At 38.5% G+C, this 115,343-nt stretch carries 113 protein-coding genes, 1 tRNA gene and 1 riboswitch (2 of these 115 running past the window's edge); of the genes, 40 read left to right on the forward strand and 74 right to left on the reverse strand.

Annotation, left to right across the window (positions count from 1 at the left end; translation table 11 throughout):
• The 17 genes from AABB81_RS04400 to AABB81_RS04480 form a co-directional block, all read left to right on the forward strand.
• Positions 1-171, forward strand: partial view of a hypothetical protein gene (locus tag AABB81_RS04400; protein ID WP_342158888.1) — the 3' portion only. 210 nt of this gene lie to the left of the window's left edge; 171 of the gene's 381 nt are visible here — the last part of the coding sequence; its start codon lies off the left edge, out of view; the stop codon is at positions 169-171.
• A gap of 17 nt (positions 172-188) precedes the next feature.
• Positions 189-1,094 carry a DUF5777 family beta-barrel protein gene (locus tag AABB81_RS04405; RefSeq protein WP_342158890.1) on the forward strand — a complete coding sequence of 302 codons (906 nt, stop codon included), beginning with the start codon at positions 189-191 and terminating at the stop codon, positions 1,092-1,094.
• 32 nt (positions 1,095-1,126) lie between these two features.
• Positions 1,127-1,396 carry a hypothetical protein gene (locus AABB81_RS04410; RefSeq protein ID WP_342158892.1) on the forward strand — a complete coding sequence of 90 codons (270 nt, stop codon included), beginning with the start codon at positions 1,127-1,129 and terminating at the stop codon, positions 1,394-1,396.
• A gap of 20 nt (positions 1,397-1,416) precedes the next feature.
• Positions 1,417-2,391 carry a 4Fe-4S dicluster domain-containing protein gene (locus tag AABB81_RS04415; RefSeq protein ID WP_342158894.1) on the forward strand — a complete coding sequence of 325 codons (975 nt, stop codon included), beginning with the start codon at positions 1,417-1,419 and terminating at the stop codon, positions 2,389-2,391.
• On the forward strand, positions 2,391-3,698 hold the full coding sequence (gene nrfD / locus AABB81_RS04420) for an NrfD/PsrC family molybdoenzyme membrane anchor subunit (RefSeq protein WP_342158895.1): 1,308 nt from the start codon (positions 2,391-2,393) through the stop codon (positions 3,696-3,698). Before AABB81_RS04415 ends, nrfD begins: the two co-directional genes overlap by 1 nt.
• Before the next feature lie 5 nt (positions 3,699-3,703).
• Positions 3,704-4,573, forward strand: coding sequence for a hypothetical protein (locus tag AABB81_RS04425; protein ID WP_342158896.1), 870 nt, complete (start codon positions 3,704-3,706; stop codon positions 4,571-4,573).
• A gap of 9 nt (positions 4,574-4,582) precedes the next feature.
• Positions 4,583-4,981 carry a c-type cytochrome gene (locus tag AABB81_RS04430; protein ID WP_342158897.1) on the forward strand — a complete coding sequence of 133 codons (399 nt, stop codon included), beginning with the start codon at positions 4,583-4,585 and terminating at the stop codon, positions 4,979-4,981.
• Positions 4,982-5,240: 259 nt separating this feature from the next.
• Positions 5,241-5,699, forward strand: coding sequence for a MarR family winged helix-turn-helix transcriptional regulator (locus tag AABB81_RS04435; protein WP_342158898.1), 459 nt, complete (start codon positions 5,241-5,243; stop codon positions 5,697-5,699).
• Positions 5,700-5,703: 4 nt separating this feature from the next.
• The gene (locus AABB81_RS04440; protein WP_342158899.1) at positions 5,704-6,825 is read left to right on the forward strand and encodes an efflux RND transporter periplasmic adaptor subunit; all 1,122 of its coding nucleotides are present in this window, start codon (positions 5,704-5,706) and stop codon (positions 6,823-6,825) included.
• Positions 6,826-6,845: 20 nt separating this feature from the next.
• Complete coding sequence (locus AABB81_RS04445) at positions 6,846-10,028, forward strand: efflux RND transporter permease subunit (RefSeq protein WP_342158900.1); 3,183 nt, start codon at positions 6,846-6,848, stop codon at positions 10,026-10,028.
• Positions 10,015-11,343 carry a TolC family protein gene (locus tag AABB81_RS04450; protein WP_342158902.1) on the forward strand — a complete coding sequence of 443 codons (1,329 nt, stop codon included), beginning with the start codon at positions 10,015-10,017 and terminating at the stop codon, positions 11,341-11,343. The genes AABB81_RS04445 and AABB81_RS04450 overlap by 14 nt, the downstream gene beginning before the upstream one ends.
• Positions 11,344-11,507: 164 nt before the next feature.
• Positions 11,508-14,234, forward strand: coding sequence for a pyruvate, phosphate dikinase (gene ppdK / locus AABB81_RS04455; RefSeq protein WP_342158904.1), 2,727 nt, complete (start codon positions 11,508-11,510; stop codon positions 14,232-14,234).
• Between the two features lie 125 nt (positions 14,235-14,359).
• Complete coding sequence (locus tag AABB81_RS04460) at positions 14,360-15,121, forward strand: Rossmann-like and DUF2520 domain-containing protein (protein ID WP_342158906.1); 762 nt, start codon at positions 14,360-14,362, stop codon at positions 15,119-15,121.
• 3 nt (positions 15,122-15,124) lie between these two features.
• Entirely contained in the window at positions 15,125-15,652 is a 528-nt protein-coding gene (locus tag AABB81_RS04465; RefSeq protein ID WP_342158908.1) for a KdsC family phosphatase, read from the forward strand.
• Between the two features lie 5 nt (positions 15,653-15,657).
• Entirely contained in the window at positions 15,658-16,587 is a 930-nt protein-coding gene (locus tag AABB81_RS04470) for a YihY/virulence factor BrkB family protein (RefSeq protein ID WP_342158909.1), read from the forward strand.
• On the forward strand, positions 16,584-17,015 hold the full coding sequence (locus AABB81_RS04475) for a DUF2147 domain-containing protein (protein WP_342158911.1): 432 nt from the start codon (positions 16,584-16,586) through the stop codon (positions 17,013-17,015). Before AABB81_RS04470 ends, AABB81_RS04475 begins: the two co-directional genes overlap by 4 nt.
• Positions 17,012-17,449 carry a DUF2147 domain-containing protein gene (locus AABB81_RS04480; RefSeq protein WP_342158913.1) on the forward strand — a complete coding sequence of 146 codons (438 nt, stop codon included), beginning with the start codon at positions 17,012-17,014 and terminating at the stop codon, positions 17,447-17,449. Before AABB81_RS04475 ends, AABB81_RS04480 begins: the two co-directional genes overlap by 4 nt.
• A gap of 49 nt (positions 17,450-17,498) precedes the next feature.
• Here AABB81_RS04480 and AABB81_RS04485 read toward each other — a convergent pair whose 3' ends face one another.
• From AABB81_RS04485 to AABB81_RS04495, 3 genes are read right to left on the reverse strand one after another with little or no spacing between them, the layout of a single operon-like run.
• A complete protein-coding gene (locus tag AABB81_RS04485; RefSeq protein WP_342158914.1) occupies positions 17,499-17,930 on the reverse strand; it encodes a hypothetical protein in 432 nt (143 codons plus the stop codon).
• A gap of 28 nt (positions 17,931-17,958) precedes the next feature.
• Positions 17,959-19,017 (reverse strand): DUF5074 domain-containing protein, encoded by a 1,059-nt coding sequence (locus AABB81_RS04490; RefSeq protein ID WP_342158915.1) that lies wholly within the window; start codon positions 19,015-19,017, stop codon positions 17,959-17,961.
• A gap of 7 nt (positions 19,018-19,024) precedes the next feature.
• Positions 19,025-20,845, reverse strand: coding sequence for a TonB-dependent receptor plug domain-containing protein (locus AABB81_RS04495; RefSeq protein WP_342158916.1), 1,821 nt, complete (start codon positions 20,843-20,845; stop codon positions 19,025-19,027).
• Between the two features lie 27 nt (positions 20,846-20,872).
• A riboswitch (cobalamin riboswitch) is annotated at positions 20,873-21,072 on the reverse strand.
• Positions 21,073-21,175: 103 nt separating this feature from the next.
• Here AABB81_RS04495 and AABB81_RS04500 point away from each other — a divergent pair.
• From AABB81_RS04500 to AABB81_RS04530, 7 genes are all read left to right on the forward strand, one after another.
• Positions 21,176-22,324, forward strand: a complete 1,149-nt coding sequence (locus AABB81_RS04500) for an ABC transporter substrate-binding protein (RefSeq protein ID WP_342158917.1) — start codon at positions 21,176-21,178, stop codon at positions 22,322-22,324.
• A gap of 54 nt (positions 22,325-22,378) precedes the next feature.
• Positions 22,379-23,410 (forward strand): FecCD family ABC transporter permease, encoded by a 1,032-nt coding sequence (locus AABB81_RS04505; protein WP_342158918.1) that lies wholly within the window; start codon positions 22,379-22,381, stop codon positions 23,408-23,410.
• Positions 23,411-23,418: 8 nt separating this feature from the next.
• Positions 23,419-24,210 carry an ABC transporter ATP-binding protein gene (locus AABB81_RS04510; RefSeq protein WP_342158919.1) on the forward strand — a complete coding sequence of 264 codons (792 nt, stop codon included), beginning with the start codon at positions 23,419-23,421 and terminating at the stop codon, positions 24,208-24,210.
• Between the two features lie 40 nt (positions 24,211-24,250).
• A complete protein-coding gene (locus AABB81_RS04515; protein ID WP_342158921.1) occupies positions 24,251-25,267 on the forward strand; it encodes a M28 family metallopeptidase in 1,017 nt (338 codons plus the stop codon).
• A gap of 7 nt (positions 25,268-25,274) precedes the next feature.
• On the forward strand, positions 25,275-26,357 hold the full coding sequence (locus AABB81_RS04520) for an exonuclease domain-containing protein (protein WP_342158922.1): 1,083 nt from the start codon (positions 25,275-25,277) through the stop codon (positions 26,355-26,357).
• Positions 26,358-26,479: 122 nt separating this feature from the next.
• Positions 26,480-26,713 (forward strand): hypothetical protein, encoded by a 234-nt coding sequence (locus AABB81_RS04525; protein ID WP_342158924.1) that lies wholly within the window; start codon positions 26,480-26,482, stop codon positions 26,711-26,713.
• A complete protein-coding gene (locus AABB81_RS04530; protein WP_342158926.1) occupies positions 26,710-27,534 on the forward strand; it encodes an ion transporter in 825 nt (274 codons plus the stop codon). Before AABB81_RS04525 ends, AABB81_RS04530 begins: the two co-directional genes overlap by 4 nt.
• 4 nt (positions 27,535-27,538) lie before the next feature.
• Here AABB81_RS04530 and AABB81_RS04535 read toward each other — a convergent pair whose 3' ends face one another.
• Positions 27,539-30,052, reverse strand: coding sequence for a hypothetical protein (locus tag AABB81_RS04535; protein ID WP_342158928.1), 2,514 nt, complete (start codon positions 30,050-30,052; stop codon positions 27,539-27,541).
• A gap of 130 nt (positions 30,053-30,182) precedes the next feature.
• On the opposite strand from AABB81_RS04535, the gene miaA reads away from it, so the two are divergent.
• Both miaA and AABB81_RS04545 read left to right on the forward strand, forming a co-directional pair.
• A complete protein-coding gene (gene miaA, locus AABB81_RS04540) occupies positions 30,183-31,088 on the forward strand; it encodes a tRNA (adenosine(37)-N6)-dimethylallyltransferase MiaA (protein ID WP_342158930.1) in 906 nt (301 codons plus the stop codon).
• Between the two features lie 117 nt (positions 31,089-31,205).
• A complete protein-coding gene (locus AABB81_RS04545; RefSeq protein WP_342158931.1) occupies positions 31,206-32,849 on the forward strand; it encodes an AMP-binding protein in 1,644 nt (547 codons plus the stop codon).
• 4 nt (positions 32,850-32,853) lie between these two features.
• Here the strand turns inward: AABB81_RS04545 and AABB81_RS04550 are convergent, their stop codons facing one another.
• Positions 32,854-34,125: a D-alanyl-D-alanine carboxypeptidase/D-alanyl-D-alanine-endopeptidase gene (locus AABB81_RS04550; protein ID WP_342158932.1), complete on the reverse strand. Its 1,272-nt coding sequence runs from the start codon at positions 34,123-34,125 to the stop codon at positions 32,854-32,856.
• A complete protein-coding gene (locus AABB81_RS04555) occupies positions 34,106-35,527 on the reverse strand; it encodes an ATP-dependent DNA helicase (RefSeq protein WP_342158934.1) in 1,422 nt (473 codons plus the stop codon). The genes AABB81_RS04550 and AABB81_RS04555 overlap by 20 nt, the downstream gene beginning before the upstream one ends.
• 249 nt (positions 35,528-35,776) lie before the next feature.
• Here AABB81_RS04555 and AABB81_RS04560 point away from each other — a divergent pair, with 249 nt between their 5' ends.
• The 3 genes from AABB81_RS04560 to AABB81_RS04570 are packed head-to-tail and all read left to right on the forward strand — an operon-like array spanning position 35,777 to position 37,864.
• Entirely contained in the window at positions 35,777-36,505 is a 729-nt protein-coding gene (locus AABB81_RS04560) for a hypothetical protein (RefSeq protein WP_342158936.1), read from the forward strand.
• On the forward strand, positions 36,474-37,331 hold the full coding sequence (locus AABB81_RS04565; RefSeq protein WP_342158937.1) for a DUF3822 family protein: 858 nt from the start codon (positions 36,474-36,476) through the stop codon (positions 37,329-37,331). The genes AABB81_RS04560 and AABB81_RS04565 overlap by 32 nt, the downstream gene beginning before the upstream one ends.
• The gene (locus AABB81_RS04570) at positions 37,328-37,864 is read left to right on the forward strand and encodes an RsmD family RNA methyltransferase (RefSeq protein WP_342158939.1); all 537 of its coding nucleotides are present in this window, start codon (positions 37,328-37,330) and stop codon (positions 37,862-37,864) included. The genes AABB81_RS04565 and AABB81_RS04570 overlap by 4 nt, the downstream gene beginning before the upstream one ends.
• A 30-nt stretch (positions 37,865-37,894) precedes the next feature.
• Here the strand turns inward: AABB81_RS04570 and AABB81_RS04575 are convergent, their stop codons facing one another.
• Both AABB81_RS04575 and AABB81_RS04580 read right to left on the reverse strand, forming a co-directional pair.
• Complete coding sequence (locus AABB81_RS04575) at positions 37,895-38,155, reverse strand: LytTR family transcriptional regulator DNA-binding domain-containing protein (RefSeq protein WP_342159653.1); 261 nt, start codon at positions 38,153-38,155, stop codon at positions 37,895-37,897.
• Entirely contained in the window at positions 38,152-38,352 is a 201-nt protein-coding gene (locus AABB81_RS04580; RefSeq protein ID WP_342158941.1) for a hypothetical protein, read from the reverse strand. The genes AABB81_RS04575 and AABB81_RS04580 overlap by 4 nt, the downstream gene beginning before the upstream one ends.
• Before the next feature lie 218 nt (positions 38,353-38,570).
• Here AABB81_RS04580 and AABB81_RS04585 point away from each other — a divergent pair, with 218 nt between their 5' ends.
• Together AABB81_RS04585 and AABB81_RS04590 are read left to right on the forward strand one after the other, a co-directional pair.
• Positions 38,571-39,065: an RNA polymerase sigma factor gene (locus AABB81_RS04585; protein WP_342158943.1), complete on the forward strand. Its 495-nt coding sequence runs from the start codon at positions 38,571-38,573 to the stop codon at positions 39,063-39,065.
• A gap of 2 nt (positions 39,066-39,067) precedes the next feature.
• A complete protein-coding gene (locus AABB81_RS04590; RefSeq protein WP_342158944.1) occupies positions 39,068-39,688 on the forward strand; it encodes a hypothetical protein in 621 nt (206 codons plus the stop codon).
• Here the strand turns inward: AABB81_RS04590 and AABB81_RS04595 are convergent.
• From AABB81_RS04595 to nusB, 8 genes are all read right to left on the reverse strand, one after another.
• A complete protein-coding gene (locus AABB81_RS04595; RefSeq protein WP_342158945.1) occupies positions 39,683-40,303 on the reverse strand; it encodes an L-threonylcarbamoyladenylate synthase in 621 nt (206 codons plus the stop codon). The genes AABB81_RS04590 and AABB81_RS04595 overlap by 6 nt on opposite strands.
• A gap of 98 nt (positions 40,304-40,401) precedes the next feature.
• Positions 40,402-41,097, reverse strand: a complete 696-nt coding sequence (locus tag AABB81_RS04600; protein WP_342158946.1) for a response regulator transcription factor — start codon at positions 41,095-41,097, stop codon at positions 40,402-40,404.
• A 12-nt stretch (positions 41,098-41,109) separates the two neighbouring features.
• The gene (locus tag AABB81_RS04605) at positions 41,110-42,672 is read right to left on the reverse strand and encodes a sensor histidine kinase (RefSeq protein ID WP_342158947.1); all 1,563 of its coding nucleotides are present in this window, start codon (positions 42,670-42,672) and stop codon (positions 41,110-41,112) included.
• Between the two features lie 111 nt (positions 42,673-42,783).
• Complete coding sequence (coaE, locus tag AABB81_RS04610) at positions 42,784-43,362, reverse strand: dephospho-CoA kinase (RefSeq protein WP_342158948.1); 579 nt, start codon at positions 43,360-43,362, stop codon at positions 42,784-42,786.
• Between the two features lie 27 nt (positions 43,363-43,389).
• Entirely contained in the window at positions 43,390-44,355 is a 966-nt protein-coding gene (locus AABB81_RS04615; protein ID WP_342158949.1) for a CdaR family protein, read from the reverse strand.
• 99 nt (positions 44,356-44,454) lie between these two features.
• Positions 44,455-44,775 carry a preprotein translocase subunit YajC gene (gene yajC / locus AABB81_RS04620; RefSeq protein ID WP_342158951.1) on the reverse strand — a complete coding sequence of 107 codons (321 nt, stop codon included), beginning with the start codon at positions 44,773-44,775 and terminating at the stop codon, positions 44,455-44,457.
• A gap of 10 nt (positions 44,776-44,785) precedes the next feature.
• Positions 44,786-45,247 (reverse strand): DUF1573 domain-containing protein, encoded by a 462-nt coding sequence (locus tag AABB81_RS04625; protein WP_342158952.1) that lies wholly within the window; start codon positions 45,245-45,247, stop codon positions 44,786-44,788.
• Positions 45,248-45,283: 36 nt separating this feature from the next.
• Positions 45,284-46,222, reverse strand: coding sequence for a transcription antitermination factor NusB (gene nusB / locus AABB81_RS04630; RefSeq protein WP_342158953.1), 939 nt, complete (start codon positions 46,220-46,222; stop codon positions 45,284-45,286).
• 189 nt (positions 46,223-46,411) lie between these two features.
• Between nusB and AABB81_RS04635 the strand changes: the two genes are divergently transcribed.
• Both AABB81_RS04635 and AABB81_RS04640 read left to right on the forward strand, forming a co-directional pair.
• A complete protein-coding gene (locus AABB81_RS04635) occupies positions 46,412-48,175 on the forward strand; it encodes an ABC transporter ATP-binding protein (RefSeq protein ID WP_342158954.1) in 1,764 nt (587 codons plus the stop codon).
• 103 nt (positions 48,176-48,278) lie between these two features.
• Complete coding sequence (locus AABB81_RS04640; protein WP_342158955.1) at positions 48,279-48,662, forward strand: PUR family DNA/RNA-binding protein; 384 nt, start codon at positions 48,279-48,281, stop codon at positions 48,660-48,662.
• Between the two features lie 44 nt (positions 48,663-48,706).
• On the opposite strand, the gene AABB81_RS04645 is transcribed toward AABB81_RS04640, so the two are convergent.
• Positions 48,707-50,050: an aspartate kinase gene (locus AABB81_RS04645; RefSeq protein WP_342158956.1), complete on the reverse strand. Its 1,344-nt coding sequence runs from the start codon at positions 50,048-50,050 to the stop codon at positions 48,707-48,709.
• Positions 50,051-50,147: 97 nt separating this feature from the next.
• On the opposite strand from AABB81_RS04645, the gene AABB81_RS04650 reads away from it, so the two are divergent.
• Positions 50,148-50,807: a hypothetical protein gene (locus tag AABB81_RS04650; RefSeq protein ID WP_342158957.1), complete on the forward strand. Its 660-nt coding sequence runs from the start codon at positions 50,148-50,150 to the stop codon at positions 50,805-50,807.
• Positions 50,808-50,821: 14 nt separating this feature from the next.
• Here the strand turns inward: AABB81_RS04650 and AABB81_RS04655 are convergent, their stop codons facing one another.
• From AABB81_RS04655 to AABB81_RS04735, 17 genes are all read right to left on the reverse strand, one after another.
• On the reverse strand, positions 50,822-51,235 hold the full coding sequence (locus AABB81_RS04655; RefSeq protein ID WP_342158958.1) for a DUF6146 family protein: 414 nt from the start codon (positions 51,233-51,235) through the stop codon (positions 50,822-50,824).
• Positions 51,236-51,284: 49 nt separating this feature from the next.
• Positions 51,285-52,787 (reverse strand): NAD(P)H-hydrate dehydratase, encoded by a 1,503-nt coding sequence (locus AABB81_RS04660; RefSeq protein WP_342158959.1) that lies wholly within the window; start codon positions 52,785-52,787, stop codon positions 51,285-51,287.
• 121 nt (positions 52,788-52,908) lie between these two features.
• Entirely contained in the window at positions 52,909-53,862 is a 954-nt protein-coding gene (locus tag AABB81_RS04665) for an acetyl-CoA carboxylase carboxyltransferase subunit alpha (RefSeq protein WP_342158961.1), read from the reverse strand.
• Between the two features lie 75 nt (positions 53,863-53,937).
• Positions 53,938-54,822 carry a DMT family transporter gene (locus AABB81_RS04670; protein WP_342158962.1) on the reverse strand — a complete coding sequence of 295 codons (885 nt, stop codon included), beginning with the start codon at positions 54,820-54,822 and terminating at the stop codon, positions 53,938-53,940.
• Positions 54,809-55,900 carry an LptF/LptG family permease gene (locus tag AABB81_RS04675; protein ID WP_342158963.1) on the reverse strand — a complete coding sequence of 364 codons (1,092 nt, stop codon included), beginning with the start codon at positions 55,898-55,900 and terminating at the stop codon, positions 54,809-54,811. Before AABB81_RS04675 ends, AABB81_RS04670 begins: the two co-directional genes overlap by 14 nt.
• 46 nt (positions 55,901-55,946) lie before the next feature.
• Complete coding sequence (gene tgt, locus AABB81_RS04680; RefSeq protein ID WP_342158964.1) at positions 55,947-57,077, reverse strand: tRNA guanosine(34) transglycosylase Tgt; 1,131 nt, start codon at positions 57,075-57,077, stop codon at positions 55,947-55,949.
• A 31-nt stretch (positions 57,078-57,108) separates the two neighbouring features.
• The gene (gene ychF, locus AABB81_RS04685; protein ID WP_342158965.1) at positions 57,109-58,203 is read right to left on the reverse strand and encodes a redox-regulated ATPase YchF; all 1,095 of its coding nucleotides are present in this window, start codon (positions 58,201-58,203) and stop codon (positions 57,109-57,111) included.
• 162 nt (positions 58,204-58,365) lie between these two features.
• Positions 58,366-59,622 (reverse strand): sulfate adenylyltransferase subunit 1, encoded by a 1,257-nt coding sequence (locus AABB81_RS04690; RefSeq protein ID WP_342158967.1) that lies wholly within the window; start codon positions 59,620-59,622, stop codon positions 58,366-58,368.
• Positions 59,623-59,643: 21 nt separating this feature from the next.
• Positions 59,644-60,549 (reverse strand): sulfate adenylyltransferase subunit CysD, encoded by a 906-nt coding sequence (gene cysD, locus AABB81_RS04695; protein ID WP_342158968.1) that lies wholly within the window; start codon positions 60,547-60,549, stop codon positions 59,644-59,646.
• Positions 60,546-61,139, reverse strand: a complete 594-nt coding sequence (gene cysC / locus AABB81_RS04700; protein ID WP_342158969.1) for an adenylyl-sulfate kinase — start codon at positions 61,137-61,139, stop codon at positions 60,546-60,548. The genes cysD and cysC overlap by 4 nt, the downstream gene beginning before the upstream one ends.
• Complete coding sequence (locus AABB81_RS04705; protein WP_342158971.1) at positions 61,136-61,570, reverse strand: DUF2061 domain-containing protein; 435 nt, start codon at positions 61,568-61,570, stop codon at positions 61,136-61,138. Before AABB81_RS04705 ends, cysC begins: the two co-directional genes overlap by 4 nt.
• A 1-nt stretch (position 61,571) precedes the next feature.
• The gene (cysQ, locus tag AABB81_RS04710) at positions 61,572-62,366 is read right to left on the reverse strand and encodes a 3'(2'),5'-bisphosphate nucleotidase CysQ (protein WP_342158972.1); all 795 of its coding nucleotides are present in this window, start codon (positions 62,364-62,366) and stop codon (positions 61,572-61,574) included.
• Complete coding sequence (locus AABB81_RS04715; protein WP_342158973.1) at positions 62,363-63,406, reverse strand: NAD-dependent epimerase; 1,044 nt, start codon at positions 63,404-63,406, stop codon at positions 62,363-62,365. The genes cysQ and AABB81_RS04715 overlap by 4 nt, the downstream gene beginning before the upstream one ends.
• Positions 63,407-63,427: 21 nt before the next feature.
• Positions 63,428-64,729, reverse strand: coding sequence for a nucleotide sugar dehydrogenase (locus AABB81_RS04720; protein ID WP_342158974.1), 1,302 nt, complete (start codon positions 64,727-64,729; stop codon positions 63,428-63,430).
• Positions 64,730-64,754: 25 nt separating this feature from the next.
• The gene (locus AABB81_RS04725; protein WP_342158976.1) at positions 64,755-65,360 is read right to left on the reverse strand and encodes a sugar transferase; all 606 of its coding nucleotides are present in this window, start codon (positions 65,358-65,360) and stop codon (positions 64,755-64,757) included.
• Between the two features lie 16 nt (positions 65,361-65,376).
• Positions 65,377-67,830 carry a GumC family protein gene (locus AABB81_RS04730; RefSeq protein ID WP_342158977.1) on the reverse strand — a complete coding sequence of 818 codons (2,454 nt, stop codon included), beginning with the start codon at positions 67,828-67,830 and terminating at the stop codon, positions 65,377-65,379.
• Positions 67,831-67,837: 7 nt separating this feature from the next.
• Positions 67,838-68,623: a polysaccharide biosynthesis/export family protein gene (locus tag AABB81_RS04735; RefSeq protein ID WP_342158979.1), complete on the reverse strand. Its 786-nt coding sequence runs from the start codon at positions 68,621-68,623 to the stop codon at positions 67,838-67,840.
• 230 nt (positions 68,624-68,853) lie between these two features.
• Between AABB81_RS04735 and AABB81_RS04740 the strand changes: the two genes are divergently transcribed.
• From AABB81_RS04740 to secA, 4 genes are all read left to right on the forward strand, one after another.
• Positions 68,854-69,486, forward strand: a complete 633-nt coding sequence (locus AABB81_RS04740) for an O-methyltransferase (RefSeq protein WP_342158980.1) — start codon at positions 68,854-68,856, stop codon at positions 69,484-69,486.
• A gap of 69 nt (positions 69,487-69,555) precedes the next feature.
• Positions 69,556-70,119, forward strand: coding sequence for a cob(I)yrinic acid a,c-diamide adenosyltransferase (locus AABB81_RS04745; RefSeq protein ID WP_342158982.1), 564 nt, complete (start codon positions 69,556-69,558; stop codon positions 70,117-70,119).
• 134 nt (positions 70,120-70,253) lie between these two features.
• Entirely contained in the window at positions 70,254-70,475 is a 222-nt protein-coding gene (locus AABB81_RS04750; RefSeq protein WP_290291894.1) for a DUF2795 domain-containing protein, read from the forward strand.
• A 123-nt stretch (positions 70,476-70,598) separates the two neighbouring features.
• Positions 70,599-73,934 carry a preprotein translocase subunit SecA gene (gene secA, locus AABB81_RS04755; RefSeq protein ID WP_342158985.1) on the forward strand — a complete coding sequence of 1,112 codons (3,336 nt, stop codon included), beginning with the start codon at positions 70,599-70,601 and terminating at the stop codon, positions 73,932-73,934.
• Between the two features lie 69 nt (positions 73,935-74,003).
• Here secA and AABB81_RS04760 read toward each other — a convergent pair whose 3' ends face one another.
• Genes AABB81_RS04760 through AABB81_RS04770 form a run of 3 tightly spaced genes read right to left on the reverse strand, consistent with a single transcriptional unit; the run spans position 74,004 to position 77,126 of the window.
• The gene (locus tag AABB81_RS04760; protein ID WP_342158986.1) at positions 74,004-75,167 is read right to left on the reverse strand and encodes an AMP-binding protein; all 1,164 of its coding nucleotides are present in this window, start codon (positions 75,165-75,167) and stop codon (positions 74,004-74,006) included.
• Complete coding sequence (locus tag AABB81_RS04765; protein WP_342158987.1) at positions 75,097-76,044, reverse strand: CPBP family intramembrane glutamic endopeptidase; 948 nt, start codon at positions 76,042-76,044, stop codon at positions 75,097-75,099. The genes AABB81_RS04760 and AABB81_RS04765 overlap by 71 nt, the downstream gene beginning before the upstream one ends.
• Before the next feature lie 32 nt (positions 76,045-76,076).
• The gene (locus AABB81_RS04770) at positions 76,077-77,126 is read right to left on the reverse strand and encodes an o-succinylbenzoate synthase (RefSeq protein ID WP_342159655.1); all 1,050 of its coding nucleotides are present in this window, start codon (positions 77,124-77,126) and stop codon (positions 76,077-76,079) included.
• A gap of 157 nt (positions 77,127-77,283) precedes the next feature.
• Here AABB81_RS04770 and AABB81_RS04775 point away from each other — a divergent pair, with 157 nt between their 5' ends.
• Positions 77,284-77,787 carry a hypothetical protein gene (locus tag AABB81_RS04775; RefSeq protein ID WP_342158988.1) on the forward strand — a complete coding sequence of 168 codons (504 nt, stop codon included), beginning with the start codon at positions 77,284-77,286 and terminating at the stop codon, positions 77,785-77,787.
• Between the two features lie 9 nt (positions 77,788-77,796).
• On the opposite strand, the gene AABB81_RS04780 is transcribed toward AABB81_RS04775, so the two are convergent.
• On the reverse strand, positions 77,797-79,782 hold the full coding sequence (locus AABB81_RS04780; RefSeq protein ID WP_342158989.1) for a glycoside hydrolase family 97 protein: 1,986 nt from the start codon (positions 79,780-79,782) through the stop codon (positions 77,797-77,799).
• Positions 79,783-79,899: 117 nt separating this feature from the next.
• Between AABB81_RS04780 and AABB81_RS04785 the strand changes: the two genes are divergently transcribed.
• Positions 79,900-79,971 (forward strand) — tRNA-Arg (locus AABB81_RS04785).
• On the opposite strand, the gene pulA is transcribed toward AABB81_RS04785, so the two are convergent.
• The 36 genes from pulA to AABB81_RS04965 form a co-directional block, all read right to left on the reverse strand.
• Positions 79,972-81,966, reverse strand: coding sequence for a type I pullulanase (gene pulA, locus AABB81_RS04790; RefSeq protein ID WP_342158991.1), 1,995 nt, complete (start codon positions 81,964-81,966; stop codon positions 79,972-79,974).
• Positions 81,967-81,995: 29 nt separating this feature from the next.
• The gene (locus tag AABB81_RS04795; RefSeq protein ID WP_342158993.1) at positions 81,996-82,295 is read right to left on the reverse strand and encodes a chaperone modulator CbpM; all 300 of its coding nucleotides are present in this window, start codon (positions 82,293-82,295) and stop codon (positions 81,996-81,998) included.
• Positions 82,296-82,297: 2 nt separating this feature from the next.
• Positions 82,298-83,179 (reverse strand): DnaJ C-terminal domain-containing protein, encoded by an 882-nt coding sequence (locus AABB81_RS04800; RefSeq protein ID WP_342159656.1) that lies wholly within the window; start codon positions 83,177-83,179, stop codon positions 82,298-82,300.
• A 153-nt stretch (positions 83,180-83,332) separates the two neighbouring features.
• Positions 83,333-85,597, reverse strand: a complete 2,265-nt coding sequence (locus tag AABB81_RS04805; RefSeq protein WP_342158994.1) for a S9 family peptidase — start codon at positions 85,595-85,597, stop codon at positions 83,333-83,335.
• Positions 85,598-85,826: 229 nt separating this feature from the next.
• Entirely contained in the window at positions 85,827-88,253 is a 2,427-nt protein-coding gene (locus AABB81_RS04810; protein ID WP_342158995.1) for a glycoside hydrolase family 2 TIM barrel-domain containing protein, read from the reverse strand.
• A gap of 17 nt (positions 88,254-88,270) precedes the next feature.
• Positions 88,271-89,653 (reverse strand): 30S ribosomal protein S6--L-glutamate ligase, encoded by a 1,383-nt coding sequence (rimK, locus tag AABB81_RS04815; RefSeq protein ID WP_342158997.1) that lies wholly within the window; start codon positions 89,651-89,653, stop codon positions 88,271-88,273.
• Between the two features lie 162 nt (positions 89,654-89,815).
• The gene (locus AABB81_RS04820) at positions 89,816-90,259 is read right to left on the reverse strand and encodes a GNAT family N-acetyltransferase (RefSeq protein ID WP_342158998.1); all 444 of its coding nucleotides are present in this window, start codon (positions 90,257-90,259) and stop codon (positions 89,816-89,818) included.
• 78 nt (positions 90,260-90,337) lie between these two features.
• Positions 90,338-90,700 (reverse strand): DUF1801 domain-containing protein, encoded by a 363-nt coding sequence (locus tag AABB81_RS04825; RefSeq protein ID WP_342158999.1) that lies wholly within the window; start codon positions 90,698-90,700, stop codon positions 90,338-90,340.
• A 21-nt stretch (positions 90,701-90,721) separates the two neighbouring features.
• Positions 90,722-91,471 carry a CPBP family intramembrane glutamic endopeptidase gene (locus AABB81_RS04830; RefSeq protein ID WP_342159000.1) on the reverse strand — a complete coding sequence of 250 codons (750 nt, stop codon included), beginning with the start codon at positions 91,469-91,471 and terminating at the stop codon, positions 90,722-90,724.
• A gap of 236 nt (positions 91,472-91,707) precedes the next feature.
• Entirely contained in the window at positions 91,708-92,742 is a 1,035-nt protein-coding gene (locus AABB81_RS04835; protein ID WP_342159001.1) for an MBL fold metallo-hydrolase, read from the reverse strand.
• Positions 92,743-92,766: 24 nt separating this feature from the next.
• A complete protein-coding gene (locus tag AABB81_RS04840) occupies positions 92,767-93,762 on the reverse strand; it encodes a DUF1028 domain-containing protein (RefSeq protein WP_342159003.1) in 996 nt (331 codons plus the stop codon).
• 93 nt (positions 93,763-93,855) lie between these two features.
• Positions 93,856-94,236: a DUF4345 domain-containing protein gene (locus AABB81_RS04845; RefSeq protein ID WP_342159005.1), complete on the reverse strand. Its 381-nt coding sequence runs from the start codon at positions 94,234-94,236 to the stop codon at positions 93,856-93,858.
• 44 nt (positions 94,237-94,280) lie between these two features.
• A complete protein-coding gene (locus AABB81_RS04850; protein WP_342159007.1) occupies positions 94,281-95,945 on the reverse strand; it encodes a hypothetical protein in 1,665 nt (554 codons plus the stop codon).
• 562 nt (positions 95,946-96,507) lie between these two features.
• On the reverse strand, positions 96,508-97,680 hold the full coding sequence (locus tag AABB81_RS04855; RefSeq protein ID WP_342159008.1) for a DmpA family aminopeptidase: 1,173 nt from the start codon (positions 97,678-97,680) through the stop codon (positions 96,508-96,510).
• A gap of 84 nt (positions 97,681-97,764) precedes the next feature.
• Positions 97,765-98,277 carry a lactoylglutathione lyase family protein gene (locus AABB81_RS04860; protein ID WP_342159009.1) on the reverse strand — a complete coding sequence of 171 codons (513 nt, stop codon included), beginning with the start codon at positions 98,275-98,277 and terminating at the stop codon, positions 97,765-97,767.
• An 84-nt stretch (positions 98,278-98,361) separates the two neighbouring features.
• Entirely contained in the window at positions 98,362-99,417 is a 1,056-nt protein-coding gene (locus tag AABB81_RS04865; RefSeq protein WP_342159010.1) for a bestrophin family protein, read from the reverse strand.
• A 92-nt stretch (positions 99,418-99,509) separates the two neighbouring features.
• A complete protein-coding gene (locus AABB81_RS04870; protein ID WP_342159012.1) occupies positions 99,510-100,118 on the reverse strand; it encodes a DapH/DapD/GlmU-related protein in 609 nt (202 codons plus the stop codon).
• Between the two features lie 104 nt (positions 100,119-100,222).
• A complete protein-coding gene (locus AABB81_RS04875; protein ID WP_342159013.1) occupies positions 100,223-101,638 on the reverse strand; it encodes a high affinity choline transporter 1 in 1,416 nt (471 codons plus the stop codon).
• Between the two features lie 80 nt (positions 101,639-101,718).
• A complete protein-coding gene (locus AABB81_RS04880; RefSeq protein ID WP_342159014.1) occupies positions 101,719-102,246 on the reverse strand; it encodes a GNAT family N-acetyltransferase in 528 nt (175 codons plus the stop codon).
• Positions 102,227-103,150, reverse strand: a complete 924-nt coding sequence (locus tag AABB81_RS04885; protein ID WP_342159015.1) for a mechanosensitive ion channel family protein — start codon at positions 103,148-103,150, stop codon at positions 102,227-102,229. The genes AABB81_RS04880 and AABB81_RS04885 overlap by 20 nt, the downstream gene beginning before the upstream one ends.
• A gap of 49 nt (positions 103,151-103,199) precedes the next feature.
• A complete protein-coding gene (locus AABB81_RS04890) occupies positions 103,200-104,726 on the reverse strand; it encodes a carbon-nitrogen hydrolase family protein (protein WP_342159016.1) in 1,527 nt (508 codons plus the stop codon).
• A 116-nt stretch (positions 104,727-104,842) separates the two neighbouring features.
• Positions 104,843-105,586 (reverse strand): sulfite exporter TauE/SafE family protein, encoded by a 744-nt coding sequence (locus AABB81_RS04895; protein WP_342159018.1) that lies wholly within the window; start codon positions 105,584-105,586, stop codon positions 104,843-104,845.
• 240 nt (positions 105,587-105,826) lie between these two features.
• Positions 105,827-106,537, reverse strand: coding sequence for a VIT1/CCC1 transporter family protein (locus AABB81_RS04900; protein WP_342159020.1), 711 nt, complete (start codon positions 106,535-106,537; stop codon positions 105,827-105,829).
• 83 nt (positions 106,538-106,620) lie between these two features.
• On the reverse strand, positions 106,621-107,082 hold the full coding sequence (locus tag AABB81_RS04905; RefSeq protein WP_342159021.1) for an SRPBCC family protein: 462 nt from the start codon (positions 107,080-107,082) through the stop codon (positions 106,621-106,623).
• 149 nt (positions 107,083-107,231) lie between these two features.
• Positions 107,232-107,810: a hypothetical protein gene (locus tag AABB81_RS04910; RefSeq protein WP_342159022.1), complete on the reverse strand. Its 579-nt coding sequence runs from the start codon at positions 107,808-107,810 to the stop codon at positions 107,232-107,234.
• 80 nt (positions 107,811-107,890) lie between these two features.
• The gene (locus AABB81_RS04915) at positions 107,891-108,367 is read right to left on the reverse strand and encodes a YybH family protein (protein ID WP_342159023.1); all 477 of its coding nucleotides are present in this window, start codon (positions 108,365-108,367) and stop codon (positions 107,891-107,893) included.
• Positions 108,368-108,417: 50 nt separating this feature from the next.
• The gene (locus AABB81_RS04920; protein ID WP_342159024.1) at positions 108,418-108,969 is read right to left on the reverse strand and encodes a pyridoxamine 5'-phosphate oxidase family protein; all 552 of its coding nucleotides are present in this window, start codon (positions 108,967-108,969) and stop codon (positions 108,418-108,420) included.
• Between the two features lie 234 nt (positions 108,970-109,203).
• Positions 109,204-109,917 carry a MarC family protein gene (locus AABB81_RS04925; RefSeq protein WP_342159025.1) on the reverse strand — a complete coding sequence of 238 codons (714 nt, stop codon included), beginning with the start codon at positions 109,915-109,917 and terminating at the stop codon, positions 109,204-109,206.
• Positions 109,874-110,629 carry an NYN domain-containing protein gene (locus AABB81_RS04930; RefSeq protein ID WP_342159026.1) on the reverse strand — a complete coding sequence of 252 codons (756 nt, stop codon included), beginning with the start codon at positions 110,627-110,629 and terminating at the stop codon, positions 109,874-109,876. The genes AABB81_RS04925 and AABB81_RS04930 overlap by 44 nt, the downstream gene beginning before the upstream one ends.
• A gap of 196 nt (positions 110,630-110,825) precedes the next feature.
• Positions 110,826-111,035: a YgaP family membrane protein gene (locus AABB81_RS04935; RefSeq protein ID WP_342159028.1), complete on the reverse strand. Its 210-nt coding sequence runs from the start codon at positions 111,033-111,035 to the stop codon at positions 110,826-110,828.
• Positions 111,036-111,151: 116 nt separating this feature from the next.
• Complete coding sequence (locus tag AABB81_RS04940) at positions 111,152-111,778, reverse strand: carbonic anhydrase (RefSeq protein WP_342159030.1); 627 nt, start codon at positions 111,776-111,778, stop codon at positions 111,152-111,154.
• A gap of 164 nt (positions 111,779-111,942) precedes the next feature.
• A complete protein-coding gene (locus tag AABB81_RS04945; protein WP_342159032.1) occupies positions 111,943-112,599 on the reverse strand; it encodes a DUF2490 domain-containing protein in 657 nt (218 codons plus the stop codon).
• A gap of 162 nt (positions 112,600-112,761) precedes the next feature.
• Positions 112,762-113,964, reverse strand: a complete 1,203-nt coding sequence (locus AABB81_RS04950; RefSeq protein ID WP_342159033.1) for a threonine aldolase family protein — start codon at positions 113,962-113,964, stop codon at positions 112,762-112,764.
• A 136-nt stretch (positions 113,965-114,100) separates the two neighbouring features.
• Positions 114,101-114,352 (reverse strand): CBU_0592 family membrane protein, encoded by a 252-nt coding sequence (locus tag AABB81_RS04955; protein WP_342159034.1) that lies wholly within the window; start codon positions 114,350-114,352, stop codon positions 114,101-114,103.
• 141 nt (positions 114,353-114,493) lie between these two features.
• Positions 114,494-114,823: a septal ring lytic transglycosylase RlpA family protein gene (locus tag AABB81_RS04960; RefSeq protein ID WP_342159035.1), complete on the reverse strand. Its 330-nt coding sequence runs from the start codon at positions 114,821-114,823 to the stop codon at positions 114,494-114,496.
• A gap of 145 nt (positions 114,824-114,968) precedes the next feature.
• Positions 114,969-115,343 carry the 3' portion of an NADH:flavin oxidoreductase gene (locus AABB81_RS04965; RefSeq protein ID WP_342159036.1) on the reverse strand. Its footprint extends 705 nt past the window's final position, so the window shows 375 of its 1,080 coding nt (coding positions 706-1,080); the start codon falls outside the window, past its right edge — the gene reads right to left on this strand; its stop codon occupies positions 114,969-114,971.

The following is a 115,343-nucleotide window of genomic DNA, read 5'->3' on the forward strand; positions in this document are numbered from 1 at the left end:
AGTTTGATCAACGGTGGGTTTGTAATTCCCGGAAATGCAGATGACAGCGTACTCTATCAATCCTTATTGGGAAGCAATGGAGTGTCGTTGATGCCTACTTCAGGACAATGGCCCATTTCACAAATCAAACTTGTTGAATCCTGGATCAATGAAGGAGCAAAAGATAATTAACCATTAAGAATATAGACATGAAAAATTATATATATATACTCATTGTATTTCTTATACTTCCCTTTACAGTGATGGCACAAGACAGCGATGAAGTAACCCAGGATACCATCGTAAAGGAAAAGCTTGAAAGAGCAGCCTTTGAAAGCTCCTATATTATTGAAAATCCGACAAATGTAGTACTCAATAAAAATGCCATGGAAATCCAAATGAACCACAGGTTCGGCATTATAGATAACTGGAATGACCTTGGTGGCATCTGGGGTGCAGCAAACATTCGTCTTGGTGTGGCTTATGGTGTTCACGAAAGAGTGACTTTAGGTTTTGGTACAACTAAAAACAGAAGATACCAGGATTTCAGCGCCAAAGTGGCCATTTTAAGACAAACCAGATCAAATACGATGCCTATAAGTTTGACCTATTTTGGAAATATGGCCTACGATGCCAGAGAACAGACCTCAACCAATGCTCCTCCAATAAATTATCACCAGGACCGGTTGTCATACTTCCATCAACTTATCGTAGTGAGAAGATTCAGCCCAAATTTCTCACTGCAATTCGCTCCAAGTCTTTCGCACTATAATGCGGTTTATGATGGAATGTCAAACACCAGGATATCAGTGGCCTTTGGAGGTCGTTATAAAATATCGCCAAACACTTCGATTTTGTTCGACTACAGCCAGCCTCTTACTCAATTTGATACCGATAAAGATCCGGGGGTAGCGATTGGTGCCAATCCAAGGTTTACGAATCATCCCGGAATGAGCTTAGGTTTTGAATTTGGTACTTCAGGTCACGCGTTCCAGCTTTTTATTACGAATTATTCGGGTATAGTCCCTCAAGATAATTATGTCTGGAATAAAAATGATTTCTTCGATGGAAAATTCATGTTAGGATTTAACATCACAAGAATCTATAACTTTTAAGATAACTTATAATACCTAAAAACAAGTAAACAATGGATAGTAAAAAGCCAAACGGAAAACTGTTTTCGAGAAGAGGTATCTTACCTATTCTGGGCGGCAGTCTGCTGGTTCCTTTTATCGGTGCCGCTCAACGAGATGTGGAAACCAGTGAATTGGAGGAAAAAGAAACAGAATATAAAACCCTGTTAAGGCCTGACGGAACAGCTGTAAAGGTTAAAGTGAGTGCACTTGAAAAGTCAAAGGTTGTTAAAAAGAAGATTTCAAACAAGTCCTTCTTAAACTGGATCGGGAAAAAACTATAACGCTATAATTTTCAAAATATATGGAAAATTCTGATAAAAATCAAAGAAGAAAATTTCTTGATAAAGGCTTAAAAGTTGGACTTGCCGCTACCATAGGAGGGATTGGATTGTCCAAACTGGCCTCAAAACTAAAAGCAAGCCCGGATCCCGAATCAGGAGACATGATCGAGTTAATGGATACAGAGGGCAATATCATTCAGGTTGATTCATCTGAAGTGGTTGAAATTGAGCACGGCCATGATCATGCTAAAAAATACAATGTAAGAGAAGGCGATCCAAACAGAAAATATGTGATGGTTATTGATCTTGCCAAATGCAAGAATGCACTTGCCTGCCAAAGTGCCTGTAACAAGCACCATTATGTGACAGGCGACAATGCCTGGATCAAAGTTTATAATATGCAGGAATCAGCAGACACGGCACCTTACTGGATGCCGGTAACCTGTCAGCATTGCGATGAACCCGCCTGTGTTACGGTTTGTCCGGTTGACGCCACTTTTAAAAGACAGGATGGCCTGGTTCTCATTGATACCGACCGTTGTATCGGTTGCAGGTTTTGTATGGCTGCCTGCCCCTATTCTATCCGTGTATTCAACTGGAGCGAACCTGATCAGGGTGATATAACGTTAAAAATGGAAATGATGGGGCATGAAAAGACACCCGAATATGCCGGAATGCCAAGTGTTAAAGGTACAGTAGACAAATGTGATTTCTGCCCTCATGCCATAAAAAAGAATGAATTACCACATTGCGTTACGGCCTGCCCGAATGGAGTTTTCTATTTCGGTGACAAATATGAAGATACCGTTACTAACGGTGATGAGACCCTTAGGTTGAGTAAACTGTTAGAAGAAAAAGCGGGCTACAGGTATATGGCCTCTTTAGGAACCGAACCCAGTGTATACTATTTGCCACCTTCAGATCGATTGGTTGATTTTGAGGACGGTCTTGAGAATTACAATGAATACGAATCTGTTAAAAAATCTGAGGAATAATGAAATCACGCGAACAATTTATTCAAGATTTAGCGCCGAAGAAATTTAATAAACTCGAAAAAGTTTGGTTAATTTTTCTTTTTGTGATCATTTTTGCAGGATTCCTTGCTTATGTTGACCAGATCATGAAAGGAATGGAAGTGACCAATTTAAATGATTATGCGCTTTGGGGAATTTATATTTCAAATTTTGTATTCTTTATTGCTACCAGTTTTGTGGGAGCAGCAACTGTTGCTATTTTAAGATTGACCCAAAATCAATGGAGGACACCATTGGTGAGAATCGCCGAGATTATTTCACTGGCGGCAATTATCATGGCCGGGATCACTATCATCATAGACCTTGGCCGTCCTGACAGGGCACTTAACACCATCATTTACGCCAGGTTCCAATCACCCATCACATGGGACGTTATCATCATACCGACCTATTTGTTTGCGATATTCTTCCTGCTGTATTTCCCTTTGCTTCCGGATTTTGCTATTCTAAAAGAATTCTATAGTAAAACCAATCCGAAACTAAGTAAATGGTATGGGAAACTATCCTTGAACTGGAAAGCAAGTACCGCTCAGAAAATGATACAGCAAAAATCGATCAAAATCATTGCTATACTTGTGCTTCCATTAGGCTTGATCTTACAGACCATTGATGCCTGGTTGTTTTCATCTACCTACCGGATCGGTTGGAACAGCACAAACTTTGGGCCCTATTTTATTTCTGGAGCCTTAGTTGCCGGAATTGGCACGCTTGTGGTTACCATTTATGCGGTGAGAAGGGTCAAAGGTTTGGAGGAATATATCACCGATTATCATTTTGACAAATTGGGAAAATTTTTAGCATTGGCCTGTCTGATTTATCTGTATTTCAATGCCAATGAATATCTTATGCCCGCTTATGCTTCTACTGAAAATGAAGAAATTCATCTCAATACATTGTTTACAGGACATTATTCGACTATTTTTTGGTTTGTTACTATTGGCGGACTGATTGTTCCGGTAATATTTTTGCTTTTTAAAAAAGGAAGAAAGCCATTTCCGTTGTTCCTTATTGGCCTGCTCGTTGTTTTCGCATCGTGGTGGAAACGTTATATTATCGTTACTCCAACTTTGCTGCACCCCTACTTACCTCTTCAAGGTGTTCCTGAATCCTGGAGAGATTACTTTCCTAGTATGCATGAATGGTTAATCACGGCAAGTAACCTGGCAACGGCACTATTTATATTTACCCTGCTGTTGAGGTATTTACCTGCAATAGGTATTCAAAGAAGTATAGATGAAAGTGCGTTAGAGAATTCAGATCAAAAATAAAAGACATGAAAAATTATCAAAACTTTAAGCCATTACTTGTTGCAATTCTTGCAGTTCTGTTCTTTGTTGCCGGCTCACAGGATATGTTTGCTCAAAATAAAAAGAACAGGATCAGGATTAATGTTGACTATTTTAAGGTAAACGATCAGGAGCATTATCTCAATATTAAGGCTTCTGCAAGAATAGATAAGCAAACCGTTGAAGTAGCTAATGCTGAACTGGATATTATGGCAATTGTGGATGACGAAGAGATAGAATTAGGTAAAGCAGTTACATCCGCAGCAGGAACGACCAAATATGTTATCAAAGATTTTAAATCGCTTGAACCCGACAGCACCGGCTTCTATAATTTACTGGTTTCATTCGGCGGAAATGATGTATTTAAAAAAGCTTCCAAGGAAATTAGTTTTAAGAATGCAGACATTCGGGCACAACTGATCACTAAAGACAGTGTCAATTATATTGCTGCACATATCATAGATACAAAAATGGATTCAACAATAGCCGATGTACCTCTAACGGTTCAGGTTAAGCGTTTGTTCAGGCCTTTAAAAATTGGTGAAGACTTTTATATCACAGATGAAGAAGGGGCAATAGAGGTTGCCATTGAAGACGGAATACCCGGTTTAGATGGTAATTTAACACTGGAAGTTGTATTGAAAGACAGTGATGATTATGGTACCGTAAGTACCGCAATTATAGCTCCGATTGGTAAAAATATTGTGAGGGAATCCACTTTTAACGAAAGAACCATGTGGTCTCCCAGAGGAAAAACACCTATATTTTTATTGTCGCTTACTTTCTCATTTATTATTATAGTATGGGGAATATTCGTATATTTATTCCGTAATTTAATGAAAATTGTTAAATCTTAAATTGAAATCATGAAAAACATTAAAAACTTATTATTTATAGGAATCATCTCTTTTGGATTGTTTTCTTTTAGCATGATCCTTCAGACTGAGTGGGTGGTGCCTGATAAATATCAGAACATGAAAAACCCAACGGATCCTGAAGAAGATCTTGCCATAGGAAAATCATTGTATTCCAAGCATTGTCAATCATGCCATGGAAAAGAAGGTTATGGAGATGGGAAAAAAGCGAATGAAGTAAAAGGTGATCTTGGTGATTTCTCATCCGAAGAATTCCAGGCACAATCTGATGGAGCCTTATTTTACAAAACTACTTTCGGTAGAGAAGACATGCCTGAGTATACCAAAAAAATGCCTGATGATGAAGACAGATGGCTGGTTGTCAATTATATGAGGACTTTAGCAGAATAAGCTATAAATACATGATACTATAAAGACCATCCGTTAACTAAGGGATGGTCTTTTTTTGGCTCCAATATTTTTCTATAATAATTTCTCCTTAAGAAATTTAACTTTACAATGAATTCATTGTCTTACCTTATTACAGAGCCTATAGACTTGTTATGAATTACTTTTTTAAATTTTGTTTAATATCTTTTAAGAAAATATTAACATAGTTGCACGTGCAACTAATTTTCATTTCTTTGTACTTTTAGCAAAATTTTAAGAATTGTTTAACAAGACTCAAGACCCCTTATCGCTCATCCCCTGGATTGGAAAAACAGCTAAATTCATGGATTATTATATAGGCGACTACATGAAGAGTCGCGGCATTGATCTTTCCAAGGAACAGTTTATCGTGTTAAAATATCTTAATGAAAGTGATGGCAGAAAACAAAATGACCTGGCTTTTATTACCAACCGGTCAAAAACAGCCCTGACACGGCTCATCAATACCATGGAAAAAAAAGGCCTTGTTTCCCGCTCTATTTGTGAAAAAGATATGAGAATCAACCATATCTACCTCACCCCTTCCGGAAGAGAAATCTGGGCAATGGCATATCCTGTTTTTCTTGAAATTATTCAGGAATTACAGCAGGGAATTTCTGAGGAAGATATCCTTCTGGTTCAAGAGGTCATGAAACAAATTCAAAAAAACATCAATTTAAAAACAACAGTTAACCAATAAAAAAATGAGAAAGTATATCAATATCGTACTGGGAATCCTTTTGATCGCCTTGGCCTTCTGGCTCGTTAAAGTCATGGTATTAAGCAATCAGAGACCTGAGAAAGAACCGGTTAAAATTATAAAAACCGTTTTTATTGAAAACGTAAAAAACGGTACAGTGCCTATCATGATCACGGCTAATGGAAATTTAGTGGCCAAAAACAGGATTGAAATTTTCTCTGAAGTCCAGGGAGTTCTCCTGCCCAGTTCCAAGGAATTCAGGCCGGGTAATTCATATCGAAAAGGAGAGGTAATCCTTAAATTGAACAGTGAAGAGCACTATGCCAATCTTCAAGCCCAGAAAAGTAACCTGTACAATAGCATTACTTCGATCATGCCTGATATCAGGTTGGATTATCCTGAAGAATACGATAAATGGGAGCAATATTTAACGGATTTTACTTTTGACAAGCCCACTCCGAAACTTCCGGAAATCAATTCTGAAAAAGAAAAATTCTTTATATCAGGTAGAAATATTTATACCACATTTTACAATGTAAAGAACATGGAAGTGAGGTTGACAAAGTATACGATTCGTGCTCCATATGATGGCATACTTATAGAAGCCCTGGTAAATCCGGGATCACTGATACGTTCGGGTCAGAAATTAGGAGAATTCATAAGTCCAAAGGTGTATGAAATGGAAGTCGCCGTCAATGCCAAATATATGGACCTGCTTCAAACAGGCAGTGAGGTGGAAGTTGCAAGCCGTGACACACAGCAAACATGGAAAGGAGCAATAGCAAGAGTGAACGGGAGCGTTGATTTGGCTTCCCAGACTGTAAAGGCCTATATACAGGTGGAGGGTAAAGATTTAAAAGAAGGTATCTATCTCGAAGCCCATCTTATGGCAAAAGCTGAAAAAGATGCCTACGAAATGCCCAGGCAATTATTGGTGAACAATGAAAGCATCTATGTGTTTAAAGACAGTATCATTGATCTTGTCAGGATCAACCCCGTGTTCTTCACAGACAAAACTGTCGTGATCAAAGGCCTTGAAGATGGTACCCCTGTATTAAGCAGGCCCGTTCCGGGAGCATACCCTGGAATGAAGGTTAGCGTCTATGGATCTAATCCCCGTCAATAAATAATCTCGCAAATCTGATTATGAAAAAAATTATATCTTATTTTATTAAATATCACGTCGCGGTTAATATTATTATCCTAGCAGTGGTTATTTTTGGTTATCTGGGCACAAAATCGATGAGATCGTCGTTCTTTCCCCTCACCGAATCTCAATTTATTAATATCTCGGTGATTTACCCCGGCGCTTCTCCACAGGAGATGGAAGAAGGAGTGGTTCTAAAAATTGAAGACAATTTAAAGGGGCTTGTCGGTATAGACAGGGTGACTTCTGTTTCCAGAGAAAACTCAGCTACAATTAGTATAGAAACCTATGTGGATTCTGATATTGACGTCGTGCTGGCCGATGTGAAAAATGCTGTCGATCGAGTACCTTCATTCCCTTCAGGCATGGAGCCTCCTGTAATTGCAAAAATTGAATCTATAGCACCAACCATTGATTTTACAGTGAGTGGTAATGATCTTCCACTGATCACACTTAAGAAATATGCCCGTGATGTTGAAAATGATCTTCGCGCCATGCCTGGGATTTCTCAGATTTCGATCACCGGTTTCCCGGATGAAGAAATTGAAATAGCAGTACGGGAGATAGACCTGCGCGCTTTTGACCTTACTTTTACAGATGTTGCCCAGGCTGTGCAGCAATCAAATTTATTGATCTCAGGCGGGAATATCAAAACAGATTATGAGGACTACCTGATACGTGCAAGAAACCGGAAATATTACGGTGCGGATCTTACCAATATTATTGTTAAGGCCGATCAATCAGGTAATGTGATTTACTTAAAAGATGTAGCCACAGTGAGGGATCGTTGGAACGAAAATCCCGATCGGCTTTTTTACAATGACGAAGTAGCCATCAGCATACAGGTCAGCAACACCAATAGCGAGGATATGATTGCTTCTGCTGATATGATCAAAATTTATATTGAAAAATTCAATGCTGAGCATAACAATGTTCAATTGAATATTTCCAGTGACAGATCAATAACTTTAAAACAAAGAACTGAGTTATTAACAGAGAATGCCATTATCGGTATTGCATTGGTATTGCTTTTTCTGTCGCTTTTCCTAAACGTTCGCATTGCCTTTTGGGTGGCCGCCGGATTGCCCATTTCATTTTTGGGGATGTTTATTTTTGCGGCAAATTTAGGGGTTACGATCAACGTATTATCGCTCTTTGGGATGATCATCGTGATTGGTATCCTGGTAGATGATGGTATCGTGATCGGTGAAAATATTTACCACCATTACGAAAAAGGGAAATCCCCTGTAAGAGCCGCTATTGACGGAACCCTGGAAGTAATTCCCCCGATCATATCCGCCATATTAACGACCATGCTGGCCTTTTCAATATTTTTCTTTTTGGATGGTCGTATTGGAAATTTTTTCGGGGAAGTTGCTACGGTTGTTATCTTGACCTTGGCCGTATCGCTTATTGAAGCCCTGATCATTTTACCTGCACATATTGCACATTCCAAAGCCTTGATACGCGACAGAAAAAAGCCAACCAAAGGACTGTTTGGGGCTTTCAACAAAATCAACGTAAAGGCTGATCAGTTTATGGTTTTTTGCCGAGACAGGATATATGGACCCTATTTGGGTTACTTTTTAAAGAACAGGTTCCTGGGTCTGGCCATTCCTTTTGCATTGCTTATCATTTCAATTGGTGGTATTCAAAGCAAGATTGTCCGTACTTCATTTTTCCCAAGTATTGCGAGTGACAGGGTTGCTATATCACTGTCTATGCCACAGGGGACCAATGAAAAAATAACCGACTCGATCATCTCAAAAATTGAAGAGGCTGCATGGCTGGTTGGAGATGAATTCACAAAAAAACAAACCGGTAATACACCGGTTATAGAAAATATTATCAAAAGAATTGGTCCGGGCTCCAGCAATGCAAGTCTCACGATCAATTTGTTACAAGGAGAATTTCGGGATTTTCCCTCTATCGACATCACAAATGCCATAAGAGAAAAAGCGGGAGCAGTCTATGGAGCCGAAAGCCTCACTTATGGTTCGGGAAGTAATTTTGGAGGAAGCCCGGTTGCGGTTTCTCTTCTGGGGAACAATATCCCCGAATTAAAAGCCGCCAAAACCGAATTAAAAGAAATACTGATGGCTAACCCGACTTTAAAAGACGTTTCAGACACCGACCCTGCCGGAATCAAGGAAATAAGGATTAAATTAAAAAATGATGCCTATATACTGGGCCTTACGCTTCAATCGGTTATGAGTCAGGTGAGATCAGGTTTCTTTGGCTATCAGGCCCAGCGTTTCCAGCGCGGGCAAGACGAAATCAAGGTTTGGGTAAGGTATGAAAAAGAAGACAGGTCATCCATCAGGAATCTTGACGACATGTGGATCTCTACCCCTTCTGGCAATAAGATCCCTTTCTCTGAAATTGCCTACTATGAAATAGCACGGGGTGACGTGGCCATCAATCATTTAGAAGGCAGGCGTGAGATTCAGATCACTGCCGATATGGCAAATGCAAAGGAAAGTGCTACTGATGTTATGGCAGATATCAAGAATAACATTCTCCCGGGTATTTTAGCCAAATACCCTTCGGTACAACCTAGTTTTGAAGGACAAAACAGAGAAGCTGCTAAAACAATAGATTCGGCCAATAGAGCAGGATTAATTGTTTTGGTTTTAATATATGTCGTTATTGCTTTTACATTTAGATCGTACAGTCAACCCTTGTTGTTGTTCATTATGGTACCTTTTAGTTTGATCGGTATTGTTTGGGGGCATTATATCCATGGATTCGCAATCAATATTTTATCCTGGCTGGGAATTATTGCCCTTATTGGTATCATGGTAAATGATGGTTTGGTTCTGGTAGGAAAATTCAATACCTATCTCAAAGAAGGCATGAAATTCAATGAAGCTTTATTTCAGGCTGGAAAATCGAGGTTTAGGGCCATTATTCTAACCTCTTTGACCACTGTGGCCGGTTTAATGCCATTGCTCCTGGAGAAAAGCAGGCAAGCTCAATTTTTAAAACCGATGGCGATCTCAATATCTTATGGAATTATGATCGCAACGGGTTTAACCCTGTTGATGTTGCCGCTCTTGTTATCGCTCAATAATAGTCTGACAGTAAAAATCAAGTGGCTGATAACAGGTAAAAAAGTGACTAAAGAAGAAGTAACACGTGCCGTAAAAGAATTAAAAATTGAACAAAATGAAACAGATTAAATTTTTCGCTCTTCTACTATCGATCCTGAGCTTTTCGGTGAATGCCCAGGAGTTTCTGGAAAAGCAGGGAGCAGTGAATATTGCTTTGGAAAACAACTATGACATCAAGGTCTCCAATAATGATCTGGAAGCCGCTAAAAACAGCTCTAGTATCTATAACAGTGGGTATCTGCCTTCTGTTTTTGCTTCGGGAGGTGCTGAATACCAGGATCAGATGAGCGAAATTGAATTTCAGAATGGCGAAACCCAGGACGATATAGAAAATACCACGAATGCTTACTCGGCATCCGTAGGCGTTGATTATTTGCTATTTGATGGTTTTGGCAGAAAATACAATTATAAAAAGCTCCAGGAACAGTATAATATTTCTGAAATCCGCGTGAGGCAGGTCATTGAAAACACGCTGCTTGGCCTGCTTATTTCTTACTATGACGTAGCCAGGCTTACTGAAAACAAGATCAACCTTCAGCAGTCATTGGCTATTTCAAAAAGTCAGTTATTAAGAGAGCAATACGGTTATCAGTACGGGCAAAAAACCCAATTGGATGTATTGAATTCTGAAGTAAATGTGAACCAGGACAGTATCAATCTTTTGAACATTCAAAGAGAACTGGCCAATGCCAAAAGAGATTTGAACGTGATCCTGGGGAGGGATGTAAATGTCGATTTTGAGGTTGACACTTCGGTGAGTTACAATCTGAATCTTACCTATGACAAAATGCTGGAATCTGCCAAAACAAAGAATACCCTATTGCTGCAGGCTGAAAAAAATGTCACCCTGAGCGACTATGACCTAAAGATCAACAAGTCTTCATGGATCCCCAATGTAGGTGTTAACGGAGCTTATAACTGGAGGGATTCCAACACCGATTCCAATATAAGCAATCCTTTTTCATTGGCTTCAATTACTTCTACGGGAATCATTGGCGGCGTGAGTGTTTCCTGGAACATTTTTGACGGTGGCCTCACAAAAACCCGGGTACAGAATGCCAAGATCGCTATTGACAACAGCAATATAGAAAGGGAACTCATACAAAAGGACCTGGAACGAAATGTTGCCAATGCCTGGGAAACCTATCAAAATTCATTATTTGTATTAAGTGCAGAAGCCAAGAACGTTGAAACGAATAAGCGAAATTTTGCCCGGAGTGAAGAACAGTTCAAATTGGGGCAGATTATCACAGTTGAATTCAGGCTCGCTCAGGTTAATTTATTAAGTGCCATCAACAGTTATAACCAAGCTAAATATACGGCCAAAGTAGCCGAATTGAGGTTGCTTCAGTTGGGCGGTAATCTTATAGGCGCTAGTTACTAAGCATTTTTACCCTTCTATAAAAAAAGAGGTCATTTTCGCAGATGACCTCTTTTTTTTGTAACATATCTGACATAATCCGCTTCTTATGATTTATATCATAATTCAGGTCTGCAATCATGCCTAATTTTGTATCTCAATTAATATTTATCAAAAAAATACAAGAAATGGAGACAATACAAGACGTTAAGATGAATGTATACAAATTTGGCAATAAAACTGCCGATGGTAATACGAGTATGAAGAACCTGCTTGGGGGTAAAGGAGCTAACCTTGCTGAAATGAGTTTACTGGGTATACCTGTACCTGCGGGTTTCACAATTACTACAGAGGTATGTACCAAATACAATGAAGTTGGCCAGGATGCAACTGTTGCCATGATAAAAGAAGATGTCGAAGCTGCCATCAAGAATGTTGAATTCATTATGGGATCAACCTTTGGAGATAAAGAGAATCCTTTATTGATATCTGTACGGTCGGGAGCACGAGTATCTATGCCAGGAATGATGGACACTGTTTTAAATCTGGGTTTAAACGATGAGGTTGTGATGGGTCTGGCGAGTAGAACCGGGAATGAACGCTTTGCTTGGGATTCTTACCGTCGTTTTATACAAATGTACGGAGACGTTGTTTTAGGTATGAAACCAGAATCGAAAGATGACATTGATCCATTTGAAGAGATCATGGAAGCCCTAAAGCATAAAAGAGATATTGAACTGGATACAGAATTTACCATACAGGATTTAAAAGATTTGGTATACGATTTTAAAGAAGCTGTAAAAAAACGTACAGGTCATGATTTTCCAACAAACCCATGGGATCAACTTTGGGGTGCTGTAGTTGCTGTATTTGATAGCTGGAACGGTGACCGTGCCGTATACTACAGAAACATGCACGGATACCCTGCAGACTGGGGTACCGCAGTAAATGTTCAGGCCATGGTCTATGGGAACATGGGTGATAATTCAGGTACCGGAGTATGTTTTACAAGAGATGCGGGAACCGGAGAAGACGTCTTTAATGGTGAGTATTTAATCAACGCACAAGGTGAAGACGTAGTTGCAGGAACAAGAACTCCTCAACAGATCACAAAACTTGGTTCAATCAGATGGGCTGAATTGGCAAAAGTTGAAGAGGAAGACAGGGTGAAAAACTATCCTTCTTTAGAAGAATTAATGCCTGCCATTTATCATGAATTGAATGGGTATCAACAAAAACTTGAAGATCATTATAAAGATATGCAGGATATGGAGTTTACCATGCAAGACGGTAAACTTTGGATATTACAAACCAGAAATGGTAAACGTACAGGAGCTGCTATGGTCAAAATAGCCATAGATAAATTAAAAGAAGGCTCTATAGATGAAAAAGAAGCGATCCTGAGAGTCGAACCCAACAAGCTGGATGAATTATTACATCCTGTTTTTGATCCTAAGGCCTTGAAAAAAGCGAATGTTATTGCACAAGGTTTACCTGCATCTCCAGGTGCTGCCACGGGTCAAATTGTTTTCTTCGCAGACGAGGCAAATAAATACAAAAACACTATTTTAACCCGAATAGAAACTTCTCCCGAAGATTTAGAGGGAATGAATATTGCCAAAGGTATTTTAACTGCCCGTGGAGGAATGACCTCTCACGCAGCTGTTGTTGCCAGGGGTATGGGTAAATGTTGTGTTTCAGGTGCAGGAGCCTTAAAAATAAATTATAAAAACCGAACACTAACTGTTGACGGTCATGAATATCATGAAGGTGACTGGATTTCCTTAAACGGATCAACAGGTAATATCATTGAGGGGAAAGTTGCTACTATTGAACCAGAATTAAGTGGAGAATTTGCTGAAATCATGGAATTGGCAGATAAATATTCTAAGATGAAAGTGAGAACCAATGCAGATACACCAAAAGATGCAAGAGTTGCACGTGGTTTTGGAGCACAGGGTATTGGGTTGACACGAACAGAGCATATGTTCTTCGAGGTAGATCGTATCAAAGCAATGCGCGAAATGATATTAGCCGAAACGGTTAAGGGAAGAAAACAAGCACTGGAACAATTATTACCCATGCAGCGTGAAGATTTTGAAGGAATATTTGAAGCCATGGCAGGGTTGCCGGTAACTGTTCGTTTATTGGATCCACCGTTACATGAATTTGTTCCTCATCAATTGGCACACCAAAAGGAATTAGCAGAAGATATGCATATTTCTTTGGATGCTGTAAAAGCTAAAATAGTTGAATTGGAAGAGTTTAACCCGATGTTGGGTCATAGAGGATGTAGACTTGGGATTACCTATCCTGAGATTACTGAAATGCAGACAAGAGCGATCATTGAGGCAGCCTTAAACCTTAAAGAAAGAGGTATAGAAGCAAAACCTGAAATTATGGTTCCTTTAATTGGTACACTTGCTGAATTTGTAAGCCAGGAAGAAATTATCAGGGCCACTGCCCAAAAAGTGTTCGAAGAAAGAAATGATACCATCGAATTTTTGGTAGGTACCATGATCGAAATTCCAAGAGCCGCACTAACTGCAAATTTGATTGCACAACGCGCTGAGTTTTTCTCCTTTGGAACAAATGATTTAACCCAGATGGCCTTTGGATATTCACGTGATGATGCCGGTAAATTCTTACCGATCTACATAGAAAAAGGAATTTTGAAAGTAGATCCGTTTGAAGTCCTTGACCAGGAAGGTGTGGGTCAATTAGTTCAACTCGGAACAGAAAGAGGTAGAAGCACAAAACCTGACCTTAAAGTAGGTATTTGTGGTGAACATGGTGGTGAACCAAATTCTGTGGAGTTCTGTTATAATACCAACTTGAATTATGTGAGTTGTTCTCCATTTAGAGTACCAATTGCGCGTTTATCTGCAGCTCAGGCTCAGATTAAGGCTTCTTGATATTATTTTTGTTAGAGTTAATTGTGGAAAAGGGGTAAATTTATTTACCCCTTTTTTGATGTTTATCATTCAAAGGACTCATAAAATACTTTTTATTTAATGGTTTAACTCTGTATATTCGCTTTATGATCAAAGTAGTATTGCTCGGTTCCGGAAATGTTGCTTATCATTTGGCTCAGGCGCTGAAATCATCAGAAGGTGTTGAACTGATTCAGCGTTATAGTCGAAATGGAAACAATGACGCTTATTTTGACGTATCAATTCCTGTTACTTTTGATCTTGAACATCTAAAAAAGGCCGATGTTTATATCATCGCCGTCAAAGATGATGCCATAGCCGGTTTGTCCGAAAAGCTGCCGCCTGTAGATGGTTTGGTTGTGCATACCTCGGGTAGTATCGGGATAAAGACACTTTATAAGGGATTAAAAAAGGGCGTCCTCTATCCGGTTCAGACCTTTTCAATCAATCAAGAAATTGATTTTAAAAAGGTTCCCCTGGTGATAGAAACAGCGGTAAAAGATGACCTTCCAATATTACAATCTCTTGCTTGTTCCTTGAGTGAGCATGTTTTTGAGCTCAACTCTTCTCAAAGGAAGAAGCTACATGTTAGCGCCGTTTTTGCCAATAATTTTAGCAATTATATGTTTGCCTGTGCAGGTGATTTATGCAAGGAATTCGAGTTGCCCTTTGATATTTTAAGACCTTTGATCATGGAAACTGCAAAGAAGGTTCAAACGATGGATCCACATAACGCTCAGACGGGTCCGGCAAGAAGAAATGACCTGGCTGTTATTGAAAAACACATAGAAATGTTACAAGGAGAAAAAAAAGAAATTTATAAACTATTATCAAAAGCTATATCTAAAGCATATCAACTCAAAGAATAAAAAATGGAAAAAAGTTATAAAGAAATCATGCCACAAATAAGCACTTTCATCTTTGATGTGGATGGTGTACTCACTGACGGTACGGTAACCATATTTCCGAATGGCGAATTGATCAGAACGATGAATATTAAGGATGGATATGCCTTAAAAACTGCGGTTAACATGGGTTATAACGTATGTATCATCTCTGGAGGAACCAACCCCGCAGTTAAATCAAGGTTACAGGCACTTGGCATCACGGATATCTATTTGGGCGCTCATCATAAAATAGAGCAAATGAATGAATATATGGATATTTATAATATTGATCCGTCAAATGTGTTATATATGGGTGATGACATTCCCGACATTCCGGTCATGAAAATATGCGGCCTTGCCGCATGTCCAAAAGATGCGGTTCCCGAAGTTCAATATATTTCGGGCTATATTTCACAGAAAAAGGGTGGAAAAGGTTGTGTTAGAGATGTCATTGAACAAGTTTTAAAAGTACAGGATAAATGGCAAGGTTATTTTGATGCAAAATTTGATTGAAAATTATGAGTAGCAGGAAAGAATCCATACATATTCCTATAGTCGACTGGCTCTTTAAACTGCTTCATAAGATTAAGATTCCCGGATTTGAGGGAATGAATCTCTATGACCTGCTGGAAATGTATATTTCAGGTATTGTAAAAGGTGCCTTAACTTCGAGAGCCGGAAGTATTGCTTTTAGCTTTTTTATCGCTCTGTTCCCGTTTGCCTTAGTGCTTCTTACCCTAATTCCCTTTGTTCCTATTGAAGGGTTTCAGGATGATTTTATAGCTATTATATTCAAGATGTTACCTTCAAAGGAGGCCAGTGATGCAGTATCTCTCGTATTAAATGATATTGCCAATAATAAATATGGAGAATTACTTTCGTTTGGTTTTATTTTGGCCATTTTTTTGATGACCAATGGTGTTAATGCCGTCTTAAGTGGTTTTGAATATACCTTTCATGAAATTCAAACCCGCACGGTTATACGTCAATATTTGGTCTCTCTGGTAATATCACTTGTCCTTGCTTTTTTATTGCTGATCACTGTTGCTGTCATTATTCTTATTGAATTTTTTATAAACTCGCTCAATGAGCAGGGTGTAGTAAGTGATACCAATTTTTGGCTGAGCTCTCTGCAATTCATTGTCATGACCGGGATGCTGTTTGTATCTATCTCGCTCCTCTACTATTTTGGAACCAGGGAAGGCAGAAAAAGCTCCTTCTTTTCAGCCGGAACCATACTTACCATTATTTTATTTCTTATAAATTTTAAGATTTTTCAGGTCTATCTGGAAAAATTTTCTCAGTATAATCAGCTTTACGGGTCAATTGGAACAGTTTTGATCATCATGCTTTTTATTTGGTTAAATTCCATTATATTGCTTCTCGGGTTTGAATTAAACGCAAGTTTGTTAAAACTTCATGAACAACATTCAGAGGAAAACCAATGAAACGGACAGTATTTGTATTGATGCTTTTGACCTTTATTCCTTATTTGATAAAGGCCCAGGATGTTATGGGGAAATGGCATAGCATTGACCCAGACACGGGCTTGAAAGAATCAGTGATAGAAGTTTATAAAAAGGAAGATAAGCTCTATGGGAAGATCATTGAAATTTTAAAAGAAGAAGATAAGGACAAGACCTGTATCGAATGTACGGGAAAAGATAAAAACCAACCCATTGAGGGCTTGGTAATTATGAGAGGACTAAGTAAAGATGGTGATGAATGGAATGGGGGGCAGATTCTGGACCCTAAAAACGGGAAGCTTTATAAGTGCTATGTCACTTTGGAGGGCATTAATAAACTAAAACTTAGAGGATATGTCGGGATTTCTTTGATTGGCCGAACTGAATACTGGTATCGAATGCAAGAATGAAAAAATATATATGCTTCTTTTTTACCTTAGCCTGCCTGTTGCAAATACATGCAGTGAAGGCACAATCAGTTATAGGAAAATGGAAGACCTATAATATTTTCGATAAAAATCGCGAAGAAGCCATTGTAGAAATCTATCTTGACAAAGATGGGCTTTATGTGAAAATCATTGATATACTGCCCCCTGAACATAAAAATGATCTTTGTAAAAAATGTTCCGGTTCACTTAAAGACAAACCTATCCTGGGAATGATCATCCTCAGGGCTGCAAAGTTTCAAGATAACGTATGGCAAGGGGCTAAAATATTAAATGCAAAAAACGGAAAAGAATATGGTTGCCACATTTCAATTGAGGCTCCTGACCTGCTAAGGGTAAGAGGATTTATAGGGTATCCCATATTCGGTAAAACGCTGTACTGGACAAGGATAGAATAAACAGATTTTCGATAAAAGACTTTGATGTAATCCAGACTTCGGAGACCTCTTAACGAATCACGTATCGGACATTAAGGCCGAAAATTCCATAAACGAAATCCATTTTTTCAAGCACGACAACCGCGGGTCGATAATCAAGGCTTATGGATAAAGGTGTTTTGGGAAAACTATATTCGATACCCAATTCTCCCATAACACCCAGTTTAAATTCGCTTGCGAACAATGTTGTTAGCCCTACCCCGGCATAATAATGCAGATCAGGGCTCCTAAAAATGGACTCAACAGCAAAATCGTACAAAACGTCCAGTCCGACATTGTCTCCAAATGACACAGAAGCATGAATTCTTTTAGCGCTGATTGGAATGGTGGCGTCCAGGCCTATATTATTGCCATACATGTCTCCAAACCTAATCCCTATTTCCTGAGCACTCAGCTGATGGCTAAAAAAAATAACACAACAAATCAATAATATTCTTCGCATCGGTTTAATATAAAATAATGCGGCTAATTTAAGGAAATACTACCTGCCCCGGAACAATACCTGTTGTAATAGTTTGCAATAAATCTCCCGAAATAAGATTGAACACTTTTAATGTGCCTTCACTTGAAAAATCTCCGGCATCTGTTGCAAATAATTCTCCGTCTTTGACATTCATGGTATAGAATTGTCCTCCAAGACCTTCTATGGCGTTAGTGGGAAGCTCAACTTCATTCGTATTCATTCCATACACATTGCCGTCTAGAGCGAAATACAAATTTCCTTTATCAGTATTTAATAAAGACGGGTGCTCCGTACTGGCAAATTCCTTGATTTCCAGCCTGTAACTTGTTGGGTCTATCTTGTACAGCGAACCTGGAGTTTCGCTCCCGGTCCATGCGGGAATTCCACCACAAAGTACCCAAACCGCTCCGTTACTGTCGGCAACTATTGAGTTTGGCACGTCACCGGTGGTGAGCGCGGTATCGATACTATTGTCTGCGATATTTATAACCACAACCTTATTATTGCTTCCATAGCCTCCCTGCAAACAAACAAAAAGTTTTTGACCGTCTATCAGCATCCTCTCAGGCCCCTCTCCTACAGGAATTTTTTCAAGAATGGCATTGGTCTGCAAATCAATAACGGTAATAAAGTCATCTTCTGTGTTAAAAGGATCTCCCCAGTTACTTATAAAACCCTTGCCAGAATCAGCGACAAAAAATCTCGGGTTTATAATGTTTTCACCCAGGATTACGGCCTCCTTTTTCATCGTAAACCGATTTACAACAACGATCTTATTTGAGTTATTTACAACGATATAAGCCTTGTCATCAGATATATACATAGAGTTTACAATATTACCCAGGTCTTCTCCATTAACTGTTTTATATACATTCTGACTCACCGCCCCGTTATCGCCAACAAATGATATGGTACCACTTCCGTTTTGGAAAGGGCCTTCGTTGCTCACAAAATAACCATTCTCGTAATCGCCTAATGGCTGTTTAGGTTCTTGGTTATCATCCGAACAGGAAATGAGGAAAGTTGCTAAAAAAGCAATGGCACACACTAAATTTGATTTTTTCATTTTGGATTTATATTTTAAAATTAAATTGTAATACATAGTTTCTGCCCGGCATTGGGCGAAATGCAACCGATTGATAGTTTACATTGAAGAGGTTGTTGACTTTAACATTGAGCGTAACTATATCCTTGCAAAAGCTCCTGTTCAATGAAATATCTGACAACAAATAATCGTCAAGGCTTTCGGAGTTACTGGTTGTAGTAAAGACTTTGCCTACATATTGAAGGTTGTAATTGAAACCCCATTTTTTCCATGAATAATCAAGAACTCCTCCCGCCCTGTGTTTTGGTACATAAATTAGTTGCTTGTTTGAGTTATCATCGGTAGCCAGGGTATAGTCGTAGTTTGCTCTGAGAACTATAAAATGCATTCCTATCACACAATTGTATGATGCCATAAATTCAAGGCCCTGATTAAAAGCTTTGTCGATATTAACAGGTTGCCAGAAATCTTGTGTAACGGGCCTCCATTGAATCAAATCCTTACTTTTAATAACATACCACCCTGCGCCAATACGAAGGTTTTTTAGTTGATAATCGAGTCCAATCTCCCCTGAGGAACTGAATTCTGCCTTTAATTCAGGGTTCCCCCCGGGCTCCCAATAAAGATCGTTAAAAGTCGGCAATCTGTAATTTGTTGAATATGCCCCTCTAAGTGATAAAGATGTAGTGAACAAATACCTGGCGTCCAGCGAATAGATCACCGGTATGTCATAAGCAGAAGATGCCCCTGCCCTTATACTCAGGTTGTATGTAAACTTCCTCCATGGTTCATGGTGCATCAATGCGTATCCCGTAAAATCATCTTGAGAAACTTCATTGATGTTATTGCCATTACCTCTGGCATTCTCGAACTCCACTCCTGCCCTAAAGAACATATCATTCTTTAAAAAATAAGTGAAGTCATATTTTCCTATCAAACGATCACTCGAACCTATCGATTCATTGGCAGATATGTTTTTATCGAACAGGTATTGAAAGTCTTCATGAAGCAAAGCAACTTTTAAAGATGAGGTATATCTGCTGCCCAAATACGTCCAGCCCAACAGGAAACGCCGGTCATTATTTTTAAGCTTGGCGCTGCTTTCTGAGGTCAGTGTTCTCGAAAGCTCCCTGTCATTATCAAAAATACTGGTATTGAAGCGGAGAGAATGCAATTCGTTTATTTTATAGCCCAAGGTTGCATTAAGGTTATAATTGACATAAGCTCCGTTGTCATTCTCCAGGGATGTATTGAGATAGGGATAATCATTTTTCGAAGCCTGTACTCCTCCTGAAATTTTCGCATAGAACCTGTCAGATCCCCAAATGCCCGTCAATTGGGTAAAATAAGTATCAAAACTGGCCAGCCCCAACAAGACCCCGGCTTGCTGAACATTATTAAAATTCACCTCATCCTTCAGGTTGATCGCACCACCTACAGAACCATTTCCAAACAAAACACTTCCTCCACCCTTTCGAACTTCCAACTGATCAAAACTATTAGCCTGCAACGTATTGAAATCCGTTTGTCCGTTTAAGGCCGAATTGATGCCTATGCCATTCCAATAAACACCTGTTTGGGAAGCGCTGGTACCTCTCAGGGAAATGGAAGAAACCATCCCGTTTCCGTTCTGCTTAAAGTAAAAATTAGCTTGTTTTTGCAGTAGTGTGCCCAGGCTTTCAAAATTATTCTTTAAAATCGAATCAGGAATAACACGAACCTCGTAGCCACTGTTCAGAACCGGTGAAAAGTTTCCGCGCAATATGATCTCATCAAGCTTATTGATACTGTCATTCTGGGCATGCAAGGACCCAAACGCGATAATAAATAATAGAAGTAATCGTTTCATGCCAATAGTTTTTCTTCCGAAAACATTGCTGTTCTAGAGACTCTGGCAGGTTTCCTGGCTTGCGTCCTGTTGTTGGCCTTCCCTTCACCATCGAAAGTGGCCTTTAATTTTTAACAACAAGCGCTGAAAATACAGCTAAGCTTACAGTTGCGGAGACAGCTCTCGGATTTCACGAGATTCCCGTTTTTTTATCCCGCCATAGCGGGACCAAATTCCATGGCAAATGTAGTCGGTTTTAGACTAGTAAAAAAATATATTACTGGCTATTATTGGAAAAAATTGTAAACTTGCCATTGCAAAGTAAGCTCTAAAATCAATCAACAGCGATCTATGAAAAAATGTAAAATACCACTCGGTTTACTGACTCTCGTGATGCCTTTCCTGTTGATTATTTCCTGTGAAAATCCTAAAAAAGAAATTAAAACCGGTTCTGAAGATAAGTATATTGATACTTCAATTAAATATGCTAATGGTTTTGATATACAGTATTTTAATGGCTATAGAAAACTAATAATTAAATCACCTTACCCGGATGCTGAGCAGTATCAGGAATTTATTTTAATTTCGGACAAAAGCAAAGATGTTGAAGGGGAAAATAAAATCTATACCCCTGTAAAAAAAGTAGTGGCTACTTCAACAACTCATATTCCCATGATAGATATTCTCAATGAAACGAATAGCCTGATAGGCTTTCCGAATACTGATTATATCTCTTCTCAAAAAACAAGGGAACGGGTTGAGCAAGGCAAGGTGACTGACCTTGGAAATGAACAGGATTTCAATACAGAAGTTCTTATCAGCTTACAGCCCGATGTAATGATCGCTTTCTCCATGGGAAAATCAAACAAACTCTACAATAATATTGAAAAGAACGGGATTCCAGTGGTGTTCAATGGTGACTGGCTCGAAGCTTCTCCGCTTGGGCGCGCTGAATGGATCAAGTTCTTTGGAGCACTTTTTGACAGGGAAAGAGAAGCTGACAGCATTTTTAAAAGCATAGAATCTCAATATCTCGAGGCAAAAAAACTGGCCCAGAATTCAAAAACAAAACCAAAGATCATGTCGGGAGTACTTTATAAAGACAAATGGAACCTTCCGGCTGGAGAAAGCTTTACGGCCCAGCTTTACAGGGATGCAAACACCGAATATATCTGGGATGACACAAAAGGGCAAGGAAGCCTGGTGCTCAGTTTTGAAACTGTTTATGAGAAAGCTCAATTAGCCGAGCTCTGGATAGGCTCAGGCTATTACACAACAATGGAGGAACTAAAGGGCGCCAATGCGCATTACAGTCAATTCAAAGCCTTTAAAGACGGAGAGGTTTATTCCTTTTCAAAAAGAAGGAGCAGTAACGGAGGTGTTGAATATTTTGAATTGGGACCACTGCAGCCTCATATTGTCTTAAAAGACCTGATCAAGGTGGCACATCCCGAGATTTTACCAAATTACAGAGCCTATTTTCTTCAAAAACTGGATTAACCGATTTTAAATGGCCTAAATATTTTAACTTTAGACAAATTCCAAGATTCTACATTGAGCCCCAATACTTCATATAAAATAAGCCTTTTAGTGCTCACTTTGCTGCTGATACTGCTGTTTATTGTTAATGTTAGCCTCGGGTCTGTCGATATTCCAGTAAAAGACGTTTTTAAAAGCCTCATTGGAGGTGATAGCCTCAAGGACAGCTGGAATTATATCATAGTGCATTACAGGTTGCCAAAAGCGATTACTGCCGTTTTAGTCGGGTCGGGTTTATCGATAAGCGGCTTGCTCATGCAAACCCTGTTTCGGAATCCGTTGGCAGGTCCTTATGTTTTAGGTATCAGTTCGGGGGCCAGCCTGGGTGTGGCCTTACTTATTCTTGGATCGTCAATTGTCGGAGGAAGTTTTACCTTGCTTGCTCAATCTCAGTTATTTATCAGTGTTGCTGCCAGCAGCGGTGCTTTCTTGGTTTTATTCGCAGTGATGGTCGTTTCAAAACAGGTTAAAAATACCATGAGTATATTGATCATTGGATTGATGTTTAGCAGCCTTACCTCTGCCGTTATAAGTGTTCTGGCCTATTTTAGCAGTGCTGAAAACCTTCAGCAATATCTCTTTTGGGGATTTGGAAGTCTGGGAAATTTAACATGGCCGGAAGTACTTATTTTTACCTGTGTTTATTTTATGGCAGCCCTGCTGATTTTGCCTGTAATCAAGCCGTTGAACAGCCTTCTCCTGGGCGAAAATTATGCCAAAAGCATCGGTATAAACACAAAACGAACTAAGAACCTTGTGTTGATTGCAACAAGTTTACTCACAGGGGTCATTACCGCCTTTGCAGGCCCAATCGCATTTATTGGCCTTGCAGCACCGCACATGACCAAATTGATACTCAATACCTCCAACCATAAACTCATCATGCCTGCTGCCGCACTGTTAGGTGCTAATATTATGCTGATCAGTGATACCGTGGCACAATTACCAAATAGCGAGTTTACCCTGCCAATCAATGCTATTACAACGATGTTTGGTGCTCCTATTGTCATTTGGCTGTTGTTGAGAAAAAAGAAAATGGTATTATAAAAAAAAGGATGTCAGAAAGTGGAGCACATAAAGTTTTAACAACGAAGGACCTTAGCATTGGTTATGGCTCTAAGAAAGAGATCAAGGTCATTGCAAAACATATGGATCTCACCCTGAACAAGGGCGAATTGGTTTGCCTGGTTGGAAAAAACGGAATTGGAAAATCCACTTTACTGCGGACCCTGAGTAAAATGCAGCCCAGGCTTGACGGGAATATCTTTCTTGAAGATAAAAGTATCGATCTGTTTTCAAGAAACGAACTGGCCAAAATAATAAGCCTTGTACTTACAGAAAGAATTCCTTCAAGCAACCTCACAGTCTATGAACTTATTGCTTTAGGACGGCAGCCCTATACCAACTGGATCGGAAAACTTCTTGAAGAAGATCTAAAACAAATCAAAGAGGCCATGTCTCAGTCTCATTTGACAGAACTTATGCATGAAAGATGCGACAAGCTGAGTGACGGACAATTGCAAAGAGCCATGATCTGCAGGGCCCTGGCACAAAACACCGATTTAATTATTCTCGATGAGCCCACGGCACACCTGGATGTGCAGCATAAAATGGAGACTTTTAAACTTTTGAAAAAAATCGCACATGAATTAAACCGGGCCATTTTGATATCGACACATGAAATTCAGCTTGCGACCCAAATAGCCGATGAATTGTGGCTTATGACCGAGGAAAAAATTATTACCGGATCGCCATCGGCACTAATAGAATCAGACCAAATCAACTTGCTGTTTGACAGTGATTCCATGAGCTTTGACAAAGAATCTAAACAATTTATCATGAAATAGGCAAAATATATTTCTATTTTTGCGTTTTCAATTTCCCAATATGAGAAACATACTTTTAATTTTTTTGGCATTCACCATTCTTGCTTGTGGCTCCGGCAAAACAGACGGAAGCACTAAAGAAAGCGACAAGATCAAATATGCTGAGCAAATCAAAACTGAAGACCTCAAGGAGCATCTGTTCCTGCTTTCATCCGACATTCTTGAAGGAAGAAAAACCGGCGATAAAAAGCAAAAATTAGCAGTAAATTACTTTACGGCCTATTATGAGCACCTAGGCTTGCTGGCTCCGGATGAATATCCTGAATATACCCAGATGATTCCAAAGGAATATTTTGAAAACCGGTCAGAAGGGCCTTCCCCGAACGTTCTTGCCTTTATAGAGGGAAGCAAGTTTCCGAACGAAGTGGTCATCATCTCGGCTCATTACGATCATTTGGGCATGAAAGGGGACGAAGTTTATAATGGAGCAGATGACAATGCATCCGGCAGTTCGGCCGTCATGGAACTGGCCCAGTCTTTTCAATTGGCTAAAAAACAAGGAAACGGCCCCAAAAGGTCAATTCTTTTTATTCATTTTACCGGTGAAGAAATTGGCCTTTTCGGATCAAAATATTATACAGAAAATCCTGTTTTTTCGCTTGACAGCACTATAGTGGACCTTAACATTGACATGCTTGGAAGAATCGATGACAAATACAAAGGTAAAAAAGATTATGTTTACCTCATAGGCTCTAACCGACTGAGTGCAGACTTACATGATTTATCAGAAAATACCAATAAAAAATATACAAACCTGAAACTGGATTATACCTATAATAACGTAAATGATCCAAATAATTATTACGAAAGATCCGACCACTACAACTTTGCAAAGAACAATATACCGGTCATTTTCTATTTTAACGGCTCTCACGAAGATTACCACAGGATTACTGACACACCTGATAAAATTAACTTTGATATCCTCGCCCTGAGAACCCGTTTTGTATTTTATACCGCCTGGGAAATTGCAAACAGAGAGGAAAGACTGGAACTTAACGCTGACAAAATAGAATAAACACCATATGAATTTTGCAATAATAGATGTTGAAACCACAGGTGGTAAGTTCAATGAAGAAGGAATTACCGAGATAGCCATTCATAAATTTGACGGGGTGGATATCGTTGATTCCTTTATCAGCCTGATCAACCCTGAAAGAGATATTCAGCCGTTTGTTGTAAACCTTACCGGCATTAATTCGAAAATGCTTAAGAATGCCCCCAAATTTTACGAGGTGGCCAAAAGAATTCTCGAGATTACAGAAGGATGTGTCATGGTTGCCCATAATGCGAGTTTTGATTACCGTGTGGTAAGAAATGAATTTGCACGTCTTGGATTCCAATTCGACATACCAACACTGTGTTCTGTGGAACTCAGTAAAACATTGCTTCCGGACCTCGAATCTTACAGCCTGGGAAAATTGTGCAGGACCATAGGAATTCCGGTGAGCGACAGGCACAGAGCAAATGGAGATGCTTTGGCAACATTGAAATTGTTTGAAATTCTCTTGCAAAAGGACAAGGACAAATTAATCGTCAAAAACACCATCAAAATTGGCAACGAGAGAGATCTCTCCGAAAAGCTTTTAACCATACTCGATACCTTGCCGGTACAGTCGGGCTTATTCTATTTCCACAGGTATAATGGTGATATTATTTATGTGGGTAAAGGGAAAAATATTCAAAAGTTGGTGAATCAGGTTTTTTTGAGAACTTCCAGCCAAACCAGAACCTTGCTCAAGGAAATGGACTCGGTTTCCTTTGAACTCACGGGCAGTGAATTAATGGCCCAAATAAAATTTGAAGAGGCTATTTCCAGGCACAGACCCAAACACAATAAAAATAAAAAGCAATCTGTTGAGTCGGTAATGTTTAATCATGAAAACATGATCCTTGTAGACAAGGGACGGAATGCTGGCGAAAAATCGGTCATCCTGATCGAAAATAATCAATTTCAAGGTTATGCCTATGCTGAACTAAGGCATCAGTTCAACAACCTGACTGTTCTTAAAAGTTTGATCAGCGGCACCGAAATTCACCCGGTACATAACATGATCATCAAAAAATATCTTTCGGGAAACAAGGTTGAAAAAATTATTCGGTTTTAATCAAATTTCATTGATTTTTATCATAATCTCAGCAGTGCAATATCGTTAGATTTGAAATCATCCCTTAATTATTAAAGCTGTGAAAAAGATAGTAACTATTGTAATGGTCTTGTTCATCCATTATGGCCAAAGTCAAATCGTTACCTGAGCCTGTTTATATAAAGCTTCCCGAAAATGGAGGGTCATTTGTGGCCAGCTTTGCAGAAAAAGACAATAAAATATTGATTTATTCCACTTTAAAGATTAATTACCCCGTTTATAGTGTGGAAAAATATAAGCTTCTGAAGGAAATGTTTAAAGGAATTATTAAAACTAACAATAGTTTAATATCTTTAGAAAAAACTTCCGGTTCTTGAAAAATGATCCTAAAATAAATTCTTGGAAAGCAAAATGGCATGAAATAATTTATGAGGCTGATACTCGTGGGGGAAAAATATTTGATCTCATTCTTATTGTTGCGATCATATTCAGTATTATTCTTGTCATGCTTGAAAGCGTCAAAGAACTGGACGCCAAGTACCATGATTTTTTTAATATTTCAGAATGGGTAATTACCATCTTTTTCACGATTGAATATATTTTAAGGATAATTACCGTCAAGAAACCCTGGCAATATATCTTTAGCTTTTACGGAATTATAGATTTACTCTCAACAATTCCAAAATACCTTTCATTATTCATTGGCGGGGCCCATGCTATGGTTGCTTTAAGGGCCTTGAGGTTGCTGCGGATTTTTAGAATCTTAAAACTTGGCAGATTTGTGGGTGCCACTGATAACCTGAGCAAGGCGTTAAAGGCAAGCAGGTTTAGGATCTTTGTATTTATTTCGGCAGTATTGATCCTTTGTGTGATCATAGGAACGATGATGTACCTCATTGAAGGTGATCCGAGCGGCTTTACCAGTATTCCAAGAAGCATCTATTGGGCGATTGTAACCTTAACCACTGTGGGCTATGGTGATATTGCACCTCAAACCGCCTTTGGGCAGCTCCTGGCGAGTCTGGTCATGATTCTTGGATATGGAATTATAGCGATTCCCACAGGTATCGTTGGAGCAGAAATGGCCAAAGAAAAAGGGCATAAAATTCACCTAAACACTAACTCCTGCCCTAATTGTTCAGCTGGCAACCATCGTGATGATGCCAGAAATTGTTATAAATGCGGCGAAAAACTTTAGTGATTTATTGTTTATACACTTTCTTCCGGAACCTGCTTTGATCTTCATGTATGACATCCAGCAGAAGCACCTGCCCCTTCTTTGTACTTGATTCTGTTATTTCAAAAATGTTGCTCCGCGGGTGAGACTCGTAGACCATTCTGCCAAGGATATCGTATAGCCGAACCATATCAATCGTTTTGGAAGAATTTATCGTAAAGATATCCCCGTGGTTATAAACAAGAAGTTTGTCTGTTTTCTTTGAAGAATCAACTAAAAGGTCAGCTTGTTTTTCGAAGGACAAGGTAAATCTGTCTTTAAAATTTCCTTTCACTGACTGATAAAAAACATAGGGAGCTGATTGAAGGTTATGGCTTAGCCCCAATGCTTTGTCGAATAAAATAAGGTTAACATCTCTTAAAACACCCTCTGTTTGCGCAATGGAAATACTGAATTCCCTGTTTGCCACTTGAGTATCAAACCCCAGCGTTATTTCTTTATTCGAATGAAAAGGACCAAGGCCCTGGATCGCTGTTTTTTTATCTTCAACAACCGAGTAAAAACTGATCTTATTTGATCCTTGAAACTTTATGGCATCGTATCCGGGATCAATCCTTTCTGAGGCTCCTTCAATAAAACCTATTAATAATTGGTTGAAACCTCCCCTGTCTGTGGTTAAATTAAGCCAGACTCTATCCTTTTCGTTCTCGGTTTTCCAGTTTTTCTCAGAACTGTTTTTAAAAAACTGGTCGTTGGAATCTCTTAGCCGCATGGAATTGTTAAAAACCACCTGACCTTTTGCCACGGCCCTGATAAAAAAACCTTGTGACGACCCTATATTCTTGGTTGGAGCAGGGCCGCTTCCAACGCCCGTTCCACCTGTATAGTTGTAGGTTGCGTAATCATCGAAAGAGAAATCCCCTGTTGATTCCGAAACCGGGGTTGCATGGGTCCATAAGTAAACTGTCGGATCTATCGTATTTAAATTCGCATCAAAAAAACGTTCAATATCTATGGCAGAGGGATAAGGGTTGCCAATCATATTGTAGTCATTGTTGGGATCAGTGTCCTCATGCTGATGTACTTTTGTAAAGATCAAACCATTGTTCGGCTTACCTGTAAAACTGATTTCATGGACCCCAATGCTTCCTTGAACTCCCTCGGCTGCATACCCAAGCCCCGAAGTCATGTTACCGCCGGCAGGTACCCAGACTGACCAAAAATCAGGATCAGCAGGATCTGTGACATTGGTTCTTTCCTGATCGAAGTAGAAAATCCGGCTTTGATTTACATTCTTAAATACCTCAGCAATTTTGGCCTCAATCACCGGGGAGGACCAATAGGTAAAATCATAGGTGTTGTTTCTGTATGTTGATTTTTCTGCTTTGGTGATTGTACCGAATATTGCTGCTGTATCGTCATACATCACCAAAGATTCTGTATCTCCGATTCGAACACTGCCATTGACCGTAAGATCTCCATATACCACGACTGAGTTCTTATTGCCCTGGTCATAATCAAGGCTACCGTTGACGATCAGGTCACAGGCTTCGATGTTACCGGTGCTTCCCGAAAAATCCTCTTCAAGGATCACTGTTCGCGTCCGGTCAGGCAGGGCATTGTCAGTCCAAACAGCATCCTTCCAAACAATGGGGCCTTTTTGATAGGTCCCCAGGAATAAATTTTGTCGCTGAACAGATGCATCCACTTCCGAAAGGCTCAGGCTGATCCAATCTTCGGGATCAAATGCTGTGTGAGCTGATTCACTTGCGCAGCCCCCCTTACTGAAAGAAATGCCTTTTCCCCAGGCTTCTCCTTGTTTTCCAATGATTTCTATCCTGTCTTTAAAACAATTTTTTCCTTTAGAATGAGATATGATAATAATTTCATCCCCTTCGAGCCTGAATTTGCTGTACACCCTTACTTCCCCCCCTTGCATCATTTCTATATTAATGGCATTTGATTTTCGGGGAGCAGCGCCAAGATCATCATCAGGGCCGTACATGGCCAGTATAAATGGCTTTTCCGTGGTTGGCTGTGCCGAGAGGTTTTTAATTTCTATAAAATCGTCATCAACACCCTCATAGTATTGAGAGATCATAATACCAGAATAGGCAATCTCCCCGGCAGCAGTTCCCTCAAGCTTATAAGAAAAGATTCTTGTTGCCCTTCCCTGCTTTACGGTTACTGTTAAGACTGTCGATTTGATTCCTGTGGAAGTTGGCTCAAAATATATATCAAGCCCTACAGATGAATTCTTTTTAATTATTTTGACCTTACTTCCAATAGCGAATTGATCCGAACTTAATCTGATGTCATGAATAATCACATCCCTGTCATCAGGGTTATACATGGAAAAGAGCTGTGAAGCTGACCCATTCACCGGAGTATCAGAGAACAAAGTCCCATCGGAAACCTGAGGAGTATTCGTGCCATCTCCCGGGATTGGGACTTGATTTCCATAAACTATTATTTCTTGGGCCTGAACCACGTTCATTACGAGGATCAAACCAAAGAGCAGGACCAGGTTTTTTAACATAGCAATGCGTTTTGAGCCGAATTCATTACTGTTAAACGATTTTTATCCTCTTTTATTTCAAAGTTACAGGACTTATTAATCGATTAAAATCAGGCTGTTTGAATACGGAAAATTAATTACTTTTGACTCAATGGAACAGAACAAACTGATCACAATCATCGGCCCGACAGCCATCGGCAAGACTTCTCTGAGTATTGACCTTGCGACACACTATAAAACAGAAGTCTTATCCTGTGATTCCCGTCAGTTTTACAAAGAGATGCAAATTGGAACTGCTGTTCCTTCAAATGAAGAATTATCGGCTGTAAAACATCACTTTATCCAAAACAGGTCAATATTTGAAGAATACAGTGTCGGAGCATTTGAAAGGGACGCGGTAGAACTCCTGAACAGACTCTTCAAAGAACGCAGCATCATGATGATGACCGGAGGGAGCGGACTTTACGTGGATGCCGTTATCAAGGGGTTGGATGATTTTCCGGAAGTCAATCCTGAAATTCGAAAAGATCTAAAGGTCATATTGCACAATGAAGGTATTACAAGGCTTCAAATGAAGCTTAAAGAAATCGATCCTGTATCTTTCGGAAAAATTGACATTCACAATAAACAGCGACTGATCAGGGCATTAGAAATAAGTATAGGCACGGATAAACCCTATTCACACTATTTGGGCTTACAAACTAAAAAGCGCAGTTTTGATGCTGTCAAAATTGGCCTTCAGGCCGATCGGGAGGTGATATATGATCGAATTAACAGACGCGTTGACCTTATGATGCAGCAAGGGCTTCTGGAAGAGTCCCGAAGTCTTTACGAACACAGGGATCTTAATGCACTTCAAACCGTTGGCTATAAAGAACTGTTTGCCTATTTTGACAATTTGTACAGCTTGGAAGAAGCAGTTAATGAGATCAAAAAAAACACAAGAAGGTTCGCCAAAAGGCAAGGCACCTGGTTTAGACGGGATCCAGAGATTACATGGTTCGACTATAAAACGGATCTCGATGAAATCTTGAGTTTTATAGATAGTCAACGCTAAAAATGATCGTTTAGAGCAGGACAATACTGTTCGCTGACTTGTATTCAGAAGAATTTTCATCATCACATTTTTGTTTTTTTTCTTAAATTGTGCCAAATAAGTATTTTAAAATGACATATGAAAAAATTTAACTCTCCTCTGGAAGCCTTTCTTTACTGGGAGAAATCCAGCCCTGACCAGATTTTTTTACAGCAGTTTCACGAAGGAAAGGCTCAAGCTTTAACCTTTAAACAAAGCGGACAGGAGATTAGAAGAATAGCCCGGGCCATTAAGAAAAAAAACTTAGCGCCAAATAGCAAGATTGCGCTATTGTCAAAAAATTGTAAGCATTGGGTGATGGCTGATCTTGCCATCATGATGAGTGGATATATTTCTGTGCCAATATACCCGACACTCGTTGCTGAATCAATTAAACCAATAATTGAACATAGTGAATCTAATTTATTGATTATTGGTAAATTAGATGATTATGAATCGCAAAAGGATGCTTTTCGAAACATTCCAAAAATCAGTGTGGAACAATATGGTATTTACGAAAATGAGACCTGGGAGTCGTTGCTGAAGAGCAATGAACCACTACAGGAAATAAGCCTTCCTGATCCTCAGAATTTGATCACAATCATATATACTTCCGGAACCACCGGAATCCCCAAGGGGGTCATGCATAGCCACAGAAATTTTTCGAACGCAACTTTCAACATAAGTATGACACTTTCGTTGCCAGAGCACCCCCGTTACTTTTCTTACCTTCCGCTTTCTCACATTGCAGAAAGGATCGGTTTGGAGATGGGAGCAATTAGTCAGGGTGGTACGCTTACATTCGCTGAATCCTTAGACACTTTTGCATCAAATTTGGAAGCTACCCAGCCCGATTTGTTTTTTGCAGTCCCAAGGATTTATGCCAAGTTCCAGGAAAAGATCCTTGAAGGCGTTTCGCAAAAAAAGTTGAATGTCATACTGAACATTCCATTTCTCAATACACTGTTTAAGAAAAAGTTGAAAGTAAAACTTGGGCTTTCCAGAGCAAAGTATATTGCTTCGGGTGCAGCTCCCCTTTCGGTTAATATCATGAAGTGGTATAAAAAAATCGGGATTGAAATTATTCAGGCCTATGGCATGACTGAAGATTGTATCATTTCACATTGTAACCTTCCGGGATTCAATAAAATTGGTACAGTTGGTAAGTTCACTTATGGTGCTACGGCCAAATTGTCTGAAATTGGAGAAATATGTGTAAAGAACGATTGCTTGTTGTTGGGTTATTATAAAAACCCCAAAGAGACGGCGGAGGTTTTTGACAAAGATGGCTATTTAAAAACAGGAGACATTGGAGAATACGATCATGACGGATTTCTTACAATCACCGGAAGAGCAAAAGATCAGTTCAAAACCGACAAGGGTAAATATATTTCACCGGCCCCTATCGAACTGGCTGTTTCTAAAAACACCGACATAGGACAGGTTTGTATTGTTGGCATGGGAATTCCACAACCCATAATGCTCGTCGTACCTTCAGTTACAGGTAAAAATAAGTCAAAAACAGAGCTTAATGAAAGTTTACTTAAATCAATACTTGAGATAAATCCAACCTTGGATAAACACGAGAAAATAGAAAAGGCTGTAGTTATGAAGGAAGATTGGACAGTTGAAAACGGCTTGATGACGCCAACGTTTAAGATCAAAAGAAGTCAGGTTGAAAAGATCCACATGCCGATGTACAGGTCATGGTTTGATGCAGAAGGAAGGATCCTGTATGAATAAGCCTTTAATAAGACTCATGAAGTTTTTTTAAAAAAGCTGATATTTCCCTTTTTCGGTTCGAAGAGCTGGATGGGAAGTGATTGGTCATATAGCTGAATATTATCACTTTTCCTTTTTTGGTGATCAAATATCCAGACAGGGAATAATTATTTGATAAGCTTCCTGATTTTGCGTAAATATAAGACTGGTTCCTGAAATCATTCTTAAGCGTGCCGTTGATGCCTCCTCGGGGAAAATAAGAAAAGAGCAGGTCATGTGGTATCTCATCATACATCTTTTTTAACAGGTAGACCATGCTTTTGGGGCTGAACAAATTATACCTGGACAAGCCCGAACCATCAACCCATCTTGGCTTTTGAGGAATATCAGGCATATAATTTTCAAGTGCGTATTGAATTGCTGCGCTAACACTGTAGGTTCCTTTGGTAACACTTCCAACCCTCAGCATCAGCTGCTCTGCCAAAAAATTATCAGAATTTACCATCATTCTTGTGTATAAGGTATCATAAGGGACCTCCCTAAAGGCCTTAAACTGGTAATCGATGTTATCATTGACTAAAATCACTTTTCGATCCAATTCGCTGCTTAAAAGATCCGCGACCAACTGATTGGATGATTTGAAAGGTATTTTTTTATTAGATATATCGGCAGGCGCTTCAATATAGAATTCATTTTCATCCTTTTTACGGCTTTCTTTTACAGAGGGAGTCAGATGTACCTTGTTTTTAAAAAAATCAGGGATTACCTTTATACTATCACCGGCTTTATCGACTGAAATCACGTTGCCATAAATTGGAAAGAGATGCTTTTCGGGCATATAATCATAGGTGTAGTCATCCCAGGACCATCCCAAACCATATACATCATCTTCTATATGATCATCTGTAAGGTATATATTCTCATCACTGTTTTTTAAGAATGCCAAAGCCGCCACACTGAGAGAGTCGGTTAAGAACAACGGATTGGCAGTTCCCTTAAGAATCAGTGAATCTCCTTTTTTTACAAAATCAAAAGCGGGAATTGAATCCGGCAGGTTTTTCCAGGCTGTATATAAGGTAAAAAGCTTTACGTTTGACGCCGGGGTAAAATACATGTCTTCATGAAGGTCTATTAAAGACTCCCCCGTTTCAGCCTGAAGTACTGATATCCCTTTAAAATAAATTTCTTCAGCAGAAGACGCATACAAATCCTTCTGGATTTTTTTAGAGACAGAACAGCTGGTCAACACCAGAGAAATCATAATAAAATTGATCCTGTTAATTTTTAAAATAATCATCTTTAAACCCAATTAAGAATAGTTTTTTCTGTGCACGGGTTATCGCCGTGTAAAGCCATCTAAGATAAGAAATATCTTCGCCTTCAGGCAAATAGGGTTGCTCGATAAATACATTATCCCATTGACCTCCCTGTGTTTTGTGACAAGTCAGGGCATAAGAAAACTTTACTTGGAGCGCATTAAAATATTTATTGTTCTTAATGGCGAGCAGTCTTTTGTGTTTTGATTTTTCCTCGGCGTAATCCTCGGCTACCGCATGATATAACCTGTTTCCCTCCTCATAGGTAAGTGAGGGAGCCTCACTGTGAAGGGTGTCAAGCAGCAGCACTGATTCAAACGGAGCTTGTTCTTCATAATCTACAAGTCTAAGCTTCACTTCGGCAAAACGAAAGCCATACAGATCTTTAAAACTGAAGATTTCGAGTACTTCACATATATCTCCATTGGCGATAAAACCTACTTTCGGAGCATCCTTTAGCCAGAAATAGTTGTTTTTAACAACCATAACAAAATCTCCAGAAGTAATTTCATTCTCATAACCCAAAATCGTGTTCCTGATTTGCTGGTTATATTGATTGGCCCTTTTGTTGGACCTCACGATAAAAACAGTTTTGTCCATCCCCTCGTTATAGGCGTTGAAAATAGCATCCTGAATCTCATATCCATCGGTTAATCTGTTCACATCCTCAAATTTCAGGTCGAACTTGATTTGATTCAATAGGTTTGACTGCAATAATCCCCTTACTTTGGTGGCATTGTATAAAATTCCTGAAGCCTTGTGTTGCCTCATCACTTCATCTAATTCAATCGATACTACCTCCATATTAAATTCCATTTCGAGATACTTCTGATCAAGTGCAGGGCTTAGATCCAATTTAACGGGCGGAAGTTGTGCGGTGTCACCAACCAGAACCAACTTACAACCCTTTCCTGAATAGATATAAGTCATCAGGTCATATAAAAGGGATCGGCTATTAAACAATCTGGAATCTGCGTTCCCGTCTGGTATCATGGAGGCCTCATCGACTATAAAGATGGTGTTTTTAAACTTGTTTTGTTGCAGAACAAAACTCATTCCCGAATTGGGATCACTTTTGGAATAATAAATTTTTTTGTGAATCGTAAATGACTGTTTCCCGGCATAGCCCCCTATCACTTTGGCTGCTCTTCCTGTTGGAGCCAATAATACCGATTTTAAACCTGAATCACTGAGATGGTTAACTACGGTGCTGATAATCGTGGTTTTACCCGTACCGGCATAGCCCTTGATTAAAAAAATACTGAATCGTGATCCCTTGACCAAAAAATCGGCCAACTTCCTGAGAAGTTCGTCCTGCATTTGAGTGGGTTCATAACTGAAACCTTTTACAAATGCCCGATAAAGACTTTTATCGTCCTTCATTTTTTAAACCTCCGGTTAATATACAAAGGCATACAAACTTAATCAGAATTAATAAGAGTTACCCTTGACGCTAAAACAATTTTTGAGCCATGAGCTCTGAGAAGAATAGGTTTAGGAGCAATTCTCAAAACCATCTGTTAGGGCAAGTAATTTGAGCGAGAAAATTCAGATATAAACTGAAAATATTACTTTCCTGATTGAAAAATTTTTGTAGATTTGTCATTAACGTAATTTAAAATTAACTGAAAAATGATTTCTATTTTAATAATTATAGTATCAATTCTTGCGGTAGTAGGATTAGCGTACTTGATTGTAAATAAGTTGCCTCCCAAGATGAAGCCGGTATTATCTCTTGTTTTATGGGTGGTTATCGTATATTTTGGCTATCAGATCTATCAAAGTATCATGCAGCCAATTAAGTTTAACAAAATCAAAAAAGAACGCTATGCTCTGGTTATTGAAAACTTAAAAACTATTCGTGATGCCGAACTGGCTTATGCCTCTGTAAATAGAAAATTTACTGATAAATACGAAGATTTGGTGAACTTTATAGAAAATGATTCATTTGCAATTACAGAAGTTAAAAATATAGTAGTTACAGAACAACGAGGCAGAATAACGATTGACGTTGAAAAGCGGGTTGTGGATACTGTCGGGTTTGAAATGGTTAAGAACTCCTTTGAGGGAAGAGATTATAAAGGAATGATGAATGTACCTGGTACAGATGCAAAGTTTGAACTGAAAGTTGGTTCAGTTGAAAAAGTACAAGGTGTTCGTGCTTCTGTATTTGAAGCGAAGGTTGATAAAGCTATCGTTCTTCAAGGAATGAATAAAGACCTTATACGTCAGGAAAAAGAAGCTTTAGGCGGAATCAATGTTCCTGGTGAATATATTAGTGTAGGATCTTTGGAAGACGTTAACTCAAATGGTAACTGGCCTCCTTTTTATGATGGATCAAAAGAAGAATCAACTGACTAAAATATCCAGAGATTTTAATAATCTGAATGAAAAACATCTATCCATCCAACTCAGCTTGGATGGATTTTCTTTTTGTATTATTAATACTGTTGAAAAAAAGATAGAAAAACTTGAGCATTTTCCGTTTGAGGACCATTCACCAACACCTGAAAAATTACTCAAAAATGTAGAGGATCTTTTTGTGAAGGAAAAAGCCCTTCAAACAAGATATGGATCAGTCAATATTAGCCATGTAAATCAACTCTCGACACTTGTTCCGAAATCGCTGTTTGATGAAGAAAGAATGAGGGATTATTTGAAATTTTCATCCAAAACCTATACCAATGACTATATCGTCCATGATGAATTGGAAAACCATGACATGGTCAATGTCTATATCCCCTTTGTCAATGTAAATAATTTTTTTTTGGAACGCTTTGGAAGTTTTGAATACAAGCATTTCTCTACAATCTTGGTAAACAATCTTTTAAACACCTATAAATTCAGTGAACATCCGCACATGTTTGCTTATGTGGGTGAACGGCAATTTCAAATTTTGGTCATTGCTGAACATAAATTGATGTTCTATAACAGTTTCTCATACCAGAGTAAAGAAGACTTTATTTATTATATTCTTTTTACCGCGGAACAATTAAATCTTAATCCCGAAACATTCGAACTGATGCTGGCCGGTATCATTGAAAAAGAAAGTGAACTGTATAAGATGGCTTATACCTATGTAAGGAAAGTCAGTTTGCTTGAAAACAGATCTGAATTAAAATTCCCTGCAAACATCAAAGAATCTTCGAAACGAAGACACTTTACACTTTTAAACCAGTTTATATGAGAATTGTATCAGGGAAATTTAGAGGCAGGCGCATTACGGCTCCAAATAATTTACCTGTTAGACCCACAACTGACATGGCCAAGGAGGCCCTGTTCAACATATTGAACAATTCCTATTACCTCGATCAAGTATCAGTCTTAGACCTGTTTGCGGGAATAGGAAGTATTTGTTTCGAATTTGCTTCCAGAGGCTGCACCGATATTGTTGCTGTTGACGCTCATCAGGGGTGCATCAAATTCCTGGAAAAAACCAATACTGATTTAGAAGCGGGTGTGATGATTGTTAAAAGCGATGCTTATGCATTTCTTGAACGTAGCGCGCGTACATTCGACATCATTTTCGCCGATCCGCCTTACGATATGGACATAGAATATTTTAATCGTTTGCTTAGTCTTGTATTTGACAGGGGTTTGTTAAAGGAAGAAGGCGTTCTTATCATCGAACACAGTAAACAAACTGACCTGTCTGAGCATCCCCATTTTGAGCGATCCAGAAAATACGGAAGCAATATCTTTAGTTTCTTCAATGCCTGAGCACCAAAGATTGTTTGAGGCGCTGCTGATTTATTCGAGCCATTTTCTAAAGTCTTTGACCCGTTCCCTGCTTACAATGATTTCCAATTCTGAAAAATGGTCCAATTTAACCTGCAACCTGTTGTTTGTATAAGAAATGATATCAGTGATGGAGTCAATATTTACGACAAATTTAGTATTACTGGACCTTGGGGAGCCATAATTCTTTATATTTTGAATAGGCTTCCGGGCCTCCTGAGGTATGTAAGTGGCATCAAAAGCAATAGCTGGATAGTCTTTTTTAACTTTTATCTTATTGTTTTAAAATCAGTTTTTATGCTAAAATCCTCTTCTAAAAAATAAAGAACTTCATACGCAGCATCATTAGTATCCCGTTTAAGATTCTCAATGTTATTCTCTGTACTTGTCTCAGTTATTTGTTCATCCTCTTGTTCTGAAGGCTCCTGTGCCTGGGTAAAAAAGCCAATTAAATAAAGTAATACGGCCATAAAATACGTATCATGTCTTGAAAGTTTAACGCTGTTATGTATTGATGGAATAAATATCCATCGAGAAACCATATTTTAAAATTTACATTTACCGAATTGTCATATATTTAGGACGAATTGTAGTTTTCGCTTTTCAGCTGATGATTTTAAAACCTCTTGAAAACAAAAAGCAGTAACAATTTTAAAGAAAATACTACTAATAAGTAAATCAACTATTGGTGACCAAAGAACTGGAACAAAAATTCGCTAAGGAATTAGAGCAACATCAAAGCATCATTCATAAGGTATGCAGGTCATATACCAATAATGAAGCTGCACACAAGGATCTTTTTCAGGAGATTACCATTCAATTATGGAAGGCTTATCCAAAATTCAGAGGCGAATCAAAATTCAGTACATGGATGTATCGAGTTGCTTTTAACACGGCAATCTCATTGTACAGAAAGAAAAAAAGAAATGTCGAAACAACTCAGATATATGATAATCTTAAAGAATTGGAGTATCATGATTATGATGACTCAATTGACAAACAGCTCAAACTGTTATACAAAGCTATTTATAGTTTGAATGATATTGAAAAAGCACTGGCGCTTATGTATCTTGAGGACAAGAGTTACAAGGAGATAGCGAAAACCCTTGGGATTAGCGAGGTAAACGCGAGGGTAAAAATGAACAGAACGAAGACCAAACTTAAAAATATATTAAATCCATGAGTATGGAAAACTTAGACAGCTTAAAGGACCTTTGGAAAAACCAGGGAGAATCCAAAATCAGATATTCTCAAGATGATATCCACAAAATGGTGCAGCAAAAATCATCTTCCATTGTAAAATGGATTTTGATCATCAGCCTCTTGGAATTCATCTTACCCAATTTAATATTCTTGTTTACTGATTTTGAATCTACAAAGATATTCTACCAGGAGTATGGCTTAAGCAACACGATGATCATCTACAGTGCCGTTCACATTGTTGTCATTATTGCCTTTATTTATGTATTCTATAAAAATTACAGGAACATTTCGGCTGAAAGCACTGTAAAGATCCTGTTGGAAAATATCATAAAAACAAGGAGGACCGTTAAGTATTATATTTATTACAACCTTACGATAATGGGAATCATAGGCTTACACATGTTTTATTCAGTATACAACTCTTTGTCATTTCAACAAAATTTGGAAGCCGGAACAAGTATGCTTATGATTTGGGTTATTTCGATTGTATTACTCTGTCTAGCACTGTTGATTTTCTGGCTGTTTTACAAAATTTTATACGGCTTCTTTTTAAGAAAGCTGAAAAGAAATTATGCAGCGCTTTCAAATCATGACGATTTATAGAATATCAAGACTACCTTTTCCCTCTCTTACGATCGATATTTCATTGTCTGACAGATCTATAATGGTGGAAGCAATATTGCCGCCATAGCCTCCATCAATAACCAGATCGACCTTATCCCTCCATTTTTCAAAAATTAATTCGGGGTCAGTAGTGTATTCAATTACATCATCCTCATCATGAATGGAGGTGGAAACAATTGGGTTTCCAAGTTCCTTTACAATTGTTCTTATAATATTATTGTCAGGCACACGGATACCAACGGTCTTTTTGTTCTTAAAAGCTTTTGGGAGGTTATTATTGCCCTTTAGAATAAACGTATAGGGCCCCGGTAAGGCTCTTTTCAAAATTTTATAGGTAGCTGTATCGATTTGCCTGATATATTCGGATAAATTACTGAGGTCATAGCAAATAAATGAAAAGTTGGCTTTGTCCAGCTTTACCTGCTTAATCCGGGCCACCTTTTCCAATGCCTTTACTTTGGTTATATCACAGCCCAAACCATATACTGTATCAGTAGGATAAATAATAAGACCGCCTTTTCGAAGAATCTCCACTGCCTGATCTACTTTTCTCAAGTCAGGGTTTTCTTCATATATTCTGATAAGCTTTGACATACTACACTGTACCTTTTTACCATTTGATGCTTCACAAAATTACAAATAAAAAGGCCTTATCAAGTCGATAAAGCCTTTTTTAAAATATATTAAAAACATCAATTCACCACCAGGCGGAAACCTTCTCCGTGAATGTTTATAATTTCCACGTTTTTATCCGGCTTCAGGTATTTTCTCAGTTTTGCAATATAAACATCCATACTTCTGGAAGTAAAATAATTGTCATCACGCCAGATCTTTGTCAGCGCGAGGTCTCTAGGCAACAAATCATTTTTATACATGGCCAACAACTTCAGCAGTTTGTTTTCCTTAGGCGATAATTTTCTGGGTTCCCCTCCCTGAAACGTCAATTGACGCAACTTGGAATTTAAATGAAACCCACCAATTTCAAATTCAAACCTATCGTCTTCATTGGCCGAATCTGTTTCCTTCCTTTGCAGTATAGCCTTAATTTTATGCAACAAAATCTCAGAATCAAAAGGTTTGTTGAGATAATCATCAGCACCAACCTGATAGCCCTTGAGCACATCTTCTTTCATTGATTTTGCTGTCAGAAAGATCAATGGGATATCGGCGTTTACAGCCCTTATATCCTTTGCCAGCGAAAACCCGTCTTTTTTTGGCATCATTACGTCCAGAATACAAATGTCAAAATCATCGTTTTTAAACGCTATTAGACCGTCCAGTCCGTCTTTGGCGTGATGAACGTCATAATCATTTAATTCTAAATAATCTTTTAAGACCGTTCCAAAATTAGGATCGTCTTCTACCAGTAAAATCTTTTTATTTGCCATGGTTGATATTTTTTAAATTATAGGTAATTTAACTGTAAAGGTACTTCCTTTGCCTTTTTCACTTTCAAGGTAAACATGGCCTTGATGTCTTTCAACGATACTTTTGACATAGGAAAGGCCTAACCCATGCCCTTTTACATTGTGAATATTTCCGGTTTCTTCCCTGTAAAATTTATTAAACACTTTTCTTTGAACATGCTTGGACATCCCAATGCCATTATCAGAAATCTTCAACACGATATTGTTACCTGCATTTTCCGTTTTAATCCTTATTTCAGGAGGTCCTTCCGAATATTTAATTGCATTATCAAGGATATTTGTTATCACGTTTGTCATGTGAAATTTACTCGCTAAAATTTCACTCTGCCTGGCCTCCAGGTTTTTTTCTATAAAACCTTCCCTGTCACGAATAATCAAGGCTACATGTGACACCGCATCCTCTATTATGTCGTGTAAATCGACCACATCCTTACTCAGGTCCAATTGATTTTTTTCCAGTTTTGAAATTCTCAAAACATTTTCAACCTGGGCATGCATCCTTTTATTCTCCTCTCGAATCATTTCTGAATACCTGATCACTTTTTCTTTATCCCCTATTATTTTGGGGTTTCTGATCGAATCAATAGCCAGGTTAATCGTGGCAATCGGTGTTTTGAACTCATGTGTCATATTATTGATAAAATCAGTCTTAATTTCGGATATCTGTTTTTGTCTTATCAATTGATAAAGCGCGCTGGCAAAAGACAAAATGATAATAAAAATAAAGATAGCCGACAAAATAAGTATCCAAGAAATTGTTGATAATATATACTCTTTTTTCTCAGGAAAACTTACGTAAAGATCATAATCAATACTGTCATCAGTTACGAATAAAGGTACATTGTAAGTATAGCCTCTTTTCTCAACAAAACGGTCCGATTTAACTTTGGTTATCAATTCTTCACTAAAGACCCCAAACTCAAATTTCGTGTCAATATTCCTCGCTCTTAATTCATTGTCGAGGTTCATTCTAATTTCGTTACTGCTTACCCTATCGTGGATAGGCGTTCTCGAAACGATATTCTTAAATATACTCTCCAATTCCAGCTTGTCATATTTATCAAGCCTTTCCACCTTAACCATTCTGTCTTTCGGAGACAACTCTGAAAAATCCTTTGAGTTAAATTCTATTTTTTCAATCTGGGTTTCTTCACGACTCAAAAAAGTTTTAAAATTAACCGTGTCAGCTTCAAACGGCGAAAACTGTGACTTATAATTATTTTCAAGAATACTTTGTCTAAACGTAAATATTTCGTTCCTGCTTGTATCGATTTGTTGAAATACAAAATCCCTTACATTACTTTCCTTTGACTTTTGCATACTGTCAATAAGCGGTGCATAACGGGAAATGTTCTCTCTAAACTCTCGCTTTTGAATATTTTCAGACACTCTTGCCAGTGCAAACTTAACGCTGGTTGAGAATTGTTCCTCACGCATTTCTATAGACGAGCGGATCCAAAATATTTGAACCGTGATAATTCCGAATAGTGAAATTACCATCAATACGATTAAAAGTACAAAAATTCGTTTACTCATTAAAACAAATTTAACGCATCTTTATGATATAATTAATCTTTTAACAAGTGTTAACGGACATTTCAATAAATTTAACAAAATTTTAAGTTGAAATAAATATTTTTAAGGAATTTATTGAAGCAATTGTTGATGAATATCATACACCTGTTTCCTTGTATTTTCAAGAGATTCATTATAAATAACAAAATCGGACCCTGCTATTTTAAGGGAATCATCCAATTGATTGTCCATTCTTTCCAGTACCTGACTTTCGCCGATACCGTCTCTGTCCATGACTCTTTGAATTTTATCTTCTTTTTTTGCTGTAACCGTGATTACATAGTCAAATAGATTTTGATCGTTTTTTTCAAAAATCAATGGATTTTCCTGAATTACATAAGGAGCACTTTGCATGTCAATCCAACTTAAAAATTGACTTCTCACCAATGGATGGACCAATTCATTTAAAGCTTTTAATTTTTCCTTGTCCTTAAAAACGATCCCGGCAATGTACCCCCTGTTCAAACTACCTTTTTCATAGGCCTTTTCACCGAATAGTTTCAAGATCCCATTTTTAAGGGAATCGGAGGTGTTCATAAGGATTTTTGCTTCCTTGTCGGCATTGTATACAGGAATGCTCAATGCTTTAAACATACCTGCCACAGTTGTCTTGCCGCTACCAATTCCTCCTGTGAGTCCTACAATTTTCAAAATAACTATAATTTAAAGGCAATTCATTTACTTCTTGATCAAAAATTCAATTTTATTCGGAATGATCTTAACATCGGTAATGATCTCAGGCATGTCTACAAGTTTGGGGATCAGATAATCCAAATTATTATCTTCAGTTTGTTTGTAGTCACATTGTATTCTGAAACTGTTCTCAGGTATCTTGTTGTAATCTTTTAGCGCCACCTGATAAACAACCTTCACCTCTTTAGGATAGGTGCTTATAATAACGTTTCGGGGAAGATTGATCACCTCGAAGGGTAAATTATAAGAGCCATCGGTAATCTTATCCACAACGCCTTTAACGGTTACTGTTTGATCCGAAAGCACCACGCTCTCATTGGGAACCTTTAAAGCAACCTCCTGCTCAAAAGATTCAGAAATATTCTTTAACTCAATAGGAAGCGTATACACTTCCTGGATTGTGTCAATTACCTTTTCGGGCCCTGAAACGCTTACTTCATTAGGGGTCAGCTCATGATTTCCTACAAAATTATACCCTGTCTTAAATTCAAATTCGACCTGAGAAATGACTGGTACCTTTTTCGACCTTTTCACGCCCAGATCAAAAAATAAAGTATCAGGTTCTATATTCAACACAACTGTCTCCGCCGAAAGCTGTGCCTGCAAGTAGTTAATATTTGATCGGGTTTCACTAAAATACAACGAACCACCTTTTCTTTGAATTTCAGTAAGACTGTAATCCAAAACCCTCTTTTTAAAACCGTAATTCAATAATTTAAAGCCAACTGTCTTTAAGGTAAGTTTTACTTTTTTCTCCGGTTCGTTCTGAATCAGTTTATTTTGTGGAATGTCAGAATAGGCCAGTTCGAATTCAACATCTGAAATATATTCTTTCGATAATTTTATTAAAGACCAAAACAAAATTGACAGGACAAGAAAAATAAGAAAAACTCTTAATTTTTTTTGATTTTTCTTTGTTTCAGCGTTTATTGGGCCGTTTACCTCACGCATAAATAGTTTCTTTGTTTTGTGGTCTAAATGTATAAAAAAAGAGGCTATCTTAAAAAATTATATTCAAGATAGCCTCTTGTAGGAAAAGGTTAAAAAATATTATTTCTTAACTTCTTTAGGAGCGTATTTCTTACTCAGTTCCATCGAGATGGCAGACCTTTCAAACTTGATCTTTCCCGCACCGGTTTCAATAACACAAGTATTGTCAGCATCGATAAGATCTACGATCTTACCATGTATACCACTTGTAGTGACAACCTTTGCACCTTTTTTGATAGAAGCCTGAAATTTCTTCTCGTTTTTCTGCTTTTTCATCTGTGGACGGATCATAAACAGATATAACACTAAAAACATTAAGGGAATTAATACATAATTACCTATTCCGCCACCGCCGGCTTGTAAAAATATTGTTTGATACATATTCATTGTGCTATTGAATTTTTGATTTAGGGGTAACCTGTGCCTTAATCTTTAATATTTCCTTTCCCTGATCGGTATTGGTCACCAAGGTAATTTGTTTTTGCTGTAAATTCGGTTTTCTATCTGAATTGAATTTTACTTTGATCTGTCCTTCTTCTCCTGGCATGATTGGTTCTTTCGGCCATTCCGGAACTGTACAACCACAACTTCCTTTTGCCGACGTGATGATAAGTTCTGATTTTCCAGAATTTGTAAAAGAAAAAACAGTTTCAACAATGTCCCCTTCGTTAATAACCCCAAAATCATGTTCTGTTTTATCGAACTTTAATTTGGGTCCTCCTATTTTGATTTCTTTATCACGCTCTTTGGCTAATTCCAAATTTTCGGTTTTGATTTTCTTAGCTGCATTCTCATTGCAGGAAACTGTCAACAAACTCAAGCTTAAAATCGATAAGGCAATAACTTTTTTCATTTGCATTTAATTTAATTTGTGTAAAAATATAATATTTTACAACAATCCCCGCCCAATTTTATTTAATCGGCCGCTTTTGTTGTAATCTTTTAAAATTTTATCCAAAACACCATTGATAAAATAACTGCTTTTTCTGGTAGAATAATCCTTGGCTATTTCAATATACTCATTTATGGTTACCTTGGTCGGGATCGATGGAAAGTACAGAAACTCAGTCAAAGCCATTTTGATCAGGATCATATCCATGTCTGCAATTCTTTCTGTGTCCCAATTAGGGGTTTTTTCATCAATCTCGGAAGTAAATTCCTGCTGATGAAGTATCGCTTTTCGAAACAGATCGACCAAAAATGCTTCATCATCTTTTTTTACCTCCAACTGCTGGAGACTGATATGACTTCCATTGCTCATTTGTTTAATCCCTTTGAGGATTGCTGTATTGACCAAGGGATAATCATCTACCCAACTGAGGTTAAGGCTCTCATAATAATCGAAAAGCTTTTCATTCGGGGCGATAATATTCTTAAAAAGCTCAATTATAAAATTCTTGTCTTCTTCAAAACCATTAGCTTCTGAACCGAGGTAATCGCTGTAAAGCTCACTTCCAATCATTTCATCTAATAGAATCCTGACATATTCGCGATTCTCTTTCCAGTTCATTAATTTTGATTTGGAAACAAACTCCTTTATTTCAGGACTTTCTGAAATTGCTGCAATGATCTCGTTATTGACAAATTTTAAGTTTGGATTTTTATCTTCATCCGTGGCCAGGTATTTTTTCTTTTTGATTTCAATATGTTCCAGGGCCAAATTTCGAACTTCGACCATTAACATGAGTTGAAGCACATAAAGATCAGTCGCCTTTTTTATATTGTATAAAAGAAATTTTTCTTCTTTGGGTAAGTTATCACTCTTTGACTGCAGAACAGCATAGATGGATTGCATCACTTTGATACGAATATGTCTCCTATTTACCATTATAATAAAGATCGTGATTCAAATAAACTATTTGATATTTTTATTGCAGGCAAAATTACTGTTTTTTTTTGAATCCCTATTTTGAAAGTGTAAAGAAAAGGTTAAAATTTATAAGGATCAAGATCTCACAAATGGGAACACCTATTATTTATGTATCTTCGCCACCTCGACGAATAGCGTTGTTTGTGTATGAAAGCATTAAAGTATTTAAATAAGTTTTTCTATAAATACAGGTCAAGATTAATTCTTGGGATTTTTATCACTGTGATTGCCAAGGTATTTGCATTGCAGATTCCGCAATTGATAAAAGAATCTCTTAATATCGTTGAAGACTACAAATACGATCGTATTACTGATCTTGAAATCGTCAAATCACAACTCATTGTCAATATTTTTTATATCATCGGAGCAGCCTTGCTTTCAGGTTTTTTCACTTTTATGATGAGACAGACCCTTATTGTCATGTCGAGGCTCATTGAATTCGACCTAAAAAATGAGATCTTTCAGCAATACGAACATTTGTCGCTCAACTTTTATAAAAGGAACCGCACGGGAGATTTAATGAACCGGATCAGTGAGGATGTGGGAAAAGTGAGGATGTATTTTGGGCCTGCCATCATGTATACCATGAACATGCTCGTTCTTTTTATTATTGCGATTACAAAAATGTGGAACATCGATACCAAACTAACATTGTACACCCTGCTTCCGCTGCCGGTACTTTCGTTATCGATATACCTCCTGAGCAGGGTCATTAATAAAAGAAGTAATATCGTACAACAGTATCTGTCAAAATTAACTACCTATGTCCAGGAAACCTTTTCAGGTATTAATGTGGTAAAAGCTTATAGTATTGAAAGTTTTACTTCGAAGTCATTTGAAGAACTGGCCAACACAAATAAAGATAAAAATATTTCATTGTTTAAGGCGCAGGCCTTGTTTTTCCCTTTGATGCTCTTACTGATAGGTATCAGCAATATCCTTGTCATTTATATAGGTGGTATGCAATACATCAACGGTGAAATAGCAAACATCGGAATCATTGCCGAATTTATCATTTACGTAAATATGCTTACCTGGCCAGTAGCTGTCGTTGGGTGGGTCACCTCCATTGTGCAGCAGGCAGAAGTATCACAAAGGAGGATCAATCAATTTTTAATGGAAAAGCCCAATATCATAAACCATGAAACGGCAAAAAGCCAAATCCTTGGGGATATTGAATTTAAAAATGTTTCATTTACCTATGAGGATACGGGTATAACTGCCCTGAAAAATGTGAGTTTTAAAATTAAACAAGGAGAAACGCTTGCTATACTGGGGCGCACAGGATCGGGAAAATCAACTATTGCAGCCTTGATAGCCAGGCTTTACGATGTAAGCAGCGGAATAATTTTTATAGATAACAAGCCCATAAAAGAAGTCAACCTTGATTCTTTGAGAGAAAGTATAGGTTTTGTCCCTCAGGATGCCTTTTTGTTTTCCGACACCATCAAAGACAATATCAAGATAGGCAATGAGCTAGCTTCAGATGAGCAAATTGAACAGGCTGCAAAATCTGCTTACATACATCATAATATAGAAGGTTTTAACCAAAAGTTCGAAACACTTGTCGGAGAAAGAGGCGTTACGCTTTCAGGTGGTCAAAAACAGCGTATTTCGATTGCAAGAGCCTTGATATCAAATCCCGAAATCTTAATCTTTGATGATTGTCTATCGGCTGTAGACACTGAAACAGAAGAAATCATACTTCAAAACCTAAATGAAGCTACTAAAGGGAAAACCACTATTATCATAAGCCACAGGGCTTCATCTGTTAAAAATGCCGACCATATTATCATTCTCGAGGATGGTGAAATAATAGAAGCCGGAACCCATGATGAATTAGTCGAAAAAACCGGATACTATCAAGATATTTATAATCAACAACTTGAAGAAAAGTTAACAAATAGTTGAATTTTCTGCTCATAAATGGAATAAAATAATTGTTGCATACGTTATTTAATTTTATAGATTTGTCTGAACATTTATTAAAATTTAATTTAAATTTAAAATTAATATGGACGAAAAAGGGTTTATTGAACAGGAAGAAATCTTTTCTCAAGTATTAAGAGCAGGTAGAAGAACCTATTTTTTTGATGTAAGAGAAACTAAGGCTGGTGATTATTATTTAACCATAACGGAGAGTAAGAAATTTACTCATGAAGACGGATCATTCCATTATAAAAAACACAAAATTTATTTATACAAAGAAGATTTCACTGAATTTGCTGAAATTCTTGATAAAGCAACTTCATTTATAGTTGGTGAAAAAGGACAGGAAGTAATCAGTGAACGTCATCAAAAAGATTATCACAAAGTAAATGGCGAAGAAGTAAACGGAAGTGAGGTTAGCAATTCTTCAACGGATAGCTTCACAGATGTTAACTTTGAAGATATATAATAATAAAAAAACCATCAGTGAATTCGCTGATGGTTTTTTTAATTTTATGCCTGGACGACGCTTTCTGAAATCAACTCGGAAAACAGTCCTTCATTCAAAATATTGAGCACTGCAATTTTATCGGAGGTTTTAACCAGGAACGAGAGGTTGTAGTTACTTCCACCATAGGAAATCATCCTTATTGGTATATCCCTGAGACCGTTAAAAATTGCCGAAGTAATTCCTCTTTTGTTTTGTGCCAGGTCACCTGCAATACAGATAATACTCAGGTCTGAGTCAACTTCTATATTACCAAAACCCTCCAACTCGCTCTTAATGGCTTCGAGTTTTGAAGTGTTGTCAATTGTGAGAGAGACAGCTACCTCTGAGGTAGTGATCATATCTATAGATGTTTTGTGATCCTCAAAAACTTCAAATATTTTTTTTAGAAAACCATATGCCATGAGCATACGATAAGATTTGATCTTGATGGCAGTAATATGATCCTTGGCAGCAATCGCTCTTATTTTTTGAACTTTTGCCTTGTTATGGATTCGCGTACCCGGAGATTCAGGTTTAAAAGTGTTTTTTAGCAGTACCGGTATATTGCTCAGCTTTGCAGGAATTATACTTTGAGGATGAAGTATTTTTGCGCCAAAATAGGCCAGTTCAGCAGCCTCATCAAAAGATAATTCCTTAACTGAAAAAGTGTGGTCAACATAACGCGGATCATTATTATGCATCCCATCTATATCAGTCCAGATCTGAATTTCGTTTGCATTTACCGCTGACCCGATCAGGGAAGCGCTGTAATCACTGCCACCACGGTTCAAATTATCAATTTCATTCTTTTCATTTCTGCATATAAAACCTTGGGTTATAAAGGTTTTAGCATTATGATTACTCAAAACTTTATGAATTCTCTCTCTTATTACAGCAGGTCTCGGTTCTCCATCTTGATCAATATACATAAAATCCAGTGCTGATAAAAGAACACTGTCTCCATCGAACTCTTCAAAATAAAGCTGGAACAAATTCGTAGAAACCAATTCGCCCTGGGCCATAATGACTTTTTGGTTTTTCAAAGAAAATGATTCCTCGGCAATCGATAGCATCAACTGATAATATCTTTTTAAAACTACCTGCGCCTTGAAAAAACACTCATCTGAATCTAAAAGCTCCTTAGCAACAGAAAGATACTTATCATTTAATCCATATATCAATTGCAGGGCCTCCTGCTTTCTCCTTCTTTTAAGTAGTTCACCAATTTGCACTAGTGTATTGGTAACGCCCGACATCGCCGACAAAACCACAATCTTCTCTCCTGAAGTATCCTGAACAATTTTCGCAACTTTTCTGAAATTCTCTACGGATCCTACAGAAGTTCCTCCAAATTTTAAAACAATCATACCATTCTATTTTTTTGCAAATATTCGCAAAAAGTTGATACCGGTAAAATTTTTATAATATATTTACATATTATAACATATTGTTCAAATTTCAACAATGAAAACTATTCAGGAAACGGTTGAAACCATTATCCAGCGCACTCCTTTTATAGAAGAGGCCATGCAAGACAAATTGATCAATGTCTCTTCCCTTGCCCGAATTATTCAACCCGAAGTTGAACAAGCCTTGGGAAAAGAAGTCAAGACCGGGGCGATCATGATGTCGATCAACAGGATGTCTCCCATGGAGATTCTAAAAATTCGAAAGAATATCAAATCGTTGTCCTTAAACCTGGGCGATTTTATTGTCCGTTCAGATCTTTTCGACCAGACATATAAAAATTCGAGTACGTTATACAAACATATTTCTTTGATCTTTGCCAAGATAGGAGACAACCGTGAATCATTTTTTACAGTATCTCAAGGCATTTTTGAAACGAATATTGTGATCAGTGCGAATCTGAAGTCTGAAATCGATGAAATTTTTAAAGATGAAGAATTGATCAATTCAATGTCAAAGCTGGCTTCCATAACGATTAAACTTCCAAAAACCAACCTTGAACAATCCGGAATCTACTACTTTATTTTAAAACAATTGGCCTGGGCCAATATTCCGGTTCAGGAAGTCATATCCACCACCCATGAAATCACGCTTGTGGTAAAAGAAAAAGACATCAACAAAACCTTTTCCATTTTAATTGATCTAAAAAAGACCTGAGTATTCAATACCCTTTACATGAGCCTTTGCCTGTACTTGATTTGAAAAAATTTAAAATACATATATAAAAGATAATTCACCTCCATACCATAATCGACGGTGTGGTCATAATCGATCAACATAGTATAGAGATCAGGATGATAACGATTGGGTGACATAACTCTTCGGTTCCATTCCATGACGTAAAATTTATTTTTACTCTCCAGGGTCTGTTGCGTATAATAATCTTTAGATCTTTGCGTGGCCAGCCAGGATTGAAATCCATTCTCAATTATAATGATTTCGTATTCCAGTTCCTTATTTTCTATTTTAATCGTATCAAGCTCAGATGTATTCTCGCTAATATGACTCTTTTCAATACTTTTTTTTGAACTTTCACAGGCTAAGAAAGAACCGATTAAAAACAATACGATCACAGCTATCCTCATTTTCTTGTATTTATAGTAGTTAAATCACAAATTCAATGCCAGTTTTAATTTAAACAAATTCCTTATAAACCCTTCCCAAATAATCAATAGCATCCGTGGCGCTAAACGACTCTATGGATTCATTTTCTTCAACCGCCAGGTCAGCCGTTCTCCCATGGATATAAACACCAAGGAGTGACGCCTCCAGGCTTGTATACCCTTGCGACAGCAATGCTGTTATGATTCCTGTTAAAACATCACCGCTCCCCGCTGTTGCCAGGGCGGGATTGCCGCTCATATTAAACCAGACCTTTCCCTGGTGGGCAATGGCCGTATAAGCGCCTTTTAAAACAACAACACAATTGTGTTGTTGGGAATAAGCTAACAATTTATCCAGTTTTGCGTAATCATCATGCCACTTCCCAACGAGTCGCTCAAATTCTTTAGGGTGCGGTGTCAAAATAGTGTTTTCCGGAATAAGCTCACTCAGATCTGAGAATTCAGCTATAATGTTCAATCCATCTGCATCAATCACCATGGGAGCTTTACAATTTGAAAAAAAATCTACAAACCCCTTCTTTGTTTTCAGATGCGTTCCCAAGCCCGGCCCCAACCCTATGGCTGTGGGGTTTGTTTTAAAATTAAAATACTGTATGTAATTTTCATCATCAACCTCAACCATGACTTCTGGATTGGTCGACTGCATAGCCGTATAGCCACATTTGGGAATATAGGTCGACACCAAACCAGAACCGGCCTTTAAAGCAGCCCTGGAAGCGAGAACCATGGCTCCAATTTTACCAAAACTACCTCCGATGAGTAAACTATGCCCAAAACTTCCTTTATGCGAAAATTTTTTGCGCACCTTATAAAATCCTTTGTTGAGTTCCAGGTCACTCCCATGATACAAACAATCGGCACTGTTCAGGTAATCCTTGTCCAATCCTATATCCAGAACCTGCCATTCCTTTACATATTCCTGATTATCCGGTAATAAAAACGCCAGCTTGGGTACCTGAAAAGTCAGTGTATGATTTGCTCTTATTACGGCTTCTTTATCTGTAACGGTGGATGCTGAAAAAAGCCCGGATGGAAAATCAAGAGAAATGATGCCAGCTTTAGAGTTATTGATCCTTTGGATGAGTTTTTTAGTAAATCCGGAAGGCGACCTTTTAAGGCCAATGCCAAAAATCGCATCTATGACCAAATCCCCATGCTCGATTGTTGGGAAATCTGCTACCCCGCTGACCTCTGTAACCAAGGCCTTCATTTCAATCAGACGATCAAGATTTACTTTAAAATCATCGCTTCTATGCTCACTGAAATTGATCAAATGAGTGTGTACGCGAAAACCATTTTCAAGGAGCAGTCTCGAAACAACCAAACCATCGCCTCCATTATTGCCCATTCCGCAGCAGACGTGAAAGAGCCTGGACCGGTCAGGAAATCGTTTAATGATCCATTCGTAACAGGCAAATGCGGCTCTTTCCATTAATTCAGTCGATGATATGGCCTGACTCTTTATCGTGGCCCGGTCGGCTTCGTAGATCTGTTTTGCTGAGAGAATTTTCATAAGCCTGTGTCTTGACATAAAATTAAGTAAAATTAAGGAGAAGTTTTATGAATGTTTACCACAAAAAAAATCCCAAAAAATCATTTTTGGGATTGTTTGGCAATAAATTCTTTTGTTTTGATTATCCTTTGAATACACCCATATTGGCATATTTCTCCATACGCTGTTTCACGAGTTTGTCCAAAGACAATTCACCGAGTTCCTTATAGGCTTTTTTAATTGCCATTTCGACCGACTTGTAGGTTTTCTCACGGTCGGTGTGGGCACCACCCAAAGGTTCTTTGATGATCCCATCTATGAGTTTTTGCCTGCTCATATCTTTTGCAGTCAACTTTAAAGCTTCTGCAGCCACTTCTTTGTATTCCCAGCTTCTCCACAATATTGACGAGCAAGATTCAGGAGAAATGACCGTATACCAAGTATTTTCCAACATCATCACTTTATCGCCAACGCCAATACCGACTGCTCCTCCTGAGGCTCCTTCACCAATTACTATTGAAATGATGGGTGTTCTAAGGCGCGTCATTTCCAGTATATTTCGTGCTATTGCCTCTCCCTGTCCCCTTTCTTCAGCCTCAAGCCCAGGGTAAGCACCGGGAGTATCGATAAGCGTGACAACCGGGATTTGAAACTTTTCGGCCATTTTCATCAAACGCAGGGCTTTTCTGTATCCTTCGGGATTTGACATCCCAAAATTTCGATATTGCCTTGTTTTGGTATTATAACCTTTTTGTTGACCGATAAACATAAATGACTGATCACCAATTTTACCTAATCCGCCCACCATGGCCTTATCATCCTTAACCGTTCTGTCTCCATGCAATTCCATAAAAGTCCCTTTGGTAAGGGCCTTTATAAAATCAAGGGTATAAGGCCTTGACGGATGCCTCGACAACTGAACTCTTTGCCAGGCAGTTAAGTTTTTAAATATTTCTTTTCTGGTATGCTCTAATTTAGATTCAATTTGCTGGCAGGTTTCTGTTACGTCTACATCGCTCTCTTCTCCTATCAGCTTACACTTTGTCAGCTGGTCTTCTAACTCTTTAATTGGTAATTCAAAATCCAGATATTCCATTTTTGTTGAGTTGAAATTATATAATCTTTAAGGCTACAAATATATAAACTTTGAGCAACTATCATTCCATGGATTTTATTCTTCCATTAATTTTTTACTTTTTATCATACCGTTTATGAGCACCGAGCTAAAAATGATCCCTGCTCCTATGTAAAAAGCAAGGCTCATCCTTTCTTTTTCACCAAAAATGACCAGTGCTAGAATTATACCATAAACAGGCTCAAGGTTATTGGTCAGGATGATCGTAAACGGGCTCATTTTTTTTAAAAGATTCGTGGCTACCACAAACGGATAAGCTGTACATATGGTTGACAGAATGAGTAAATACAACCAGTCGCTTCGTTTTAGTTGAAAAAATTCCAACGAGAATTCATTTGTCACAAGTAGCACCACAGAAAGAAACAGGCCTGCAAAAAACAATTCATAAAAGGAAATTTTGCTTCCTGAATAGGTCTTGATCAGTTTACTGTTATACAATGAAAACAAGGACACAAAAACGGCTGATAACAAGGCCACAAGTATCCCTTCAGTATAGACTTTCTCACTTCTGAAGATGATAACAAAACCCAATACAGCCAAAATTGCCAGCAGCAATTCATACAGTTCAAATTTCTTTTTTCCAAAAAAAGGCTTTAGAATCACTACAAAAAAAGCACTTGAAGACAGCGTAATTAAAGTAGTTGAGATGGTTGAAATTTTGATGGCATAAAAAAAAGTCACCCAGTGAAGGGCAACTAATATCCCTCCGAATAATAATTTAAGCAAGTCACCCCAATGCTCATCAAAAGGTACATGTCGAACCTTTAAAAAAATAAAAAGGGCCCCGGAAGCCAGAAATACCCTGAACCAAACAAGAGGAATTGCATCGATGGAGATCAAAGCTCCAAGTATTGCTGTAAATCCCCATATAAAAACTATAAAATGAAGATGGACTTGATTTCTAAGTCTATTTGTTGGCATTTATATATAAATAAGCGGCAATGACCCCAAAAAGAAGATTTGGAATCCAAACCATTAACAGAGGTATTGATTCGGCTGTCGAACCCAAAACCTCAGATACCTTCATAAAAAACACATAAAGAAACATCAAAGCGATACCGGCAGCTAAATTTACTCCAATACCGCCCCTTCTTTTTTTGGAGGCAAGCGTCACTGCTATCAGGGTAAGTACAAATGAAGATACAGGCAAACTGGTTCTTTTATACAATTCAACCTTATAGTTGTTCAGGCTCTTGATCCCTCTGTTTTCTGACTGTTTGATATGTTTACTAAGGCTTAAGGAGGGCATTTCCCTTGCCAGATAATCGACATATAAGAGATCCTTTGGTTCAAAATTAAATACCGTATCCATAAAACTGCCCGAATCCAAACTATCCTTATGTGTTCCTATAAACCTTTTCCTGTAGGTGCTTAATCGATAGGTACTATCTATATCGTTCCACCTTATATTCTGGGCAATCACTTTGTAAACAAGCCTGTTTCCCTCAAAATGCTCATAAGAAAAATTATAGCCGTTATTCGATTTAAAATTAAAATAACCGAAATACACATAGTCATTTTTACTGAGCTGCAGACTCACCTTGCTCACGGAGCTTTTGGTTTTCTTTTTGTAAATGGATCGCAGATAGGTTTCTTCGAACTTTTCCAAAGTCTTATTTGAATCCGGCACTACAAAATGGTTGGCATATAAGGAAATGATCGTAATAATCGTTGCGCCAATAAGATAGGGTTTTAAGAAACGTTTAAAGGAGACTCCGGAACTGTGAATTGCAATGATCTCAGAATTACCGGACATCTTTGAGGTAAACATGATGACCGAAATAAACAATGCCAGGGGCATAAAGGTATTTCCGTAGTTAATGATAAAATTGAGATAATAATCATTTAATATCTCCTCAATGGTAAGCTCTTCATTCTTTATAAATTTCCCCACCTTTTCTGAAACGTCAATAGCCATTGCTATAGGTATCAGAATCAATAAAGTGAAAATAAAAGATGTGAAATATTTTCTGAGTATGTACCTGTCTAGAATCTTCAAATCCGGATCTAATTTTATTTAAAACTGTCGCAAGAATAAAAAATGCCTACAACCTTTTATCCATTTGACGGACCATCATCTGCTTCCATTCTGCAAAATCTCCTGCTAAGATATGCTTTCTGGCCTCACGAACCAACCAAAGATAAAAGCCCAAATTATGAATCGATGCGATCTGCTTGCCCAAATATTCATTGGCTGCAAATAAATGCCTTACATAGGCCTTGGAATATATGGTATCAACAGTGGTGATGCCCATTTCATCCAATGGTGAAAAATCATCCTCCCATTTTTTATTCTTGATATTGATCGTTCCATGGGCCGTAAAAAGCATGCCATTCCTGGCATTTCTAGTAGGCATCACACAATCGAACATATCAATCCCAAGTGCAATATTCTCCAAAATATTAATGGGGGTTCCTACGCCCATTAAATACCTGGGCTTGTCTTTTGGCAAAATTGCCGTAACGACTTCAGTCATTTCATACATTTCTTCTGCGGGTTCCCCAACCGACAATCCACCAATTGCATTTCCAACAGCGCCCGCTCCTGCAATATATTCTGCCGATTGTTTTCGCAGGTCCTTATATGTACTTCCCTGTACAATTGGGAAAAAATGTTGCTTAAAACCGTAATTTTCAGGATGATCCTTGAGATACTGTATACATCTCTCCAACCACCTGTGGGTCATATGCATGGAGTTCCTTGCATAATTATATTCACAAGGGTAGGGAGTACATTCGTCAAATGCCATAATGATATCAGCGCCAATTTTTCTTTGAATCTCCATAGAGAATTCCGGAGAGAAAAAATGCGTTGAACCGTCAATATGCGATTTGAATTTAACACCTTCCTCTTTGATCTTTCTATTGTCCGACAAGGAATAAACCTGATATCCTCCCGAATCAGTTAAAATCGGTCGGTGCCAGTTCATGAATTTATGTAAGCCTCCCGCTCCTTCCAGAATTTCAGTTTTAGGCCGTAAATAAAGATGATAAGTATTTCCCAGGATGATATCTGCATTGATATCATTTTCCAGTTCCTTCTGATGAACTCCCTTCACTGATGCCACCGTTCCAACCGGCATAAAAATCGGGGTTTCAATCTGACCGTGATCGGTCGTTAAGGTGCCCGCTCTTGCAGAACTGTTGGTATCAGTTTGATGTATAGTGAAATTCATAGGATGAAATCAATTTGTATTCAAGTGAAACTTATACGTTAAATCTAAAATTCATCATATCACCGTCCTGTACGATATATTCCTTGCCTTCTACCGATAATTTACCAGCTTCTTTGACTTTTAGCTCACTTCCGTAATGAACAAAATCATCATATTTGATTACTTCAGCCCTTATAAATCCTTTTTCAAAGTCAGTGTGAATAACTCCGGCAGCCTGAGGAGCTGAATCCCCAATGTGTATGGTCCAGGCCCTTACTTCTTTTTCTCCTGCTGTAAAATACGTCTGAAGATTCAATAATTTATAGGCAGATCGTATCAATTTGGACACACCCGGCTCATCCAAGCCAAGATCTTCCAGAAACATTTGACGCTCCTCGTATTCTTCCAGCTCCATGATGTCTGCCTCAGTTGCGACTGCCAAAACCAGAACTTCTGCGTTTTCGTCTTTCACCGATTCCAATACCTGATTTACATAAGCATTGCCGCTTACGGCTGAAGCCTCATCTACGTTACATACGTATAAAACCGGTTTATCAGTGAGCAGTTGCAAAGGGCTGATGAATTCTTCTCTTTCTTTATCAGTAAATTCAATGGCCCTTACAGAAACGGCAGCTTCCAGGTTTTCTTTTACTTTACTTAAAATATCCAATTCTTTTAACGCAGCTTTATCACCTGTCCTGGATGCTTTTTTTACTTTGTCAAGTTTCTTTTCAACTGTTTCCAGGTCCTTCAACTGCAATTCCATATCTATGGTTTCCTTGTCTCTGACAGGATCTATATGCTCATCCACATGAACGATATTATCATTATCAAAACACCTTAAAACGTGTATAATAGCGTCAGTTTCCCTGATGTTGGCAAGAAATTTATTTCCAAGGCCTTCTCCTTTACTGGCACCTTTGACCAGACCGGCTATATCAACGATTTCGACCGTCGCCGGCATTACACGTTCAGGGTTTACTAATTTTTCGAGTATTTGAAGCCTCTCATCAGGTACATTAACCACTCCAATATTGGGTTCTATCGTGCAAAAAGGAAAATTCGCCGATTGGGCTTTAGCATTTGACAGACAATTAAATAAAGTTGACTTTCCTACATTTGGAAGTCCGACAATTCCTGCTTTCATTCTGTTATTTTTTTGGATTGCAAATATAGGCGATTATTCTTGTTTTTTTACCGGCGCTTAAATGATTAATTTACATCTTTTAAAAATTTAAGAAACCAATGAAAAAAGGCCTCCATCCGGAGGCCTTTTTTCTATAATTCAACTTGTTTGTGACTCGGTATCCTATTGTAACATCCCTCCTGCCACCGTCTCATTTGTAGCAGCATCGATCAGGATAAAACTCCCCGTCTTTCTGTTTCTGGAATATTCATCCATCATAATAGGGGCAGTAGTACGAATCTTTACCTTACAGATATCATTCATCTTAATATCCTTGTCGTCAATTATTCTACGAAGCGTATTCACATCTACTTTGTATTCTACCTCAGTGATCATTGCCATAGGCTCATTAGAGGTGTGCTTGAGTATATATTTCGCCCTTGGTCTGGCAGGGTTTTCATTGAACCAACAGATCATTGCAGATAGTCTCTGGTCCTTTATAGGTAAATTATTGGGTTTAACGATCATATCACCTCTGCTGAGGTCAATGTCGTCCTCAAGGGTAATGGCAACGCTCATACCTTCAAAAGCCTCCTTGACATCCTGGTCATAACGGTTGATCGATTTGATCTTTGATTCAAATCCTGAAGGTAAAAGCCTGACATCATCTCCAACCCTAAAAATACCTCCAACAACGGATCCCGCATAGCCCCGGTAATCATGATGTTCGTCGTCTTGAGGCCTCAGTACGGTTTGTACCGGAAATCTGGCATCCACCATATTGTTATCACTGGCGATGTGCAATGTTTCCAGGGTATGCAATAAGGGTGCATTTTGATACCAGGGCATCTTGTCGGATCGATTCACCACATTATCACCGTTTAAGGCAGAAATTGGAATATAACGCACATCCTTGATCATCATTTTACCCGACATTTCTTCGTATTGTTGTACAATATCATCAAACACTTCTTCCTTGTATTCAACGAGGTCCATTTTATTTACGCAAACAATGATATGTGAAATCTGTAAAAGAGAAGCAATAAATGAATGTCTTTTTGTTTGTTCTATGACACCCTTTCTGGCATCAATAAGTACCAAAGCCACATTCGCCGTGGAGGCTCCTGTAACCATGTTTCTTGTATACTGAACGTGACCCGGTGTATCGGCTATAATAAATTTCCTTTTCGGGGTGGTAAAATAACGATAGGCAACGTCAATTGTGATTCCTTGCTCTCTTTCATCTTTTAATCCGTCGGTAAACAAAGCTAAATCCACGCTTTCCATGCCCCTTCTTTTACTTGTCTTTTCCACAGAAGCAATCTGATCCTCAAAAATAGATTTTGAATCATAAAGCAATCTCCCTATTAGCGTGCTTTTTCCATCATCAACACTACCTGCTGTTGTAAATCTTAACAATTGGTTTTTATCAATACTCATAATGCGTTTCTTTGCTTTAGCTTAAAAATAACCTTGTTTTTTTCTGTCTTCCATCGAGGATTCTGATCGCTTATCATCGGCCCTGTTACCTCTTTCAGTCTCCCTCATTGCAGAAACTTCTTCCACGATTTTTTCCAAGGTATCGGCTTTACTTTCAATACCACCTGTAATGGTAATATCTCCCAGGGTTCTAAATCTCACCTTTTTGGTGTGAATCTCTTCATGATCCTGCATGATCAGATATTCTGAAACCGGTATCCAGCTTCCATTTCTCCAAACCACCTGTCTGTCATGTGCAAAATACAAGGAAGGAATTTCAATGTTTTCCCTTGCGATATAGTTCCATACATCCATCTCGGTCCAGTTACTGATGGGAAATGCTCTGAAGTGCTCCCCCTGTCTCATTTTTCCGTTAAAGATGTTCCATAATTCCGGACGCTGATTTTTTGGGGTCCATTGTCCAAAATCATCCCTATGGGAAAAGAACCTTTCTTTGGCCCTGGCCTTCTCCTCATCGCGCCTTCCTCCACCGATGGCACAGTCTACCTGGTTATTCTCAATGGCATCGAGCAAGGTTGTAATTTGCAACTCGTTTCTGGTGGCATTCTTGCCCTGCTCCTCAATAACCCTATTGGTGTCAATGGCTTCCTGCACTGATCCGACTATTAATAAAGCACCTAATTTACTGATCAGATCATCTCTGAATTGAATAGTTTCAGGAAAATTATGACCTGTATCGATATGCATTAGAGGAAAAGGAACCTTTGCCGGATAAAAAGCCTTTTTGGCAAGATGAGCCAAAACGATGGAATCTTTTCCCCCTGAAAATAAAATCACAGGATTTTGAAACTGGGCATAAACTTCACGCAACACAAATACTGCTTCTGCCTCTAATTCATCTAAATAATTTAAAAAATACTTTGTCATATTTTTAATTTTGGTTTTATCTTATCATATATCCTTACAACACATTCCTCAACTGAAAGTCCATCTGTAATAATTTCAACATCAGGAGCCTCCGGTGCTTCATAAGGAGCATTCACTCCTGTAAAATCCTTAATTTCACCGGCCCTGGCTTTTTTATATAAACCTTTAACGTCTCTCTTTTCGCATTCTTCCAGGGACGTATTTACAAAAATTTCGACAAAGTTATCATTTCCCACAATACGGGCAATGTTTTCCCTATCTTTTTTGTAGGGTGATACAAATGCTGCCAAAACTATAACTCCTGCATCCACCATTAAATTAGCAACTTCAGCTATTCTCCGTATATTCTCTTTTCGGTCTTCAGGACTGAATGCCAAGTCATTATTGATTCCTTTTCTTATATTATCGCCATCAAGAGCATAAGTCTTAAAGCCTTCCTGATACAATTTGTGCTCAAGGGCGTTGGCAATGGTAGATTTTCCAGAACCCGATAATCCTGTAAACCAAAGCAACAAAGAATTCTGATTGAGTAATTTTTGCCGCTGTGATTTACTCACTTCATAAGTGTGTCTGATGATATTTTCTTTCATATTTCATTTACATTATGCGCTGTTAAACCAAACCTGCTTCTATGCCATATACGTTCATGGATATAATAAAAAATCATCTTGGTAAATAGTTCCGCTACGCCTATTTTCATCCCTGTAAGGGGATTCCCTGAAATCCACCAGGCCAAGAGCATGGTATCCAATGTGCCAATCATTCTCCAGGTAATCGTCTTACCAATATGACGTTTTCGACTCTCTAATAATTTGCCATCCTTTGTTAAATTTATTTTAAACCAGACACGTTCATGAAAATAGTACAACACCATTTTTGTCAGTACTTCAGTAAAACCAATTTTAAGTCCTGTTAAAGGGTTTCCTGAAATTAACCATGACAATAAAATCGTATCAATTGTTCCTACAACTCTCCAGGTTATAGCCTTGGCTATATGCCTTTTACGGCTTTGGTCTTTCATTTTATTTTACGATGAACCAGGGGTTCAGTAAATTCTCTTTGTTATATAAAAGTGGTTGATCAGTTTCCTTGGAAATCACCTGCAAACCAACCGCTTCACAAATGGCCTGCCCGGCTGCTGTATCCCATTCCATGGTTGGCGCAAATCGTGGATAAACGTCTGCTTTTCCCTCTGCCACCAAACAAAATTTAAGAGAACTTCCCTTAGATACTATATCTACTTTTTCATAAACCTCTGACAATGAACTAACAAAAGTTTCAGTGGCTTCATTCATATGGGATCTGCTTCCAACTACACGAACCAATTCAGTATCTGTGTTTTTTGGACCAATACGGTTCTTATCCAAATCAAGATCTTCTATAATTACTTCATGCTCATCCAATGTGAATTTCCCAGCCTTGTTCTCAACAACATCCGCCACATACAATTCCTTTGTGTCGGGAACATAGATTACTCCCAATAAAGGTTTTCCATTTTGGACCAAAGCGATATTTACGGTAAACTCTCCATTGCGTTTAACAAATTCCTTGGTACCATCCAATGGATCGACGATCCAACAAGTGTCCCAGTCCTTTCTTTCTTCAAATTCCAATTGACGGTTCTCTTCACTGATAATGGGATGAACTGTTCTGATCAAATAGGAATTGATCACGTCATTGCATTTTTTATCGGCCAGGGTCAAAGGAGATTGATCCTGTTTATATTCTACACCCAGGTCGTCTTTGGCATAGATTTCCATGATGGCAGCGCCACCTTCTACTGCAGCCTTAACCGCAATCGCTAATTCTTTTTTCATGATTTGTTCAGTTCTAAATATCTGTCCACAAAGGCTTTAATACCTTCCTGAATCGTTGTTGAGGGCTTGAAATCTATATAGTCATATAGAGGCTGCACATCTGCATAGGTTGACGGTACGTCCCCAGGTTGAATTTCCTTGTATACGATTTTGCCCTTCTTGCCCAAAGCTGCTTCAATGGCCTGTACATAATCCATAAGTGCAACGGGGCTGTTATTTCCTACATTAAACAGTTGGTAAGGTGCCGAACTGATGGCCGGATTTGGATTCTTTGGGTCAAAATCCGGATTATTGGGTTTTGGAGGAAGCGGAATCAACCTTTTTACACTTTCCACTATATCATCAACATAGGTAAAATCCCTACTCATTTTCCCAAAATTAAATACTTCAAACTCTTTGTCTTCCACAATGGCTTTGGTGAATATATGAAGCGCCATATCGGGCCGTCCCCAAGGTCCGTAAACTGTAAAAAACCGCAAGCCTGTCGTAGGAATATCATAAAGCTGCGAATAAGAATGTGCCATCATTTCATTGGCTTTCTTGCTCGCTGCATACATGGCCAGAGGATGAGCAGTATGATGACTGGTTTTAAAAGGTATATTTTCATTGAGTCCGTACACTGAACTTGATGAAGCATATACCAAATGCTTCACCGGATAAGCCCTGCAGGCTTCCAGAATATTTAGAAATCCGGTAATATTACTGTCAACATATGAATGAGGATTGATCAAAGAATATCTGACTCCCGCCTGGGCCGCCAGATTTACAGCAAAGTCAAACCTGTATTTTTTAAACAGATTTTTGATCTCCTCCTTATCGGTAAGGTCCAGTTTTACAAAAGTGATATCACCTTCTACCGGGACATTATACTGAATATGATCAGTATTGATTTTCATATCCTCTAAGCGTGCCAGCTTTAAGTTAGGGTCATAATAGTTGTTGATATTGTCTATCCCTACTACTTGGTACCCCTCCTTTATCAATAATTTGGAAAGATGATGCCCGATAAATCCGGCTGCGCCGGTAACCAATACCTTCATATTTATATAATTCTTAAAATTTTACAATCGGCTATCTGCCATACCCTTTGCTAAAATTGATTTAACATCAAACAATACACTATCCGAATTTACATGTTTCTTAAAATCAAAAGATAAGAACTCTTTATGAGAAACTGCAAGTACCACTCCGTCATACTTTTTATCAAATTCCTTTTCATCTCCTATCAGGCCAATACCGTATTCATGTTGTACTTCTTCTTTTGAAGCCCAGGGATCATACACGTCAACATTGACGGAATATGATTTTAACTCTTCAATGATATCAATGGCCCTTGAATTCCTGATATCCGGACAATCTTCCTTAAAAGTGATTCCCAGTACCAGTACATTTGAACTGTGAATTCTCATACCTTTTTTAATCATCAGCTTAATGGTTTCCTGAGCTACATATGGGCCCATACTATCATTCAGCCTTCTTCCGGACAGGATAATTTCAGGGTTATAACCCAACTCCATGGCTTTATGTGCCAAATAGTAAGGGTCGACTCCAATACAATGACCTCCCACAAGACCCGGTCTGAAAGGAAGGAAATTCCATTTGGTTCCGGCTGCCTCCAGTACATCGTTGGTATCAATATCCATCAACCTGAATATTTTTGACAATTCATTGACAAAGGCGATATTCACATCCCTTTGAGAATTCTCAATCACTTTGGCCGCTTCAGCAACTTTTATGCAGGGTGCCAAATGAGTTCCCGCAACAATAATAGTTTTATATAAATCATCAACTATTTTAGCAATTTCAGGAGTTGAGCCTGAAGTCACCTTTAAAATTTTAGTGACGGTATGCTCCTTATCTCCCGGATTGATCCTTTCAGGCGAATAACCCAAATAAAAATCCTTATTAAAAGTTAAGTTGGAGAATTCTTCCAATATGGGCCTGCATTCATCTTCGGTAGCTCCAGGGAAAACCGTAGACTCATAAACAACGATATCCCCTTTGGACAAAACTTTCCCTACCGTTTCACTAGCCTTATATAAGGGGGTAAGATCCGGTCTGTGGTTCTTGTCCACAGGAGTAGGAACCGTCACTACATAAAAATTACAAGCCTCAATATCTTTCAACTGATTTGAAATCCATAAACCCATTGATTCAGATTCCAAAACATCATATGAAGATACGTTGACTGATTCCAATTCTTCAGACGTTGTCTCCAAGGTTACATCTTTATTATCTCTCAGTTCCTTAATTCGCTGCTCATTAATGTCAAATCCAACAACTTGAAATTTTTTGGCAAATTCAACTGCTAGCGGCAGACCGACATAACCCAATCCGATAATTGCAATTTTTGTTTTACTCATTTTTCTTAATTTAAGACTTACAAATTTAATGAAACAGGGTCCTAAGTATATAGTTTATATCACTTTTTAAGGACCAGTTCTTAATATACGTTTTATTTATTTCAATTTTTTCCTTCCAAAGAACCTCATCATTGTATGTAATGGGATCGATTTGCTCAGCCAGCAAGGTTTCTTCATCTTTAAATTTAATCGTTGCGGGTCCGGTAATCCCTGGCCTGACACTTAATATAATACGGTCCTTTCCAGACAACCTGTCGGCGTAACCGGGAATATCGGGTCTTGGTCCTACAAAACTCATATCACCTATCAGGACATTCCATAACTGTGGTAATTCGTCAAGTTTGAAATCCCTTATAAACCTGCCAAATGTGGTGATTCTGGGGTCACTTTTCAGCGTAATCCCCGAAGCATCATCTCCTTTGCTCATGGATCGTATTTTGTACATCACAAAACTTTCCCCATGTAATCCAATCCTGTTTTGGCTATATAAACCAAATTTTCCCGTGGATATTGTGGCCATTGCAATTAAAATTAGCAAAGGAATAATCAACAGCACCAAACCAATAAAAGCAAAAAAGAGATCGAACAATCTCTTTAATACTTTCTGATTCCTGCTTAATCCCTCCTTCATAACTAATTCTCAATGACTAAGACCGGATCCTGGTCTTTAACTTCTTAAGCCAGGACATTTTCTCTTGTTCATGGTATCCGTTATCATATTTACCATATCCGTAACCATAGCCATAACCATAACCATAGCCTCCACCATACTTGTTTTTAACCTCAAAATCATTCAGTACATAACTGATGTGTTTAACTTCCCCGTTTGCGTACTTATCATCGATCATTTTAGGCATTCCCCTTTGTGTATAGTCTTGCCGGATCATATAAATGATGGCATCAGCATATTTAAATAATTCCAGGGCATCAGCCACCAAGCCAACGGGTGGCGTATCTATGACGATATATTCATATTTCTCTTTAAGGACCTCAAAAAGTGTATGCGCCTGATCACTGATCAGTAATTCTGAAGGATTCGGCGGTACCGGGCCTGAAGTGATAAGATGAAGGTTATTGATCCCGGATCCTAAAGTAATCTCATCAATAGTGCTTTCTCCAATAAGGTAATTGACGATGCCCTTTGAATTATCAGCTCCAAAATCAGTATGCATTTTAGGTTTTCTAAGATCAAGGCCAACTAAAATCGTTTTTTTTCCACTCATGGCAAATACAGTAGCCATATTTTCTGCACAAAGGGTCTTTCCTTCACCACTGACAGAAGAAGTAATGACGATAGTTTTTGAGTGGCTTTTGTTTTGGAACAAAAACTGAATATTCGATCGCAAGGCCCTAAAAGATTCAGCCACGGTAGAATTTGGCTTTCTATGAACCACCAATCTGTCTTTGTCGTGCCTGTTTTTTCCAATAACACCTAGTACTGGAATTTTATAGGCCTTTTCAATTTCTTCAACAGTTTGGAATTTGTTGTTTAAAGTTTCTTTCGTCAACACGTAAAGCATGGGCAACATCAATCCTAACATTATACCGATCAGGTAATTAAACGAATTCTTGGGTTTGATGGGTAATTGCCCTACATCCTTGGCCTTATCCAGTATTTTAATATCGGAAACGTTGGCTGCAATCGCAGTACCGGCTTCATAACTTTTTTGTTTTAAATAATTATAATTCGATTCCGTGATATTGTACTTCCGCTGAAAATTAAGCAACTGCTGCTCCTTGGGGTTCAACCTTCCCAATTTGGCATTGGCGGAGGCCATGCGCCTGTTGATATTGTTCAAGTTATCCTGGGTAATGTTCTTTAAGGAGTTAATTTGTTCCAGCAGAATCTGGCTTTCCAATTTGATTTCATCATTGACGCGTATTAAAGGCGGGTAAGATGGTTTCACTTTTTTCTCAAGCCCTTCACGGGTTTTGGCTAACAAAATCAAATTGTTGACGCTGGTCGCTATTCCAGGATCCTCCATATTCACAAGTGCCGGAGCCGGAATATATTCACTGTTGATCACACTGTTGTTTGTCAAATAACTTTCCAGATTATTCAAATATTCGATCCTGTCCCTGATCTCTTGTGATTCATGATCCAATAATGTTACTTCATTAAGCAGAGCTGTCCCTTCTACGGAGAGGTTATAGATCTTGTTTTTTTGTTTATAGTCTCCAAGGTCAGTTTCAATGGTCTTGAGGCTATTCGCCTCAATTTGAAATAAAGTGTCAATATACTGTTTGGTACTCAAGGCATATTTTATTTTTTGAGCTCTTTGATCCGTATCTAAAACATCCACAGTCGTATTGAGAAAATCCTCTATTTTCTTTTTATTTTCACCTTCATAACTCAGCTCAATAATCGATGTTCCTTTTTTAAGCGTCGCCACATCAAGTTTTTGGTATTTTTTTACCGTCCCGTCAAAATTATTGAACCGTATAAAATAAACCTTGTCAGTCAGGTCAAACCGCTCATTGGTTTTACTCACCCTAAAACCAAAAAAAGGAGTATCCAACATGGTATTCATAGGAAAAACCTGTGAGAATTCCTCCTCATCCGGAACGAAATTCCGAGTATCATTTAGCTCATAGTTGATCAAGGTGTTTTTCTCATCATCCATTTCAAAAGAAATCCTCACCTCTTCATTGCTTAAAAATTCAAGCTTTATATCAGTATTCTGTAGTTGATATTTCGAGGTATCAATCTGCACAAGAAATGGAGACCTTCCATAGATATCTACCTTGCGAAATCTTCCCTCCATAAAATAATCCAAAGTAAAATTGAGTTGTTTTACAACTTTTTCATTATGAGTCCGTGACTGTAATATGGTCATAATGGTCTCTACCTTGTCACTGGGCCCTCCCCAGTTAAAAGCGATGTTTGTGCTCGAAGAAAATAAAGGGTTCTGCTCATCCTTTACCGTGATCAGGCTTTTTAAATTATACACTTTCTGAGAGGTCGTATTCACAATTTTAGCAATAATCAGAGCCACTATTATAGCTACGGCGAATAACTTCCAGTAACCCACAATTTTATAGAGGTATTCCTTGATGTCAAAGGACTGTATTTCCAGATCGAACTTATTAACTTCTTTCATAAAATATCTATAAAGCGTTTACCAGCAAGATAGTGGTTGTTACTAAAGATAGCACGGCAATTAATGATGATAATGTTTGCATACCCGAGGTTCCGGTACCCCATGATTTTTGCTTCAGGGGCTCAACATATATAATATCATTGGGCTGGATAAAGAAATTATCGGAGTCAAAACTATTGATATCCAGCATATTCACTGTAAATTCCTTGGTACCATCGATTCCTTTTCTGTATACATGCACATTCTCCCTGTTTCCTGTAAGTTTTATATCTCCTGAGGCAGCGAGTGCCTGTACCAGATTCACCTGATTTAAATACAAGATATTCATCCCTGTTTTTTCCACTTCTCCTATGGTCGTATACCTAATCCCTGCCAATCTCACCTCTACAAACACATCATTCGGATCCTTAAAATACGCCTCAAATTCAGTATCAATTTTTTCTCTCACTTCATCAGTTGTATAGCCAAGAACATTGAGTTCTCCCAAATAAGGCAATCTAATGTTTCCGTGTTTATCCAAAGAGTAAGCGTTAAAATAGATACCGGCCTCACTCTGCCGAATATTATTTGAATTTTGAGATACGGTCGGGTTAAAAGTTTTGGTCACGCCGTCATCTGAAGATTTGATCTGTATATCCAGTAAATCATCCACTTGTAACCTGTAAGGTTGGTCGTGAATTTTTGTAATTGAATCATTTTGATCCAGATCACCCTGAAAGTACACTTGTTTTTTTAACGGAATACACGATGTGAACATAGCAAATAGCAATAAAACAGCTATAATCTTCCTCATATTATCATTTTTGAGTCAATGGCAAATATAATTTTAAAATTTTTACTACAATAATTTTTCTTTCTAATTTAGCAAATAAATATAGCGTTTTGTTACACCCTGTAAAGGCCTACTTAAATTATCTTATCACTTCGAAAAACCAATATGGAGTTCACTCTCCCTTCCTCTTTGATTTTTTGACCAAAGGCCTCCAACATCAATCTGATTTACCGCTGAAGTCAGTTCATACAATGAGGAAAGAATTATTGTCAAATCACAATGAAATTCAGGTGACAGACTTCGGAGCAGGATCAAAAGTTTTGAACGAAAACAAAAGAAGCGTTGCCGACATTGCTGCTAAAGCAGGGATATCCTCTAAACGCGGAAAACTACTTGCTAAAACCGTAGCCTATTTTAAACCACAAACCATCCTGGAAATCGGAACTTCGCTGGGAATTTCCACGGCGTATATGGTTTCTGGAGCTCCAGACGCGAAAATTACAACTTTGGAAGGCTGCCCTGAAATAGCAGGGATTGCCAGGGATAATTTTCAGATTTTTGATTTTAAGCAGATTAATCTCATTGTTGGGAAATTTGAGGACACCCTCCCTCCTGCTCTTGCCGATCAACAATTTGACCTGATCTACTTTGATGGCAACCACCAGGCTGTCCCCACCATTTCGTATTTTGAACAATGTCTGAAAACTGTGCATGAACATAGTTTGTTCATTTTTGATGACATCCATTGGACAGCGGATATGGATAAGGCCTGGAAACATATCAGGAACCATAAAAAAGTAAGCCTGAGTGTTGACACTTACCAATGGGGCCTTGTTTTTTTTAAAACAGGAAAGGCAAAAGAGCATTTTACTTTAAGAATCTAATTCTTGCAAAAGATGCGAATTCACTTATTGAATGAATATGCCTATTTTTGATGAATCAAAAAAGAATACATGAAAATCTATACAAAAACAGGCGATGAAGGAAAAACGTCTCTTTTCGGAGGAACAAGGGTTAAAAAGAACAACCTTAGAATCAATGCATATGGTACCGTTGATGAATTAAACTCTTATATAGGACTTATACGTGATCAGCTTGAAGATAAAAACCTGATCCAGGAACTTATCAGGATACAGAGTAAATTATTCACATTAGGGGCCATGCTGGCGACGCCACCCGACAAGGAAAAGTTGAAAAATGGTTCCGACAGGCTTAAAATTCAAAAAATTGAAGAGCAGGAAATCGAATTTCTGGAAACAAAAATGGATCTTATGAACGAAAGCCTGGAGGCGATGACCCACTTTATTCTTCCCGGAGGCCATAGTGTCGTGTCATTCTGTCATATTGCACGTTGCGTTTGCCGAAGAGCAGAGCGTATTGTAGTCGAATTAGCTGACAAAGAAGCGGTTGATCAACATATTTTGATCTATTTAAACCGATTGTCTGACTATTTATTTGTGTTGGCACGGAAATTGTCTAAAGATTATAAAGTTAAAGAAATCCCTTGGAAGGGCTGATTTTAAAAGGCATTCTAAAGGCATTGATAAATTGAAAAAGACGTTCTTTTGACAGTTTAAAAATAGTAATTAAAAAGCTTGGTTTTTTCAGTAAAAAAATTACTTTTGCAATTCAAATTAAATAATTTTCAATTATGTATTGGACGTTAGAATTAGCATCTTATTTAAGTGATGCTCCCTGGCCGGCAACAAAGGATGAGCTGATTGATTATGCGATAAGAACCGGAGCTCCCCTTGAGGTTGTAGAAAATTTGCAAGCCCTGGAGGATGAAGGTGAAAGTTATGAGATCATCCAAGAGATTTGGCCTGATTATCCAACGGATGAAGATTTCCTTTGGAATGAAGATGAATACTAAAAATGAAAGTCTCCTAAGAGACTTTTTTTTTTACGGCTAATCATCTGATTGCTATTTTTTAACTTTTTACGCTAACAGAAAATAATTATCGATTTTTAATCGGTTATAACACCTAATAAAATTATGAGTTTTTTAAATTCAGTACTGAAAGCTTTTGTTGGAGATAAAAGAAAGAAAGACCTTAAATTATTACAGCCCCTTGTGGAAAAAGTAAGGTCTTTTGACAAAGAAATGGAAAAATTGTCGATCGAGGAACTTCGTGGCAAGACCTTGACTTTTAAAAAGACGATTGCAGAAGCTATCCAACCTTTTGAAGACCAGATTGAAACGCTGAACAAAGAAATTGAAACAGCTGGAATTGACAGAAAAGAGGCAATTTATAAGGAAATTGATGAACTAAAGGATGAAGCATATGCCGCATCTGAACATGTTTTGAACGAGATTCAGCCTGAAGCCTTCGCGGTGATGCGAGAAACGGCAAAACGTTTTTCAACGAACAGCACGATCAAAGTAAAAGCCACGGCTTTTGACAGGGAATTGTCAACACATGATTATGTAACGCTTGATGGTGAAGATGCCATTTGGTCAAATACCTGGAATGCGGCTGGTAAACCCATCACCTGGGACATGGTTCACTATGATGTCCAACTTATAGGAGGAGCAGTCCTTCATCAGGGAAATATCGCCGAGATGATGACTGGTGAGGGAAAAACACTGGTAGCTACTTTGCCTATATACTTAAATGCCCTGACGGGAAACGGAGTTCATGTAGTTACCGTCAACGATTACCTGGCCAAGCGTGATGCTGCCTGGATGGGACCTATATTTGAATTTCACGGACTAAGCATTGACTGTATCGACAACCACAAACCAAATTCTGACGAAAGAAGAAAAGCCTATTTGGCAGATATTACGTATGGTACCAATAATGAATTTGGTTTTGATTATTTAAGAGATAACATGGCGCATTCGCCAAAGGATCTTGTTCAAAGACCACATAATTACAGTATCGTTGATGAGGTGGATTCGGTTCTCGTCGATGACGCTAGAACGCCATTGATCATTTCAGGGGCTATTCCCCAAGGTGACAGGCATGAATTTAACGAATTAAAACCTAAGGTTGACGAACTGGTCAGGATACAAAACAAATACCTGATCGGAATTTTGGCAGAGGCTAAAAAACTGATTGCTGAAGGAAACACAAAAGATGGTGGTTTCTTATTGTACAGAGTATTCAGAGGCCTTCCTAAAAACAAGGCTTTGATCAAGTTCTTAAGTCAGGAAGGCATCAAACAGCTTTTACAAAAAACGGAGAACTTCTATATGCAGGACAACAACCGTGAAATGCCAAAGGTAGATGAAGAGCTGCTGTTTGTAATCGAAGAAAAGAATAATTCGATCGATCTTACCGATAAAGGGATCGCTCATTTATCAGGCGACAATGAAGATCATTTCTTTGTCTTACCGGATATGGGAATTGAAGTAGGTAAAATTGATGCAAAAGATATCTCTGTCGAAGAAAAAGCCAGAGAAAAAGAAGAATTGTATCGCGAATTTAGTATCAAAAGCGAACGTATCCATACAATGAATCAACTGCTCAAGGCCTATACCTTGTTTGAAAAAGATGTGGAATATGTGATCATCGAAGACCAGATAAAAATCGTTGATGAACAAACGGGCCGTGTGATGGACGGGCGACGTTATTCAGATGGTTTACACCAGGCACTTGAAGCCAAGGAAAATGTAAAAATTGAGGCCGCAACCCAGACCTTTGCCACCATCACCCTGCAAAATTATTTCAGGATGTACCGCAAACTTTCAGGTATGACAGGAACAGCAATTACAGAGGCAGGAGAATTCTGGGAGATCTATAAACTTGATGTCGTTGAAATTCCGACGAATGTGCCTTTGATAAGGGACGATCGTGAAGATTTGATTTTTAAGACCAAAAGAGAGAAATACAATGCCGTAATCGATGAGATCAATACACTTGTCAATCAAAAAAGGCCTGTACTTGTGGGGACTACCTCTGTAGAGATTTCGGAGTTACTGTCTAAAATGCTCTCCATACGCAAGATCCCTCATAATGTGCTTAATGCCAAGCTCCATAAAAAAGAAGCGGATATTGTTGAATCAGCCGGTAATCCGGGTGTTGTAACCATTGCGACGAATATGGCTGGTAGGGGTACGGATATCAAATTGGCAGATGACGTGAAAAAAGCCGGTGGCCTTGCCATCATTGGGACAGAAAGACATGATTCCAGACGTGTTGACCGCCAGTTAAGAGGTCGTGCAGGGCGTCAGGGTGATCCTGGATCTTCACAATTCTATGTATCGCTTGAAGATAATCTCATGCGATTATTCGGATCTGAGAGAATTGCTAAAATGATGGATAAAATGGGTCTGAAGGAAGGAGAAGTAATTCAGCATTCCATGATCTCTAAATCTATCGAAAGAGCCCAGAAAAAAGTAGAGGAAAACAACTTCGGTATTCGTAAAAGGTTACTTGAATACGATGATATCATGAATGCCCAGAGAGAGGTGATTTACAAGCGAAGAAGGCATGCCTTGTATGGAGAACGCTTACAGGTGGATATTGTAAATATGATTTATGATACCTGTGATTCCATTGTACTGAACAATAAGATGACAAATGACTATTCAAATTTTGAATTTGAATTGATCCGCTTCTCCTCTACCACCTCTCCTTTTAGCAAAGAGGAATTTGCGGAAAAGGATGAAAGGGTTCTTGTCGAGGAGCTTTTTGAAGTAGTTTACAAACATTATCAGAACAAAATAGAGAGGAGTGCCGTTGCAGCTTTCCCTGTGATCAAAGATGTTTATGAAAAACAAGGTGACAAATATGAAAGAATTGTAGTACCCTTCACCGATGGCATTAAGACCCTTCAGGTTGTAACCAACCTTAAGAAAGCTTATGAATCACAAGGGCAGCAGCTGGTAGAAGATTTTGAAAAAAATATTACCCTGGCCATAATTGACGATACCTGGAAAGACCATTTGAGAAAAATGGACGATCTTAAGCAATCGGTACAAAACGCCACCTATGAGCAAAAAGATCCTCTGTTGATTTACAAGTTTGAAGCCTTTGAATTATTTAAAGGAATGCTTGACAAAGTGAACAAAGAGGTATTATCTTTCTTGTTCAAAGGGGAGTTACCCAGTCAAAGCCCGCAGCAGGTTTCTCAGGCACGTGAGAAAAAACAGGAAAAGGTTCAGCTCAGCAAAGCCGAATTCAACAGCCCTACACGAGAAACTCAGACCAATCAAACGCAGCAGCAGACCGTTACTGAAACCATTGTAAGAACTGAGAGAAAGATAGGACGAAACGAAAAAGTAGCTATAAAAAACATTGCAACAGGAGAATCAAAAACTGTCAAATACAAGCAGGCCATTCCATTGATAGAAAAAGGCCAATGGGTGATTACCTCTGAGCACTAGCATAGAATTGCCCCTTATATTGGTTAAGGGGCTTTTTTTATTCCAGACTTCCACTCCCTGACATAGGGATTATCCATTAAGCAAATTAAGGTCTTTACCTGATGTCAATAATCTGGCAACGGTCTTTTTTCTGTTGACCTTACCGGTTTCGGTTCGTATAAAATTCTTTGCAAACATTACTCTCTTGGGGATTTCATATTTTGATACATCATCTGAATGTCGTTGTTGAAAATCAATGATTTCTTTGTATAAATTTGATCTTTCCTCCCCTTCAACAAAAAGGACAAGCTTTTGTCCCAAAACCTCATCAGGCAATCCATATACAAAATAATCAGTATTGATAAGGTTCCTGTATTTGGCTTCGATTAACTCAGGAAGCAATTTCAACCCTCCTGAATTGATAACGTGATCATACCTGCCCAACCAAATAAAAGACCTGTCAGAAATAAGCTTGACAATATCATTGGTCACGACCTCTGAACTACTGATACTTGGAGCTGAGATGATCAAACAGCCCCTCTTATCAGTTGAAAAATGAATTCCGGCTAAGGCCGTAAATATTTTTTCCTCGTCTTTTTTACCTGCCGCCCTATTCTCCGGACTCAGGGCAACATGGGTTATGGTTTCAGTCATGCCATAAGTAGCATAGACCTTGGTTTTGAGATGTTCTGTTTTTTTAGAAAGATCATCAGAAATCTGTCCTCCTCCAACGATAAGTGTTTGAATATTTTCGAGTTGATCAATACTATTGGCAAGCTGTAAAGGAACCATAGCCGAAAAATCATACAAGACATTTTGAGGTATGTCAAGTGAAGCACTGGGGTTGATAACATCCAGCTGCCAGCCCATCACCATCGATCTTACCAACATCATTCTACCGGCGATATACCCAAGGGGAAGGCATAATAAAACCCTTGATCCATTGGAAAGTGAAAAATAGGACGCCGTGGCTTTAGAAGAATTGACCATATGCTCCCGATATAAGCCTATGGTTTTAGGGGTTCCTGTTGACCCTGAGGTTATCATGGTTATACGCCCTTTTTCACCAAACCATTCACGGATAAACGTATGCAGCTCAGGAAAATTTTGATCTGCAAAATCAATAATCTCCGAAGTTGAAGAAAAGGAAATTCCATTCCACTGAAAATCTTTATGCCAATATTCAACTTTCATCAGACAGGCTTGGTTGTTGGATTTTTCCAAATAGCTTATGCTTCCAATTGGTCCATCCATATTTTTTTGAAAAGAAGAAAATGACTGCAGGATAAACAATAAAAACAGGTAAGAACATATACACACCCAAAGAAGGCTCTGAAATATCCCTGAACAGTGCCTCTGTTTCCAAAGCTGCCCAATTTACCGTTACAAACACGGCCGCAGCAATATTATTGGCGGCATGCATGCCGAGTGCCAATTCACAACCTTCATCCAACAGCGTGATCATGCCAAATAAAAATCCCGTAGCGATATAATAGATCAAAATGACATACCCAAGTTTCTCGATTTCCGGATTGGCGGCATGCATCAATCCAAATCCTATCGATGTAAACATAAAAGGAACTATGGCCCATTTGAACCAAATACCAATTCCCTGCATTAAATAACCCCTGAAGAGAAGTTCCTCAAAGCTGGTTTGGAGCGGTATAAATACGAAGGCTATTACTAACAGGATAAGAAAAGGAACCGGCTTAAAATTTAATTCATAATGTTCCGGAGCCATCATATAATCTAAAGCCAGAAAAATCGATGACACTAAAAACCACAGGCCAAAGCCATATATAATTCGATTCCAGTCAATTGATTTTCTTGAAGTGACCAAACTTGTTATACTTCGATGGTGTATCCGCTTTACCGAAAAAAGCAAGGCAAGCAATCCAAACACGAACGTAAGCAAAATAGCAAGCAAATACAAATTGGAATCGATTCCTAAATCAGCAAAGGCATGCTGAGAACTGGCAATTAATTGATCCAGGTCGTCAGATTCTTTGAAAGCTATGAGAAACAAAGGAATGACCCCAAGGAACTGCCAACCTATAAGTATGACAATAAAACTGAGGAGATACCTCCACCATTCATTTTTTCCTTTGTAAGCCTGTTCTATAAAACTCATATATATTTCTTAAAAATCACTCAAACATATCATTATTCACCCAAAAAACTTGATACTTTAGCCCATTTTAATTCCTGATCCAGATAAAGAGCACCTCTACGAATACACAATGGAGAATCTATATTATTGCTATAGAGGCCACCGGTTCCCAAACCCTGTGGCATAGGATTCTTCAAAGTATACGTGAATTGCGCTATGGCATTTAAGCCAATATTACTTTCAAGTGCCGAGGTGACCCACCAGCCGATATCCAGATTGTCACATAAGTCAATCCATTCTTTACTTCCCTGAAAACCTCCAACCAGACTTGGCTTAAGTATGATATATTGAGGCCTGATCGTTTCGAGCAAGGACCTTTTTAGCTTCGTATCAAACACCCCTATCAATTCCTCATCCAGGGCTATGGGTACAGGGCTGGTTCGACATAGTCCTGTTATGGACTCCCACTGTCCTGCTCTTATAGGTTGTTCTATGGAATGAATATCAAAATCAGACAATTGCTTTAATTTATCCATGACACCTTCAGGCGAAAATGCTCCATTGGCATCTACCCTGAGTTCGAGCTCCTCTGAAGTGTACTCCTTTCTTATTGATTCAAGGATGTGTAATTCAGCTTCAAAATCAATCGCGCCAATTTTCATTTTCAAGGTCCTAAAGCCAGACTCCAGCTTATTTCTAATCTGCTCCTTCATAAAGGATATATCTCCCATCCAAATCAACCCATTTATTGAAATTTGATCCCTGCCCTTGCTAAACTCAGATGGAAACAAATCAAACATTTTCTTTGCTTTAAGCGATAAAAAAGCCTGTTCCATACCAAACTGTATGGAAGGAAAATCATACAACTCATGATAAAGCCAATCCTTGTCGTCATTGATATGATCGCATAACCAATGTAGCTTTTGCTCATAATCCGGCCGGTCGTCAACGCTTAAACCTCTGAATAGACCACATTCGCCTACCCCCATCCTCTCTCCTGATCTAATGATCAAAAAATAAGTTTCCTTTTGATGCAAAATACCTCTCGAGGTACCTCCAGGTTTTTTAAAATTCAGTAGATATTTACGAAAAAAAGCTTTTATTTGAGAATAATTTTATGATCCAATGATCTGTTAATTCAATAGCAAAACAAAAATATGCTATTTTTAGTTGTTAAGAAACCAGGATCAATTTTAAATAAAATCATTTTTTTATAAATTCGAGCTCTTTTGACCTCAGTAGAGAATTCAATTTACGGCTATGAAAATTATGTTATCCCTCTTTCTCTTATTTGGCGCGCAAATTCATGCGCAAAAATTACTTCTTGATGTATTGCCCCTCATAAATTCAAAGGTAGTTTACAAAAATGTTTTGGAAGTTTCAGGAGCGTCTAAAATTGAGCTGCAAAAAAAGAGCGTTCTCTGGTTTGACAACATGCATATTTTGATAACAGAAAATAAACCGCTTGACGACACCCATCAATTTATTTCAGGGGACCATTCGTTTAAAACCCTTTGGGGGCCCAATGACTTTCCTGAATTGCATAAAGAAATTAAGTTTAAGATCAGTTTAACTTTAAAGAATGAGCGCTATCAGTGTGAAATATCGACATTTATAGTGAAGGAACCTAGGCAGGCCACACAGTTGGAGGTCTATAAAATGGACCATAAAAGGCTCTATAAGTACAACAAAGTATTTTATAAGCGCATTGACGCTGAGATCAGGGGCTTAATGGCAAGTTTAGAGAAGACCATGGTTCAATAAAAGGGCTGCTTACGACTTAATTTTCTCAACGATTTTTGCGGCCCAGCCTCCTCCCGAGACCATATGGACGGGCACCACAGAATTTTGGTTTACTTCGATGAGCTCTCTTTTATAGTCTTCGGCATGATGATCTGCATTGAGACCATCTTTCATGATCTCCATGCTAAAGGTGCCGCTTCCTAAAAAATCCAGTTTAAGCTCAAAATCACGGGGCGTATAATCGGTCATTCCTCCAACATACCAATTTTTGGTTTTTCTTTTTGCCACCAGAACATAGTCAGCCACCTTGGCTTCAATCACAAGGGTTTCATCCCAGGTCGTTGGAATGCCCGTTATAAAATCAACTGATTCCTGCTCTTTTTTATACCTTGTGGGTGATTCGCAGAGCATCTGTAAGGGTGCTTCATAAACCACATACATGGCCAGTTGATGGCATCTGGTTCCCAAGGCCATAGGCCGGTCAAAACTGATCAGGTAATTCTTAGGATGCGCATTGGCCATGGCCCCGGGTGTAAAATCCATCGGACCGGCAGCCATTCTTATAAAAGGTATGGTCACATTGTGCTCGGGATTTACATCAGAACTCCATTTGTTGTTTTCGTTACCTTTTACGCCTTCATAATTGATCACATTGGGCCATATCTTTTCGATACCCGCAGGTTTAAAAGCCCCATGGTAATCTACCATTAATTGTAAGCCGGCGGCTGTAGAGGCAATCCTTTCATAGGATGATACCATATACTGATCATTTCTCTGCATAAAATCAACTTTAATACCCTTAGCTCCCCATGAGGCGTACAGGCCGAGAATATCCTCAGTCTTTTCATCCAGGGGTTTCCACAGGACCCATAATATAATGCCTACATTCCTTTCCTTTCCATATGCTATGAGTTCTTTGATATCAATATCAGGATTGGCTTCCATGATTTCAGTCGTGGATTTGGTCCAGCCTTCATCCAGGATCACATATTCGATATCATTTTCTGAGGCAAAATCGATATAGTATTTATAGGTTGCTGTATTGATACCCGCCTTAAAATCAACGCCGTAAATATTGTTGGCATTATACCAGTCCCAGGCCACTTTTCCCGGTTTGATCCAGGAGGCATCCGAAATTTTCGAAGGCCCGGACAATTGGGTCAGCAGGTTGGATTCTAAAAAAACCCTGTCATCATCACCCATCATAAAAACCCTCCAGGGATAAGACCTGCTGCCTGATACTTTGGCAATATAGTCTGCCTCTTCTTCTACAATTTGATTTCGGTCCGGGGAATTATTTTGGTTATCCACAGCTTTCAAAACATATTTAGGGAAATCGGCCTTTAGAACACCATTTCCGACATGCCTTAGAAACATCCCGGGATAATCATGCAATTCGGCTTCGGTGCATAAAACTTTGGATGTTTTGCTTTCGAACATCACGGGCAAACTGCAAAAGTCATCCTGCCCCAGGGCTGTTAAGGGCTTGTGAAGATAAATCCTTTCATTATGGGAATACATGGATTCTTCTTTCGGAAAAAAAGACCCTGCTCCTTCAGGGAATTGAAGACTCAGTTCTTCCCCATATACTGTGGTTGTTTTTTTACTATGATCCTTGAACCTATAGGCTACCCCGTCATTATACACCCTGAAAATAAGCTGATAGGAACCTTTAAAGTCTACGGTCATTTCATTAAACTTACTTTCAATTCGCGCATCCCTATGCGGTATTTGAGGCTCAAACAGTTCTTCCAGAGCTGCAACCTGTACCTTCTTTACAATTGGCTTTATCCCTAACACCCTGTCCTTATCCATGGTCATCGACATACTGACTTTTTCAATCACAATACTGCCATCAAGGGTTGCTTGCCAGCTGATTTGACCTGCTGTACTTACAAGCAAATTAATCCTCCCATCGGGAGAGGTCACCGGGACGACCTGAGCTAAAACGACAGCGTTTTGGCTAAATAAAAAAAGAAAAATAAACGCAGATTTAAAAAAAGAAGAAGCTGTCATTTCAAGTAGATTTGGAGATGACTATAAATATAAAAAAACTCTTTAATTTACCTTTACCATATTCCAATTAAGATTTATATTTGTGTGCTCAATATGATGCTATACAAGTAAATTTATGCCCTCGTAGTTCAACGGATAGAACAAAAGTTTCCTAAACTTTAGATCTAGGTTCGATTCCTAGCGAGGGTACTATTTTTGAAACGCCACCAACATGGAAATGCCGGGAACCTCTATTGCCTTTTTTGCCTTAGTACCCTGATCCAAATCAAAACGATCTCCTATAACCGCAATTTGCCAGGTTTCATCGAGGGCATAAGAAAAAGGTTGTTCATTTGCATTATAAATCACAAGGATATTCTTCCAGGTGTCTTCATTGGCATTATCACTAATCTGGTAACTGATCAATCCGTTTTCGACTCTTTTAAAAGACAGATGTTTTCTAACCTCTTCCCCCGATTTCATTCTAAACGCAGGATGTGCTTTGCGCAAGCGAATCAGATTTTTATAATAATCAAAAACTGCCTTGTTCTTCACCTTCCAGTTCCAGTCAATTTGATTGATTGAATCGGGCAAATTATACGAATTGTGTTCCTCATTTTTAGTCCTCAACATCTCTGATCCGGCATGAAGAAAGGCAACACCTTGAGAGGTCAGAACTACTGCATTGGCAAGCTTATCCATGGCTACTAATTTGGATCGATCAACTTCGGGCCTTGATACCTTTAACTTGTCATACAAGGTGTGGTTGTCATGACAGGACACATAGGATACGGCCTGCCAGGGATCATTGGCCCATTCTGCCTTGGAATAATTAATTTTGGAATAGTCGATCTCAGGATGCCGGATGGACCCTACAATACCAAACTTAACAGATTCTTCGGTGTCTTCTGCTCCACTAACAAAACCTGTACTTTGATCTTCAAAAACAGACCCTTTTAAGCCGTCACGAATATCGTCACTAAAAGCGGTAATCTGCGACATCTCTTTGATGTGCTTCTTTAAAGCTCTGTCCTTTTCAGGTAAGGGTGAATCACCGGCTGTCCAGCCCTCACCATAAACAAAAATATGTGGATTTATTTGTTTTACAGCCTCAGCTACTTCGTTCATGGTGGTAATATCATGGATACCCATCAGATCGAAGCGAAAGCCATCCAAATGGTATTCCCGGGCCCAATAGCTCACCGACTCGATGATGTATTTGCGCATCATTTCTTTGTCTGAAGCCGTTTCGTTGCCACAGGCAGCAGCATCTGAAAGAGATCCATCCTCCCAAAAGCGATAGTAGTAATCCGGGTTTTCGAGGTTGAAATTGGAATTCCCGGTTCTTCCCGTATGGTTATATACAACATCAAGTATAACGCCAATACCATTATTGTGAAAGGTTTGTACCATTTGCTTGAACTCTTTAAGCCTTACTTCTGCTTTATAAGGATTGGAAGAAAAAGATCCTTCGGGAACGTTGTAATTTTGTGGATCGTAGCCCCAGTTAAACTGGGCAGAATCAAGGCGTTGCTCATTAATGGCATAATGGTCAAATGTTGGTAACAAATGCACATAATTTACCCCCAGTTCTTTTATATGATCAAGGCCGGTGGCTATGCCTTCAGGCCCCTTTGTCCCTGATTCAACCAAACCCAGGTAAGTGCCCGGCATTGTAGAACCGGATTCCGGATGTACGGTCACATCCCTGATATGCAATTCATAAATGATGGCTTCATTGGGATCATTTAATCTGGGACCTCGATCCGTATCCCATCCCTCCGGATCGGTACTTTTTAAATCCAATACCATGGCTCTTTTGCCGTTTACGCCAACAGCCTTTGCATAAATCCCCGGGGTTTCATTGAGCCAATTTCCACCAATCATCACCTGATAGGTATAATAGGTTCCCTGTAGGTCCTGCTGTATGTCTAATTTCCAAACACCATTTTGATCAGGTTTCAATTTGTGTTCGCTCTCAGGCTTTCCTCCCTCACCTTTTTCGTACAGGAACAAACGAATCTCTTCTGCATTGGGTGACCAGATCTTAAATGTAGTGGCCTCCTTAGTGTAATCCAACCATAAATCGGCTTTAACCGGTGATGAATCATTCCCGGGTCTTTCGGGGGTATTGTTTTTATCAGAACAGGTTATAAACATCGCTATAAAAAGCAAAGAAAACAGTATTTTTGCTGGTCTGGTCATCAGTATGTGACTTTTTGTATTTTAAGATTTTAATGATCGTCTTCATAGAGTCTTAACCTGTTTTGAATCCGGTTCAGTTCGCTTTGTAATTCCTCGAGTTTCCCGAGTAAATTCAACACCACATCAACGCCCTCGATGTTCACATTTAATTCTGTATGAATCCTGATGATCCTTTCTACCTCATATAAATGATCCTCATGCACATACATTGTGTTCTTCACCGAAACAATTTCAATCAGTCCGACATCATTCAATTCTTTAAAAAAAGAAATTTCTGCATGATACAAATCACAAAGATGAAGAACGGGAATATAATTTTGAGTATCCATACTTATCTTAATTTTGCTAACTGTTTAAACAATTCCTTTTCCTTGGATGTCAGATTAACAGGTGTTTTAAGCTGAAAGGTAATGATAAGGTCTCCAAATTGCCCATCTTTTTTGTATACCGGAAATCCCTTGCCTTTTAGTTTTACCTGGGACCCATTTTGGGTTTCAGGTGCTATTTTAAGTTTTACCTTTCCTTCAAAACTATCGACAACTACCTCACCTCCCAGGATAGCAGTATAGATATCAAGATCAACATTTGTATACAGGTTGCTGCCATCTCTTTTAAATTTGGTGTGGTTCTCAATGTCAAAAGTAATGTGTAAATCACCTTTAGGCCCTCCATTTATGCCTTCTCCCCCGTAACCCTTAATTTTTATGGTTTGTCCGTTTTTAACCCCTGCAGGAATGGTTAACCTGATACTCTTACCATTCACCGTCAGCGTGCGCTTATGGGTATGGTATGCGTCTTCCAGATTTAAATGCAATGTGGCCTGAAAATCCTGCCCTCGGAATTTAACGCTCCTTTGGCTTCTTTCACGTCCGCCGAACATAGAACCGAAAAAGTCAGAAAAATCTTCCTCTGAATATTGTGACGATCCACTTGACCGGTATGTTCTCTGCGACTGATCTCTTTGCCGAGCCTTTTCAAACTCCTCGGCATGTTTCCAGTCTTTGCCATAAGAGTCATATTTTTTTCTGTTTTCAGGGTGGCTAAGCACTTCATTAGCCTCATTGATCTGCTTAAACCTCTTTTCGGCCTCCTTATCATTCGGGTTTAAATCAGGATGGTGTTTACGCGCCAGCTTTCTATACGCTTTTTTGATTTCGGCCGCTGAGGCTTTCTTTCCTATACCTAATATTTTATAATAATCGATAAAATCCATTTCACCATGATTTATTAAATCCATTTAAGCTGTAAACAGATTTTCCTGGACTTGCTTAGATGCTTTAAAACTCAATAAAGATAGTCATATTTTAACACAGAAGCAATATCAATATGGGGGTCAGACTACATAAAAATTTACGCTTCAAATGAGCTATTCAAAGTCATTCGGAGGTGTGTGTTCTATTATATAATCTGTGATCAGGTTATAGAGGTGCTTTCTTGTATTTTCTCCTTCATCGATACTATGAGATCGGTTCGGGTAAGACATCATATGGAATTTCTTATTTTGTCTGATCAGTTCGTTGATCAACAATTCAGCACTTTGATAGTGCACATTGTCATCAGCGGTACCATGGATCAATAGCAGGTTACCTTCTAAGTTTTTGGCATAGCTTATAGGTGATCCTTTCACAAAGTCTTCCAGGTTTTCCTGTGGCAGTCCCATATAGCGTTCCTGATATATATTGTCATAAACCAATTGATTCGATACAGCGGCTATTGCAACCCCTGTTTTATAAATATCAGGGAATTTGAACATCAGGTTCAACGTCATTGATCCTCCGCCACTCCATCCCCATACACTTGTCCTGTCATTATCGAGGTATTTCAATTTTAAGATTTCCTTCGCAGCAAGTCCCTGATCCCTGGCATTGATTCTCCCAATCTGTCGGTAAATGCTTTTTCTCCATGCGCTTCCGTTTAAACAAGGCGTGCCCCGGTTATCCATGTCGATCACGATATAGCCTTTTTGCGCCATCATGATGTTCCACAGGCCGATCTGCGTATCAGTAGCTACCTGACCCCAGGGTTCTCCGTAGACATGGAAAAGCACGGGGTATTTTTTACCCTTGTCAAAATCAGGAGGCAGCACCATACGAACGTCGATGACGATGCCTTCTTCTGTAGTCACTTTCGTGAATTTTATTTCCGGTAATAACAAGGAATTAATTTTTTGAGTATAAGCGCCATTATCGACAATGGTTTTTATGTTGCGATGATCCGGCAGGCTGACAAATCTTACGGTCCTTGGGCTTTGCGTATTCTGATGAGAATGTATGGCATATTTCCCGTTGGGTGAGATATTATAATTGTTGATCCCCGAAAAATCCTCAGGAGTCAGCCTTTTTTGCTTTCCTTTACCCAGCAAATCAGTTTGATACAAATAACGCTGGGTGCCGTTGTTTGGTGAGGCCATATAATAAACATTTTTTTTTGTGGGCACCCTCATAGAAGCCACGTCATAGTCAAAAGGTGTTACCAGGGTTTGATCTCCAGTTGCCAGTTCGATCTTGTAGATATGTCTCCAGGCATCATTTTCGGTCATCCGCAGAAAAGCCTGATGATCATGGGTTAAGGTAAGATCGTTGCTTTCCCAGTGGCTTGATGAAATATCAGGGTATTTAAGCTCAACATAAGTAGGCTCACTTTCGGTATAGATCTTTTTGATCATCTTAGTTGAAGGAACATATGACCATACGATCAGTCGGTTTTGATGCCTGTTCATCTGTTGGATGAGCAGCAAATCTTCATTTACCCATTGTATTCCCGGAATATAATTCTCTCTTAATCCTCCTTCGACAGGAATCCAATAGGTTTCAGTCTTTTTAAGGTCTATCACGCCAATTTTCGCAGCAGATGGTTCCTGCCCCACCTTGGGATATTGAACAGGAATGGGTTTTGAATAAATAGAATCCGTATTGTTAATCATATAAAAAACCCCTGTATCTGAGGCATCCAATTGCCAGAAGGCCAAATATGCATCACTGGGACTCAAGGTAAAACCATCCCTTTTTCCAAATTCTTCCTCATACACCCAATCAAAGGTCCCGTTGATGATACCTCCATTGCCGTCTGTTGTGAGTTGCTCGGTTTGAGAGGTTTGAAAATTTTCTTTATAAATATTGAATTTGTGAACATAAAATACCTCCTTGTTATCAGAAGAGAATTTTGCAAACATTAACGATGAAGGTTCAAAAGCGGTTCCTATAGGCTTCAAATTTCCTGATTCTAAATCATATACCCAATAATCCCCTTTCGTATTGGTCCTCCATACCCGGCTGGAATTGGTAAATATCAGCACCTTTGTGCCGTCTTTTGACAAAGAAAAACTCTCTACTTGTAATTGGCCCTGGCTCGTTTTTAAGGATGTCGCATTGACAAAGGTGCTTTTTGCCTGGGTCTTGCTGTCATAACGAATCAGTTCATCGGCTTCTGGAAGGCTATGAGATTTTTCAATGATCACATAGGCATCCCCGCCTTCGATCCACTGAATGGTCCGCTCTGTTTCCTCCTCAAATTCTCCCGAATAAATACGGTTAATATCGAGTAAAGTACTTTTCGTTTGCTCCTGGGCCTGAAGGAAAAAAAGTTGAAGAATCAATAAAAGACTCAGTCTTAAGGTAGTTGATTGTTTCATTTTAAAATGTTTTGGGTTTCGGTGATATTTGATTTATCCTGTTTTTATACTCCATTGTATGCAGTGTTTTTTGCTGGTACTGGTCTTATTCTTACAAGAATGATTGCCTTATTCTAAGACCTTCAAATATACATGGATTTTTTTCAGCATTTATAAAAAACAGTCATGTCGATATGATTCAGCAGTGAATTTTAGAAATACGGATAAAAAATTTATTCCAAAAAAATGATCAATCTATGGATTGCAAAGACAGGCTTGATTTTTTTAATTGATTTCCGGTAACGACAAGGTCAATACCTCCTTGTTTCTCTGTTGATTGCACTAATACGACTAATTTCCCGCTGAACAACTTCATGGTAGGTACATGGAACATTTCAAGTGAAGTGGCATCTCCGTTACAGGCAGCCCTATATGTTCCATTTCCTTTCACTTTGAATTGTAACTGGTTGGTTGCAGTAGGGCAAAAATTGCCATTTTTATCTACCACAGAAACTGTAACAAAAGCCAAATCCTTACCATCAGCTTTTAAAGAAGTACGATCAGACTCCAGTTTTATTTGATACGGCTTTCCTGCAGTATGTATCTCTTCCGAACTTTTTATAGTGCCTGTTTCATCAAAGGCAACCACTTTAATGGTTCCCGGTTCGTACTTTACGTCCATCCACATCAAACGATAACGGTTTTGAGGACTGGAATTGTTTTTCTTTTGAATCCCCATGCTTTTGCCATTTACAAAAAGTTCGGCACTCGGATAATTTGTGTACACAAAAACCGGAGTAATTTCTCCTTCTCTTCCTTCCCAGTTCCAGTGCGGCAATATATGTAAAGTCTCTTCCCTGGTATTCCAACGGCTGCGATACAAATAATACCTGTCTTTAGGTAAACCCGCCAGATCACAAATACCAAAATAAGAGCTTCGGGAAGGCCACATTTCATCATAGGGGGTCGGCTCTCCCAAATAATCAAAACCTGTCCAGACAAATTCTCCGATTACCCAGGGTTTATCATCTTGCAAAACAAAATCATCATCGGGTAAATTAGACCAATCACAGTACTCCAGGTCATACGAAGAGGATTGTAAATCATCATACTGCTTCATTTTAGCCTTTTCGACCGGAAATTTATAAACGCCTCTTGAACTCACTGTTGAGGCTGTTTCTGACCCCAGAAGAAACCCCTGTGGAAATCTTTCATAAGCTTCCTCGTACAAATGCACTCTATAATTGAGGCCCGGTATATCCAATAAAGCTCCAAAACCAGATTCCATGGTAGCCTGTACCTGATCCATTCCAACGGTTACCGGCCTTGTAGGGTCTTCCCTGTGGAAAATATCCTGTAGCCATTTCGCTCTTTTGACTCCTTCGGCACCCCATTGATCGGGCACTTCATTGCCAGAGCTCCACATCACGATACAGGGGTGGTTTCTTGTGGCATGAATCAAATTAACAACATCATTTTCAGCATCCGTTTCGAAAAATCTGTTATAGCCGTTTTTCACCTTTGGTTTGGCCCATTCATCAAAACTTTCGGCTAAAAACATAAAGCCCATTTCGTCACATAATTCCAATTGCTCCAGAGATGGCATATTGTGAGAACTCCTTATCGCATCGACACCCATATCTTTCAATATGGTGAGTTGTCTTCTCAATGCTGCAGTATTCACAGCTGTGCCCAATGGCCCGAGGTCATGATGTAAACAAACACCTTTGAACTTTCTTACCTTTCCATTAAGACTAAAGCCCTTTTTAGCATCATATTGAATCGACCTGATACCAAATCGTTGCCTTATTTCGTCTTTGAGCTCACCTTCCTTATACAATCTTGAAACTGCTGTGTAGAGATAGGGGCTTTCCGGGCTCCATAATTTTGGATCGGGAACAGCTACATTCTGCTCAAACTCATTTCCAAAAATGACATTTGACCTACTGCTGGCTATAGTGTCGTTATCCTTGTTAAGGATATGCGTAACGAGTTTTAACTTTTCACCGCTCACCCTTGTTTTTATGTTTACTTTGGCAAGATCCCCTGAAATATAAGGTGTTGTGATAAAAGTGCCCCATTGATCTATGCTTTCCTGGTTTTTAACGATGATGCTTACTTTTCTGTACAGTCCCGCACCCGGATACCAGCGCGAAGAAAGTTCACGGTTCGTCAATTGAACGGCCAGTTTATTGTTCCTTTTGCTTACGTATTTTGTGATGTCAAAATAAAAATAACTATAACCATAATTCCATTCTCCTGCCATTTCGCCATTGACATAAACTTTGGGTTCGCTCATGGCACCCTCAAAAAGGATCATAACCTTTTTACCTTTTTCAAATTCCGGTAGTGAAAATTCAGTTCTATACCAGGCTTGGCCAATATGCGGCAATGCCCCTGTTCTTCCTGTTTTTTCAGTAGCAACCTCTTCTGCGTTCTGCTCAATCTTTACGAGCTGTTTATCAACTTCTTTATCAAAGGGACCATATATGGCCCAGTCATGAGGAACACTGACAGTTTCCCAATGTTTGTCATCAAAATCAACTGCATGCGCATTTTCGATGGAACCTCTCTGGAACTTCCAGTTCGAATTCAATTCGCTGACTACCCTTGACTGAGCTGATGAAATTATCGTGCTAAGAACTATGAAACCAATAATCAAAACCCTCTTTATCATGATTATATGTTAAATTTCTAATTTACAATCCCCTTGTATTTGATATCCTTCTCTATCGCCTCAATCATTAACCTGGCAATATTTTTCTTAGACACACCTTCAATGCCTTCCAATCCCGGCGATGAATTTACTTCAAGCAGCAAAGGTCCTTTTTGACCTCTGATAATGTCAACACCAGCCACCTTTAAATTCATGGTTTTAGCAGCAACTACTGCAATACGCCTTTCTTCAGGTGTAATCTTAACGATCGAAGCCGTTCCTCCCATATGGATATTTGCCCGAAATTCTCCAGGTGCTGCCGTTCTCATGATACTTTCAACCACCTTGCCGTTTATCACAAAGCATCGTATGTCTTTCCCATCCGCCTCTTTGACAAATTCCTGTACCAGAATGTTTGCTCTTAAGCTCTTAAATGCATTGATAAGGCTTTCCGCTGCTTTTTTTGTCTCAGCCAATACCACGCCTTTCCCTTGGGTTCCTTCCAGAAGCTTTACAATTAAAGGCGCTCCACCAACCATTTTTATCAGATCATCCGTATCCAGCGGAGAGTTCGCAAAACCTGTTGTTGGAATAGGTAAGCCACTGTTAATGAGCAACTGAAGTGAGTATAATTTATCTCTTGATTGGGTTATTGAGGCAGCACTGTTCTGTGTATATACCCCAATGGCTTCGAAGTGCCTTGTTAAGGCACATCCATAAAAAGTGGCGCTGGGCCTGATTCTTGGGATTATGGCGTCAAAGTCATTTAAAATTCTCCCGCCGCGATAATGCATCTCAGGGAACTTTCCGTCCAGTTTGATATAACAGTCTTTGATATTCAAAAACTCCATATTGTGTCCTCTTTCCTCCCCGGCTTCTATGATTCTTCTATTGCTGTACAAATTCGGGTTACTGGCGAGTAAACCTATTTTTAAGCCTGAAGGTTTTCTGATATGAATCTGGTAATAATCACGTAATACCTCTGACGAAAGTTCCCCTAAAAGGAAAGATGCTTCTGGATCCACAAGCATTCTTCCAGCCATTGCCTGCCTGCCCAATAGCATCCTGTATCCCATGGAATCCCGGTTGGTCAAGGTAAGCTCAATTTCCCAGGTCGCCTCAGCGATGGATAAAACCGATTTTATCACATATCGAACCTCTACTATTCCACTCGAACTTTTCACTTTTCGCTTATCGAATACAGGTGATTCACAATAAATTGTTGTTTTTCCGTCATTTTGCAATGGTAAGACTTCAAATCTGACGTAGGGCATCCCTTCTTTGTTAAACGGTATGATATTTACAGCATGCAGTGCCGAAGTTTTGGCGCCCGAATCAACTCTGGCTTTTATTGCCGGTATCTGTAAAAGCGGCAAACTGCACCATTCAACGCTCCCAACAACTATTTTGTTTTCCTTCATTTAAACTTTATTTTTTTTTCAACACAATGATACAATTTATATCAATTTTATTGTGTGAATTTTAAATAATTAATATTGCTATTTCATTACTTCCAGGTTGAAAAGATAAAGATCGAATACCTTCCCGTTTAATGTCTGTGCATAAGATCCTAATTCATCGTTCTAAACCTCTCTAATCATCAATGGTAAAAACCTCCCTTTTGGATAGCTTTCAACTTTTGAGAAGGTTTTAAAACCTTGTCTTTTGTAAAAAAATTCGGCATGCGGATCTGCAGTGACCTTTATCGGTTTATCAGGTAGATCCAGATTGTCAAGTGCCCTTTCTAAAAGCAGCTTTCCATATCCCTTCCCAATAAATTCGGGCAGTACCCATAAGTGTATCACTTCATAATAATCCCCTTGATCCAAAGTGGCGCAGAATCCTATAATCCGCAATTCAACCTGTAAAACCAGTACTTCCTGAACACACAGGTCTTTTTCTGTCAAGGTCAAATCCTCCATCCAGTGATCAATCCATTCCTCAGGATATCCCCAATGCCTTTTTGAGGCCAAACTGATAGCGTTAAGCACGGGTATATCAGATATATTAGGTTTTTTGAATTTCATGATTTAAAGAATTCATCCAAATGCGTCAAAAAACCTCAGAGAGTCGACACAAATGTTTAAAAATCATTTATTTATATTTTAACTGCCAGCTGTAAACATTTGTTTTATATAAAAATCTATATTCGATTTTAGCAGGTCTTCAAAAGATTCAAACTTAAGATGGCGGCGGTATTTTCCTTTTCCCTCTAATGTATGATCCGGGTCCTTAAAAAGGTATCCATTTCCAAATTCAAAAGTGACGTGATTTTTGTAAGTAAAAACCCCTCCAACATCTCCTTGAACAGAAAACATGATCCCACCATACATCATACGTTCAGAAACATTTGAATTGATCCTGACGGTTCTTCTTCGGAGCTCTGAAACAAGTTCATAGTGTTCGTGACTAATCGTGCTTAGTTTTTTCAAAAATTCCTGAACTTCAGAACTTGGAGTAAATGACATTCTACACGTTTTTATAAGGTTTTAATTACTCGCCAAATACATCTGTACCATCAAGATTGTATCCATATAAGCATGAGCCAGTACAAGTGCCCAGAGTTTCTTTTTGAGCTTTACATAACATATTCCAAGTGCCAGCCCCATTAAGGTAGTCTGTGCCATTCCCATTAAGCCCCATTCATAATGTGCCAATCCAAAAATAAGAGAACTGATTACCAAGGCCAGAACCACACCCATTCTGGGGCTCAGGTTAAATTCAGAAATCCTGTTAATCAGGAAGGCCCTGTAGATCACTTCTTCACCAAAAGATGAAACAATATACACCCCTGCCAAAGTAAGCAACAGCATTCCAAGATTGCCTTTTAAAAAACCATAGGAACTCAAATCACTTGTTTCGGGGATTCCTGTGATATTGGCCATAATAAAAGATCCCATCAAAAACCCGATGACGGCTATTACAAAAACCAGCAATGAAAGCAGCAAAGTCCTGATTAAATCCCGAAAGGTGAACTTGCCAAAAGTCAGGCCAAAATGTTTCAAGGATTCTCCTCGAAGTTTCAGGCCGGCAAACACTAAAATGAGCATGATGATATTAGCCAGCCAGATAACAGCCTGCTTGAGTATTGGGTCATCACCTGTCAAGGGGATAAGGAGTTTAATAACTACAAATGCCGACATAAACACCAGAATGATTTCAGATAGTTTGTACCAGGGATTGCTATTTAATCGACTTCCGAGTCCAGAGACAAAATTATTTGTACTTGTTTCTTTCATGACCGTATTGCTGAATTAAAATATTTAGTGTATTGTGGCGATCAGAATTTTGACTTACTAAACATTACCTTACATCAATACTAATATACTGAATATGATTTGCTTATTACTAAAGTAAATCAAAATATTCATGCTATTCAAAGAAATACGGGCAAGTCCATACTTATGGGTTTTTAAAATTCATGTAGCCCCTTTTGACCCAGCGATCAACTTAGTGTGCATTAGTCAGAAGTGGTTTATAATTGAAAGATATCATTTCTTCTGGCGATTCGAAACCCGTTCTTCTCCACAGTCTTTGATTCAGCACTTTCAGGATTCAAAACCGGATTTGTATGGTTAAAATGTATAAAAATGATTTTATTCCTTTCTTCTATATGCATCCCTTCAAACTTTTTCATGCTTTCCACAATAAAGGGATGAGGAATCTGTGAAATATCCCGATTATTAATCTCCTTTCCATCGAAAAAGGTCGCATCGAGAAAAGCGTAATCCACTTTTTTTATTTCTTCTGTGATGTCAAGGTTCCATTTTTCCCATTTATCAATGTCCGGGATAAACAAGGCACTCTTTTTGGGCCCTTGAATCACATAACCCACTGTTTCTGAATATTCATCCCGATGCGGAACCCTAACAGGTATTACCTTTAAAGAAGTTGTCAGTAAAACCTCCTTTTGGTTTGTTATTTCATGAATCAAAATATTGTGATTGGAAATCAATTGACTCCAGGGTCCGTTTTGTTCCAAAAAATGTTTCATTTTTGGCATGGCATATACCTTGACTTTGTCTGCATTCATGGCTTCCTTACCCAGGTACATCAAGCCTGTGTAGTGTCCTATATGGGCATGTGTAAGGAATATACCATCCGGGGTCTCCTTCGAATCATTATGCTCAAATCGCTTGAGTGCTTTCATTTGATACGTTATATCAGGGGTAGCCTCAAGAAGGTACTTTTTTTTGTTTCTGGTATCCAAAAGACCTAGTGATACTACTTTTCTCCTAAAATCATTCGTGTTATATAACTCGGCACAGCATATCTTTTTACAGGCAATATGGGGAGAGCCTGCATCCTGGACTGTTCCGAGAACGATCAAAAAGGTGCCTTCTTTTTTGATAGCCTTCGGAAGCAAATCTCCAGACTTATTGTTTTGATCCTGTGAGACCATTACGGACCATGCAAGCATCATTACACAAAACTGAATGCCGACCCAAAGAGGCAGGAACTGATTTTTTCTGCAATTTGACGTAAGCTTTATTGTATTGGATGTCTTCATGATCACTTCATTTGGAATATATTCTTATAAATCAAGTATTTGTTTAAACTCAAGCTCTGATACATTGAGCAGTCCGGATTTTGGAAGTCTTTTGGTGAGTTCTTTCCAGTTCTGATCTGCAGTAAAAACCTCTTTAAAGATTGGAAGTGCCTCCTGTAATTTCTTGTTATTTGCCAAGGTTACCGCCTTCCAATATTTCATTTCCAGGTTATCGGGAAACATTTGCTCAGCAGCAGCATATTCTTTAAGGGCCAGCGCCATGTCGTTTTTTTCCATGGCAACATCGCCTTTGTTTAAATGATCATAAGCCCTGTGAACTTTAAGCAATCTTTCCAATTCGAGCAGGGGTTCCGGGTGGTCATCGACGCGTAAATCTATTTTTTTGTCCATCCATGGATTCTCAACAGGTTCTGCATTCACAACAATCAACGCGGCAGATTGCTTTCCTCTAATGTCACCCCCTGCTTCCTGAGCGGCTAAAAGCACTTTTACCACCCTCTCTGCCAAAGGCAAATCAGTATTTTCGTCAAAGGCCTTTGCCATGGCCGGTACAACCTTGTCATTGAGCATCATATTGGCCTGTACCGAATAATTATCACCGACAATATGGCTGGCGGAAACAATACATTTTTCTCCTGTAAACGCAGCAACCTTCCCGCTGGCATCAAGCATAGCGACCTGGCGAACATCTTTCCCTTCATCAATGGATACCAGATATTCGAGCGTTTCGACTGCGTTTTTACCACCCTCGATCATTTTTAATCCATTTGGCCCATAAGCCGGATTCACAAATGACTGGGTGGCAACGACACCAACTCCAGATTTTCCCCAAGACACAATACTACCCACTGAAAACCAATGGCTTTGAACGGCAACAGCCATTTCTCCCGTCACTTTATCCCGTGCAACGATCGAAAATGTATGGGCAAACTTATCTTTATAAACGTTTTGGGCCGCTGCCCCCTGAATTGTTAAAAAAGAAATGAAAAGAATTAAAAATCTGAATACTTGAATTTTCATTGGGTTTGATTTAAAGGATTTTTGCTAAATATAACAATTCTTTAAGGCCCGAGAAAACTTCTTTGATATGGTTTGATGGATGTGGCTTAAAACTCAATGTTGGTAGCGCTTGAATTGCCACAAACTAAATGCAGCCAAAACAAATTCTCCAAAGAACCCAAGCACAAAAATTAGTGAAGGCTGACCATCAATGACAAAGCTTATGGCTCTGCCCAGAGACAAACTGCCCATAAAGACAATAGCCAAAAGGGTAGCGAACTTCCAATATGCTGATCTCAATACCCCTAAAATCCAAATTCCGGCAATACCAAGATACAAACACATGACCACCCTAAAGACATTTTTTAGGTCATTGGAGTCAATGGAAACATCCAAAAGCAGGGGTAATACCTTTTCAGGGAACAAGCCATACATCAGGGCAGATGGTATAATTACCGCTATTGAAATAAGCAGGTGGAGGTTTTTCCTGTTCATCTAACTGTTGAAAATCAAATAATTACAATAAGTCATCGAAAAGCTTATTTCAATATTTCTTCCAGATGTTTATTGTCTCCTGTCATTTGCCATTGTCCAAGGGAAACAGGAATATTGCCAATTGAATTCAGTTGATCAAAAAAATCTTTGAGCTTAAATTCTTCGGAGTTGAGTTCTTTGATACGCGCAAAATCAGCCATTGCGTTTTCCAATAAATATTTACCCGTTATATAACTCGTTCCATACCCTGGCTGTCTCAAATATAAATGCTGTTCAAAAATCAGTAATTCCTTTTCTGTTTTCATCCACCCTCTTGGCGTGTATTCAGAATGAACGGCGCCGGCCTCTTTCATAGTCATCTCATTGGCGTGTGCATATAGTGATCCCAGCCCCCTTGCCGCACGTTGTGCTATCATGATATAAACAATCTCTCTTACCCTGGGCGTGTCATCATATAATCCGGCTTGCATAAAGATCTCTTCCACAGCCGTTGCGGTCCCTTCATTTCTGGAATCGAATATATTGTATAAAAGAGGTCCTCTTCGTATCATACTCTTGTTCGGTTCTTCTATCATCCTTGCAAGTTCAAACCAGTGATACCAATGGGAATACAGGGGCCTTGCATCGTAATGCATCCCTATGGTGAAAAAGTTTCGCTTTTCTTCGGGTTGATATTGCCCCATTTGTTCTCGCATAGCAGGTTCAAAATAATCCTTTACTGTTACTATTTCCTTTAATTCCAAAAAATTCATAAGGCTTTGAACAGACTCCTCCGACATCTTATCAAAGGCTTCAGGAGAATCGACCGCTGTCAGAGGGGCTAAATCCCTGTTCCTGTGCTCCTCCAGTTTGAGGGAGGTCCAGGCCCTGGCCAGTTCATTCTTAAGCAACATCACTTCATCCTCCCAGGTTAAAGGGACAAGATGCACGTGTTGCAGGTACCAGCTATAGTTCTCCTTCCCAATTCCGGAAGGACCGGTTTTTTGTATAGATTGAGCTTGCAACCAGGAGACGAATTCATCCGTAGTCTGAATAGCTGTATCTAAAACAGTTTTTAATTCCTGATCCGCTGCTACACCTGTTTGATCAAGCAGCTCCTTTAAATCTAAACTTTGTTGTTGAATGTCACGGATACCTGTAACCCAAAGATCCCTGGCGTTTCCTGTTAAATTCATTTTGGCCTGCTGATTCAATGGCGGAATTACCTTAAGGTCTGCTAACAAACGATTTCTTTCACTCTTATTCAAAGGAAAGGTATAGGTCCAGAGTTCAGTGGTCATATGATGTGTTGGCCCTTCATGAGCCGGTACGTCACTCCTGTAAGTAAAGGTTGATTTATAAAAAGCCGGATCCCTGGCCCAGGGTTTTAAAATTCGCTCATTAAAGTCGTAGCCATTCATTTCGGCCCAAACAATCATCCAGTCCACTTTATGTTCAACGGGCCAGTTTAAGGTATCGATGGCATCAAGAGATGCCTTCAATTTCAGAAATGCAGGTCGTCTTTTTTTAAAGGTCGCAGCGGTATAATCAGGAGCACCATCTAGTAATGGTGGCTTTTCGAATGCCCTCCATTCTTTAAATAATTTTTCCAGATTTTCATATTTATCATTTTGATTAACAGATGTTTGACTTATAAGGTCGGTAGACTTTAAGCTTATCACAAACACCGTGCAAAACAGGATCGATTTTATCAAATAATTTTTCTTCATACAGGTTAAATCAGATTTGGTTCTTAATTTATTGTCATGAGCCTACTGAGGTTCCAAACAAATATTTCTTAAAAATACATTATTTATTTAATCCCTCTTTTAAAATAAATTTTAAAAAATGTAAATAAAACTTAACATTTAAATAAGCTTACTAATATTTGCATCAAGTTTACTTTACATTGTATCAAACACTATATACACATGAAACAACAAGATTATCACACACAAATCAAAAAGAATACAAAAAACCTGGCTATTTATACTGCCTTATAGCCAATTTCAATGGCTATTGCCACATTCGGGCCAAAATCTATTTGGGAAGGTAACAAAACACTCACTTTTATTGGTGTACTTGTAAATGCCATATTTGGCCTTTAAAATTTCCAATTTATTTAAAATGTCAATTGAGGAAATTTTTCAACAAGAATATTGAATTGATCTTTCTTATGTTCATTTAAAAACGATATATGACATACCCGGGCATTGTACTTCTGTATGATCCTCGGTTTTTTTTGTGGCTATTTCATTGCTATAACTTATCTCCATATGTAATACAACTCTTTTATTCTTGCAATCTGTTGTACTTTTTCAATACTTCTTTTAGCAAATCATGAGGCAAGGCGTAAGCTTTGTTTCCGTTGATGCCCTCCATTGTTTCGGCAGCCACCATGGCATTAATAATCGCTTCTTCAACAGCCTGAACGGTGGCTTCAAAAACAGGCATCAATCGGTCATTTGACAAACTTTGTACTCTAGTGGTTTTCTCTCGATTAAAAGCATTTTCGTTTGCTGTTGAGAATGCTAAAAAGATATCTCCTGATCCATTGCTGCCACGTCCTCCGACTATAGCTATCCCTAAAGGAATTCTTTGCGCTACCCTTTTTAATTGATGAGGTAACAGAGGTGCGTCTGTTGCGACAATAACAATGATCGAACCATCTCCTTCCTGTCGCCTTGATTGAGGTGCTGCCTTGTATTCGTAATTTAAAGTATCTTTTAGTTCAATACCTACCGGAACACCGGCAATAGATAAGTTTCTCTTCGCACCAAAATTGGATTGTACAATGGCACCTACGGTATAGACTGAATCTTTTATGGAAATCACTCTTGAAGCCGTACCGGTGCCACCTTTAAAACCCAAGCACATCATTCCGGTTCCACCACCTATATTTCCTTCTGAAATCTTTCCTCCCGAAGCATTTTTGATTGCTTCTAAAACATGTTCTTCCTTTACGTGAAAACCATAAATATCATTTAAAAAACCATCATAGGTTTCGGCTACCACAGGATAGGTATACCACCAGTCTTCTCCTTTATACCAATCTGTATCGACATACCACTTTAAAACAGCATCCCTGACTACCCCCACACTGTTTGTATTGGTGATCATCACAGGGGTTTCTAAAAAACCTGATTCAGTAACCCAGGTTGTCCCGGTCATTTCTCCATTGCCGTTTAAACTATACCAGTTCGCATATACAGGTGAGAATTTCTTAGCCTTACCTCTCGGGAAAATAGCGGTGACTCCTGTTCTAACAGGACCTCTTCCTACAATGTTTTTCCCACTCCCCGAAATGATGGTACTGTAACCTACCTCCACCCCATCTACATCTGTAATAGCATTGTATTTTCCGGTTGTGCCTGTAAAAGGAATACCTAAATCCCTGGCTCTATGTTCCTGGGCGTACATGACCGAACTGAGGACCAATACGATCAGGCTTATCATTTTTTTCATGAAACTGGTTTTGAAGTATGTATAAAACTTTAATTATCCTTAAAGGTTTTCCTTCAGGATTATTTTGTTCATGGTCAAACCTATCTATTTAGCCTGATAGGCGCCTGAAGAATACGTTAATTCATAACTATGTGTATAGATTTCGAATATGACTCCGAATGGATCTTCCACATAAACCATTTTATATGGTTTTTCGTCAGGATAGTATTCTCGTATGGGCATTCGTTGTTTACCACCGTGTTCCACGATCTTTTCGACCAGGGATTCAATATTCGGGTCCTGGACACAGAAATGAAACAGGCCGGTGCTAAAAGGAGAAAATTCGGGCTTTTTGTTGTTCATGCCCGGGAAGGAAAACAACTCAATGCCAATACCATCTGACGTTGACATATGAGCGATTTCAAATGTATTCCAATTTTCACCAAATACATCTATGCACATTTGGCCAATGGCTGTATCCCTTTCTTTTGTAACTATTGAAGGCGGCATGATCACATACCATCCCATGACTTGCTGATAGAATTCAACTGCTTTATTTATGTCAGGAACTGTAATTCCTATATGCGAAAATGATCTTGGATATTTTATGTCATTCATTTTAGTACAAGTTTTCCTTAAAGATACTAAAAGATTCTTGAACCCGGGTTCGGTTTGACGGTGTCAAAAAAAGATCTTTTTTTTTTAGAATTGAGTATCTTTTATTACGGCAAATTGCTGGGGGATCCGATCCTCAGGCTCTCCTAAATTTTGTCTAAGGTCTATTTCAATTCCTCTGGCAATCGTCGATATCGGGACATCATTGGCCGTGCCTTCAAAAGGGTTTTCTCCGGTTCGGCCTATTCTTTCCATGGTGTGAAAAATCCAGGCCACAATGACGTAAAAGGGAATTGAAAACCACATAAATATTTTTCCAATAAGCGGGCTGTTATCGATTATTCCAAGTCCTATCTCTGCAAACTGTGGAACGAGCGATAACGGCAATAACAATACAAAAATCCACATAAAAAAGTGATTCAGCGTTGCAAAATGTCTTGGATAGGGAAAGTTTTTAATCCTTTCACTTTGCCCCTGTAAGGTAAATAGTTCTTTAACAATACCTTCCAATTCTAAAAAGGAAAACTCCCAGAGAACCCCCTTTTCCTTTAATTGTTTTAAATGGTGAGATTGCAGGTATAATATCGCAGTCGACTTGTTGCTTTTACCCATCACATAAGCATAATCACTTTCAGAGATAAGAGGTTTTAATTCGTCTTCCAATATTGCATCTTTTTCAGGGGGCCTCATGCCCCACTCCTGGTTTGTTTTATGATGTACAGTAGTCTCCCAGCGTCTGGGTTCGCGCATGGCATACCTAAGGGCAGTCATCCATGCGATATGTCTGTGCGTTAATGCACTAATTTCTTTTTGAAGTGCTGAATCTGTCATTGGTGCTTGTGCATAATCATTGTTCACCATATCCTGAACAAAGGCACCAAAGGTTCTTGATGTATTTACAATTCCTCCCCAAATTTTTCTTGCCTCCCATATCCTGCCGTATGCAGCATTATTCTGGAATCCAATCACAAAGGCAACAGCTGTACCAATCAGTGCCAGAGGTGTCCAGGGGATTTTCAACCAGGTCAGGTCCAGAAAATAATACAAAGCTACCCAAGTGATGATGATCATTATAAACAAAAGCGTTTCGAACCTTGTCCACCAGGCCATTTGAAAAGTAGTGTAGTTTCTTTTAATATGCATAATTTGATTTTAGCTGTGAATTATATTTGATTTATTTCTAATCATTGAGTCAGTCTTTAACTTTCGAATCATCGGGCAGCGCAAAATCACCTTTACGATTCCCTAATCTGCTCAACGAGTTCAAGTCGTTTTATAACTGACTTTTTAGCCAGCAGCGTTCCCGGGGATAATACCGCATTTGCGCCGATTTTTACGTGATCACCAATCAACGAGCCGAATTTGTGAACTTTCGTGTTTTTCAAGACACCTTCATGTTTAACAAATATATCCTTATTTTTTCTTTCATTATAATGATTTGCCGTTACCGAACCTGCTTCAAAATTAACATGCGATCCAATGATGCTGTCTCCAATGAAATTGAAATGTGCTATAGCAGTATGATCAAAAATAATAGAAGATTTAATTTCACAACCTGTTCCAATGTTGACATTATTAGCTAAAAAGACCCCATTTCTCAGATAAGAATTTGCGCCTATAAAACTGTCTTTCCCTATAATAGCCGGGGACTTTATTACTACATTTTGCTCAATGTGTGCTGTTTTATGGATGGCAATGTGGTCTTTGATCAAATATTCTTCTCCGAGAGAATCTATCTTATCGTTTAAAAGCCCCTTTAAAAGAAGTATCAGTTCCCATGGCTCCCTTTTTCCCTGTTCGATGTAACGAGAAAAGCTGTTTATATAAGTATCAATTTGTATCATCCTTCGTATAGTTTGATTTATAAAGCTTCAGGGTTATATATAAAAGCGTATCGCTTATTGATAAATTCATCCATATTCGTATTGGGCTCAATATGCTCCCGATTCTACTGCATTATTTTCTCTTTCAAATCGATCTTCTTTACATCGCTACTATCGGGTCGAAATACACTTCCGAGAATCATTCCTGTAAAACTGGCCAAAGTTCCATAAATAGTCGGGTGCACCCTGGTATCAAAGGCGTCTGATAACAACCAGATAACAAATCCGGCAAGAATTGCCATCCAGGCACCAAAAACAGAGGATTTTTTCCAATAAAGGCCAAGCGTTAGCGGCGCCAATAAACAGATCATGATAAGAACGGCCGAGGAAACAACAAGACCATGTATATTGGTGTCGCGCATCGCGAAAACACAGGAAATAAGAGCAATCAAAATCACACTGATCCTTGTCAATAAAAGCAATCGTTTATCGGTCATATTTGGCATATAAGGTTTTAATAAATTTTCTCCAATGATGGTAGCCGGAGATAACATGGCCCCACTGGAAGTACTGAGTATCGCGGAGATAAGCGCACCAAAAAAAAGCATTTGAACCGGCAGGCTATTGTATTGTGCCACCATGCCCGGAATCAAATTTTGTCCGTGATCATCTCCCATTAACTCAGGATGGAGCCTGGCTGCGCCCAAGCCGATGACCAAAGGCAGGGCTCCGACAACAAATATGAGCAGGGCGCTTAAGAACACACCATACTGTCCTTCCTTTGCTGATTTTGCTGAAAATACTCTTTGATAAATCTCCTGAGCAGGTATAGCACCTATTCCAAATGCCATCCACATGGCAATATAATCTGTCCAATTGTATAAGCCGCGATCAGGGAAAAACTGATAGAAATCCTCAGGTCTATTCTTAAAGATGGGTACGATCCCTCCCGTTTGATCAAGTATATTGATCAAAACAATCGAAAGGCCTGCCACTATAAATACACTTTGCAACAAATCAGTAAAGGTCACAGCCCACATACCACCGATATAGGTATAAATAACCACAATAAAAGCTCCAAGGAATATACCATTTTGGACAGAGATACCTATCAAAGAATGAAAAAGATAGGCAAGAGCGACAAACTGGGCAGCAATCCAAAAAAAATAGGTGTAAACATAAATTAAGGAGGTAATGAGTTCTATGGATTTGCCGAAACGTATTTTGAAAAAATCACCTAAGGTGACGATGTCCATTCGGTACAATTGTCTTGCAAAAAAAAATCCAACCAGGATAAGACAGATAAAACTGCCAAACTGATCGGTAATAATACCCATGATACCTTGCTCTACAAAACGCCCCGGAACACCCATGATCAGCTCAGGACCGAACCAGGTCGCAAAAATAGTAACCCCGACCAATACCATCGGAAGGCTCTTGCCTGCCAATGTGAAATCACTTGTGGTTTTTACTCTTTTAGAGGCCCAAAACCCTATAGCCAGCGTTAGGGCAATGTATAAAAAAATAGAGGCAACAAGCATACATTGGTTTAGTTAAAGCTAAAGATAGGAATTTATTTTTTTAAGGCTTGGACTGATTTTTGTGTATCAAAACCTGACATTCAATGCGCTCCAAGGATCATTGGATGATATTTTGCAACAAACATTTCCACTTCTTTTTTAGAAAACGGGTCTGGATAAGTCATAAGCAATAACGGCACAACAGATTTACCGTCATTCAAAGAGGGCAATTCATACTTGTGGCCATTGAGTTTAAACCCGATGGTTTCATAAAATTTAATTCTTCGTTTGTCGAGCGCAGAATTAGGTAATTCAACTTCCAAAATAATGGGTTTGTCACGACTGCATATAAACTGTTCAAGGATCATTTTTCCTAACCCCTGGTTTCTATGAACGGCTGAAACCGCAAAATGTTCTATATAGCTGTAGTCGTCAAAGTTCCACCAGAACATAAATCCAATAAAGCCATGTTCATTGACGAAAACATCAAAATTGTATAATGGGTTCTTTATGACCAGTGCTTGAACCTCTTTTGACCTCCTCATTTTCAGGGGGAATGCATCTTTGTATAATTTCCAGGCCTGCTCGAAAAACTTATCCGAAATGTTTTCAAGCTTTATGAGTCTCATCCGCTTTCAGAATATTTAGATTCGGTATTTTAACAATTTCCACAGTTGTTGATGCCAATACGACTTTTCCATTCGTCTTTTCAATTTCAGCTCCAATTAATTCATTCAATACATGTTTGGTATACCTCCTTTTCTTATAATCTACAATATACCTCAGGTTAAATTGAATCCAGTTATCGTTCATTGTTATGGCAAGGGTTGGATTCACCTCAGCATCTTCAATATAATATTTGTCGACAACGTCTTTCCATTTTGAAATTGATGCTTTAACATATTTCGATAATTCTTCAGAAGCAACCTGTATCACTATTTTTTTAGCAAGCTCCAGATCGGAACCGTACCTGATTGGCAAATCAAATTCATCCCAAATAAATGGAAAATCCTTGGAGTAATTGTAAACCGGGCCGCGGAATACAAAAGCATTGCTAAGCTTGACAATTCTACCGCTATAATTATCGCTGCTGACCCACTCTCCTATTTCCATCATCGTTGTATAAATGGTATCAACATCAATCACATCACCTTTTATTCCATTGATTTCAATTCGGTCACCAGGTTTGTATACTTTTACAAAGAAAATAAAAATTGAACCGGCGATGCTCAGGATAAGTTCCTGGAGTGTAATTGTAATTCCGGCAGTTAAAAGCCCGATCGCAAGGGCAAAATCTTTAATATTCCCTGTAAAGTAAGAGATTGAAAGGAAAATCAGCAGAAGGTAACCAATAATCTCAATCCCTTTTTGAGATTTATACCTCGTGGTACTGTCTGGTAAATTCTTCCTGATAATTTTTCTCAGGAACTGAATAATCATCACTATAAAAATAACCCATATCAGATATTTGATCAGGGAGCTTGATGTTGGATGCTCCAGCATCCACTGTCTTATGAGTTCAATTGACTTCATAATTTATAATAATTTCCTGCAGCTTTTATCTCAATGATTTTAAGAAAGGCTAATTGATTTTCTTCAATTCAAAAATATCCTTCCTCCTGTCTCTTAGATTCCGCACACTCCCAAACTGATTTAATTCCCTCAGTAAATCAATGTCAACATCTGCAATTAATATCATTTCTGTATTTGTTGTCGCTTCAGCTTTGATTCCATTAGCCGGGAAGGAAAAGTCACATGGAGTAAATACCATGGACTGGGCAAACTGAATATCCATATTATGAACCTTGGGAAGGTTACCCACGCTCCCGGCAATGGCCACATAACATTCATTCTCAATGGCCCTGGCCTGTGCACAATGCCTTACCCTTGAATATCCATTTTGTGTATCGGTTAAAAAAGGAATAAACAGGATATCCATTCCTTCATCAGCCAAGATTCTGCTAAGCTCAGGAAATTCAGAATCATAGCAAATCAAAACTCCTATCTTTCCACAATCTGTATCAAATGTTTTTAATACATTGCCTCCCTGCATTCCCCATACTTTTGCTTCATCAGGCGTCACGTGCAACTTTTCATATCGTTCAGTTGTACCATCCCTCCTGCATAAATAACCCACATTATAAAGAAGCCCATCCCTTAATTCGGGCATACTTCCGGTTATGACATTAATATTGTAGCTAATGGCAAGTTCCGAAAACTTTTGAACGATCATTGGGGTATATTTGGCCAATTCCCGAATTGCCTGTGATTCAGGAAGATGATTGTCATCTGCCATTAACGGAGCATTAAAAAACTCAGGAAATAAAGCAAAATCAGATCGGTATGCAGACACCGCATCTATAAAGTATTCAGCCTGCTGCATTAATTCGGTCATATCTTTATACAGGCGCATTTGCCATTGCACAAGGCCCAGGCGAATGATTTTTTTCTTAGCGACTGCCTTCTTTGACTGCTTTTCATAATAAATATTATCCCATTCGAGCAATACGGCGAATTCATTCGACAACTCGTCTCCTTCAAGGTAGCCCTTTAATATTTTTGAAGGATGAAAATCATTCGAAATTTGAAAATTTAAAACAGGGTCATGGATCTCTTTACGCTTCACTTTTTCAATATATTCCTTCGGGGAGAGGCTTTGAGCGTATTTATGATAATTTGGGATCCTTCCTCCAAAGGCAATCCCCCTCAAATTCAATTTTTCGGTAAGTTCTTTTCTGTAATCGTACAATCGGCGACCCAAACGTAAACCTCTGTATTCGGATTTGATAAAAACATCGATGCCGTATAACACATCTCCGTCAGGTTTATGGGTACTGAATGTATAATCACCCGTAATTTCTCTATAGGTATGGTGCTCGTCAAAAGAGTCATAATCAACCAGTATAGACAATGCACAGCCGGCCAACTCTCCATTCACCCTGATCACAACCTGCCCCTGTTGGAAATTCTCTATCAACGATTTTATCTGAGCTTCTTTCCAATAAGAATTTGGCATACTGTCATATGCCTCAATCATGGCCTCCTTTAACTCGTGGTAATCATCAAGTGTTAAAAAATCGAGCTCAATATTCTCTATGTTTTGAATCATTCTTTATTTTTTATTCAAAGATAAGTGTAATTTATTTTCAATTACATATTAATATTTGACCATTAATGTCATTACTCTTTTAATTTCATCTTTTAAACAGACCCGCTTTATTTGCGCTAATTTGATGATGATGTCATCATCAATTGAACCAGCGTAACTATTCCGATAATCAGAATAAAAATCAGGGACAACCTTCTGAATCTGGACTGTGGTATAAAAATCAATAATTTTTTCCCAACAAAAGAACCCAGAAGGCCAATGACCAATAAAAAAGGGACATAAATCAAATCATGCTTATGGATGTATCCATTGTTGTAATAGACAAATGTTCTTGAAAAATCAATCATAAAATCGATAAAAGCAGAAGTTGCTATGAATACGCTTTTTTTCAGATTGAACGCGGCCATTGTCAAACCTCTTATGGCACCTCCTGTACCTAACAATCCTGCCGAAAAACCCGATAACGCACCACCTGCAATAGCATTATTCTTATTAGGAGAAATACTTATTTCACTTTTGACTAAAAATAACAAACTGAATCCAACGAGAAATAAACCTAAAATAATTTCTAAAAGTGAACTGCTCACATATTTAGAAAGCAGGCCACCCAAAATCACAAAAAATACAGCAGGAGCTCCTATGTTTAAAAGAAGATTTTTATCCAATCCTTTTTTAAACAAAAAGATCTTACTCAAATTACTGGATAAGTGAAAAATTGCAGTAAGCCCTAATACAGAATGGAAGTCAAAATAAAAATTTCCTAAAGGAACAAAAAAAACTGAGGAGCCAAAACCACCGACAGTTCCTATAATTTCAGCGATCAGAGCCAATACTATAAAAATAAAATTGACGTCTTTCATTTTTATCTTTTTTATAACAGCACATTTGTTGTAGCAATCAGATAGCTTGTACAAACCATGCATTTAAGGCTCCCCCCTTCTTATGCAAGTTACTAAAATATCATTCTAAGATATCATGGATGTAACAAATAGTTCATTTGACTAACCTGTTTTTTTTCACAAGAATATATGCAGCATATACCGGGTTTTTACAAATCGTGATGTCATTTAAGGATTAGACCTCAATCTGCAGTCATTTTTTTAACTGAGGTTGACCCCGAACAAATAGCCCGCAAGGGCGGTTAAACCCATGGCAGCTGTTCCCCAGAACGTAATTCTAATCACAGCCTTTACAACATTTGAACCACCTGTTTTTGCCGCCAAGGCTCCCAGTATGACCAGAAATACAATGGCGAAACCGTAAAGGTAATACTCCATATGAGACAATGGAAAGAAGAACGTTACCAAAAAAGGAAGGCTGCCCCCAATCGTAAAAGCCAAACCCGATGCCAAAGCAGCCTGAATGGGATTTGCCTGGCTTATTTCATTGATGCCAAGCTCATCTCGTATATGCGATCCAAGAGCGTCGTAAGCCGTCAGTTCTTCGGCCACAGTTAAGGCCGTTTCTTTTTTTAATCCTCGCTTTTCATAAATTTCGGCCAAACGCTGAAGTTCAACTTCGGGCATTTCCTCTAATTCTATTCGTTCCCGTTCAAGATCAGCCCGTTCGATATCAGTTTGCGAACTGACCGAAACATATTCACCGGCAGCCATTGAAAGCGCTCCTGCAACAAGGCCCGCCAAAGTTGCAAGAACAATAGGCTCCCTGATATCGCTTGCGGCGGCTATACCTATGGCAAGACTAGCCGTTGATAATATACCGTCATTTGCACCCAGAACTGCCGCCCTAAGCCAATTACTTCTGTGTATATAATGATTGTCTAGATAATCATCTTTCGTTTCTACTGTCATTGATATTTATATTAAGGGTTCGATACAAACTATTGATTTTATAAAAAAGAATCTAAAGGGTCATCACATGTAACCGGTGGTTTTTATGCCCTTTCTTCAAAGGGAATGATAAGGCCTTTTTCAATATAATTTTTTAATCCGTTAAGGAGCATCGCCCAGCAGAATGAGGATCTCCTAAAATGAGCATTGCACTCAGGCCAGCCTCTGTGCCAAAATTGAAGATGTACCTTACTGTCATTCTCTTTCAAATCAAATCCGAAAGAGGTTGGATCCCAATCACGGTCAGATTCAACCATTTTAATATGAAATGACTTCTGTTCTTTAAGTTTTATGACTTTACCATACCAGTCATAACCTGGGCCAAAGAAAAAATTATAGGTTTCATTCTCTTTTGGAATCCCTTCGCAAGTATAGGGCCACCAATTGACAAGATGCTCAGGTCTCGTAATATATTGAAAGACCTTTCCAAGATCTGCATCAATGATCAGATCATGATAAATGGAATATACGTTTTCTCCCGGTGTGTCTGTTATTATTATATTCATGGTCCTAAAAATATATTGTCAATCATAATCGAATCTTTGTGATCAATTTATTATTTCTTACCCCCGGCTCCTTTATCCATTTAAGTCTCAGCCCTTAATTTGACTGCCCCTTCGATGGGCAGGCTATTTCTGTTCTGTCACAAACAGACTTATACATCTTTTGCTTGCCAATCAATACCTCTTAACCTTTGAATACCAAACAGAAATGAAAGTACAATAAGTACGATGAAAAATACAGAAGTCGTTGTGCTTTTTACAATTGAAAACAGATTTGCAGCCAGCATAACCTGCTTAGACAAATTCGGATACTCACTCAACAAGTAAACAATACTGAAATTCTCGAGATAATCTGCAATTCCGGCAATGATTGGTATAAAGCAAAGATAAAATAGGGAACCCTTTAGTTTGTTGATTTTATTGAGAAAATAAGCAATTAGAAAACAGTAGGTGATAGCAAAAAAACCGGGATAGATCATATCAACCGGTATTTGATTAAAAAGGTAGCGTTGACGCCCCTGTTCTCCTAAGGTGTCAAAAAGGGTTCTGATATAAGTCGCATCGTAGCCTAAAGGCATCATATCCAATAACCTCAGACCATTTGAAAATTCCATGACCCTTGGAATTGTAAATAACAGCATGATAACATAAACAAGCGTTGTTATCACAAACAGAACCAGTACTTTTTTTCCTGACAGGTTATTCTTTATGACCTCCTTAAACCGATTCATCCATCAACTAGTTTAACAAAGTTATTACTATAGACAATTCTTACACAAAACACCTAATTCATATGTTGCACAATCGATTTTTATAATCCAATATCCCTGTACATTTTCCAGCTTCCATCTTCCTGTTTCCAAACTACCAGGTATTTACCCTCACTTTTTACCTGTTTATCCTTATCCAAAAATTCATAAAGCCCTATTTCAACCAGATATTCACCATCACTAAAAAGTGAATTTGTGGTAAATCTTACTTCAGGAGTCCCTCTTTTAACAGCATTTGTTATCATAGAACCCCAAGCAGAAGCGAGATCGTCTTTTTTAATTGAACCAAAGGTTCCGTCGCTTGCATAATGCCCGGCCAAAGCCAGCGAATCAGCATTTTTAAAATCTTCGGAGAATTGCTTCACATTATTTTCGATTTCCTTTCTGGCCTGTACCATATCAATCCCATTATCTTGAGATTCGGGTGCCATTTTTTTCTTTTCGCTACAGGAAAGGCTCATACATAATATAATCAAGATCAGTGGACACAGAGAGATAATTGCTTTTGTATTTTTCATTTTAGTAAATTAAAGTTAATTTTATTTCCATTACACAAATAAGCCATTGATTACTTGTGCGTTCCATCAAATAATACTTTTTGCGGCTCCCAGCTCAGTGGATCACCAACAATATTCCGAGTATTGCTAATAACTTCCATCCATTCGGGAGTGACTTTGATTAACAGATAAGCTTCCTCCTTATTCTGATAAAAGGCCTCCCATTCTTCTTTCCATCGTTCCTGTTTTTCGATTGGATCATCTACAATTTGTGCCTGGCCATGGATCATAACATAACCCGAGGCATCCTGATCCAGATAAAACAACGTTACCCTTGGATCATTTTTGATTTGAGTTACCTTTCTGCTTTTTGAATTTGTTCCTAACCAGACTGTAAAATCATCTTCAGGAAGAAAGGCATCCATGACCCTCGCTCTCGGGCGACCTTCCTGATCTAAGGTGATCAGTGTACAGGTACCTGCAGCAGACATGATTTCCCTTGCTGCATGGGTTATTGTAATGTTCAACGGTATTTTTGACTCCTTATCCTGACTGAATCCCTTGGAAGGCCATAAAAGAATCAGGAGCGCGACAGCACAACTACATATTCTTATGAGTTTCATTGTTTTACTTTTAAGCTTTTTCGTTCCAATTACAGTGACATGATTCACTTAATGTCTTCAAAGCGTGAATATGCACCATTGGAAGAAGACACAACCAAGTTACTAAAAAACCCTCATAATACCTGAAATAAAATCAAACATTACACGGACTTACAGTCTGTTAAACAGTGCTTTGTATTATTAAAAAATATTGATTTTTGGTTAAAACTGCATCCTCCTGACCTTGATGGGATCCTATTTTATCATGTCCATGATGATAGGCTTTAAACCACTAAAGAAGAATTCAACCGCGATCACCATAACGATCAGCCCCATGAGCCTCATCATTACATTATTTCCGGTCACCCCGAGAAATTTTATGATTCGGGAAGAACTGTAAAGTATCAGATATGTGAGCAGGATGACCAGGAGAACCGTAGTGATTAAAATTACTTTTTTCTCGATAGAATCAGCGTCTTCCATCATGACTATAGAATTTGTAATGGCCCCGGGACCGCAAATCATGGGTATGGCCAAAGGTGTTATAGAAATGTCATTGATATAGGTTTTGACTTCAGATTCCTTTATCTTAACTTTTCCCAGTCGTGCTTCCAGCATATCCATTCCCATCAGGAAAAAAATCACACCTCCCACAATCCTAAAACTATTGACAGAAATCCCAAAAAAATTGAACAAGACCTGGCCTGAAAAAGCAAAAAACACAATGGTGAAAAATGCAACAATCGAAGCCTTTCGCGCCGTATTCGTTCTGTGCTGCTGATCCAAATCAGCAGTCATCGTCATAAAAATGGGCATTGTTCCCAAAGGGTTTATCAGCGTAAAAAATGAAGTGAAGGTCAAAATCGAAAAAGTTACTAATTCATTCATTACGTCATTTCTGATTTTTAATGTAAAAATAAATTCATTATTTCCTGCCCTTTGGGCTCCGCCTTTCCTTATTCTTGACAAAAATAAGTTTATGCTTGCTTTTAGGGGTTTCCCTTTGCTCTATTTCGAATTGACCTGTAGATTTAATCAAAGGTGTCAATTTTTCAAATCCATAATTCCTGGAATCAAAATTTGGTTGCTTTTTTTGCAACAAACTGCCCACGTCCCCAAGAAATGCCCAACCCTCTTCATCGGATAAATCAGAAATAGTCGTAGAAATTAACTTAATTACTTTTGTGGTTATTTTATCGATGCTTTCTTTAGGTTTATCCTTTTGATCAGTACCTTCTTTTTTCTCCGATTCCTTCCTGATGATTTCGACGTAGATGAATTTGTCACAAGCTACAATAAAAGGAGTTGGTGTCTTTTTTTCACCAATTCCTATGACCTGCATCCCTGCCTCTCTCAAGCGGGTAGCGAGCCTTGTAAAATCACTGTCACTCGATACCAAACAAAAACCATTTACCTTTTCAGAATAGAGAATGTCCATCGCATCGATGATCATGGCCGAATCGGTCGCATTTTTACCTGTTGTGTAGGCGTATTGCTGAATTGGTGTAATGGCATTTTGAAGCAATAGATTCTTCCATTTAGACAAATGAGGTTTCGTCCAATCTCCATAAATCCTTTTAATCGTTGGGTTTCCATACTTGGCGATTTCCTCCATCATCTCCTTTACATGAGCAGAAGGAATGTTGTCTCCGTCTATTAGGACGGCTATGTTTAAATTCATTTAGTCAGTTTTAAAATATACGCATTAAACAAGCGCATTCAGCCAGTTTAATTACAATTGAATACTATCTCATCGATGCTTTTCAGGGCACTAAATTAGCTATATTTTTTTGCTAAATATTAAATTTTTAACTTAAATAAATATTCAGTCATAAGTATGTAGCCATATACCATCAAGATGGTTGGATTATCCAAAGCTATTCTTTTTTTACTTCACAAGTGCTAATTCCAAATGGAGTATAAAGTGGGCAAAAACCAACGACACTGGTTAATAGAAAAACGCCCGCCAGCACCAAAAGCACGATACCCAAAGTACCCGTTAAAATATTTGCATAGTATAACACTCCAATAGCTACTGCTACAACCACCCTGATAATTCTATCAGTATTTCCCATGTTTTTTTTCATGACTTTAAATTTTATAGTTAATATTAAATGTTTGACACCTATCTATACTTTTTAAATGTGACTTTTCTCTTTGAAAAGATCAAGAAGCCCAGGCCAAAAAAGTGTATCCACATATACTAATACAATCTATAGATCTCTGTGATTTCGCTAAGGATTTTTTCAAAATCAATTTTTAAATCGATTAACCTCCCTGAATGAATATCAAAAACCCAACCATGGACCTTAATATTTCTATCTCTATAGGCGTACTGAACTTCAGCTGTTTTAATCACATTAATACATTGCTCCTGCACATTCAATTCAACCAGTCTTTTATATTTTTCCTCTTCATTGTCAATGGCATTCAATTCAATTCTGTGAATTCGATAAACATCCCTGATATTCCTGAGCCAGGGGTTTAAAATTCCCAGATCCTGAGATTGCATAGCAGCCTTTACTCCTCCGCAATAATAATGTCCGCAAACCACAATATGATTTACTTTAAGGTAAACAACTGCATAATCAATTACAGACATGGAACTCAAATCAGTATTTGGAACCATATTGGCAATATTTCTATGGATAAATGCATCGCCGGGATCCAATCCCATTAACTCTTCCGCGCTAACCCTGCTATCAGAACAACCAATATAAAGCACCTCAGGATTTTGTCCCTTAGAAAGATTTTTAAAATAATCAGGATCCAGATTCAGTTTGTCTTTAACCCAAGCCTTGTTACTTTCAAATATTTTTTGAATCTGCATATTGTTTCGTTTTGATTTTGGCTTTCAACCTGAAAGTTACCCTTAGAAAATTACTCTGATGCTACTTTATATTGTTTCGTTTTGCTTTCAATAAGTTAAATTTAGCAAAACAAATTCAAATTGTTATCAGGATGTCGTATTTAAAAACGGTATTGGCATGGACCCTAGAAGTTAATAAAGGCGATCATATTCAATTGATCCCGGTTTGTGTCAGGTAAAAACTGATTCATATAACCCAGTTCCACTCGCAGCGATTTTGAAAATTTATATCCGAGCCCACCGTAGAGCCGATCCCTGTCAAAAATAGTATTCTCAGAATTCAGGAAAATCTCGTTATACAATGAAAGGTAGAGCGTTTTATCTATAATTTCCTTATTGCTCAAAGCGATATTCAATGAAAGAAAATATCTGAAACGCAGCTTAAAATCATCTTCAACAAACCGTTGTTCAAATCGGTATCGATGTTGCAGGTAAACTCTTTTAAACTGCTGCTTTGTAATGAATTGCTGGTAAATCCTGTGTTCATTGACGTCGTATTTTTCGTCTGTCCCGTCAATATAATTCTGACTCAGGATATATCCGTAACCCAACAATATATTATTATTGTTTTCAGATAAATTATAACCAACTCCGGTTCTTAACAGCAATTGCTCAAGATCTCCAATAAAGTTATAATTTCTGTATTGTACTTCACTGTGCCAATTCCATTTTGAATCAATTTTCATGTTTCCAAAATACATCCACCAATTTCCCAATTCACTCTCTTGTGCGGTCCCAAAAAGCGGAACTGAAAACATAAGTATTACGATCAATTTTTTCATTTGACAAATATAACCATTACCCTTTAAAGTTGAATCTAATAATAAGATCACCTTAAAAAAATTAAGTTAGACCTGTTATTTCAAATATTTTTTATTCGATAGGTAATATAAACTCATGCCATTCATCATAAGAATCTATTGTTAAAGCCTGATTCAGAACTCTTATTTCGAAAATGTTTTAATGGCAGCCCTCCAGGCATGCACTATTTCATTAAAATCCCTTAAAAGCAAACTTTCATTCACGGCCAACCTTAGAAGACCATTTTCAGAAGGTCTTAACAAGATATCATGTTCTTTATACAAAATTGTACTGAGTTCTTTTGAGTTGATATGTGAGGCTAATGAAAGGTCATAAATATTTGTTCCATTATTTAAAGCGCTGATTTTCAAACCTTCTATTTTATTGAGCTCGGTTACTAATTTTCCGGCGGTATCCACCACTTGTTTCAAACGCAATTCAATCCCTTCCAGAAAATGCAGGGCCATAGAAGTATTGGTCCAGCTTTGAAATACGGTTCCCCCGAAAATCTTGATCTGATGTGCAAGCTGATCAATAATTGCTGTCTCGCCGCAAAGAATTGCTCCTCCGGTCGTATTTAAGTATTTGTATAAAGATATATAAACAGTATCAAAACAGGAGGCATATTCCTTTAGGGATATACCGGTATAAGCCATTGCCAAATGAATACGAGCACCGTCTAAATGCATTTTGATCCCATTCTTTTTGCAATAAGCCGATATCTCTTTGATTGTTTCTATGGGCACAGCCATTCCATTAGCACGACGAACAGGGTTTTCAATGACTACAGCGCCTAATCCACTTCGAAAGACCTCATTTTGCTTCATATAGTCAATCGAACTTTTCAAATCTTTAAGCTCAAAATAAGGTTGATCATGACCAACCGGAACAAGTCTTTTGCCGTGTACACTTTGTGCTGCGTCGGCCTCATCCCTGAATACATGTGAATTTTCAGGCACAATGACCTTTGTGTTTTTTCCACTTAGGAGCTTAATTGCTAATTGATTAGCCATGGTACCTGTAGGCAAATACATGGCCTTTTCCTTTCCTGTAAGTCTTGCGAATTCATCTTCGAGTAGCTGAGTTGATCCGCCTTTCCCATAAAAGTCCGGTTCAATTCTGTTGGCAAGGTCAATGTCTCTAAGTTTATCAATATATTGTCGGGGTGATAAATTCAGGCCATCGTATATAAAGTTGACAATCTCGTTTCCAATTGGGCTGCCTGTTTCATCTGACGACAATGTCATGGCATCTAATCCGGCTGTTGGAAGCAAAAACGGAACTGTAGTCAGGCCGCATTTTTTAAGAAATTCTCTTCTATTATTTTCTTCCAGTGTTTTTTTCATTCTGTAATTTAAAAATGTTGCGAAAAGAAAGTTCGTTTAAAACAGATAGATGTTTAACCTAAAAACCAATGTTATAGCTCTGCTTTACCATTATAATTCTGATTCCAGCCGTGTAAAAAAGGTATTTTTTTTCATTTTAATCAAGCCTGAAATTCTTTGCACCATATTTAATCAATGAAATCAGTGATACTATGGCCCAAATACCCTCCAACACTACAAAAGGCATATAATTCATGAGTATGGACGCATAACAGGCCATACCGGCTCCTATAAGGTTCAATAGCATAAAAGATATATCATCCTTGGAAATTTTTCCCAATACATTGAGCATATAGGCCAATAGTATTTGAAAAACCCCGATAAAACCTATCCAATCAATGTTGCTCATTTCTGTTTAGTTCATTTTTTATACAAGCACTATTTAAAAACTCTATATCTGTTTTTCCATCCCTCAGATTCTGCCCCAACACAGGTTTTAAATTTTGTCAATTTTGATTCCGGCTTTTATGATTGCAACATAAGTTGTCTTTTACTTACTTCTCAAAACTTCCAACCTTACTTTGGTAACCCCTTTGTCAATAAAATCAAGTTTGACGGCAGCTTCCTTTGAAAGATCAACGATCCTGTCTTTTACAAAGGGACCACGGTCATTTACCCTTACTATTACTGATTTCTTATTCGCAAGATTGGTCACTTTTATTTTTGTGTCAAACGGAAGGGTGCGATGGGCAGCAGTCATTTTATTTCGCTTATAGACCTCGCCATTGGCAGTTGTTTTTCCTTCAAATGTATCATTATAAAAAGAGGCTAAACCCGTTTCGGCTGCCTGAGAGAATCCTTGATGGTATAAGAACATCATAAATGCAACACATAAAGATGTGCTCAAGGTCCTTCTATGAAAAGTGCTTGTTTGTATCAACTTCTCAAATGTATAAAAAATATTCTTTTCATGAGCCTAATGAATTGAAGAGGTTCAATGCCCCGCTGGTTCTGCCTTTTTTTATTTAGGGTACTACAAAACCCGGCCATTTTTTTAGGTATTCTATAAATTTCACGCCCAGTCCTTCACCAGACAGATAGTCTTGGGAAACAGGAAGCGAGACAGGGACAAAGTCAGCATGATCGCGCACCTTTAAAGGGAAATCATGATGCAGGATAGCAGCCCTCCCAATAGAGACGAAATCAACCCCGGCATCAATCACGGAGTGAACGTCGGCTGCCGACCGAATGTTCCCGGCAACCGTCAAACGGACATCCTTCATCTCAAGCCCGGTAAAATGATTTAAAAGCGACCTCCCCTTATACTCTGGATCTTCGGGCTCCTTGAAAACGTCCCAGAGAGAAATATCGAGAAAATCTGTGAACCCCTGGTCAATCAA

The organism is Lutimonas vermicola (assembly GCF_038433205.1).
GTDB classification, from domain to species: domain Bacteria; phylum Bacteroidota; class Bacteroidia; order Flavobacteriales; family Flavobacteriaceae; genus Lutimonas; species Lutimonas vermicola.

Bases quoted from the DNA above. Each gene is read 5' to 3' on its own strand.
- pulA (WP_342158991.1), bottom strand. From the start codon at position 81,966: ATGACCAGACCAGCAAAAATACTGTTTTCTTTGCTTTTTATAGCGATG.
- AABB81_RS04580 (WP_342158941.1), bottom strand. From the start codon at position 38,352: ATGGCCGTATTACTTTATTTAATTGGCTTTTTTACCCAGGCACAGGAG.
- AABB81_RS04705 (WP_342158971.1), bottom strand. From the start codon at position 61,570: ATGAAAGACCAAAGCCGTAAAAGGCATATAGCCAAGGCTATAACCTGG.
- AABB81_RS04520 (WP_342158922.1), top strand. From the start codon at position 25,275: ATGAATTTTGCAATAATAGATGTTGAAACCACAGGTGGTAAGTTCAAT.
- AABB81_RS04750 (WP_290291894.1), top strand. From the start codon at position 70,254: ATGTATTGGACGTTAGAATTAGCATCTTATTTAAGTGATGCTCCCTGG.
- AABB81_RS04730 (WP_342158977.1), bottom strand. From the start codon at position 67,830: ATGAAAGAAGTTAATAAGTTCGATCTGGAAATACAGTCCTTTGACATC.
- cysC (WP_342158969.1), bottom strand. From the start codon at position 61,139: ATGAAAGAAAATATCATCAGACACACTTATGAAGTGAGTAAATCACAG.
- AABB81_RS04460 (WP_342158906.1), top strand. From the start codon at position 14,360: ATGATCAAAGTAGTATTGCTCGGTTCCGGAAATGTTGCTTATCATTTG.
- AABB81_RS04635 (WP_342158954.1), top strand. From the start codon at position 46,412: ATGAAAGCATTAAAGTATTTAAATAAGTTTTTCTATAAATACAGGTCA.
- AABB81_RS04775 (WP_342158988.1), top strand. From the start codon at position 77,284: ATGAAAATTATGTTATCCCTCTTTCTCTTATTTGGCGCGCAAATTCAT.
- AABB81_RS04810 (WP_342158995.1), bottom strand. From the start codon at position 88,253: ATGATAAAGAGGGTTTTGATTATTGGTTTCATAGTTCTTAGCACGATA.
- miaA (WP_342158930.1), top strand. From the start codon at position 30,183: ATGGAACAGAACAAACTGATCACAATCATCGGCCCGACAGCCATCGGC.
- AABB81_RS04760 (WP_342158986.1), bottom strand. From the start codon at position 75,167: ATGGATGGACCAATTGGAAGCATAAGCTATTTGGAAAAATCCAACAAC.
- AABB81_RS04590 (WP_342158944.1), top strand. From the start codon at position 39,068: ATGGAAAACTTAGACAGCTTAAAGGACCTTTGGAAAAACCAGGGAGAA.
- AABB81_RS04795 (WP_342158993.1), bottom strand. From the start codon at position 82,295: ATGGATACTCAAAATTATATTCCCGTTCTTCATCTTTGTGATTTGTAT.
- AABB81_RS04645 (WP_342158956.1), bottom strand. From the start codon at position 50,050: ATGATTGTTTTAAAATTTGGAGGAACTTCTGTAGGATCCGTAGAGAAT.
- AABB81_RS04445 (WP_342158900.1), top strand. From the start codon at position 6,846: ATGAAAAAAATTATATCTTATTTTATTAAATATCACGTCGCGGTTAAT.
- AABB81_RS04440 (WP_342158899.1), top strand. From the start codon at position 5,704: ATGAGAAAGTATATCAATATCGTACTGGGAATCCTTTTGATCGCCTTG.
- AABB81_RS04655 (WP_342158958.1), bottom strand. From the start codon at position 51,235: ATGAGGATAGCTGTGATCGTATTGTTTTTAATCGGTTCTTTCTTAGCC.
- AABB81_RS04625 (WP_342158952.1), bottom strand. From the start codon at position 45,247: ATGAAAAAAGTTATTGCCTTATCGATTTTAAGCTTGAGTTTGTTGACA.
- AABB81_RS04945 (WP_342159032.1), bottom strand. From the start codon at position 112,599: ATGAAAAAATTGATCGTAATACTTATGTTTTCAGTTCCGCTTTTTGGG.
- AABB81_RS04765 (WP_342158987.1), bottom strand. From the start codon at position 76,044: ATGAGTTTTATAGAACAGGCTTACAAAGGAAAAAATGAATGGTGGAGG.
- AABB81_RS04605 (WP_342158947.1), bottom strand. From the start codon at position 42,672: ATGAGTAAACGAATTTTTGTACTTTTAATCGTATTGATGGTAATTTCA.
- AABB81_RS04715 (WP_342158973.1), bottom strand. From the start codon at position 63,406: ATGAAGGTATTGGTTACCGGCGCAGCCGGATTTATCGGGCATCATCTT.
- AABB81_RS04905 (WP_342159021.1), bottom strand. From the start codon at position 107,082: ATGAATATAATAATAACAGACACACCGGGAGAAAACGTATATTCCATT.
- AABB81_RS04725 (WP_342158976.1), bottom strand. From the start codon at position 65,360: ATGAAGGAGGGATTAAGCAGGAATCAGAAAGTATTAAAGAGATTGTTC.
- AABB81_RS04465 (WP_342158908.1), top strand. From the start codon at position 15,125: ATGGAAAAAAGTTATAAAGAAATCATGCCACAAATAAGCACTTTCATC.
- AABB81_RS04820 (WP_342158998.1), bottom strand. From the start codon at position 90,259: ATGAAATTCAAAAAACCTAATATATCTGATATACCCGTGCTTAACGCT.
- AABB81_RS04690 (WP_342158967.1), bottom strand. From the start codon at position 59,622: ATGAGTATTGATAAAAACCAATTGTTAAGATTTACAACAGCAGGTAGT.
- AABB81_RS04485 (WP_342158914.1), bottom strand. From the start codon at position 17,930: ATGCGAAGAATATTATTGATTTGTTGTGTTATTTTTTTTAGCCATCAG.
- AABB81_RS04640 (WP_342158955.1), top strand. From the start codon at position 48,279: ATGGACGAAAAAGGGTTTATTGAACAGGAAGAAATCTTTTCTCAAGTA.
- AABB81_RS04425 (WP_342158896.1), top strand. From the start codon at position 3,704: ATGAAAAATTATCAAAACTTTAAGCCATTACTTGTTGCAATTCTTGCA.
- AABB81_RS04515 (WP_342158921.1), top strand. From the start codon at position 24,251: ATGAGAAACATACTTTTAATTTTTTTGGCATTCACCATTCTTGCTTGT.
- AABB81_RS04555 (WP_342158934.1), bottom strand. From the start codon at position 35,527: ATGAAGGACGATAAAAGTCTTTATCGGGCATTTGTAAAAGGTTTCAGT.
- AABB81_RS04800 (WP_342159656.1), bottom strand. From the start codon at position 83,179: ATGGATTTTATCGATTATTATAAAATATTAGGTATAGGAAAGAAAGCC.
- cysQ (WP_342158972.1), bottom strand. From the start codon at position 62,366: ATGAAAAAAGAATTAGCGATTGCGGTTAAGGCTGCAGTAGAAGGTGGC.
- AABB81_RS04415 (WP_342158894.1), top strand. From the start codon at position 1,417: ATGGAAAATTCTGATAAAAATCAAAGAAGAAAATTTCTTGATAAAGGC.
- AABB81_RS04570 (WP_342158939.1), top strand. From the start codon at position 37,328: ATGAGAATTGTATCAGGGAAATTTAGAGGCAGGCGCATTACGGCTCCA.
- AABB81_RS04740 (WP_342158980.1), top strand. From the start codon at position 68,854: ATGAGGAAAGAATTATTGTCAAATCACAATGAAATTCAGGTGACAGAC.
- AABB81_RS04565 (WP_342158937.1), top strand. From the start codon at position 36,474: ATGATGGATCAAAAGAAGAATCAACTGACTAAAATATCCAGAGATTTT.
- AABB81_RS04955 (WP_342159034.1), bottom strand. From the start codon at position 114,352: ATGAGCAACATTGATTGGATAGGTTTTATCGGGGTTTTTCAAATACTA.
- AABB81_RS04595 (WP_342158945.1), bottom strand. From the start codon at position 40,303: ATGTCAAAGCTTATCAGAATATATGAAGAAAACCCTGACTTGAGAAAA.
- AABB81_RS04480 (WP_342158913.1), top strand. From the start codon at position 17,012: ATGAAAAAATATATATGCTTCTTTTTTACCTTAGCCTGCCTGTTGCAA.
- AABB81_RS04500 (WP_342158917.1), top strand. From the start codon at position 21,176: ATGAAAAAATGTAAAATACCACTCGGTTTACTGACTCTCGTGATGCCT.
- AABB81_RS04615 (WP_342158949.1), bottom strand. From the start codon at position 44,355: ATGCGTGAGGTAAACGGCCCAATAAACGCTGAAACAAAGAAAAATCAA.
- AABB81_RS04490 (WP_342158915.1), bottom strand. From the start codon at position 19,017: ATGAAAAAATCAAATTTAGTGTGTGCCATTGCTTTTTTAGCAACTTTC.
- AABB81_RS04535 (WP_342158928.1), bottom strand. From the start codon at position 30,052: ATGTTAAAAAACCTGGTCCTGCTCTTTGGTTTGATCCTCGTAATGAAC.
- AABB81_RS04930 (WP_342159026.1), bottom strand. From the start codon at position 110,629: ATGAATTTAAACATAGCCGTCCTAATAGACGGAGACAACATTCCTTCT.
- AABB81_RS04450 (WP_342158902.1), top strand. From the start codon at position 10,015: ATGAAACAGATTAAATTTTTCGCTCTTCTACTATCGATCCTGAGCTTT.
- AABB81_RS04550 (WP_342158932.1), bottom strand. From the start codon at position 34,125: ATGATTATTTTAAAAATTAACAGGATCAATTTTATTATGATTTCTCTG.
- AABB81_RS04745 (WP_342158982.1), top strand. From the start codon at position 69,556: ATGAAAATCTATACAAAAACAGGCGATGAAGGAAAAACGTCTCTTTTC.
- AABB81_RS04935 (WP_342159028.1), bottom strand. From the start codon at position 111,035: ATGAAAAAAAACATGGGAAATACTGATAGAATTATCAGGGTGGTTGTA.
- AABB81_RS04665 (WP_342158961.1), bottom strand. From the start codon at position 53,862: ATGGAATATCTGGATTTTGAATTACCAATTAAAGAGTTAGAAGACCAG.
- AABB81_RS04940 (WP_342159030.1), bottom strand. From the start codon at position 111,778: ATGCAGATTCAAAAAATATTTGAAAGTAACAAGGCTTGGGTTAAAGAC.
- AABB81_RS04430 (WP_342158897.1), top strand. From the start codon at position 4,583: ATGAAAAACATTAAAAACTTATTATTTATAGGAATCATCTCTTTTGGA.
- AABB81_RS04405 (WP_342158890.1), top strand. From the start codon at position 189: ATGAAAAATTATATATATATACTCATTGTATTTCTTATACTTCCCTTT.
- AABB81_RS04510 (WP_342158919.1), top strand. From the start codon at position 23,419: ATGTCAGAAAGTGGAGCACATAAAGTTTTAACAACGAAGGACCTTAGC.
- AABB81_RS04525 (WP_342158924.1), top strand. From the start codon at position 26,480: ATGGCCAAAGTCAAATCGTTACCTGAGCCTGTTTATATAAAGCTTCCC.
- AABB81_RS04880 (WP_342159014.1), bottom strand. From the start codon at position 102,246: ATGAGACTCATAAAGCTTGAAAACATTTCGGATAAGTTTTTCGAGCAG.
- AABB81_RS04670 (WP_342158962.1), bottom strand. From the start codon at position 54,822: ATGCCAACAAATAGACTTAGAAATCAAGTCCATCTTCATTTTATAGTT.
- secA (WP_342158985.1), top strand. From the start codon at position 70,599: ATGAGTTTTTTAAATTCAGTACTGAAAGCTTTTGTTGGAGATAAAAGA.
- AABB81_RS04805 (WP_342158994.1), bottom strand. From the start codon at position 85,597: ATGAAACAATCAACTACCTTAAGACTGAGTCTTTTATTGATTCTTCAA.
- AABB81_RS04735 (WP_342158979.1), bottom strand. From the start codon at position 68,623: ATGAGGAAGATTATAGCTGTTTTATTGCTATTTGCTATGTTCACATCG.
- AABB81_RS04890 (WP_342159016.1), bottom strand. From the start codon at position 104,726: ATGATTCAAAACATAGAGAATATTGAGCTCGATTTTTTAACACTTGAT.
- AABB81_RS04885 (WP_342159015.1), bottom strand. From the start codon at position 103,150: ATGAAGTCAATTGAACTCATAAGACAGTGGATGCTGGAGCATCCAACA.
- AABB81_RS04895 (WP_342159018.1), bottom strand. From the start codon at position 105,586: ATGAAAGACGTCAATTTTATTTTTATAGTATTGGCTCTGATCGCTGAA.
- AABB81_RS04875 (WP_342159013.1), bottom strand. From the start codon at position 101,638: ATGCTTGTTGCCTCTATTTTTTTATACATTGCCCTAACGCTGGCTATA.
- AABB81_RS04845 (WP_342159005.1), bottom strand. From the start codon at position 94,236: ATGAACAGGAAAAACCTCCACCTGCTTATTTCAATAGCGGTAATTATA.
- AABB81_RS04910 (WP_342159022.1), bottom strand. From the start codon at position 107,810: ATGAATCGGTTTAAGGAGGTCATAAAGAATAACCTGTCAGGAAAAAAA.
- AABB81_RS04825 (WP_342158999.1), bottom strand. From the start codon at position 90,700: ATGTCATTTACTCCAAGTTCTGAAGTTCAGGAATTTTTGAAAAAACTA.
- AABB81_RS04960 (WP_342159035.1), bottom strand. From the start codon at position 114,823: ATGATGTTCTTATACCATCAAGGATTCTCTCAGGCAGCCGAAACGGGT.
- ychF (WP_342158965.1), bottom strand. From the start codon at position 58,203: ATGAAAGCAGGAATTGTCGGACTTCCAAATGTAGGAAAGTCAACTTTA.
- AABB81_RS04720 (WP_342158974.1), bottom strand. From the start codon at position 64,729: ATGAGTAAAACAAAAATTGCAATTATCGGATTGGGTTATGTCGGTCTG.
- AABB81_RS04545 (WP_342158931.1), top strand. From the start codon at position 31,206: ATGAAAAAATTTAACTCTCCTCTGGAAGCCTTTCTTTACTGGGAGAAA.
- AABB81_RS04475 (WP_342158911.1), top strand. From the start codon at position 16,584: ATGAAACGGACAGTATTTGTATTGATGCTTTTGACCTTTATTCCTTAT.
- AABB81_RS04860 (WP_342159009.1), bottom strand. From the start codon at position 98,277: ATGAATGACATAAAATATCCAAGATCATTTTCGCATATAGGAATTACA.
- AABB81_RS04840 (WP_342159003.1), bottom strand. From the start codon at position 93,762: ATGAAAATTCAAGTATTCAGATTTTTAATTCTTTTCATTTCTTTTTTA.
- nusB (WP_342158953.1), bottom strand. From the start codon at position 46,222: ATGGTAAATAGGAGACATATTCGTATCAAAGTGATGCAATCCATCTAT.
- AABB81_RS04600 (WP_342158946.1), bottom strand. From the start codon at position 41,097: ATGGCAAATAAAAAGATTTTACTGGTAGAAGACGATCCTAATTTTGGA.
- AABB81_RS04560 (WP_342158936.1), top strand. From the start codon at position 35,777: ATGATTTCTATTTTAATAATTATAGTATCAATTCTTGCGGTAGTAGGA.
- AABB81_RS04650 (WP_342158957.1), top strand. From the start codon at position 50,148: ATGAAAACTATTCAGGAAACGGTTGAAACCATTATCCAGCGCACTCCT.
- rimK (WP_342158997.1), bottom strand. From the start codon at position 89,653: ATGAAGGAAAACAAAATAGTTGTTGGGAGCGTTGAATGGTGCAGTTTG.
- AABB81_RS04495 (WP_342158916.1), bottom strand. From the start codon at position 20,845: ATGAAACGATTACTTCTATTATTTATTATCGCGTTTGGGTCCTTGCAT.
- AABB81_RS04950 (WP_342159033.1), bottom strand. From the start codon at position 113,964: ATGAAAAAAACACTGGAAGAAAATAATAGAAGAGAATTTCTTAAAAAA.
- tgt (WP_342158964.1), bottom strand. From the start codon at position 57,077: ATGAATTTCACTATACATCAAACTGATACCAACAGTTCTGCAAGAGCG.
- yajC (WP_342158951.1), bottom strand. From the start codon at position 44,775: ATGTATCAAACAATATTTTTACAAGCCGGCGGTGGCGGAATAGGTAAT.
- AABB81_RS04900 (WP_342159020.1), bottom strand. From the start codon at position 106,537: ATGACAGTAGAAACGAAAGATGATTATCTAGACAATCATTATATACAC.
- AABB81_RS04830 (WP_342159000.1), bottom strand. From the start codon at position 91,471: ATGAAAGAAACAAGTACAAATAATTTTGTCTCTGGACTCGGAAGTCGA.
- AABB81_RS04780 (WP_342158989.1), bottom strand. From the start codon at position 79,782: ATGACAGCTTCTTCTTTTTTTAAATCTGCGTTTATTTTTCTTTTTTTA.
- AABB81_RS04470 (WP_342158909.1), top strand. From the start codon at position 15,658: ATGAGTAGCAGGAAAGAATCCATACATATTCCTATAGTCGACTGGCTC.
- cysD (WP_342158968.1), bottom strand. From the start codon at position 60,549: ATGACAAAGTATTTTTTAAATTATTTAGATGAATTAGAGGCAGAAGCA.
- AABB81_RS04855 (WP_342159008.1), bottom strand. From the start codon at position 97,680: ATGAAAAAAATGATAAGCCTGATCGTATTGGTCCTCAGTTCGGTCATG.
- nrfD (WP_342158895.1), top strand. From the start codon at position 2,391: ATGAAATCACGCGAACAATTTATTCAAGATTTAGCGCCGAAGAAATTT.
- AABB81_RS04915 (WP_342159023.1), bottom strand. From the start codon at position 108,367: ATGAAAAATACAAAAGCAATTATCTCTCTGTGTCCACTGATCTTGATT.
- AABB81_RS04870 (WP_342159012.1), bottom strand. From the start codon at position 100,118: ATGATACAAATTGATACTTATATAAACAGCTTTTCTCGTTACATCGAA.
- ppdK (WP_342158904.1), top strand. From the start codon at position 11,508: ATGGAGACAATACAAGACGTTAAGATGAATGTATACAAATTTGGCAAT.
- AABB81_RS04660 (WP_342158959.1), bottom strand. From the start codon at position 52,787: ATGAAAATTCTCTCAGCAAAACAGATCTACGAAGCCGACCGGGCCACG.
- AABB81_RS04865 (WP_342159010.1), bottom strand. From the start codon at position 99,417: ATGCATATTAAAAGAAACTACACTACTTTTCAAATGGCCTGGTGGACA.
- AABB81_RS04920 (WP_342159024.1), bottom strand. From the start codon at position 108,969: ATGAAACTCATAAGAATATGTAGTTGTGCTGTCGCGCTCCTGATTCTT.
- AABB81_RS04850 (WP_342159007.1), bottom strand. From the start codon at position 95,945: ATGAAGAAAAATTATTTGATAAAATCGATCCTGTTTTGCACGGTGTTT.
- AABB81_RS04835 (WP_342159001.1), bottom strand. From the start codon at position 92,742: ATGAAGACATCCAATACAATAAAGCTTACGTCAAATTGCAGAAAAAAT.
- AABB81_RS04410 (WP_342158892.1), top strand. From the start codon at position 1,127: ATGGATAGTAAAAAGCCAAACGGAAAACTGTTTTCGAGAAGAGGTATC.